This window comes from Thalassospira sp. MIT1004 (genome assembly GCF_001858545.1).
Classification (GTDB): Bacteria; Pseudomonadota; Alphaproteobacteria; order Rhodospirillales; family Thalassospiraceae; genus Thalassospira; species Thalassospira xiamenensis.
Genome location: NZ_MCAO01000033.1, coordinates 230,687 through 346,029 on the forward strand (window position 1 = coordinate 230,687; position 115,343 = coordinate 346,029).

Annotated in this window: 112 protein-coding genes, 1 tRNA gene and 1 pseudogene (2 of these 114 running past the window's edge); 53 read left to right on the forward strand and 61 right to left on the reverse strand. The window is 52.1% G+C overall.

Features of this window, described 5'->3' with window-relative positions; genetic code table 11:
* The 10 genes from BC440_RS12590 to rph form a co-directional block, all read right to left on the reverse strand.
* Positions 1–334, reverse strand: partial view of an LptA/OstA family protein gene (locus BC440_RS12590; RefSeq protein WP_223304920.1) — the start only. Its footprint begins 464 nt before the window's first position; only the first 334 of its 798 coding nucleotides appear in the window; its start codon is at positions 332–334; its stop codon lies beyond the left edge, outside the window.
* Between the two features lie 62 nt (positions 335–396).
* A complete protein-coding gene (lptC, locus tag BC440_RS12595) occupies positions 397–1,104 on the reverse strand; it encodes an LPS export ABC transporter periplasmic protein LptC (RefSeq protein ID WP_063092312.1) in 708 nt (235 codons plus the stop codon).
* 3 nt (positions 1,105–1,107) lie between these two features.
* Complete coding sequence (locus BC440_RS12600) at positions 1,108–2,106, reverse strand: KpsF/GutQ family sugar-phosphate isomerase (RefSeq protein ID WP_063092311.1); 999 nt, start codon at positions 2,104–2,106, stop codon at positions 1,108–1,110.
* Positions 2,107–2,298: 192 nt separating this feature from the next.
* Positions 2,299–2,910: a ribonuclease D gene (locus BC440_RS12605; protein WP_063092310.1), complete on the reverse strand. Its 612-nt coding sequence runs from the start codon at positions 2,908–2,910 to the stop codon at positions 2,299–2,301.
* 101 nt (positions 2,911–3,011) lie between these two features.
* Positions 3,012–4,247 (reverse strand): O-antigen ligase family protein, encoded by a 1,236-nt coding sequence (locus tag BC440_RS12610; RefSeq protein WP_063092309.1) that lies wholly within the window; start codon positions 4,245–4,247, stop codon positions 3,012–3,014.
* A gap of 12 nt (positions 4,248–4,259) precedes the next feature.
* On the reverse strand, positions 4,260–5,189 hold the full coding sequence (locus BC440_RS12615; protein WP_223304921.1) for a glycosyltransferase family 2 protein: 930 nt from the start codon (positions 5,187–5,189) through the stop codon (positions 4,260–4,262).
* A gap of 124 nt (positions 5,190–5,313) precedes the next feature.
* Positions 5,314–5,400 (reverse strand) — tRNA-Leu (locus tag BC440_RS12620).
* 169 nt (positions 5,401–5,569) lie between these two features.
* Positions 5,570–6,763, reverse strand: coding sequence for a radical SAM family heme chaperone HemW (gene hemW / locus BC440_RS12625; protein WP_063092308.1), 1,194 nt, complete (start codon positions 6,761–6,763; stop codon positions 5,570–5,572).
* Positions 6,764–6,876: 113 nt separating this feature from the next.
* Positions 6,877–7,473, reverse strand: coding sequence for an RdgB/HAM1 family non-canonical purine NTP pyrophosphatase (gene rdgB / locus BC440_RS12630; RefSeq protein WP_063092307.1), 597 nt, complete (start codon positions 7,471–7,473; stop codon positions 6,877–6,879).
* A gap of 99 nt (positions 7,474–7,572) precedes the next feature.
* A complete protein-coding gene (gene rph, locus BC440_RS12635) occupies positions 7,573–8,289 on the reverse strand; it encodes a ribonuclease PH (protein ID WP_063092306.1) in 717 nt (238 codons plus the stop codon).
* A 336-nt stretch (positions 8,290–8,625) separates the two neighbouring features.
* Between rph and hrcA the strand changes: the two genes are divergently transcribed.
* From hrcA to BC440_RS12650, 3 genes are all read left to right on the forward strand, one after another.
* Positions 8,626–9,684, forward strand: a complete 1,059-nt coding sequence (gene hrcA, locus BC440_RS12640; protein ID WP_062950135.1) for a heat-inducible transcriptional repressor HrcA — start codon at positions 8,626–8,628, stop codon at positions 9,682–9,684.
* Positions 9,685–9,733: 49 nt separating this feature from the next.
* The gene (gene grpE / locus BC440_RS12645) at positions 9,734–10,375 is read left to right on the forward strand and encodes a nucleotide exchange factor GrpE (RefSeq protein WP_007088560.1); all 642 of its coding nucleotides are present in this window, start codon (positions 9,734–9,736) and stop codon (positions 10,373–10,375) included.
* A 151-nt stretch (positions 10,376–10,526) separates the two neighbouring features.
* Complete coding sequence (locus tag BC440_RS12650; protein ID WP_063092305.1) at positions 10,527–11,279, forward strand: NAD-dependent deacylase; 753 nt, start codon at positions 10,527–10,529, stop codon at positions 11,277–11,279.
* A gap of 6 nt (positions 11,280–11,285) precedes the next feature.
* Here the strand turns inward: BC440_RS12650 and BC440_RS12655 are convergent, their stop codons facing one another.
* On the reverse strand, positions 11,286–11,966 hold the full coding sequence (locus BC440_RS12655; RefSeq protein WP_063092304.1) for a winged helix-turn-helix domain-containing protein: 681 nt from the start codon (positions 11,964–11,966) through the stop codon (positions 11,286–11,288).
* Between the two features lie 76 nt (positions 11,967–12,042).
* Here BC440_RS12655 and BC440_RS12660 point away from each other — a divergent pair, with 76 nt between their 5' ends.
* The 3 genes from BC440_RS12660 to BC440_RS12670 are packed head-to-tail and all read left to right on the forward strand — an operon-like array spanning position 12,043 to position 13,669.
* Complete coding sequence (locus BC440_RS12660; RefSeq protein WP_063092303.1) at positions 12,043–12,960, forward strand: EamA family transporter; 918 nt, start codon at positions 12,043–12,045, stop codon at positions 12,958–12,960.
* Between the two features lie 29 nt (positions 12,961–12,989).
* On the forward strand, positions 12,990–13,319 hold the full coding sequence (locus BC440_RS12665; protein ID WP_007088556.1) for an NIPSNAP family protein: 330 nt from the start codon (positions 12,990–12,992) through the stop codon (positions 13,317–13,319).
* Positions 13,316–13,669: an antibiotic biosynthesis monooxygenase gene (locus BC440_RS12670; RefSeq protein ID WP_063092302.1), complete on the forward strand. Its 354-nt coding sequence runs from the start codon at positions 13,316–13,318 to the stop codon at positions 13,667–13,669. The genes BC440_RS12665 and BC440_RS12670 overlap by 4 nt, the downstream gene beginning before the upstream one ends.
* A 27-nt stretch (positions 13,670–13,696) precedes the next feature.
* Here BC440_RS12670 and BC440_RS12675 read toward each other — a convergent pair whose 3' ends face one another.
* Positions 13,697–14,641 carry a DMT family transporter gene (locus tag BC440_RS12675; RefSeq protein WP_063092301.1) on the reverse strand — a complete coding sequence of 315 codons (945 nt, stop codon included), beginning with the start codon at positions 14,639–14,641 and terminating at the stop codon, positions 13,697–13,699.
* Between the two features lie 242 nt (positions 14,642–14,883).
* Between BC440_RS12675 and BC440_RS12680 the strand changes: the two genes are divergently transcribed.
* The 8 genes from BC440_RS12680 (at position 14,884) to BC440_RS12715 (ending at position 22,440) form a co-directional block, all read left to right on the forward strand.
* Positions 14,884–15,825, forward strand: coding sequence for a LysR family transcriptional regulator (locus BC440_RS12680; RefSeq protein ID WP_063092300.1), 942 nt, complete (start codon positions 14,884–14,886; stop codon positions 15,823–15,825).
* A gap of 78 nt (positions 15,826–15,903) precedes the next feature.
* On the forward strand, positions 15,904–16,899 hold the full coding sequence (galE, locus tag BC440_RS12685; protein ID WP_063092299.1) for a UDP-glucose 4-epimerase GalE: 996 nt from the start codon (positions 15,904–15,906) through the stop codon (positions 16,897–16,899).
* A gap of 148 nt (positions 16,900–17,047) precedes the next feature.
* Entirely contained in the window at positions 17,048–17,887 is an 840-nt protein-coding gene (locus BC440_RS12690; RefSeq protein ID WP_063092298.1) for a glycosyltransferase family 2 protein, read from the forward strand.
* A gap of 158 nt (positions 17,888–18,045) precedes the next feature.
* Positions 18,046–18,570, forward strand: a complete 525-nt coding sequence (ppa, locus tag BC440_RS12695) for an inorganic diphosphatase (RefSeq protein WP_063092297.1) — start codon at positions 18,046–18,048, stop codon at positions 18,568–18,570.
* A gap of 370 nt (positions 18,571–18,940) precedes the next feature.
* On the forward strand, positions 18,941–19,483 hold the full coding sequence (locus tag BC440_RS12700) for a L,D-transpeptidase family protein (protein ID WP_082822654.1): 543 nt from the start codon (positions 18,941–18,943) through the stop codon (positions 19,481–19,483).
* Between the two features lie 69 nt (positions 19,484–19,552).
* Entirely contained in the window at positions 19,553–20,527 is a 975-nt protein-coding gene (locus BC440_RS12705; protein WP_037988967.1) for a DUF2333 family protein, read from the forward strand.
* A 162-nt stretch (positions 20,528–20,689) separates the two neighbouring features.
* Positions 20,690–21,259 (forward strand): NifU N-terminal domain-containing protein, encoded by a 570-nt coding sequence (locus BC440_RS12710; protein ID WP_007088547.1) that lies wholly within the window; start codon positions 20,690–20,692, stop codon positions 21,257–21,259.
* 194 nt (positions 21,260–21,453) lie between these two features.
* The gene (locus BC440_RS12715; protein ID WP_063092296.1) at positions 21,454–22,440 is read left to right on the forward strand and encodes a glucosaminidase domain-containing protein; all 987 of its coding nucleotides are present in this window, start codon (positions 21,454–21,456) and stop codon (positions 22,438–22,440) included.
* A gap of 79 nt (positions 22,441–22,519) precedes the next feature.
* Here the strand turns inward: BC440_RS12715 and BC440_RS12720 are convergent, their stop codons facing one another.
* The 4 genes from BC440_RS12720 to BC440_RS12735 form a co-directional block, all read right to left on the reverse strand.
* A complete protein-coding gene (locus tag BC440_RS12720; RefSeq protein ID WP_063092295.1) occupies positions 22,520–22,981 on the reverse strand; it encodes a hypothetical protein in 462 nt (153 codons plus the stop codon).
* Positions 22,982–23,086: 105 nt separating this feature from the next.
* Positions 23,087–23,533, reverse strand: coding sequence for a hypothetical protein (locus BC440_RS12725; RefSeq protein WP_139189988.1), 447 nt, complete (start codon positions 23,531–23,533; stop codon positions 23,087–23,089).
* A 113-nt stretch (positions 23,534–23,646) separates the two neighbouring features.
* Positions 23,647–25,914, reverse strand: a complete 2,268-nt coding sequence (locus BC440_RS12730) for an NADP-dependent malic enzyme (protein WP_007088543.1) — start codon at positions 25,912–25,914, stop codon at positions 23,647–23,649.
* 295 nt (positions 25,915–26,209) lie between these two features.
* Positions 26,210–26,707, reverse strand: coding sequence for a hypothetical protein (locus BC440_RS12735; RefSeq protein WP_063092293.1), 498 nt, complete (start codon positions 26,705–26,707; stop codon positions 26,210–26,212).
* 183 nt (positions 26,708–26,890) lie between these two features.
* Here BC440_RS12735 and mutS point away from each other — a divergent pair, with 183 nt between their 5' ends.
* The 4 genes from mutS (at position 26,891) to trpS (ending at position 35,849) form a co-directional block, all read left to right on the forward strand.
* Positions 26,891–29,614 (forward strand): DNA mismatch repair protein MutS, encoded by a 2,724-nt coding sequence (gene mutS / locus BC440_RS12740; protein WP_063092292.1) that lies wholly within the window; start codon positions 26,891–26,893, stop codon positions 29,612–29,614.
* Between the two features lie 212 nt (positions 29,615–29,826).
* The gene (locus BC440_RS12745) at positions 29,827–32,580 is read left to right on the forward strand and encodes a [protein-PII] uridylyltransferase (RefSeq protein WP_063092291.1); all 2,754 of its coding nucleotides are present in this window, start codon (positions 29,827–29,829) and stop codon (positions 32,578–32,580) included.
* 547 nt (positions 32,581–33,127) lie between these two features.
* A complete protein-coding gene (gene murJ / locus BC440_RS12750; protein ID WP_063092290.1) occupies positions 33,128–34,678 on the forward strand; it encodes a murein biosynthesis integral membrane protein MurJ in 1,551 nt (516 codons plus the stop codon).
* Between the two features lie 172 nt (positions 34,679–34,850).
* The gene (gene trpS, locus BC440_RS12755; protein ID WP_007088538.1) at positions 34,851–35,849 is read left to right on the forward strand and encodes a tryptophan--tRNA ligase; all 999 of its coding nucleotides are present in this window, start codon (positions 34,851–34,853) and stop codon (positions 35,847–35,849) included.
* Positions 35,850–35,934: 85 nt separating this feature from the next.
* On the opposite strand, the gene BC440_RS12760 is transcribed toward trpS, so the two are convergent.
* Both BC440_RS12760 and ribA read right to left on the reverse strand, forming a co-directional pair.
* The gene (locus BC440_RS12760) at positions 35,935–37,494 is read right to left on the reverse strand and encodes a hypothetical protein (RefSeq protein WP_063092289.1); all 1,560 of its coding nucleotides are present in this window, start codon (positions 37,492–37,494) and stop codon (positions 35,935–35,937) included.
* A gap of 174 nt (positions 37,495–37,668) precedes the next feature.
* Positions 37,669–38,817 carry a GTP cyclohydrolase II gene (gene ribA, locus BC440_RS12765; protein ID WP_037988982.1) on the reverse strand — a complete coding sequence of 383 codons (1,149 nt, stop codon included), beginning with the start codon at positions 38,815–38,817 and terminating at the stop codon, positions 37,669–37,671.
* Positions 38,818–39,053: 236 nt separating this feature from the next.
* On the opposite strand from ribA, the gene BC440_RS12770 reads away from it, so the two are divergent.
* Positions 39,054–39,743 carry a response regulator transcription factor gene (locus BC440_RS12770; RefSeq protein ID WP_007088535.1) on the forward strand — a complete coding sequence of 230 codons (690 nt, stop codon included), beginning with the start codon at positions 39,054–39,056 and terminating at the stop codon, positions 39,741–39,743.
* 271 nt (positions 39,744–40,014) lie between these two features.
* Here BC440_RS12770 and BC440_RS12775 read toward each other — a convergent pair whose 3' ends face one another.
* Positions 40,015–40,710, reverse strand: a complete 696-nt coding sequence (locus BC440_RS12775; RefSeq protein WP_063092360.1) for a YggS family pyridoxal phosphate-dependent enzyme — start codon at positions 40,708–40,710, stop codon at positions 40,015–40,017.
* Positions 40,711–40,765: 55 nt separating this feature from the next.
* On the opposite strand from BC440_RS12775, the gene BC440_RS12780 reads away from it, so the two are divergent.
* Positions 40,766–41,404 (forward strand): thiamine phosphate synthase, encoded by a 639-nt coding sequence (locus BC440_RS12780; protein WP_063114486.1) that lies wholly within the window; start codon positions 40,766–40,768, stop codon positions 41,402–41,404.
* Positions 41,405–41,438: 34 nt separating this feature from the next.
* Positions 41,439–42,659, forward strand: a complete 1,221-nt coding sequence (locus tag BC440_RS12785) for a glycosyltransferase family 9 protein (protein ID WP_063092287.1) — start codon at positions 41,439–41,441, stop codon at positions 42,657–42,659.
* Positions 42,660–42,735: 76 nt separating this feature from the next.
* On the opposite strand, the gene BC440_RS12790 is transcribed toward BC440_RS12785, so the two are convergent.
* The 3 genes from BC440_RS12790 to BC440_RS12800 all read right to left on the reverse strand — a co-directional run bounded on the left by BC440_RS12790 (position 42,736) and on the right by BC440_RS12800 (position 46,897).
* On the reverse strand, positions 42,736–43,791 hold the full coding sequence (locus BC440_RS12790) for a porin (RefSeq protein WP_063092286.1): 1,056 nt from the start codon (positions 43,789–43,791) through the stop codon (positions 42,736–42,738).
* Positions 43,792–44,338: 547 nt separating this feature from the next.
* A complete protein-coding gene (locus BC440_RS12795) occupies positions 44,339–45,394 on the reverse strand; it encodes a porin (RefSeq protein ID WP_063092285.1) in 1,056 nt (351 codons plus the stop codon).
* A gap of 438 nt (positions 45,395–45,832) precedes the next feature.
* A complete protein-coding gene (locus tag BC440_RS12800; RefSeq protein ID WP_063092284.1) occupies positions 45,833–46,897 on the reverse strand; it encodes a porin in 1,065 nt (354 codons plus the stop codon).
* A 249-nt stretch (positions 46,898–47,146) separates the two neighbouring features.
* Here BC440_RS12800 and BC440_RS12805 point away from each other — a divergent pair, with 249 nt between their 5' ends.
* From BC440_RS12805 to holA, 4 genes are all read left to right on the forward strand, one after another.
* Positions 47,147–47,713, forward strand: coding sequence for a DUF3576 domain-containing protein (locus BC440_RS12805; protein ID WP_063092359.1), 567 nt, complete (start codon positions 47,147–47,149; stop codon positions 47,711–47,713).
* A gap of 87 nt (positions 47,714–47,800) precedes the next feature.
* Entirely contained in the window at positions 47,801–48,418 is a 618-nt protein-coding gene (locus BC440_RS12810) for a hypothetical protein (RefSeq protein WP_063092283.1), read from the forward strand.
* Positions 48,415–48,924, forward strand: coding sequence for an LPS assembly lipoprotein LptE (gene lptE / locus BC440_RS12815; protein ID WP_063092282.1), 510 nt, complete (start codon positions 48,415–48,417; stop codon positions 48,922–48,924). Before BC440_RS12810 ends, lptE begins: the two co-directional genes overlap by 4 nt.
* 13 nt (positions 48,925–48,937) lie before the next feature.
* On the forward strand, positions 48,938–49,969 hold the full coding sequence (gene holA / locus BC440_RS12820; RefSeq protein WP_063092281.1) for a DNA polymerase III subunit delta: 1,032 nt from the start codon (positions 48,938–48,940) through the stop codon (positions 49,967–49,969).
* Positions 49,970–50,054: 85 nt separating this feature from the next.
* On the opposite strand, the gene BC440_RS12825 is transcribed toward holA, so the two are convergent.
* The 7 genes from BC440_RS12825 to BC440_RS12855 form a co-directional block, all read right to left on the reverse strand.
* The gene (locus BC440_RS12825) at positions 50,055–51,263 is read right to left on the reverse strand and encodes a ParB/RepB/Spo0J family partition protein (RefSeq protein ID WP_063092280.1); all 1,209 of its coding nucleotides are present in this window, start codon (positions 51,261–51,263) and stop codon (positions 50,055–50,057) included.
* Complete coding sequence (locus BC440_RS12830; protein ID WP_007088522.1) at positions 51,260–52,084, reverse strand: ParA family protein; 825 nt, start codon at positions 52,082–52,084, stop codon at positions 51,260–51,262. Before BC440_RS12830 ends, BC440_RS12825 begins: the two co-directional genes overlap by 4 nt.
* Positions 52,081–52,716, reverse strand: a complete 636-nt coding sequence (gene rsmG, locus BC440_RS12835; protein ID WP_063092279.1) for a 16S rRNA (guanine(527)-N(7))-methyltransferase RsmG — start codon at positions 52,714–52,716, stop codon at positions 52,081–52,083. The genes BC440_RS12830 and rsmG overlap by 4 nt, the downstream gene beginning before the upstream one ends.
* A gap of 275 nt (positions 52,717–52,991) precedes the next feature.
* Positions 52,992–54,890 carry a tRNA uridine-5-carboxymethylaminomethyl(34) synthesis enzyme MnmG gene (mnmG, locus tag BC440_RS12840; RefSeq protein ID WP_063092278.1) on the reverse strand — a complete coding sequence of 633 codons (1,899 nt, stop codon included), beginning with the start codon at positions 54,888–54,890 and terminating at the stop codon, positions 52,992–52,994.
* A gap of 145 nt (positions 54,891–55,035) precedes the next feature.
* A complete protein-coding gene (gene mnmE / locus BC440_RS12845) occupies positions 55,036–56,445 on the reverse strand; it encodes a tRNA uridine-5-carboxymethylaminomethyl(34) synthesis GTPase MnmE (RefSeq protein ID WP_051682177.1) in 1,410 nt (469 codons plus the stop codon).
* A gap of 320 nt (positions 56,446–56,765) precedes the next feature.
* A complete protein-coding gene (locus tag BC440_RS12850) occupies positions 56,766–57,095 on the reverse strand; it encodes a hypothetical protein (RefSeq protein ID WP_063092277.1) in 330 nt (109 codons plus the stop codon).
* A gap of 5 nt (positions 57,096–57,100) precedes the next feature.
* Positions 57,101–57,361: a DUF6489 family protein gene (locus tag BC440_RS12855; protein ID WP_007088517.1), complete on the reverse strand. Its 261-nt coding sequence runs from the start codon at positions 57,359–57,361 to the stop codon at positions 57,101–57,103.
* 293 nt (positions 57,362–57,654) lie between these two features.
* Between BC440_RS12855 and BC440_RS12860 the strand changes: the two genes are divergently transcribed.
* The 3 genes from BC440_RS12860 (at position 57,655) to BC440_RS12870 (ending at position 61,474) form a co-directional block, all read left to right on the forward strand.
* Positions 57,655–59,706, forward strand: a complete 2,052-nt coding sequence (locus BC440_RS12860; RefSeq protein WP_063092276.1) for a thioredoxin domain-containing protein — start codon at positions 57,655–57,657, stop codon at positions 59,704–59,706.
* A gap of 132 nt (positions 59,707–59,838) precedes the next feature.
* A complete protein-coding gene (locus BC440_RS12865) occupies positions 59,839–60,324 on the forward strand; it encodes a methylated-DNA--[protein]-cysteine S-methyltransferase (protein WP_063092275.1) in 486 nt (161 codons plus the stop codon).
* A 175-nt stretch (positions 60,325–60,499) separates the two neighbouring features.
* Positions 60,500–61,474, forward strand: a complete 975-nt coding sequence (locus BC440_RS12870; protein WP_063092274.1) for a quinone oxidoreductase — start codon at positions 60,500–60,502, stop codon at positions 61,472–61,474.
* 68 nt (positions 61,475–61,542) lie between these two features.
* Here the strand turns inward: BC440_RS12870 and BC440_RS12875 are convergent, their stop codons facing one another.
* A complete protein-coding gene (locus tag BC440_RS12875) occupies positions 61,543–62,094 on the reverse strand; it encodes an HD domain-containing protein (RefSeq protein ID WP_007088513.1) in 552 nt (183 codons plus the stop codon).
* Positions 62,095–62,232: 138 nt separating this feature from the next.
* On the opposite strand from BC440_RS12875, the gene BC440_RS12880 reads away from it, so the two are divergent.
* A complete protein-coding gene (locus BC440_RS12880; RefSeq protein ID WP_063092273.1) occupies positions 62,233–62,535 on the forward strand; it encodes a hypothetical protein in 303 nt (100 codons plus the stop codon).
* A gap of 257 nt (positions 62,536–62,792) precedes the next feature.
* Here the strand turns inward: BC440_RS12880 and rho are convergent, their stop codons facing one another.
* The 10 genes from rho to BC440_RS12930 all read right to left on the reverse strand — a co-directional run bounded on the left by rho (position 62,793) and on the right by BC440_RS12930 (position 70,440).
* Positions 62,793–64,055: a transcription termination factor Rho gene (gene rho, locus BC440_RS12885; RefSeq protein ID WP_007088512.1), complete on the reverse strand. Its 1,263-nt coding sequence runs from the start codon at positions 64,053–64,055 to the stop codon at positions 62,793–62,795.
* Between the two features lie 333 nt (positions 64,056–64,388).
* Entirely contained in the window at positions 64,389–64,748 is a 360-nt protein-coding gene (locus BC440_RS12890) for a helix-turn-helix domain-containing protein (RefSeq protein ID WP_037989003.1), read from the reverse strand.
* A complete protein-coding gene (locus BC440_RS12895) occupies positions 64,745–65,392 on the reverse strand; it encodes a Smr/MutS family protein (protein WP_063092272.1) in 648 nt (215 codons plus the stop codon). Before BC440_RS12895 ends, BC440_RS12890 begins: the two co-directional genes overlap by 4 nt.
* Positions 65,370–65,645: an LUD domain-containing protein gene (locus BC440_RS12900; protein ID WP_223304925.1), complete on the reverse strand. Its 276-nt coding sequence runs from the start codon at positions 65,643–65,645 to the stop codon at positions 65,370–65,372. Before BC440_RS12900 ends, BC440_RS12895 begins: the two co-directional genes overlap by 23 nt.
* Positions 65,646–65,733: 88 nt before the next feature.
* Positions 65,734–66,546: a transporter substrate-binding domain-containing protein gene (locus tag BC440_RS12905; RefSeq protein ID WP_223304927.1), complete on the reverse strand. Its 813-nt coding sequence runs from the start codon at positions 66,544–66,546 to the stop codon at positions 65,734–65,736.
* A 190-nt stretch (positions 66,547–66,736) separates the two neighbouring features.
* Positions 66,737–67,450 carry a DNA polymerase III subunit epsilon gene (gene dnaQ / locus BC440_RS12910; RefSeq protein ID WP_063092269.1) on the reverse strand — a complete coding sequence of 238 codons (714 nt, stop codon included), beginning with the start codon at positions 67,448–67,450 and terminating at the stop codon, positions 66,737–66,739.
* Entirely contained in the window at positions 67,443–68,045 is a 603-nt protein-coding gene (coaE, locus tag BC440_RS12915) for a dephospho-CoA kinase (protein WP_063092268.1), read from the reverse strand. The genes dnaQ and coaE overlap by 8 nt, the downstream gene beginning before the upstream one ends.
* A gap of 31 nt (positions 68,046–68,076) precedes the next feature.
* Complete coding sequence (locus BC440_RS12920; RefSeq protein WP_063092267.1) at positions 68,077–68,943, reverse strand: shikimate dehydrogenase; 867 nt, start codon at positions 68,941–68,943, stop codon at positions 68,077–68,079.
* Between the two features lie 31 nt (positions 68,944–68,974).
* Positions 68,975–69,571 carry a Maf family protein gene (locus tag BC440_RS12925; RefSeq protein WP_063092266.1) on the reverse strand — a complete coding sequence of 199 codons (597 nt, stop codon included), beginning with the start codon at positions 69,569–69,571 and terminating at the stop codon, positions 68,975–68,977.
* Between the two features lie 44 nt (positions 69,572–69,615).
* Positions 69,616–70,440 carry a pyruvate, water dikinase regulatory protein gene (locus BC440_RS12930; protein WP_037989244.1) on the reverse strand — a complete coding sequence of 275 codons (825 nt, stop codon included), beginning with the start codon at positions 70,438–70,440 and terminating at the stop codon, positions 69,616–69,618.
* 666 nt (positions 70,441–71,106) lie between these two features.
* On the opposite strand from BC440_RS12930, the gene hemE reads away from it, so the two are divergent.
* From hemE to hemJ, 3 genes are all read left to right on the forward strand, one after another.
* Positions 71,107–72,144: a uroporphyrinogen decarboxylase gene (gene hemE, locus BC440_RS12935; RefSeq protein WP_063092265.1), complete on the forward strand. Its 1,038-nt coding sequence runs from the start codon at positions 71,107–71,109 to the stop codon at positions 72,142–72,144.
* 178 nt (positions 72,145–72,322) lie between these two features.
* Positions 72,323–73,435, forward strand: a complete 1,113-nt coding sequence (hemH, locus tag BC440_RS12940; RefSeq protein ID WP_040061342.1) for a ferrochelatase — start codon at positions 72,323–72,325, stop codon at positions 73,433–73,435.
* Between the two features lie 92 nt (positions 73,436–73,527).
* Positions 73,528–73,956 carry a protoporphyrinogen oxidase HemJ gene (gene hemJ, locus BC440_RS12945; protein ID WP_037989028.1) on the forward strand — a complete coding sequence of 143 codons (429 nt, stop codon included), beginning with the start codon at positions 73,528–73,530 and terminating at the stop codon, positions 73,954–73,956.
* 121 nt (positions 73,957–74,077) lie between these two features.
* On the opposite strand, the gene secB is transcribed toward hemJ, so the two are convergent.
* Positions 74,078–74,572, reverse strand: a complete 495-nt coding sequence (secB, locus tag BC440_RS12950) for a protein-export chaperone SecB (protein WP_063092264.1) — start codon at positions 74,570–74,572, stop codon at positions 74,078–74,080.
* 267 nt (positions 74,573–74,839) lie between these two features.
* On the opposite strand from secB, the gene BC440_RS23635 reads away from it, so the two are divergent.
* On the forward strand, positions 74,840–74,962 hold the full coding sequence (locus BC440_RS23635; RefSeq protein WP_255356825.1) for a hypothetical protein: 123 nt from the start codon (positions 74,840–74,842) through the stop codon (positions 74,960–74,962).
* Here the strand turns inward: BC440_RS23635 and BC440_RS12955 are convergent.
* Complete coding sequence (locus tag BC440_RS12955; RefSeq protein WP_063092263.1) at positions 74,957–75,535, reverse strand: FxsA family protein; 579 nt, start codon at positions 75,533–75,535, stop codon at positions 74,957–74,959. The genes BC440_RS23635 and BC440_RS12955 overlap by 6 nt on opposite strands.
* A 382-nt stretch (positions 75,536–75,917) precedes the next feature.
* Here BC440_RS12955 and BC440_RS12960 point away from each other — a divergent pair, with 382 nt between their 5' ends.
* The 3 genes from BC440_RS12960 (at position 75,918) to BC440_RS12970 (ending at position 78,488) form a co-directional block, all read left to right on the forward strand.
* On the forward strand, positions 75,918–76,634 hold the full coding sequence (locus tag BC440_RS12960; RefSeq protein WP_139189989.1) for a Tim44/TimA family putative adaptor protein: 717 nt from the start codon (positions 75,918–75,920) through the stop codon (positions 76,632–76,634).
* A gap of 217 nt (positions 76,635–76,851) precedes the next feature.
* Positions 76,852–78,123, forward strand: a complete 1,272-nt coding sequence (locus BC440_RS12965) for a murein transglycosylase A (protein WP_063092358.1) — start codon at positions 76,852–76,854, stop codon at positions 78,121–78,123.
* The gene (locus tag BC440_RS12970; protein WP_063092261.1) at positions 78,123–78,488 is read left to right on the forward strand and encodes a Dabb family protein; all 366 of its coding nucleotides are present in this window, start codon (positions 78,123–78,125) and stop codon (positions 78,486–78,488) included. Before BC440_RS12965 ends, BC440_RS12970 begins: the two co-directional genes overlap by 1 nt.
* A gap of 159 nt (positions 78,489–78,647) precedes the next feature.
* On the opposite strand, the gene rlmN is transcribed toward BC440_RS12970, so the two are convergent.
* The 4 genes from rlmN to BC440_RS12990 form a co-directional block, all read right to left on the reverse strand.
* Positions 78,648–79,892 (reverse strand): 23S rRNA (adenine(2503)-C(2))-methyltransferase RlmN, encoded by a 1,245-nt coding sequence (gene rlmN, locus BC440_RS12975; protein WP_063092260.1) that lies wholly within the window; start codon positions 79,890–79,892, stop codon positions 78,648–78,650.
* Positions 79,893–80,187: 295 nt separating this feature from the next.
* Positions 80,188–80,736 (reverse strand): invasion associated locus B family protein, encoded by a 549-nt coding sequence (locus tag BC440_RS12980; RefSeq protein ID WP_007088493.1) that lies wholly within the window; start codon positions 80,734–80,736, stop codon positions 80,188–80,190.
* 195 nt (positions 80,737–80,931) lie between these two features.
* Positions 80,932–81,549, reverse strand: coding sequence for a hypothetical protein (locus BC440_RS12985; protein WP_139189990.1), 618 nt, complete (start codon positions 81,547–81,549; stop codon positions 80,932–80,934).
* Between the two features lie 3 nt (positions 81,550–81,552).
* Positions 81,553–82,050: a polymer-forming cytoskeletal protein gene (locus tag BC440_RS12990; RefSeq protein ID WP_223304929.1), complete on the reverse strand. Its 498-nt coding sequence runs from the start codon at positions 82,048–82,050 to the stop codon at positions 81,553–81,555.
* On the opposite strand from BC440_RS12990, the gene BC440_RS23530 reads away from it, so the two are divergent.
* Entirely contained in the window at positions 82,040–82,399 is a 360-nt protein-coding gene (locus BC440_RS23530) for a hypothetical protein (protein WP_223304931.1), read from the forward strand. The genes BC440_RS12990 and BC440_RS23530 overlap by 11 nt on opposite strands.
* On the opposite strand, the gene BC440_RS12995 is transcribed toward BC440_RS23530, so the two are convergent.
* Positions 82,354–83,034: an EI24 domain-containing protein gene (locus BC440_RS12995; protein WP_063092258.1), complete on the reverse strand. Its 681-nt coding sequence runs from the start codon at positions 83,032–83,034 to the stop codon at positions 82,354–82,356. The genes BC440_RS23530 and BC440_RS12995 overlap by 46 nt on opposite strands.
* A 483-nt stretch (positions 83,035–83,517) precedes the next feature.
* Positions 83,518–84,213 (reverse strand): outer membrane lipoprotein carrier protein LolA, encoded by a 696-nt coding sequence (locus BC440_RS13000; protein ID WP_063092257.1) that lies wholly within the window; start codon positions 84,211–84,213, stop codon positions 83,518–83,520.
* Between the two features lie 233 nt (positions 84,214–84,446).
* Here BC440_RS13000 and gshB point away from each other — a divergent pair, with 233 nt between their 5' ends.
* The 4 genes from gshB (at position 84,447) to BC440_RS13020 (ending at position 87,931) form a co-directional block, all read left to right on the forward strand.
* Entirely contained in the window at positions 84,447–85,391 is a 945-nt protein-coding gene (gene gshB, locus BC440_RS13005; RefSeq protein ID WP_063092256.1) for a glutathione synthase, read from the forward strand.
* A gap of 239 nt (positions 85,392–85,630) precedes the next feature.
* On the forward strand, positions 85,631–87,088 hold the full coding sequence (locus BC440_RS13010; protein ID WP_063092357.1) for an alkaline phosphatase D family protein: 1,458 nt from the start codon (positions 85,631–85,633) through the stop codon (positions 87,086–87,088).
* Positions 87,089–87,196: 108 nt separating this feature from the next.
* On the forward strand, positions 87,197–87,544 hold the full coding sequence (locus BC440_RS13015) for a hypothetical protein (protein ID WP_139189991.1): 348 nt from the start codon (positions 87,197–87,199) through the stop codon (positions 87,542–87,544).
* 117 nt (positions 87,545–87,661) lie between these two features.
* Positions 87,662–87,931: a hypothetical protein gene (locus BC440_RS13020; RefSeq protein WP_174441865.1), complete on the forward strand. Its 270-nt coding sequence runs from the start codon at positions 87,662–87,664 to the stop codon at positions 87,929–87,931.
* A 15-nt stretch (positions 87,932–87,946) separates the two neighbouring features.
* Here the strand turns inward: BC440_RS13020 and BC440_RS13025 are convergent, their stop codons facing one another.
* Entirely contained in the window at positions 87,947–88,414 is a 468-nt protein-coding gene (locus BC440_RS13025) for a MarR family transcriptional regulator (protein ID WP_007088485.1), read from the reverse strand.
* 135 nt (positions 88,415–88,549) lie between these two features.
* On the opposite strand from BC440_RS13025, the gene BC440_RS13030 reads away from it, so the two are divergent.
* The 4 genes and pseudogenes from BC440_RS13030 to BC440_RS13045 all read left to right on the forward strand — a co-directional run.
* Positions 88,550–89,023 carry a VOC family protein gene (locus BC440_RS13030; RefSeq protein ID WP_007088484.1) on the forward strand — a complete coding sequence of 158 codons (474 nt, stop codon included), beginning with the start codon at positions 88,550–88,552 and terminating at the stop codon, positions 89,021–89,023.
* A 57-nt stretch (positions 89,024–89,080) separates the two neighbouring features.
* Positions 89,081–89,518 (forward strand): SgcJ/EcaC family oxidoreductase, encoded by a 438-nt coding sequence (locus BC440_RS13035; RefSeq protein WP_007088483.1) that lies wholly within the window; start codon positions 89,081–89,083, stop codon positions 89,516–89,518.
* Positions 89,519–89,560: 42 nt separating this feature from the next.
* A complete protein-coding gene (locus BC440_RS13040; protein ID WP_007088482.1) occupies positions 89,561–89,986 on the forward strand; it encodes a VOC family protein in 426 nt (141 codons plus the stop codon).
* A gap of 87 nt (positions 89,987–90,073) precedes the next feature.
* A pseudogene (locus BC440_RS13045) lies at positions 90,074–90,925 on the forward strand (ATP-binding protein); the annotation flags it as partial.
* Positions 90,926–91,093: 168 nt separating this feature from the next.
* Here BC440_RS13045 and BC440_RS13050 read toward each other — a convergent pair.
* The 6 genes from BC440_RS13050 to BC440_RS13075 all read right to left on the reverse strand — a co-directional run bounded on the left by BC440_RS13050 (position 91,094) and on the right by BC440_RS13075 (position 96,601).
* On the reverse strand, positions 91,094–91,669 hold the full coding sequence (locus tag BC440_RS13050; RefSeq protein ID WP_071240248.1) for a hypothetical protein: 576 nt from the start codon (positions 91,667–91,669) through the stop codon (positions 91,094–91,096).
* A gap of 564 nt (positions 91,670–92,233) precedes the next feature.
* Positions 92,234–92,629, reverse strand: coding sequence for a helix-turn-helix transcriptional regulator (locus tag BC440_RS13055; protein ID WP_071240249.1), 396 nt, complete (start codon positions 92,627–92,629; stop codon positions 92,234–92,236).
* Between the two features lie 16 nt (positions 92,630–92,645).
* Positions 92,646–93,254, reverse strand: a complete 609-nt coding sequence (gene hxsA, locus BC440_RS13060) for a His-Xaa-Ser repeat protein HxsA (protein ID WP_071240250.1) — start codon at positions 93,252–93,254, stop codon at positions 92,646–92,648.
* On the reverse strand, positions 93,254–94,444 hold the full coding sequence (gene hxsC / locus BC440_RS13065; RefSeq protein ID WP_071240251.1) for a His-Xaa-Ser system radical SAM maturase HxsC: 1,191 nt from the start codon (positions 94,442–94,444) through the stop codon (positions 93,254–93,256). Before hxsC ends, hxsA begins: the two co-directional genes overlap by 1 nt.
* Positions 94,444–95,964, reverse strand: a complete 1,521-nt coding sequence (gene hxsB / locus BC440_RS13070) for a His-Xaa-Ser system radical SAM maturase HxsB (RefSeq protein ID WP_083379361.1) — start codon at positions 95,962–95,964, stop codon at positions 94,444–94,446. Before hxsB ends, hxsC begins: the two co-directional genes overlap by 1 nt.
* 1 nt (position 95,965) lies before the next feature.
* Entirely contained in the window at positions 95,966–96,601 is a 636-nt protein-coding gene (locus BC440_RS13075; RefSeq protein WP_071240252.1) for a thermonuclease family protein, read from the reverse strand.
* On the opposite strand from BC440_RS13075, the gene BC440_RS13080 reads away from it, so the two are divergent.
* From BC440_RS13080 to BC440_RS13090, 3 genes are all read left to right on the forward strand, one after another.
* On the forward strand, positions 96,600–97,142 hold the full coding sequence (locus BC440_RS13080) for a helix-turn-helix transcriptional regulator (RefSeq protein WP_083379362.1): 543 nt from the start codon (positions 96,600–96,602) through the stop codon (positions 97,140–97,142). The genes BC440_RS13075 and BC440_RS13080 overlap by 2 nt on opposite strands.
* 231 nt (positions 97,143–97,373) lie before the next feature.
* The gene (locus BC440_RS13085) at positions 97,374–97,838 is read left to right on the forward strand and encodes a hypothetical protein (protein WP_175484485.1); all 465 of its coding nucleotides are present in this window, start codon (positions 97,374–97,376) and stop codon (positions 97,836–97,838) included.
* Positions 97,839–99,083: 1,245 nt separating this feature from the next.
* Positions 99,084–101,249 (forward strand): dynamin family protein, encoded by a 2,166-nt coding sequence (locus BC440_RS13090; protein WP_083379363.1) that lies wholly within the window; start codon positions 99,084–99,086, stop codon positions 101,247–101,249.
* Between the two features lie 1,133 nt (positions 101,250–102,382).
* On the opposite strand, the gene BC440_RS13095 is transcribed toward BC440_RS13090, so the two are convergent.
* The 5 genes from BC440_RS13095 to BC440_RS13115 form a co-directional block, all read right to left on the reverse strand.
* Positions 102,383–104,053, reverse strand: a complete 1,671-nt coding sequence (locus BC440_RS13095; RefSeq protein WP_175484486.1) for a HAMP domain-containing methyl-accepting chemotaxis protein — start codon at positions 104,051–104,053, stop codon at positions 102,383–102,385.
* 428 nt (positions 104,054–104,481) lie between these two features.
* On the reverse strand, positions 104,482–106,404 hold the full coding sequence (locus BC440_RS13100; RefSeq protein ID WP_071240256.1) for a TRAP transporter fused permease subunit: 1,923 nt from the start codon (positions 106,402–106,404) through the stop codon (positions 104,482–104,484).
* Positions 106,401–107,384 carry a TAXI family TRAP transporter solute-binding subunit gene (locus BC440_RS13105; protein ID WP_063086240.1) on the reverse strand — a complete coding sequence of 328 codons (984 nt, stop codon included), beginning with the start codon at positions 107,382–107,384 and terminating at the stop codon, positions 106,401–106,403. Before BC440_RS13105 ends, BC440_RS13100 begins: the two co-directional genes overlap by 4 nt.
* Positions 107,385–107,472: 88 nt before the next feature.
* Complete coding sequence (locus BC440_RS13110; RefSeq protein ID WP_071240287.1) at positions 107,473–108,951, reverse strand: aldehyde dehydrogenase family protein; 1,479 nt, start codon at positions 108,949–108,951, stop codon at positions 107,473–107,475.
* Between the two features lie 183 nt (positions 108,952–109,134).
* Positions 109,135–110,412, reverse strand: coding sequence for a Rieske 2Fe-2S domain-containing protein (locus BC440_RS13115; RefSeq protein ID WP_071240257.1), 1,278 nt, complete (start codon positions 110,410–110,412; stop codon positions 109,135–109,137).
* A gap of 134 nt (positions 110,413–110,546) precedes the next feature.
* Here BC440_RS13115 and BC440_RS13120 point away from each other — a divergent pair, with 134 nt between their 5' ends.
* From BC440_RS13120 to BC440_RS13140, 5 genes are read left to right on the forward strand one after another with little or no spacing between them, the layout of a single operon-like run.
* A complete protein-coding gene (locus BC440_RS13120; RefSeq protein WP_071240258.1) occupies positions 110,547–111,497 on the forward strand; it encodes a PDR/VanB family oxidoreductase in 951 nt (316 codons plus the stop codon).
* Positions 111,481–112,704: a Gfo/Idh/MocA family oxidoreductase gene (locus BC440_RS13125; protein WP_244271161.1), complete on the forward strand. Its 1,224-nt coding sequence runs from the start codon at positions 111,481–111,483 to the stop codon at positions 112,702–112,704. Before BC440_RS13120 ends, BC440_RS13125 begins: the two co-directional genes overlap by 17 nt.
* Positions 112,701–113,693: an ABC transporter substrate-binding protein gene (locus BC440_RS13130; protein WP_175484487.1), complete on the forward strand. Its 993-nt coding sequence runs from the start codon at positions 112,701–112,703 to the stop codon at positions 113,691–113,693. The genes BC440_RS13125 and BC440_RS13130 overlap by 4 nt, the downstream gene beginning before the upstream one ends.
* Positions 113,694–113,722: 29 nt before the next feature.
* A complete protein-coding gene (gene nadC / locus BC440_RS13135; protein WP_198413514.1) occupies positions 113,723–114,571 on the forward strand; it encodes a carboxylating nicotinate-nucleotide diphosphorylase in 849 nt (282 codons plus the stop codon).
* Positions 114,572–114,575: 4 nt separating this feature from the next.
* The gene (locus tag BC440_RS13140) at positions 114,576–115,016 is read left to right on the forward strand and encodes a hypothetical protein (protein WP_071240260.1); all 441 of its coding nucleotides are present in this window, start codon (positions 114,576–114,578) and stop codon (positions 115,014–115,016) included.
* 9 nt (positions 115,017–115,025) lie between these two features.
* Here BC440_RS13140 and BC440_RS13145 read toward each other — a convergent pair whose 3' ends face one another.
* A protein-coding gene (locus BC440_RS13145; protein WP_071240261.1) for a MarR family transcriptional regulator crosses the window boundary here: on the reverse strand, positions 115,026–115,343 show its 3' portion. Its footprint extends 186 nt past the window's final position; 318 of the gene's 504 nt are visible here — the last part of the coding sequence; its start codon lies beyond the right edge, outside the window — the gene reads right to left on this strand; it ends in the stop codon at positions 115,026–115,028.

Below are 115,343 nucleotides of genomic sequence, written 5' to 3' on the forward strand. Positions count from 1 at the left end.
GCAGATCTTTACCCGTCAAAACGACAACGGCATCGTCAATGTCATAGATCGCCTGATCACCGGTTGCGACATCGGTTTCTGAAGACAGTTTTACGTTGCCCGTGGCAATGATACGGTAAATCTCGCTTTGACCGTCACGATCCCGATAAAGGGCACGCAGTTCATCTGCGTCCACACGGGAATTGCCGCGTTTAGCCACAGCATTCCCTCGCGCAATCAGGACCTGCTCGTTACGACGCCATTCAATGCCGTTATCGGATTCGACCTCAAGCCCCCCGCTTCCACTTTGGGCAAGACCAAGTGGATCGGCATATGCCGCCACTGAGGGAACCATCAGCGCGCCCCCAAAAACTGTCGCCATCAAAAAACGGCGCACCGCAAAACGCGCAACTGCGATCATGATTTACCTTTCAAAGCACTATCGAAAATCACCAGACGAGCATTCCCCAAAAAGCGGATCACGGCACCCTTGTCCTCAAGCTCAAACCCGGTGTCAGATTTGATCGTCCCGAACGGTCCCTGTCCATCGACAGGTTCATTGCCTTTGGCACTGCCGCTATTCAATGCGATCTCGGCCTGCTCGGTATGAATTTCAAACCCCTGATCGTGATACATATTCACGGTCCCGACCAGATCAAGCAATTCATCGGACTCGGTATAAAAACCTTCATCCGCCGTAAGTGCAATCCACGAACCATCTTCAAGCGTTATATCAGCCTGTGGTGCATCAAGATGCACATGTGCCAGCCGCTCGCCGTTTTCCGGCTGCTCAACCGCGTCGTTGGCTGTGACAGTGAAGGGTTGCTTATTCCCATCCACGCCAAAAAAGCGCGGATTGCTCATGGTAACATTTTCCATCAAATCATCGGGTGTGGTCGAAAAGCCAAGTCGAAAACCGCTTTCCTGAACCTTCTCGATTTGTGGCCACAGCACAACAAGAGCAACAAGCGATGCCGCAATCAACGGCAGCACAATTTTCAGCATGTTAACGATCGAACGGCGAAACGGATTGATCCGCACGTCCCGCCGCCCGGACGGAAGACGATCGTTCATGCGCGCATTACGCGCGGCCCTCTCGATCTCGGCCTTCCGTTCTTCGCTCATGGATTACGCAACCCCCAAACGCAGAAGGTCATGAATATGCACAAGGCCAACCGGCTTGCCTTCATCATCAACGACAAACAAGGCCGTGATGCTGCGATCATTCATAATCGCAAGTGCCTCGACAGCCAGAACATCGGATTTGGTCGCCTTGGGATTGCGTGTCATCACATCACCGACCCGCATTGCCACCAGATTGTCTGCCATATGCCTGCGTAGATCACCATCCGTTACGATGCCGCTCATCAAGCCTGTATCGTCGAGCACACCGACACAGCCAAATGACTTGCCGGTCATGATGACCAATGCCTCGGACATCAGCGCATTTTCCCCAATCAGTGGAATATCCGCAACGTCATGCATAACGTCACTAACACGCAGCAATCGCTGCCCCAGTTTACCACCAGGGTGGAATGTGCGGAAATCATCGGCGCTGAAGCCACGACGCTCCATCAATGTCACAGCAAGCGCATCGGCAAAAGCCAGCATCGCTGTGGTCGACGTCGTCGGTGCCTGCTTGTTCGGGCAGGCTTCCGGGCTATTGGGCAGAATCAGCGGGTAATCACATTGAGCTGCCAGCGAACTTTCCGGACGCCGGGTCATACCGATCAACGGCACGTTAAAGCGGCGCGTATACGCGATGATATCTGACAGTTCTGGTGTTTCGCCTGAATTCGACAGGGCCAAGACGGCATCATTTTTGCCAATCATCCCCAAATCGCCATGGCTGGCTTCAGCCGGATGCACAAAGAAGGATGGCGTTCCTGTCGACGCAAAAGTTGCTGCGATCTTTTTGGCAATATGACCACTTTTACCCATGCCGGTTACGACAAGGCGGCCCGCAAGGCTCTCGATCAGATCGATTGCCTTGCAAAAATCGCCGTTTAAGGATTTTGCAAGATCACTGAGTGCATCGGCTTCAATTGCCAGAACTCGGCGGGCGACTTCAAGGTCTTTCTCCGATGCCGGTTCAGGCGTGTTTTGCGGTTTCGGGGTCACTGTCATCAGTTTCTTTATGCGTTTCCCGGCGGAACTAACTACGGGGAAAGATGGGCGGGATCATCTGCACTGGCAAGCGACAAAAGCAACGATCAGGTAATGATGTCGCAGGGATCATTCCTTTACGCCAAAGGCCGTTGACGCAGAATTAACAATGCAGGCTCACCAGAAAAAATTTCAACACACCAAAAAGGCAAATCAGTGGGCAAAAATGTCTGTCTCTTCCCAACCAGCAAGATCAAGTGTCGCCCGTGTCGGCAGGAAGTCAAAACAGGCCTGCGCCAGTTCCGTTCTTCCTTCGCGCGCCAAACGACGATCAAGCTCTTCCTTGGCCTTGTGCAGATACAGCACATCGGATGCGGCATATGCGATCTGTTCATCTGACAGATCAGAAGAACCCCAGTCAGAGCTCTGCTGTTGCTTGTCGAGGTTGATTCCAACCAGTTCCCTTACAAGGTCTTTTAAACCATGGCGGTCGGTGTAGGTGCGCACGAGTTTGGATGCAATCTTGGTGCAATAGACTGGTGCACACCGCACACCAAGATACTTGTCCATCACAGCAATATCGAACCGCCCAAAGTGAAACAGCTTCAAAACCGACGGATCGGACAAAAGCTTTTTAAGGTTGGGCGCTTCGTAGCTTTCTAAGTCAAACTTCACCAGATGAGCATCGCCATCACCCGCCGAAAGCTGGACCACACAAAGACGATCACGATGCGGATTAAGGCCCATGGTTTCACTGTCAATGGCAACGGTTTTGCCAAGATCAAGCCCGTCGGGCAAGTCTCCATGATGAAGGAAATTGGTCATCGCAATTCTCCAGAATGCTGGTTTGACGCTGTCTTAACACAGCATTACCAACGTCGCGATGCAAAAAGCCCTATATCCGAACGGAAAATAGGGCTTTTCAATCAAACAACTTTGGATGCCGGAAACCGGAGCGCAGCAACCGCACTTGCAATGGAGGTCCAAGCCAGTATAGCAGGCCAGTTAGAGAAAAGGCTTTGTGTAACTGAAAAAGGAAACAGGGACATAACCAGAACGCCAAGATACAAGCCACCCAACAAGCGGCTTTCGCGCGGGCCAAATAGGGTTTTAAGCCCCATAAAATACAGAAGGCCGATAAAAACAGTAAACGGAATTGTCCCGATCATCCCCGTATCAGACAACCATTCAACATAGAAATTATGAGGATGGGGATGGCAAGGAACGTTAGTCAACCCCGCTGCAGTGTAATCTTTACAAACGAGCGGATAATTTCCCATACCGCTACCCGTCAACGGATTCTCGGCAAAGAACCGAATCCCCAGAAAAACAAGCTGACCATATATTGAGTCGCTGTAATCCGAGACGACGCTCGCCAATGCTTCAACTCGCCCCCAAATCCGATCACTTGTGATAAGTAAAAGGATCAAGGCAATTGCTCCAACAAACGCCAACCCCAAAGAAACTTTGCGTGCTGCGCCACCAATAAGAAACAAGCTAAAAAGCGTTGTCATAATTGCCAACAAAGTCAGTACGCTTGCGGCACGCTCGCCGCTAAGAAACACAACGACCAGAAGCAATGGTGACAAGACGCATCCAATAATGAAGAGTTTCCTGGAAACCCCGTGAGCATAGAGCATCACAGCCATAGTCAACGCAGCAAATCCAAGCTTAGAAAGATACATGCCAATATTCGGCCGATCTAACGGGCCGGTAAGACGGCCACTCATAGCCTGACCGGTCAGAAGCGAGAAACCCGTGAAAAACTGATAAAGCGCATCACAAGCGGCAGTTCCAAGCGCAAATAAAAGGCCCGTGACAAACCATTTGATCGTACGCGCATCGGTTAGAATCCAACGGGTCACCGCAGCATAAAAGACAACAAATCTCAGCCAACTTAGCGAGCGCTCAAAACTCTTACCTATATGTTCGGCAAAAGGTGAGATAACCAAATTCATCAGGACAAATATGATCAAAAGGATAAGAATATCCTTCTCACGGGTCCAAGACCATTTTTTTTCCAACAATGATCGCGCTAAGAAAATCAGAGCGATCAAGACAACCGAGATATCTGCAGCTGCCCTTGTAAATAATAGAAAGATAGGAATACAAAACAGCAAAAAACTAGCGACAACATGCATTTTTTTATCAAGCGAATTCATTTGTTTAATAACTCACTTCTCTTCAACACGACGAATATTCGGCAATTCGTAGAAAATATTCCTATAATACATCAGAGATTCTGGAGCTGGATCAACGAAGCCGATTTTCCCCATCACATAGCGTGTCAAAACCGGAATAGCAGCGAAAGGAGCATCATCCTTGCGCGCTTTTTTGACTGCAGAAATGCATTTCTGATAAATCCTTATACGTAAATCCGAAGACAACTCAGAATGTGCCTGCAAAAAGTTCAGATAAACTAGAAAACGATCATGATTCAGTTGCAAAGTATTTTGTGAAATATGGCTTCCCATATCGGGAACCATTGTCACAGTCATATCGGCATCAACAATACGTCGAGCTTTCGACGCCAGTCGCAGTGCCAGTGACTCATCCTGAACAAAAACAGTTTCATCACATCCTTCAGCCCTTTGAAACAATTCCTGCGTCACCAGCCAAGTCATACGCACCATGCCGCGCCCTAATATCCGATCAAGTGGATCATTGTGGATTGTAAAGCTGAAATTCTCACCAATCGGCTCGGCAATAACATCTTCAATCGGTGCGTTAGTCTTCCGCCCCCGTCCGTGCACCATATCGGCACCCTGCTGTTTCGCGAGTGACAGCATAGTTTTAAGCGCGTCCGGTGCAAGAATCTCGTCGCAATCAAATAGCGCGAGATATTTGCCCTTTGCTTCCGCCGCCCCCTGATTAAGTCGAATGGATGGTCCTGCATTGACTTCGTTGTTAATCACACGAACAAAGTCATGCGATCCGGCATATTCGTTCAGTATTTCCAACGAATTGTCAGTCGATACGTCGTCAATAAAAATAACTTCAAAGGAAACATCACCGGTTTGAGCCAACAGGGACTCGAAAAAATAAGGAAGCACAGAAGCCTTGTTATAAACCGGTAGAACGAAACTAACGTCAGGTCGCATCATATCCAAGGCTCTTTTTTGAAGTGGTTTTCGCTTGTAACCAGTAATCCCCGTTACAGAAAGACAAAAGCTGCGAAATTCATCCTACAACGACAATACCCCAGCACATCGTCCATGTGCTGGGGTATGGTGCCCAGGAGAAGACTCGAACTTCCACGACCTTGCGGCCACTGGCACCTGAAGCCAGCGCGTCTACCAATTCCGCCACCTGGGCATAGGGGCTTGTGGTATTTGCCCGACGGAACCCGCCGGAACGGGGCGCAATATACGCTGCCAAACTTCAGTGTCAACAACCTTTTTGAGGGTTTTGCAAAACGCGTCTTTGAAAATCGCCCACCGTCGCAAGACATAAGGAAAATCTTGATTTTCCCGCTCATCCGCGATCACGCCGAATGGTCGAACAAGTATCTGAGAACCCCGTTCAAACGGTTCCGCCCCTGATCGGTCGTGCGCAATCCGGCCTGATCGCAAATCAGATCGCCCGACGCAATCAGGGTTTCAAGACGTTCTGAATCCAATGCCTCGCGCGGGGTTTTGCCAATAATCCGCTCGAAGCGTCCCACCGGAATGGGTTCATTCAGGCGCAGCCCCATCATCACCATTTCAATAAGGCGTTCATCCGCAACCAAAGCGGTTTCTTCCTGCGTGCCGTGTCCCTGCTTTTCCACACGATCAAGCCAGATTTCCGGCGCACGATGACGGCGCACCGCCATTGGTTTAGTGCTACCATCTGGCTGAATGACGGCTTCGCGGCCATGTGCACCCGGACCAATGCCGAGATAATCGCCATAGCGCCAGTATACGAGGTTATGGCGGCTTTCCTGCCCGGGTCGGGCATGGTTGGAAACCTCGTAACAACCATAACCGGCGGCTTTGGTTTCTTCCTGGGTGATTTCATAAAGATCGGTCGCAAGGTCTTCATCGGGTACAACGAGATCACCGCGCTGATGCAAGGTATGGAACTGCGTTCCCGGTTCGATCGTCAACTGATAAAGCGAAATATGACCGCGCGCGATCTCAAGTGCTTCGCGCAGCTCATGACGCCAGGCTCTCGGATCATGTTCGGGCCGGGCATAAATCAGATCGAACGAAAACCGGTCAAACACATTCGCCGCAACATCAAGAGCACGCATGGCTTCAGCCGCATTGTGCACACGCCCCAGAAATTTAAGATCGCGGTCATTGAGCGCCTGAATGCCAATTGAGACCCGGTTGATGCCATTGGAAGCAAAAGACGAGAACCGATTGATTTCAACCGTACCCGGATTGGCTTCAAGCGTGATTTCGATGTCATCGGTTACCGGCCAGAAGGTTTTGATATCGGCGATCAGGGCCCCTGCGGTTTCCGGATCCATCAGCGACGGTGTCCCACCACCAAAGAATACCGATCCGACCGTGCGGCCGGGATGACGCGCAGCACCTGCGGCAAGTTCCGCACGCAATGCCGCCCTCCAGCGCGCATGATCAACCTTGTCAGCAACATGACTATTGAAATCGCAATAGGGACATTTCGACAGGCAAAACGGCCAATGGATATAGATGCCAAACGGGACAGCTTCTGCGGTTGCTAGGGACACGCGGTTCTCGATCTTCGACTGCGGGAAAGACGGATAAAGTAACACGCACCACCGATAGTTACATCAGCGATGCGTGCATAGGTTCGATGCAGGCAGTTGGCCGCCTAAAATCCTTAATCGAAGCAAGCCTTGACCAGCTGGCGAAACGCATCCGCGCGATGGCTCATTGCATGTTTCTGTGCCGGGTCCATTTCCCCAAAGGTCTGCTCATAACCTTTTGGCTGGAAAATCGGATCATAGCCAAAACCGTGACGGCCACGTTTGGGCCAAACGATTTCACCTTCAACACGACCTTCAAAATTCTCCACATGACCGTCTGGCCAAGCCAGAGACAAGGCGCAGATAAAGGCCGCCCGGCGGTCAGGATGGTTCCCGATCCCGTTCTGGACCTTTTCCATCGCCATATCAAAATCCTTGTCCGGCCCGGCCCAGCGCGCTGAATAAATGCCCGGCGCCCCATCAAGGGCGGAAACCGCCATGCCGCTATCATCAGACAGGGCTGGCAGATTGGCGGCCTTTGTTGCCGCCAACGACTTCAACTGTGCATTGCCAATAAAACTGTTTTCGGTTTCTTCGGGTTCGGGAAGATTCAAATCGCCTGCTGAAACCACTTCGATCCCGAACGGATCAAGCAGTTCGGCAATCTCCTTGATCTTGCCTTTGTTGTGGCTGGCAATAACGAGTTTTTTTTCCGTAAAGCGACGGGCCATGATGCTGCCTAGAGATATTCGGGTCGTTAAGACGAAGACGGTTGAAAACCACAAAAACAATATCGGGCGAACCATATCCAGGCTCGCCCGAATAAATTCTTAGATGCCAATCGCTGCTCGCTGTTTGGCAAACAGTTCCTTGCAGCCTTTTTCCGCCAGTTCAAACATCTTGTCATAAGCAGAACGATCAAACGGCACATCTTCCGCGGTCGCCTGAACCTCAACAATGCCGCCACTGCCCGCCAGAACAAAGTTCGCATCCGCACCCGCATTGCTGTCTTCGGCATAATCAAGATCAAGAACCGCTTCACCCTGATAAATACCGCACGAAATTGCGGCAACCGGCTGAGTCAACGGGATTTCCTTGATCAGGCCAAGACGGCGTACGCCCTGAAACGCCAGATGGGCGGCAACATAGGCACCCGTGATTGATGCGGTGCGTGTTCCGCCATCAGCCTGGATAACGTCGCAATCAAGGCGCATCTGCATTTCACCCATGCCCTTAAGGTCAGCGACCGCACGGATCGAACGCCCGATCAGGCGCTGGATTTCCTGGGTCCGACCCGACTGGCCACCGCGTGCGGCCTCGCGCTGCATGCGGCTGTCGGTTGCACGCGGCAGCATGCCATATTCTGCAGTGATCCAACCCTTGCCGGAATTACGCATCCAGCCTGGCACCTTGTCCTCGACCGTCGCGGTACAAATCACATGGGTATCGCCAAATTTAATCAGGCAGGAGCCCTCTGCATATTTGGAAACACCTGTCTCAATGGAAACGTCGCGAAGCTGATCGAAATTACGGCCGGATGGACGCATGGGGTCTGAACCTCTTTGTTCTGGGTCGGATCAACCTGCATGGCTGATCAACGATGGCTGAAATTGCGGCCAAAGCTACTGAGCATCGTATCAAAGGTCCAGCAGTTTCCCCGAAAATAACGGCAAAATCCCAGCAACACTATGCCTCAGATCCACGCGCAAAAACCATAAATGGCACTCGATTCGCGACGAATTCAAAGATTTGGCAGGACTAACTTCCTGATTGATACCATCGTTTGCCCGTCCTCCGGCTATCACCAATCTGCCAGCTTCATTGACGCCTGCCCGCCACCTCACTAAATTCCACGCAACACATTTGGTTTTGACAGGTTTAACATGGCGCTGTTTGACGACACATTGCTGGGCGACATGAACGCGCGATCCCGCGAAGTCTTTCGCCAGATCGTAGATGCCTATGTCGAAACCGGCGAACCGATCGGATCACGATCCATCGCGCGCCGCATGTCAGAAAACCTCTCGGCGGCGACCATCCGCAATGTCATGTCCGATCTTGAGGAAATGGGGCTTCTGGTTGCCCCCCATATTTCGGCCGGTCGATTGCCAAGCGAGAAAGGCCTGCGTCTTTTCGTCAATGCGCTGATGGAAGTCGGTGATCTACCAAATGCCGAGCGCGATCAATTGACTAAAAATTGCGAGCAGGCCGGATATTCCCTTGATCAGATGCTGGGCGAGGCCACAAGTATGCTTTCGGGGCTGTCACGCTGTGCAGGGCTTGTGGTTGCACCGAAAACCGATGGCATCCGTTTAAAACAGATTGAATTTGTTGCGCTTTCGCCGGGCAAGGTCCTTGCGGTTCTGGTTTCGCAGACCGGTAATGTTGAAAATCGTATCCTTGATGTTCCGCCCGATTTGCCGACCTCGGCATTGACAGAAGCATCGAACTATCTAAATACCCGGTTGGCCGGAAAGACACTTGATGACGCCCGGCAATTGATGAGTTTGGAACGCGACCGCATCAAACAGGAACTCGACGAATTGTCGGCTGGACTGATTGATGCCGGACTTGCGACATGGGCCGGCGGGGTCAAGGGTTCGTCCCTGATCGTAAAGGGCCAGTCGCAATTGCTTGAAAATATCGACACGATCGAACAGCTCGAAACCGTAAGAAGGCTGTTCAACGTGCTCGAAGCACGCGATCAGATGATTGAATTGCTTGATGTCACCACGATTGCCCAAGGTGTGCAGATTTTCATCGGGTCCGAGAACAAATTGTTCGGCGGATCGGGGCTTTCGATGGTGATTTCGCCCTATCAGAATGCCGAAGGCAGCATTGTGGGCGCAATCGGGGTTGTCGGGCCGACCCGGATCAATTATGCCCGGATCATTCCGCTGGTCGATTACACCGCCAAGCTGGTCGGGCGACTGATTGGATAAACGTTGGCGCTGCGTGTCAGGCCACACAAATTGAAGGTACAGGTTAGCCATGTCGGAAACCGCAAAGAACAACCAGGACGATCTGCATGATGCCGCGTCGGCAGAAGAAACTGCCGCAGAGGATGTCGTCTCAGAAGCAACCGAAGCCGAAGGTGGCGAAGCCACCACAGATCCGGTTGCAGCACTTGAAGCAGAAGTTGCTGAGTTGAAAGACCGCCTATTGCGCGCCGCCGCCGAGGTGGAAAACACGCGCCGTCGCGCGAAGAAAGACGTCGAGGACGCCGGGAACTATGCGATTACCAAATTTGCCCGCGAACTGCTTGATGTAGGTGACAACCTCCGCCGCGCCCTTGAGGCTGCTGGCGACACGTCCAATGCCGACCCGACGATGAAAAAGCTGGTTGAAGGCGTTGAAATGACCGAACAGACGCTTCTTAAGGCACTGGAAAAGAACGGCGTTGAAAAGCTTGAACCGCTTGGGGAAAAACTTGACCCCAATCATCATCAAGCCGTGTTTGAAATGCCAAATCCTGCTTATCCAGACGGCCATGTCGCCCAGGTAATGCAGGCCGGTTACGTGCTCAAAGGTCGCCTTTTGCGCCCGGCAATGGTCGGGGTCACCAAAAACCCCGCCGGTCAGGAAGCCGCAAAAAACGACGAACCTGGCAGCAATGTTGACACCTCTGCCTGATAGCGCTGGCTGATTGCCGGTCGGGAATCCGCAAACCGGTTTTGAAAGATCAAATATTTAAACGGCCCTGCCATTTTCACGGCGGGCCGTTTTATTTTGTCCATTTCGGGTCTAATCTGGCCTGCTTGCAACAATGACATCGGAACACGCCATGCCGCTTCGTCCTGACATTATCAATATTCTGCGCGATGAAGCCGCAACGATTGTTATCTTGACCGGGGCCGGTATTTCGAAGGAAAGCGGCCTGCATACCTTCCGCGACCCCGATGGGATCTGGGCAAAATATGACATTTCCGAAGTCGCAACGCCTGAGGCATTCATCAACAATCCCGATCTTGTACATCACTTTTACAATGACAGACGCGCAGGGCTGCTTGACCCTGCAATACAGCCAAACAAGGCGCATATTGCCCTTGCCCGGCTCGAAACCAAGTGGCCAAGCGACGTTCTGCTGGTAACCCAGAATATCGACGATCTCCATGACCGCGCCGGATCAAAAAACCTTATCCATATGCATGGCGAATTGCTGAAAATCCGCTGCAATCATTGCGGGCTTCTGACGGTCTGGTCTGCCCCACTGGGACGAGACACTCCCTGTACCTCCTGCACCAAAACCGGCGGCCTACGCCCACACGTTGTCTGGTTCGGGGAAATGCCGCTTGAAATGGAACGCATTTATGCTGCTCTTGCCAAATGTGGCCTATTCATTTCAATCGGCACATCAGGGAACGTTTATCCGGCTGCCGGGTTCGTCCAAATCGCCAGTAAAGAATCTGGTGCAGAAACGGTCGAGATCAACCTGGAACCAGGTTCCGGGGCGTCCTTGTTTGATCACAGTTCATATGGCCGGGCGACTGAATTGGTTCCGGCACTGGTCGACAGCCTATTGATGGATCAAGTCTGACAACTATTAACTATCGCACAGCGCCTTGAAGTTGCGTTCGCCTTCGGGGCTGAAAATCACCACACGCGACTCCTTACTTCGCTGTGCCCAGCCCAGATCATAAAACCGGTCCAGTAACGCAGCACCAAACGACCCTGCCAAATGAGATTGTCGGGCGCTCCAATCCAGGCATTCCCGGCAAAGCGGCCTGCGGCTGGTACGCAGTTCATTCAGATTAATCCCGAACGCCTCGGCGAAATCTGCACCGGCATCTGTCAAAGCCACGCCATTATGATCTGTCGAAATCAGTTTGCGGGCCTCAAGCCCCGAAAACAGGGCAACCCCCATTTCTCCGGCCAAATGATCATAGCAAACACGTGCCTTGCGCAATGCCGGGTCCTTCGGCCCGGTTCGGACCCGATTATGTCCGACCCGACTGGCAATCCCCATCAGGACTTCCAATGCCTCGACAATATCGGGGCCCGAAAGCGTAAAATAACGATGCCGCCCCTGCTTTCGCGGGATGACGATCTGACCAGCCTCCAGCTTTGCCAGATGTGAACTCGCCGTTTGCGGCGTCACACCAGCCTCCTGTGCCAGCTCTGCAGCGGTCAGCGCGCGGCCACTCATCAGAGCGGTCAGCATGTTTGCGCGAGCCGGATCGCCAAGCAATGTAGCCACGCGGGCAATATCGGGTCCTTCTTTCATAGTTCGATGTTAATCGAAGCATTGGTCGCCAGCAATCGGTTATTTGTTCAGAATTGCCCCTGCCCCGGAGATCCGAATGACATCGTCCAAAATATCGCTACCCCTTGAAATCGGTTTGCTGGCTGTGCTCGCCCTGCTTTGGGGGTCGTCGTATCTGTTCATCAAAATCGCGCTGACCGATATCCCACCAATTACCCTGATCGCAATCAGGGTTGGCATCGCATCGCTGTTTCTTCTCGTCGTCATGTGCTGCCGTAGCGAACGTTTTCCGCGCGATGGCAAGGTTATCGGCACATTGCTGATCCAGTCGGTTTTCAACAGCCTCGGCGCATGGACAATACTTGCTTGGGGACAGCAACATGTCGAAAGCGGCCTTGCCAGTGTGCTTAATTCAACATCACCGGTTTTTGTTTTCCTGATCACGACCCTTCTGACACGGCATGAACGGGTTGACCGGTTTCGTCTTGCCGGAGCGTGCCTTGGCGTTGCTGGTGTGGTTCTGATTGTCGGCCCTGGTGTGATTATCGGACTAGGGCAGCATGTTGGCGGGCAGCTTGCCGTTCTGGCCGGAGCGATCCTCTATGCCGGAGCAGCAATCTATGGCAAGCGCTTCAACGCCCTGCCCGCAACCGTTAGCGCCGCCGCAACCATGATCTGGGCCAGCATCTTTCTGATCCCGGCCAGTCTGGTGCTGGATCGACCCTGGAACTTGACACCGTCAACGTCCGCCATTCTTGCAACGCTTGCCCTGTCGGTTTTTTGCACGGCAATCGCTTTGCTGATCTATTTCAGGCTGTTACGCACGCTTGGCTCAATGGGTGTTGCCAGTCAAAGCTACCTGCGTGCCGGGATCGGCGTCGTGCTTGGCAGCCTGTTACTTGGCGAAACCATAAGTTCCCCGGTTCTTGCTGGAATCCTCTGCACGCTTGTCGGCGTCGCAATCATCAATCTGCCGCGCGCATTCTGGCGACAGTCACCCTTTCCTAAATCATAAAATGGTCTCCCAATAAGGATATAAAGCCAATGATCACGTGTTTCATCCGCTATGAAATCGACCCTTATAAGAAGAATGCTTTTGTGGAATATGCGCGTAACTGGGGCGAGGCAATTCCACGATGCGGTGCTGATCTGGTCGGCTATTTCGCGCCTCATGAAGGAACAATATCGACCGCTTACGCAGTTTATCATTTGCCGGATCTGGCAGCATATGAAGCCTATCGCGCCCGCCTGTCACAAGACCCACTGGGGCGTGAAAACTATCAGTTCGCCCAACGTGAAAAATTCATCCTGCGCGAAGAACGCCAGTTTTTCAAAATCGCCTCTACCCCGCATGCGGAACTGGTCAAGCCATGATTGCCGTCATTTTCGAAGTCCTGCCTCACCCGCAACATCGTAACGAATATTTCTCGATCGCAAAGGACCTCCGGCCGGTACTTGAAACAATCGACGGCTTCATTTCCATCGAACGGTTCGAAAGCCTTAACGAGCCGGGCAAAGTTCTGTCTCTTTCTTTCTGGCGCGATGAAAAAGCCGTCATGGCATGGCGCAATGTCGGTGAACACCGCATTGCACAGAACAAAGGTCGTAACCGGATTTTCGACGATTATCGTCTGCGGGTCGCCCATGTCATGCGTGATTATGGAATGCATGAACGGGCCGAAACACCCGATGATTCCCGCAAGCAACACGACGACAGTTCATAACGGATAAACAGGTTTTCCGAAGAAAGGCTAAACTTTCGCCGTTGCAGCCTTGCGATTTCCATCGCTTTCATCATCTTCGGCGGGCACAACCGAAACCGGTTTTGCCCCGCCTCTGTAATCCAGCAAGGCAACCGCCAGCACGACAATCGCCGCCCCGACAAAAATCACCGGCACCGGAAGCATGTCAAAGAAGATCAGATCCATTGCTACAGAAAACGGCAAGGCCGTATAGGCTGCTGGCGAAATGACACTGGCATCCGCAACCCGAACAGCCCGCAGAACCATGTAGTTGGTCAGCATGGCAAAGAAACCTGCACCCGCAGAATAAAGCCAGTCAGAGAAGGCCGCCGGTTGCCACATGATGACGGCAACCGGCACCCAGATCACAATGGCGACAATCTGGGGCCAGAACAGCATGGAGAAATTCGTCTCGGTCCGGGTCAGAACCTTGGCATAAAGCGTTTGTGCGGAAAAACAGAACGCCCCGATCAGGGCTGCGGCAACCCCCAATGGAACGCCAAATCCGTCCATTTTGGGAACGCACATTACCCAAACGCCAACAAGTCCAAGAAGGGTTGCGATCACTTTACGTGCCGTCAACTGCTCGCCAAGAATCACAACGGCAAGCATCACGGTCAGCAAGGCCTCGATGAACAGATAGGCATTTACCTCGGCAATACTCATCTGGCGAAGGGCAAAGAACACAAAAAACAGCGATCCGTACCAAAGAACGCCGCGCGCCAGATGCGCATAAGGTCGCTTGGTCCGGATCGACCTGGTGCCAATAAACATCAGGATGATCACGAACACAGCCACCGTCGTCACTGCACGCATCGCGAGAATTTGTGCCGTCGACACATCATGGGATACCAGCTTGGCACAGACATCGACAAAAACGCCCGATGCCATCGCCGCCGTCATCCACAAAACGCCGCGAAAATTGCCGCTGAGGCGCAAAAGCGTCCCGGTCATCACCTGATCATGATCTCTGGAATTAAAGTGGGTTTCCGACAGCGGGGAGACTGCTGCGGGGTGGCGCAAGGAGACTATCTATCGATCAGCCGGAAACCCTTTTCATTCAGCAGTGTGCCCGCAAAAATTGAAAAATGCGAATGAGGAGTTTTCAGCCATTGATGAGAATTTTTTGCCCCAAACCACATTCAGGCCTGTTACACAGGAATAAACTCTAAAACCCTGTCCCACGGAAATGTTCGATGCGCCGCAAACTGCCCCCCTTACGCGCGCTTGTCGCTTTTGAAGCCACCGCCCGCCATCAAAGTGTGAAGGCGGCGGCTGAAGAATTGCATGTCACCCAAAGTGCGATCAGCCATCAATTGCGTCAGCTTGAAGAATGTCTTGGCGTTGTCCTGTTTGTTCGCAAGGGACGCGGGCTCAGCCTGACCAAATCGGCAACCCGTCTGCTCCCGCGCCTGACAGAAGCCCTTGATGGCATTGCCGATATCACCGGCGAAGTCGGGCCCGACAAGGGCAAGGCGATCCGTATAGGCGCATTGGCAACCCCTGCCTTGACCGTTCTGTTAAACGAGCTTGGTGACCTGCAGGCCCGTATGCCTGCCGATATTCCCGTTCAGTTTCGCAAGATCGAATTTGATGATGATCTTGATCCACTTGAAATCGACATCGCCCTTCAGATCGCACCAAAAGATTTGCCGGGGCTTGATGGCTGGATCACCGAACTTCTGACTCCCGAAATTTACAATGCTTTTGCTGCGCCTGAATGGCTCGAAAAGCGCGGACTTGATCCCTGCAATATCGATGTCGGTTCACTTGGATCGCGCGATATCCTGCTGATCGACAGCGACAGCGAACAATTTTCGCAGATTGCCAACTGGTTTGATCGCGCCACCTTTTCACTCGATGATTGCTGGACCTTCAGCCATCATATCTGGGCACTCGAAGCAGCCCGTGCTGGACAAGGCATTGTTGCCAGCACCGATGTGATCGCCCGCAACTTTGTGGAACGCGGGGAACTGGTCTTGCTTAATTTCCCCGATTTCGTATCGCACTGGTGGTATCGCCTGCTGATCCGCCCTGCCCGTGAAAAAGACCCGGCCGTCATCGCCGCCGCCAACTGGATCCGCGAACTGATCAATCCACATACGGCGTCGCTGAAAGGCAAAATGCTTAAAAAATGATCTGCCAGACAGAATTCACCTAATCTGTATTTCTAATACGACCAAATCATTGGCTGGATATTGAACAGAACGGAAGCTATGGAAAAAATACTGGTAACAGGCGGCGCCGGATATATCGGATCTCATATATGCCTGAAATTGCAAGAAAGTGGCTATCTGCCGGTGGTTCTTGACAATTTGTCGAACGGTCACCGTGATGCTATTTCTGGTGATATCCCATTTGTTCATGCAGATATTCGTAATCGCACCGCTCTTGACGATACCTTTAAAAAATTCCAACCAACTGCCGTCATTCATATGGCTGCCCTGATTGAGGCAGGTCTTTCGATGCAGGAACCAGCCAGCTTTTACGAGGTGAATACGACCGGCTCATTTAATCTGCTTGAAGCGATGCGTCATCATGAGTGTCGGCAGATCGTTTTCTCATCAACTGCCGCCATATACGGTAACACCAATCTCGACATGCTTGACGAGACTTTACCGGCTCAGCCTGAAAATCCCTACGGCCGCTCAAAGGCGATGGTTGAAACAATGATCGCTGACTATTGCGCGTTATATGGTTTTCGTTCCATTGCTCTGCGTTATTTTAATGCCGCGGGTGCGGACCCTTCAAGGCGAACCGGTGAAAGACATGATCCGGAAACTCACCTCATTCCGCTTGCGCTATTGGCGGCGGCCGGGCGAAGAGACGGTTTAAAAATATTCGGCAATGACTATGACACGCCGGATGGAACCTGCATTCGCGACTACGTTCACGTTGATGACTTGGCAACGGCCCACGTCAAGGCACTTGAGCATATAACAGGCAAAACAAAACCATTTTTTGATTGCGTCAATATTGGGACGGGCAAAGGCTGTTCTGTACGTGAAATATTGATGCTTTGCAGAGAAGTTACGGGTATCGAGTTCCCGATATCTGACGCGGCACGCCGCCCGGGCGACCCCGTAAAACTGATTGCCAATCCGGCGAAAGCGAATTCACTATTAAACTGGAAGCCGAAATATACAGACCCACGTGAAACGATTGCTCATGCTTGGGCCTATTATTGTTCTAACCCTCGAAAGTCTGAATGAACACAAATTGGTAACCTGTTCATGTGATATACGATTTTAATATCTAGAACTTTTTTGTAATTGACGAGACGGAGCGGAAATCGGCTCCATGCATTATGGACCAGAGGGGATACTGGTTGAATGCGTTCTGTAATTGGGGGGAAATTACGTGCATAAGGTTTCTGTGATCGTTTCGACCTATAATTGGCCCGAAGCGCTTGAGATGGTCTTGCAGTCGTTAATCGACCAGAAAGACAGGAACTTCGAGGTGATCGTCGCAGATGACGGGTCCGGCCCGGAGACGGCAAATACCATTATCCGCATGCAGAAAAAATCACCCGTGCCGATCAAACATTTCTGGCAAGAAGATATGGGCTATCGCCTGTCACGTGTCCGCAATGGTGCAATCAAAATCGCAGAGGGCGATATTGTTGTTTTCACCGATGGTGACTGTTGTCTTCTTCCTGATTTTGTCTCAAACCACCGAAAAGTTGCCGAACCAGGCTGCTTCGTGACCGGCAAGCGCGTTTTTCTTAAACGTCGCTTCACTGAATTCGTTATGAAAAAGCGCTTTTCATTTCACAAATGGCCTCGCATCCTTTTGTTCATGCTGGGTCTGATGGGACAATGCAATCGCCCCTTCCAGTTTGCCCCTCTCCCGCAAAACAAGAAAAGCCTTTGGGCGCATCAGAAATGCTGGAAAAAGGCACAAGGGTGCAATATTGCCGCCTTTCGAAATGACATTCTGGCAATCGGCGGTTTTGACGAAGCCTATGAGGGACATGGTCTCGAAGATTCCGATTTCGTGCTGCGCATGATCCGATCTGGCGTGAAACGCAAAAGCGTCGAATACTGCTCACCCGTTCTGCATCTGTATCACGGACGCTCCATAGGGCAACGTCACGCCAACAAATCAAACAACGGTATGTATTTTAAAGAGCTAGAAGCAGACCCGAGCCGCTTCCAACCGAGACAGAGTGAACTTATTCCAATCGCCGCTTCAGCATAAAATAGTCCAGTTATCTGCGGGGCTTGGAACAACGCCAATTTCAAGATAAAAGGACCACCTGATTTTTGCATCCTCGATAGATTTCGAGTGTTTGTGCGTTGTGATAGCCCCGGCAACGGGGCACAGCCTTATCAAAAAGCGAAAGGGATTTTCCCCAAATGGATCTCAGCAAGATTGCCGTTGGCAAAGATGTTCCCTGGGACGTTAACGTCGTCATCGAAATCCCGCAGGGCGGACCGATCAAGTACGAAGTCGACAAAGACTCTGGTGCTGTCTTCGTTGACCGCTTCCTCCATACCTCGATGTATTATCCGGTAAATTACGGTTTCATCCCCAACACCCTTGGCCTGGATGGTGATCCGGTCGATGCCATGGTCATGTTCCGTGAACCGGTTGTTGCTGGCTCGGTCATTCGCGCCCGTCCGGTCGGTGTTCTGATGATGGAAGACGAGGCCGGGCAGGATGAGAAACTGATCTGCGTGCCGCACGACAAGATCGATCCGTACTATACCGATATCAAATCCCACGAAGATCTTCCGCAGATTCTGCGCGATCAGATCCAGCATTTCTTCGAGCGTTACAAAGACCTCGAAAAAGGCAAATGGGTAAAAGTCACCGGTTGGGGAGGCGCTGAGAAAGCCGCTAAACTGATCGAAGAAGGTGTAGCCCGTCTCGGCAAATAAGCCGATTTATGTGCGATGGCTTTCTAACGCCCCGCCCGGATTCCGGCGCGGGGCGTTGTCATTTTAACATGACGCCAAAAAACATACATAATCTCAATTCGCTCGGGACTATTGGACAAAGGATTTGTTCCGTGCAGGCGAAGCACGCCTGACGTAGGCATTAAGCCTTCCGCACCTTTCCAAAGATATTTTTGGTTACCTGCGAAACCTGACAGTCTGCATTCCCGTATCAACTTTGCGTGCAATCATTGTAGCTGATACGGCATTGCCACAAATTCACCTTTGTTGTTTCTCAACATCTTCAAGAAATTTTCTGCAAAACGCTTTGGCGACAGCACTTTAGACAACCGGAATTCAGAGTTTCAGACCAATGCATAGCAACCTGCAAACCAGTACGCCGTCCGATCCGGTCGAAATGATTGTCTCGACAGATGGATTGCTGCGCTTTGAGGACCGGGAATTTCGCTGTGCAATTGGCAAAAACGGCGTGGTCTCTGCCGATGCAAAGACCGAAGGTGACGGTAAAACGCCGGCTGGAACCTGGCGACTGCGTTATGTTATGTATCGGTCTGATCGCCGCGCAAGCCCCCATACAGACCTTCCAGTCACCACTATTTCCTTTTCTGATGGCTGGTGCGACGATCCTACCCATCCGGACTATAATCGCCCCGTGCGGCTTCCGTTTGATGCCAGCCATGAGAAACTGTTTCGCGACGATGGGCTTTACAACCTCATTGTCGTACTTGGTCACAACGATGATCCTACCGTCCCGGGAAAAGGGTCGGCGATTTTCATGCATATTGCCCGCCCGGATTATACCGGTACCGAAGGCTGCGTTGCACTTGGCGAAAAAGATCTCGAAACCGTTTTGTCCATGTGCACGACTGAAAACTATATTCGGATCGATATGTAAAATCATGGACTTGCCGTTGTGGCAATGACACCCTAGTTTCATGCTGCACGCCATTGACCGGGACGGATCATGATTGAAGACGATTATCTATACAAAAAGAACGGTATTTCCGGTTTCGGAGCACGCATCAGGCGTGTTTTCAGCTCCCGCAAGTTTTGGGTGGGCAGCCTTACCGTTATTGTGTTGGTCGCTGTCATCTATTATCCGGTCGGCATGGCACTGGTGCACAAGATCGACGACAATCCCGATTTCACTGGTAATTATCAGGGCGGCAGCCATTCGGTAAGCACCGCATCCGCACTGATAGATCGCGAAATCAATCAGAACCGCTGGACGGCGAACGATCCCTTCTTCCTGCCGAGTGCCGCACTGGACAATATGCCGAACTTCCAGACGGGTATTGTCTATGCCCTGTCACGCTTTGCAATCGAGTTGTCCGATCAGATTGGTCGTACGCGTGGCTCAAGCCAGGTTGACCCGGATCTGGATGATGCAGCAGGCCTTCTGAAATTCAGGGGTGACAAATGGGTCTTTGATCCCAGCGTGTCGCTTTTGCCCGGTGTAACCTCCGAACAGCAATACCGGCAGGCTATTGCAGCGCTTAACCGTTACAATCAGCGCCTGGCAGACGGTCAGGCCGTTTTTGAACGCCGTGCTGACAATCTGCAGGAAACGCTGAACCGTTTCGCCAATGATCTTGGATCAGCATCCGCACTGATTGATGACAAGGTCGAAGACCCATCCTTGTTTGATCGCACTGCTGATGATGTCTTTTATGCCACCAAGGGCCGTCTTTATGCCTATAGCCTGATCCTGCGTGACCTCGGCACCGATTTCGAACAGGTCATCAATGAACGTCAGGTAGCACCAGCCTGGGCGGAAATGATCGGCTCGTTGCAGGCAGCAGCGGCTCTTGATCCTCTGGTTGTGGTCAACGGTTCGGCCGATGGCATTATTTTCCCAAACCACTTGGCCGGGCTTGGTTTTTATCTGCTGCGCGCCCGTACCCAGATGCGCGAAATCAGCTCTATTCTGCAGCGATAAGACAGGTTCCCGGTACCGGGTGTCAGATCACGAATACCTGAGTTGCGCGCTCAGACTTGATCTTTTCCTGTTTTTGCCCCATTTAGGGCCTAACCAGATGAAATCGGGAACGCCGCGCGGGCAAGATTTGCCCCGGCCCCCAGAGTGAGAGGACAAGCCGACATGTTCATTCAAACCGAACCGACTCCGAACCCGGCAACACTGAAATTCCTGCCCGGCGAAGATGTTATGGGCCGTCAGGGCACCGCCAACTTCACGGCAACCGATACAGATGTAAAATCACCGCTTGCCCGCAAGCTGTTTGAAGTTGAAGGCATCACCGGGGTGTTTCTGGGCGGTGACTTCATCACCATCACCAAGGACGATGCCAAAGACTGGCAGACACTCAAACCGCAAATCCTTGGCGGTATCATGGAGCATTACACCTCCGGACAGCCGGTTCTTGATCAGAATTCCGGTGCTGCCACCGGTGCCAGCACCGCATCAGATGGAGATGATGAACTGGTCAGCCAGATCAAGGAACTGCTTGATACCCGTGTCCGGCCGGCCGTCGCACAGGATGGCGGCGATATCGTCTTCCACAAATTCGAAGACGGCGTTGTATTCCTTGAAATGCACGGCGCATGCTCCGGCTGCCCGAGCAGCACGGCGACCCTTAAAATGGGCATCGAAAACATGCTGCGTTATTACGTGCCGGAAGTTCAGGCCGTAGAACCGGTCATGGCTGACTGATTTCCCGATTCGCGAAATTTTTTCCGCCCGGCACGCACAAATTTCTGTGCCGGGCGTTGTCATTACGCGCGGAACGCAAACGTCGCAAAGGAAAAATTAACCTTTTCGATATTGCAGGTTGCGATCCGCACAACAGGCAGGCATAGATAACGGCTCGCATGAACCGGCAGTTTTACTGATCCTGGAGAAACAACATGAATAGCGCAAAAGAAGGCAGTTACCGTAAAATTGCGCTTGCTTCAGTGTTTGGAGCGGTAGGTTTACTGTATTTTGGCATTTTCGGTGGATGGGATGTTACCCCCCCCCCTAAAGGTATGAGCTTTGACGAGGTCGCAGCAGTTACCGTTGCGCCGGAAAAAAAGAACGTCAAACCGCTCTACCGTCGCGATCCAGAAGTGATCGCGCTTAACCAGTATTATCAAAGCATCGGCTACAGCCTGTCGGGTGTGCAGGAAATTCCACGCGTCTATATCAAACGCGTTCCCAAAGGCATGCGCGATCTGGCATCCGCAGACGAGCGCAAACAGATTTTCATTCGAATCATGCTGCCGCTGGCATTGCGTGTGAACGAGGAAATCACAGCGCGACGTGATCGCCTGATGGCTATTCAGAGCAAGAAATATTCCGGCGACCCGATCAGTGCGGCTGAAAAAGAATGGGTCGATCAGATGATGAAGCGCTATCGCGTGAAGGATGGCGGTGTCACCGCACTGCTTGAACGCATCGATATCATTCCGCCATCTCTGATGCTTGCTCAGTCCGCTGAGGAAAGCGGCTGGGGCACGTCGCGCTTCGTGCGCAAGGGTAATGCCCTGTTTGGCCAGTGGGCCTGGGATGAAGACGGCATCGTCCCAGAAGACCGTGCCGAAGGCAAAACCCACGTCATCAAATCGTTTAACAGCCTGATCGACAGTGTTCGTGCCTATGCACGCAACATCAACTCGCACCCGGCATATGCCGAACTGCGCGCTGAACGTGCCAAGTTGCGTGAAGGTGGCGAAGTCGTGCTTGGTTGGGATCTGGCCGATACACTAACCAAATATTCCGAACGTGGTGAAGAATATGTCGACTCGCTTCACGCCATCATGCGCGTGAACGGTCTTGAAACATTCGACGGGATCGGCTTCGCGTCTGGCGATATACCGCCGCCGCCAAGTGTTCTGGCACTTCTTGAAGATTGATCGCACCAATCGCTTATAAAAAAGGGACCGGTTTCATGCGGTTCCTTTTCTTATTTCCGTAAATGGATACCACCAGATTCTATGGGCGGTAAATCCAGCCTTTCTCGGATTTGACCAGCCGGATCTCGCTTTCGACAATGCGCCTGTCACCCGCCTTGAACTCGCCCTCCTTCAAGGCCAGCATCTTGGTCTTCACCAGATCAATTGCTTCACTGACAGTGTCACCGACCGTATCAAGGTCCCCGGCGGCCTTGCCCTTTTCCGTCACGTCATCGGCAAAATCCGCGACCGAGCGATCAAACACCAATTCGTAACGCACCATAACTGTCGTTTCATCTTCGGCTTCTTTGATGCTGTTGGTCTTGGCAATATTTTCAACATGACCAACTTTGGCATAAGGATCATCACGGAAACGTTCGATCACGGCCGTGGTGATCTCATTAGCTGTTGGGCCTTCGGTCTTTGTATCGTCGCACGCAGCCAAGGCCACAAGCGCCGGAACGAACAGAATAAATGCAAAAAAATGACTGATGCGATGCATCGACAAGTTCCTTATGCCTGAAATACGGTTATGGCGCGAACCTGTTACAGTCCGATGTGGCAGAAATCGGGTCGATCCACGCTATTGCCCAAGCGATAAACGCCATCAGGGCTGCGCGATCCATTTGCCTTTAATCTTAACGAAATCGACGACCCGGGCGACGTCAAAGCGCTGATCTTTTTCAAATTCACCATAAAGGCTGGTCAGGCCCGTCAATTCAACAGTTCCAAGAATACCAAGATAATCACGAAACCGCATACGTTCGGCTTCCGAAGCTGACCCCGGATCGGCAACAATGCCAATGGCATTGGCAAAATCAATATCAAACACCAGTTCGTATTGCACAGATACACGACTGCGATTGTCGCCTGTTCGCTCCGTATCGGATATCTCGATATTTTCCAGATGCGATAGCATGCCTATCAGGGCTTCATCGTGCAGTTCGTTCAAGCTGGACGTAATCAGTTCTGACGAAGGCTCGGAAGCATTGCACCCGAACAGAATCAAAAAAACTGTGCATAGCCCAAAACGCCATTTGCATGAAAAATTCAACGTCACGTTCCCACGATTACCGGTTGTTTTTTGTTATATTCCGGCCTCTTAAAGTAAAATGGCGGAAATTGCATCAGCAATTCCGCCATTTTAACAATATTGTTTAGCGCAACTTAGCCGTGTTCTGCCTCGTGAGCGGCCAGTGCTGCCAGGTTGACAAGGTCGTTAACCGTACTGCCCATCTGGGTGATCTGTGCCGGCTTTTCGAGCCCGATCATCACCGGACCAACAACCGTACCACCGCCCAGCTTGTCGAGAAGCTTTGACGCCGTTGTCGCCGCATGAAGGGCCGGCATTACAAGCACATTGGCCGGGCCGGAAAGACGGCAGAACGGATAAAGCTTCAACAGTTCAGTATCAAGCGCCACATCAACCGCAATATCACCATCGAATTCAAAATCGACATTACTGCGCTCAAGGATACCGACCGCCTCGCGGATACGGTCGGTATCTGCACTCCACGGGTTGCCAAACGTCGAATGCGATACCATTGCCACACGCGGCTCGTGACCAAGCTGACGGGCTTTTTCGGCCGCCTGGATCGCAATCTCGGCAAGCTGCTCGGCATCGGGCATGTTATGCACGCGCGTATCGGCAATAAACACCGTCCGGCCTTTGGCAATTGCAATCGAAAGACCCATAGGGATTTCGCCCGGCTTGGCATCGATCACTGAACTGATATCGGTAAAGCTGCGATGGAAGTTTCGCGTCAGGCCGGTAATCAGGCCGTCCGCATCGCCTTTTGCCACCATAACAGCTGCAAAGACGTTACGCTTCTGGTTGACCATGCGCTGGCAATCGCGCCACAGGAAGCCTTTACGCTGCAGGCGGCCATACAGGAACTCGGCATATTCCTTGTTCTTGTGAGAAAGGGCCGCGTTGCTGATTTCAACACCCTCAAGGCTTTCGATACCGAGCGATTTGGCCGATTCCGCGATCCGGTCCTCGCGCCCGATCAGGATCGGAGTACCATAACCGGAATTGCGATAGGCCACAGCCGCACGAATAACGGTTTCCTCTTCGCCCTCGGCAAAGGCAATCCGTTTCGGATGGGCCCGCACATAATCGGAAATCAGTTGTAGATGGGCCGCCGTCGGATCAAGGCGACCGCGCAGCTGATTTTCATATTCCGCCATGTCAATGATCGGTCGGCGTGCAACACCACTGTCCATCGCGGCCTGTGCCACGGCCTTGGGCACCGCAATGATAAGGCGCGGGTCAAACGGTGCCGGAATGATATATTCCGGACCATATTGCAGGCGACGGCCGGAATAAGCCGCAGCAACCTCGTCAGGCACATCTTCACGCGCCAGTGACGCCACCGCATGCGCCGCGGCAATCTTCATTTCCTCGTTGATCGTGGATGCCTGAACGTCAAGCGCCCCGCGGAAGATATAAGGGAAACCAAGCACGTTATTGATCTGGTTGGCATAGTCCGAACGCCCGGTGGCACAGATCGCGTCATTTCGGATCGCGGCGACGTCTTCCGGGCTGATTTCCGGATCCGGGTTTGCCATGGCAAAGATGATAGGCTGTTTGGCCATGCTTTTGACCATGGCCGCCGTCACCGCGCCCTTGACCGACAGGCCGAAGAACGCATCCGCCCCGTCCATCGCTTCTTCCAGCGTGCGGGCATCTGTTTCGGCCGCGTGCGCCGATTTCCACTGGTTCATGCCGTCTTCACGGCCCTTGTAAATCACCCCGCGCGAATCGCACATGATGACATTATCGGGTGTGACTCCCATGCTTTTGACCAGTTCGCAACATGCAATCGCCGCCGCACCCGCACCGTTGATCACAAGCTTGATGTCTTTAAGCTCGCGCCCCGTCAGGTCGCAGGCATTGATCAGGCCGGATGCGGCAATAATCGCCGTACCGTGCTGGTCGTCATGGAATACCGGAATATCCATCAGTTCGCGCAAGCGTTGCTCGATGATGAAGCATTCCGGGGCCTTGATGTCTTCAAGGTTGATCCCGCCGAACGACGCGCCAAGGAAGCGCACGCAATTGACGAACTCGTCAACATCCTCGGTCGACACTTCAAGGTCCAGCCCGTCAACATCGGCAAAACGCTTGAACAGGACCGCTTTGCCTTCCATTACCGGCTTGGATGCCAGCGCACCCAGATTGCCAAGCCCCAGAACGGCCGTACCATTCGAGATCACGGCGACGATATTGCCCTTGGACGTATAGTCATAGGCCGTTGCCGGATTCTTGGCGATTTCGAGGCATGGCACCGCCACACCTGGTGAATATGCAAGTGAAAGATCGCGCTGTGTGGTCAGCGGCTTCGACGGAGTGATTTCGATTTTTCCGGGGCGGCCACTTGAATGAAACAGCAGCGCTTCACGGTCACGAACCTTGATTTCTGAATCTGACATATATTTTCACTGACGCTTGCGTGGTGGATTGGAAAGCGGCGAGAACCTGTAAACTTTAACCCGGCAATCAGGTGTGGAGCCGTCATGCCGGACCGCTCAATAAATCAGGCTTCTGGCCCCGGGTCAAAGGCGACGTTAACGGCAACCGCAAAATTACGTAGCGTTTTCCGTATGTTGCAGCGCATCATATGCCAACCGGAAATAAGAAAGGCGATCATTTCTGATCGCCTTTTACGTTTTAGCAAACCATGTCCGTCATGCCGAAAAATGCAAATACGCACTCAAAATCAAGGGATTATCCCTGATGCAGATGAATGTTTTCCGCGCCGTGCTTTTTCAGAATCGCGGTCGCCTTGGCTTCTGCATCCTCCTTGTCGGGATCAATCCGCACCCACAGGATCACCGACCCGGCATTGATCGCGCGGGCGAAATCTTCGGTATGCGGGGTTGATGTAACTTCCTCGATAAATTCGCGAAGCGCCACGGCGCCAACGCCCGCACCAACCGCAAGCGCCACCGGCGCGGTTGCCGCCCCGCCAAACAGTGCAATCGCCCCCGATGCCACCAAGGGCACCTCGTATTTTGCTTCACCGACCAGCGCGGTCAGCACATCGGACCAGGACCGGCCATCCGACCCGGCAACATCAATTGATTCATGGGAACTTAAAACTGACAGGTCCGTGCGCGAAAATCCGCTATCGCGCAATTCCCGAACCGCGGCATCAAAGCCGTCTTTTGTATCGAATAATCCAACCAGTTCCGGCGCCTGACGGGTCGCTTGGTCTGCTGCCATCTTCTTATCTCCTTGGTCACTGGTCAAAGGGCGGCAAATCGGCGATGATCGCGCTACTTTGCTGCCTGCGTATCTTAACATATTTTACAGAAAATCAGGCATTGCAATGGCATAGGTCAAAAACTGCTCCCGGGCCGTTTCATTCCCTCGTCAATGCCTTCAGGGTTTGCTATCACACTCGCCATGAACAATATTGCCGATCCTTCCGATACTCAGACCGTCCCCCTTTCGTTCGACACCGAAGGTGCGACCCCGATGATGATGCAGTTCCTTGAAATCAAGGAACAGTATCAGGACTGCCTGCTGTTTTACCGCATGGGCGACTTTTACGAGCTATTCTTCGACGATGCCGTCAAGGCGGCCGAGGCACTCGATATCGCGCTGACAAAACGTGGCAAACATCAGGGTAACGAAATTCCCATGGCCGGTGTTCCCGTCCATAGCCACGAAACATATCTTCAGCGTCTGATCCGCAAGGGTTTCCGTGTCGCTGTATGCGAACAGATGGAAGACCCGGCCGAGGCCAAGAAACGCGGCGCCAAATCCGTCGTCAAACGCGGCGTTGTCCGACTGATCACGCCCGGCACCCTGACCGAAGACAGCCTTCTGGATGCCCGGCGCCATAACTATCTGGCCGCCGTATCCGAAGTTCGCGGCAAGGTCGGCCTAGCCTGGCTTGATATGTCGACCGGCGATTTTTATGTTCAGCCCTGTGATATGGGCGGGCTTCCTGCCGCCCTTGCCCGTCTTGACGCTGGTGAGCTTCTGATATCTGACAAACTTCTGAATCGTTCGGAAATGTTCGATATCTACGCCGAATACAAAAACGTCATCACCCCGCAACCCGCATCACGCTTTGATGCCGAAAATGCCCAGCTGCGCCTTAAAAAACTATATGAAGTTGCGGCCCTGGACGCTTTTGGCGGATTCGAAATTGCCGAACTTTCGGCGGCCGGGGCGCTGATCGATTATGTCGATCTGACCCAGAAGAGTCAGATGCCGCGCCTTGCCCCGCCGCAACGCATGGCTGCGGGTGCTGCAATGGAAATTGATGCCGCCACCCGCCGGTCACTGGAATTGACCCAGACCCAATCAGGTGAACGCAAGGGATCGCTTTTATCGGTCATCGACCGTACCCGCACTGGTGCCGGTGCCCGCTTGCTGGCCGCCCGCCTGTCCGCACCGCTGACCGATGCGGGCACGATCAATAAACGCCTTGATCTGGTCTCCTATTTCCATGATCGCGATGCCCTACGGTCCGATCTGCGAGCTGCCCTTGGCGAATGTCCGGATATCGAACGTGCATTGTCACGTCTGTCCGTCGGTCGTGGCGGCCCACGCGATCTGGCTGCCATGCGCGATGGTCTGGCCTGTGCCTTTGAGATTGGCAACCTTTTGCACAAACCCGATGGCGGCAATGATGGCCTGACCACGCAACCCGCCGCCCTTGTCGATCATTTGACCGATATGGGTCATCACGGCGATCTGGTTGATCTTCTGCGCCGGTCGCTTAGCGAAAATCTACCGTTGCTGGCGCGTGATGGCGGTTTTATCGCAAGTGGTTATCACCCGCCGCTTGATGAATTGCGGATGCTTTCAAGCGAAAGCAAAAAGCTAATCGCCAATCTGCAAGCCCGATATACCGAACAAACGGCCATCACCAGCCTTAAGGTCAAACACAACAATGTTCTTGGCTACTTCATCGAAGTACCGGCCAAACAGGCTGACCGGATGATCGAAATCGATGAATTTATCCATCGCCAGACCATGGCCAATGCGGTTCGTTTCACCACGGTCGAGCTGTCCGAGCTCGAAAGCAAGGTTTCAAAGGCCGGTGATCAGGCATTGGCTCTGGAACTCGAACTGTTTGACACACTGGTCACGGGCGTCCTTGAACATGCCGACGCCATCGCGCGCTGTGCACAGGCACTTGCCGGGCTTGATGTGTCAGCCGCGTTGGCCGAACTGGCGCGTGATCAGGGATGTATCCGCCCGACCATTGATGACAGCCTTGCCTTTGATATTCGTGGCGGTCGCCATCCGGTGGTCGAAGCCGCCCTGCGCGAAAATGGCGATAGCCCCTTTGTTGCCAATGACTGCCGCCTTGAAGGCGAACAAAGTCTTTGGCTGATTACTGGTCCGAACATGGCCGGTAAATCGACCTTCCTGCGCCAGAATGCCCTGATTGCGGTTCTGGCCCAGATCGGTGCCTTTGTCCCGGCTGAAACGGCGCATATCGGTGTGATTGACCGGCTGTTTTCGCGTGTCGGGGCAGCGGATGATCTGGCGCGTGGCCGGTCGACCTTCATGGTCGAAATGGTCGAAACCGCCGCCATCCTTAATCAGGCATCCGATCGTTCGCTGGTTATCCTTGATGAAATCGGGCGCGGCACGGCAACATTTGATGGTCTTTCAATTGCTTGGGCGGTTGTTGAAAACCTGCACGAAGTCAATAAATGCCGTGGCCTCTTCGCAACCCACTATCATGAACTTACAGCCCTTGCCGCCAAGCTTGCCCATCTGTCCTGCCACACCATGCTGATCAAGGAATGGCAGGGCGAAGTCGTCTTCCTGCACGAAGTCGGTGCAGGAAGTGCGGATCGGTCTTATGGCATTCATGTTGCCCAGCTCGCAGGCCTGCCCAAACCAGTGATCAAACGCGCCGAACAGGTATTGAAAACCCTGGAGAAGGGCGAGCAGGGCGGTGCGGTTTCCAAACTGGCCGATGACCTGCCGCTTTTTGCTGCCGCAATCGAGCAAGTCAAACAGGAAGAAAAAGCCAAAACCACTGCATTGTCGCCTGAACAAAAGGCCCTTCTGGATGCTGTGGCTGAAATCGATCCCGATAACATGACCCCGCGCGAAGCACTTGATGCGCTATATCGCTTGCGCGCCATGCGCGGTTGATTTCGCATCTGTCGCGAAAAATATCGGCCAACGCATTAAAAACAGGCACTTTGCCCTTATATCAGGCAGGTGCCTGTTTGCTTTTTGATGTTAAACTCCGGCGATCAGCCTAACACTGGCATCGAAAACACGGCATGCCATATGCATTGGGTGTGGACCCAAAAGGGCAACCAGCCCGTTCATGCCAGACCCGACCGAGGAAACCACTTCAAGTGACGTATAGAATCAAGAAACAGCGCGAAATCATCGACCGCCGCAAAATCTTTGCCGAGCTTGAAACCATCGCTGCCAATGCGGATCTGACATCCTTCAAACAGCGTGCGGAAATCCTTAAACACCTCAAAGCCGTTCTGGAGAATGGCCGCAAGGTCATCCGTGCCCGTTTCGAAGAAACCAATTCCGGGCAGGACGCGGTCTTTTCCAACAGTTTCCTGATCGATCAGATTGTCCGTCTGATCCATGATTTCGCCCTGAAATTCGTCTATCCACTGCATAATCCCACCAATGAGCAACGCATGGCGGTTGTCGCGGTTGGCGGTTACGGTCGCGGCGATATGGCGCCGCAATCTGATGTCGATATCCTGTTTCTGTTTCCCTACAAACAAACCGCGCATGGCGAACAGGTTGTCGAATACATCCTTTATATGCTCTGGGATCTAGGGCTGAAGGTCGGTCATGCCACCCGTTCGATTGATGACTGCCTGCGCATGGGCAAACAGGACATCACAATTCGTACCAACCTGCTTGAAAGCCGGTTCGTATGGGCGGATGAAGAAGTCTATAAAGCCTTCCGCACCCGTTTCATGGAAGAGCTGGTCAAGGGCACGGGGCTTGAATTCATCGAAGGCAAGCTGAACGAACGCGATGAACGCCACATTCGCATGGGTGATTCCCGCTATGTGGTTGAACCCAACGTCAAGGACGGCAAAGGCGGCCTTCGCGATCTTCATACCCTGTTCTGGATCGGCAAATATCTTTACCGTGTCAGCAACCCGCTTGAACTGGTCGACCTCAAAGTCCTGACCCGCAAGGAAGCACAAGGCTTTCTGAAGGCACAAAACTTCCTGTGGTCGGTGCGCTGCTGGCTGCATTACCTGACCGGACGCGAAGAAGACCGCCTGACATTTGATATGCAGCGCGATATTGCCGATAAGCTTGGCTATACCGACCATGCAGGCGCATCAGGTGTCGAACGCTTCATGAAACACTATTATCTGATGGTGAAACATGTCGGCAACCTGACCCGCATCTTCTGTGCCGCCCTTGAAGAACGCCATCAACGCAAACCGCTAATCCGCTTCCCGGCACGTTTTTTCGGTAGCAAGGAAATCGACGGTTTCCAGTTGCGCAATGATCGCCTGACCGTCGACAGCCTCGAAACCCTGCAAAGTGACCCGATACAGATATTACGCCTATTCCTTGTCGCCCATCAGAACGGGGTCGGCATTCATCCCGAAACGCTGCGCTGGGTAACACAAAGTCTGAAACTGGTCGATCACAAGTTGCAAAAGGATCCGGCCGCGAACGAGGTCTTTCTTGAGATCCTGACACACCGCGATACCCCCGATATCCCGCTTCGCAAAATGAACGAAGCCGGGCTGCTTGGCCGTTTCATCCCGGATTTCGGTCGTGTCGTTGCCCAGATGCAATATGACATGTACCACACCTATACCGTGGACGAGCACACCATCCGCGCGATCGGCATATTGAACCAGATCGAACGCGGCGAACTGGCAGAAGAAGCCCCGGTTGCCACCCGTATCATGGAAAAGGTGATTTCGCGCCGCGTGCTTTATGTCGCGGTATTGCTTCATGATATCGCCAAGGGCCGAGGCGGTGATCATTCGGAACTCGGCGCCGAAGTCGCCGAAAAGCTTTGTCCGCGTCTCGGCCTGTCGCCTGCCGATACCGAAACCGTCGCTTGGCTGGTCAAAGCCCATCTGTGGATGAGCCTGACCGCATTCAAACGTGACCTGAATGACCCGACGACGATTCGCGCCTTTGCCGATCTGGTCCAGTCACAGGAACGGTTGCGTTTGTTGCTGTGCCTCACGGTTGCCGATATCCGGGCCGTAGGTCCGAATGTCTGGAACGGCTGGAAAGCGACCCTTCTGCGCGAACTGTTCTATGCCACCGATGACTTGCTTTCGGGCGGCCTGAATGCCGACAGTCGCGATTCGCGTGTCGCCCGTGCCCAGCAGAAATTGCGCGACGCCCTTGCCGCATCCGGTTCCAACTGGCCAGAACAGGATGTCGAGGACTTCATTGATCGCGGTTATCCGTCCTATTGGCTCAGTTTTGACACCGAAACCCATGTCCGTCATGCCCATCTGACCCGTGATGCCAAGGCAAGCGGTGCGGACATCACGATCGATATGCGAATCGAAACCGATATCGATGCCACCGAAATCATTGTCCACACCACCGATCATCCCGGGCTGTTTTCCCAGATTGCCGGATCGATGGCGCTGTGTGGCGCCAATGTCGTCGATGCCAAAATCCTGACCCTTGCCGACGGCATGGCACTTGATACCTTCTTTATCCAGGATACCAATGGCGAGGCCTTCAACGACAAATCCAAGCTCGATAAATTACGCAAAACGCTTGAACAGGTGATTTCAGGCCGTCTGCGACCGAGTCAGGAAATCGAACGTCGCCAGATCAAGGATAACAAGCATCGCACTGCAGTCTTCAAAGTCGAGCCAAACGTCATCATCGACAACAAGGCCAGCCGCACCCACACGGTCATTGAAATTACCGCGCGCGACCGGCAGGGTCTGCTTTACGACGTCACACGCACATTACGCGACCTTTCGCTGCAAATCGCATCGGCGCGTATTTCGACCTTTGGTGAACGCGCAGTCGACGTTTTCTACGTCAAGGACGTGTTTGGTCTGAAAATTGATAGCCGCACCAAATTCCTGCAGGTCAAGGAAACCCTGACCCAAACCTTGGAAAACGGCTGAACAACCGACCCGAAAACACAAAATCCCCGCCCCTGCGATTGGCCAAAAGCCAAATCACCCCGGCAGGGATCCGTGTTCAATGGTGTAAGCACCATGATCGAATTTTGATTTGTATCGGAAGTTTGAACGGACGAGGGCTGGTCGGTCCTGAAACCTGATGTTATGGCCTGTTGTCCCGTAACATCATATTCCTCGGAGTGCAGCAGGTTGAGGTGGAGCGCCTTTATCCCTCGTCCGGTCAGAATAGCGAGGCTCGCGTCCCAACGAATCCTCAGCGAGTTGCAATGTATGAGTATTGCAGCATATTTTCTGTGACGGTTGTCACAACCCCAAGCATTTTTTACAAAACCACAGCCCATTTCACAAAAGTTCAATGTTTGTGCGCCCATTTAGGCAAAAATTATCGCCTCTCACTCACCGCTAATCCGCCGTCATTACGAGTTATTCACCTTCGACTGGCAGATTTCATGACTATCGAACCCGGTGGGACTCTTTGCCACGGTTAAAAACATATTCTGGTTCATAACTTTTTTGGATTTGATCGCGAATGTCGCTCGTACGTTCCATTGCCACGGTCAGTGGCTTTACCCTGATCTCGCGTCTTCTGGGTTTTGCCCGCGACATCATGATTGCCGGGATGCTAGGTGCCGGTGGCATGGCCGATGCCTTTTTCGTGGCCTTCAAATTCCCCAACCTGTTCCGCCGCCTGTTTGGCGAAGGCGCGTTTAACGCCGCCTTTGTACCTTTGCTAGCCGGTGATATTGAAAAACGCGGCCTTGATGTCGCGCGTGAATTTGCCGCACGCGCCATGTCGATGCTAATCCTGATTACCGGTTTTCTGGTCGCGATCATCGAAATCACCATGCCTTGGGCAATGCATGTCTTTGCACCGGGCTTTGCCGAAGACCCGGAAAAATTCGCCCTTGCCGTCGAATTGTCGCGTATTACCTTCCCCTATCTCGCCTTCATTTCGGCTGTTGCCCTGATGTCGGGTGTACTTAACACCCTGCACCGCTATGCCGCGGCAGCGGGTGCGCCCATCATCCTCAATATCTGTCTGATCGCTGCCCTTCTGGGACTTACACCGATGACCGAAACCCCGGCCCATGCCCTGGCATGGGGGGTTGCGATTGCCGGTATCGCGCAGTTCGTTTGTCTGGTGATTGCCTGCAAACGCGCCGGTTTTGTCATAAAATGGCAATTGCCCAAAATTGATGACCGGATAAAGTTGCTGGGCAAACGCATGATCCCGGGCATGATCGGTGCGGGCGTCTATCAGTTGAACCTCCTGATCGATACCATGCTGGCATCCCTTGTTTCGGACGGGGCGGTATCTTGGCTTTACTATGCCGACCGCGTACATCAACTACCGCTTGGCGTTATCGGAATCGCGATTGGCACGGCCCTTCTGCCGACCCTGTCGCGTCAACTTCAGGGTGCAGACCCGAAAGTCGCGATGTATAGCCAGAATCGCGGCATCGAGATCGCCCTGCTGCTGACCCTGCCTTCCGCGGTAGCGCTTGGCGTAATGGGTATTCCGATCATCAATGTTCTGTTTGAACGCGGTGCCTTTGGCGCCAGCGAAACGCTGATGACTGGCATGGCACTGACCATTTTTGCCTTTGGCCTGCCCGCGTCGGTTCTGGTCAAAGTTCTCGCGCCGGGATTCTTTGCGCGCGAAGATACCAAAACGCCCATCCGCATCGGCATTTCCGCCATGGTGATCAATATCGTTCTGATCATCGCCCTGATGCCGACCTTCGGCCATCTTGGCATTGCAGCAGCAACCTCGACCTCGGTCTGGATCAATGCAGGCGCGCTTGGCTGGATTCTGCACAAACGCGGTGATCTGGTCTTTGACGACCGGCTTAAACGCCGGGTACCACGCATCTTGCTGTCATCGGTTCTGATGGGGCTTGCCCTATGGTTTGCCATCGAATGGCTGTGGCAAAATGACGCCCTTTCAATCACGCGCGTCATCACCATGGCCGGGCTGGTCAGTGGCGGGTTGCTGATTTACGCCGTCACCGCACAGCTTTCGGGCGCGACCAGTTTCTCGGAACTGAAAGCAACACTTAAACGCGGCAACACCGCCTGAAGACGACTATTGCACCTTATTTCCGTCATTTCGGGACAAGCCGCTTGACCAAATCCGGTCCGGCGGCTTAACTCCCGCCCGAAGATTTGCAGGCTCGTCCGCCGGCGGGTGTCCAAAACCTGGCGGAGCATGCAGGTCACTCAACACATTTTTGGAAATGGACGACATCGTTATGGAACGTGTTTTTTCGGGTGCTCAGCCCACCGGTAACCTTCATCTTGGCAACTATCTTGGTGCGATCCGCAACTGGGTCGCGCTGCAGAAAGACTTCGAATGCATCTTCTGCGTCGTTGATCTGCATGCCATAACCGTCTGGCAAGAGCCCAATGAACTGCGTTCCAACATCCGCGAACTTGCTGCCAGCATGATTGCATCTGGCATCGATCCGGAAAAACATGTCCTGTTCAACCAAAGTCAGGTTTCGGCACATGCCGAACTGGCCTGGATTTTCAACTGTGTCGCGCGCATCGGCTGGCTGAACCGGATGACCCAGTTCAAGGAAAAAGCTGGCAAGAATCGTGAAAACGCATCACTTGGTCTATATGCCTATCCCAGCCTGATGGCCGCCGACATTCTGGCCTACAAGGCGACCCATGTGCCGGTCGGCGAAGACCAGAAGCAGCATCTTGAACTGACCCGCGACATTGCGATCAAATTCAACAACGATTTTGGCGTCGAGTTTTTCCCACAGCCAGATCCGCTGATTCTTGGTCCGGCAACGCGCGTGATGTCACTACGTGACGGTTCGAAAAAGATGTCGAAATCCGATGCATCGGATATGTCGCGCATCAACATGACCGACGATGCCGACACGCTGGCAAAGAAAATCCGCAAGGCCAAAACCGATCCGGAACCGCTGCCAAGCGAGGCTGCGGGTCTCGAAGGCCGCCCCGAGGCCAAAAACCTGATCACCATCTATGCCGCACTGACCGATGCAAATGTTGCTGACGTTCTGGCAGAACATGGTGGAACCCAGTTCTCGGGCTTCAAACAGGCGCTGACCGATGTTGTTGTCGAAAAACTGGCACCAATCACCGAAGAAATGGCACGTCTTAAAGCCGACAATACCTATATCGACGCAGTTCTGGCAAAGGGTGCAGAACGTGCGGATGCCATTGCCCAGCCGATCCTCAAAGAGGTCAAGGAAATCGTCGGTTTCCTTAATCGCTAAAATCGCCAAGGATTCGTTACCAAATCAAAACAAAACCCGACATCAAACGATTGTCGGGTTTTTTTGATACTTTATGATCGGGTAATCAGATTGAATTATCCGCGGGCTGCTGGCGACCTTCCTGCATTGCCTGGTATTTCTTAAGCCCGTCCATCATGGTCTGACTGAACCAGACTCCGACCGGGGCGTCACTATTGCTGTGGCTTTGTGCTTTTTCCATCAATGGATGGACCATTTCGGCACTGTCTGCGCTTTCATTGCGCGCTATGTCGCGCTCCAAATTTGCCCTATCATCGCGCTGAATCTGCTGACCTGATGCCGGCTTGTCCTGTGCCACCGCATTGGTCGATGCAACGGCATTATTTGCCATGGTTTGCGCCCGATCACGGCCAAGGGCTGCGTTAAACCGTGCGGCCATTTCCGCAGCACTCAAGGGGCCCTGCTGCCCCGAACCTGCTTCTTGTGAATTTGCCGGTTTGGTTACGTCACCCTGCTTGATCTTGGCATATTTTGCCTCCCGGGCAGCAATTTCGGGCGCAACGCCAAATTGCGATGTTCCACGGCTTAACCGCCCGGAACTTTGCGCTCGTGCCCAGACCGTATCACCATTTTCGCTACTAAAGGATGCGCGCTGTATCATGCCCTGATGCCCATTGCGGCTGTCCTCTGCGGTGCGCATGGTCATGTTTGATGCAATATCACTCTGCCCGGCACGTGCAATTGCTACGGCCAGTTCGGCCGGATCGGCATCCTGCGCGTCGATATTGGTTCCGGCCACATCATCCCCTGCCTTGGCCAAAAGACGCTGGGCGGTCTGTATTGCGGGATCATCGCCTGCTGACATTGAAGCTGCCGACGGTGCGACCTGCTGTCGGGCAATTGATTGCGTCAGGGTTTGAGCATTAGAGACAGCCGGACTTGCGACTGGTTTAACAGCTCCATAGGCAGCTGCGGCATTGGCATTGCTAACCGCCCCGCCCCAAGGCGTCACCAGATCAGCCGCATTGTATGCCGTGGTACCTGTTTGGGTCTCAGTACCCTGTTGTTCGTTCATCGCCAGTGTCTCAACACCGGCCACCGGGGCAGCATCGGTAATCGTTGCTTGTTCGGCGGGATCGACCGGTAAACCGTCCTCGCCGGCCATTGACCTGTCACCAACCATCCACGGCAGGACAAGATCGCTTGCCCCGCCAGTTGGGCCACCTTCGAGCGATGCATCGGCCATCATCGGCTGATCTGCCGGGGCCTCGTCACCTTCAAACATCGCCATGATATGCGCACCGGTATCTTCACCGGTCGCCAGATCGACAACCGCATCAACCGCCGCACCGGCCAGACCAAAGATACCGCCAAACAGACCGCCACCAACAACGCGCGCACCATTGCCAAGCTCGTCGCCTGTGATGCTGCGGTAAACCATGCCCACGCCGGGGATATGCTGCAAAGGATTGATCACATCGAGGAAATCGGTGAATTCAAAGCCGTCCTTTCCGAACATATATTCGGAAAAGCTGCGGCCTTCTTCGACACCATCAACAAGCTGCTCGGCCGCACTCGATCCAGCAGACCCGCTGCCTGCCGCTCCGTTTGCGATGCTTGCCCCGTTACCGGGCGATATTTGCCGCCAATCTGCACCAATCGACATATCAGTCCTCCTCTTGCCAACTATTTTGCAAAAGGAGTGCCAGTTTTGTTTCTGGTTAAGGTATTGATTTTAAGGGAATTTATTGAAAGAGAATTTGACGCAGAACTGCCTGTCGGAATCTTCTGCCGGGTAGCATCAGGCAGTCATAATCAGGCGGATTCCGTTATGCGCGACTCAAAACAGGTGGCCGGCGCGGTCCTTTTTGGTCTGAAGATAAAATTCGTTATGACCATTGGACGGAAACTTGTGCGGCACACGTTCGGCAACCGTCACGCCCCAGCTTTCAAGCCCGGTAAGCTTTTCGGGATTATTGGTCAGGAGCCGGACAGTTTCAAACCCCATCTGACGCAGCATTTCGGCAGCTGGCCGATAAACCCGTTCATCAGCATCAAAACCAAGTTCCTCGTTGGCATCCAGCGTATCAAAACCGCGGTCCTGCAATGCATAGGCGCGCAATTTGTTCACAAGCCCGATACCGCGCCCTTCCTGTCGCAGGTAAAGAATAATTCCGCCCTGCCCGCTTTTCGCAATTTCGGCAATCGCTCCACGCAATTGCGGTCCGCAATCACATCTCAGCGACCCGATCAAATCGCCGGTAAAGCATTCTGAATGCAGCCGGATCAAAACCGGCTGATCTTTTGCCGGCTCATCAATCACAATCGCCAGATGTTCCTGACCACCATCTTCCGGACGAAACGCGATAACCGTTGCGTTCTCGGCATTTTCCAACGGAACGCGCGCTTCGCTGACCTGCCGCAGGGTTGCGGCCGATGCGTCTTCGTATCCATTGATGCTCTCGGACTGAAGCACCAGAAGGTTCTGCGCCTTTGACAGCATTTCAAGCTGTTCGGGGTCAACCGGTGCTGTCACCACCGCCGGTAGCAACCGAGCCAGCTTCGCAAGGCGAATGGCCGCACTTTCGGCCATATTGACCGGACGCCACGCGCCAGCTGGCATGCTTTCAAGATCCAGCAACGGATTGGCTATCTCGGCCAACGCTTTCGCATCAACAGCGGATTTTTTGGCGCTGACAAAAGCAATGAAATGATCGTTTTTACAGGTCTTGCCGAGCGATCTGGCCCGCACGCGCGGCAAAACAATCGCGGTATTTCCGCTTTTGCCAGCAATGTCATGAAGGCGCGCCAATCCGTGGTCGGAAAGCGGTTCGGCAGCAATCACCGCCACACAATGGGCAATGCCATTTGCCTGTCCCTGGACCAGAACGATTTCACCGCGCCGCAAATCGGCAACAGCACGCGATACGGTCACCAGATCGGTCGCGGAAACATTGGCTTTTGATGGCACGGCAGCAGATTGGGTCATTGCAGTCTTTGTTTCTTCTGGGTCATACACGGATGATCACAACATCGCGATCCGGTCGGTATGGGGCTGGATAAGGTGCACGTCAATGGGCTAAAGCGAAAACAGTTTGTTCTTCAAAACGCAGTATGAGACTCTAATCCTAAGTATATGGTGGGCCTACGAGAACAATGCCACAAAAAGAACCGTCGGCAGGCCCAGAATATAGGCGGGATTTAGCAAGCAGCAAGGGATGGCGAATGTCGACAGGTAAACAGGTTCTGGTGGTCGAAGATGACGCGGCACTTAGCCAGTCTCTCACCGAGCAGCTCCGGCTTCATGAGGAATTCGAATGTGTCGTCGCCAATAGTGGCCAAAACGCCCTCGAAGTCGCCAAAGAAAATTACTACGACATTATCCTTCTTGATGTCGGCCTGCCCGATATGGATGGTCGTGATGTCTGCAAACTGATGCGGCGCGCCGGGGTCAAATCCCCGATCATCATGCTGACCGGTGCCGACAGCGATTCTGATACGATCCTTGGCTTGGAATCGGGTGCCAACGACTATGTCACCAAGCCGTTCCGCCTGAACGTGCTGCTGGCGCGTATTCGTGCCCATATTCGCCAGCATGAACAAAGCGAGGATGCGGTTTTCGTCATCGGCCCCTACAGCTTCCAACCCAGTGCCAAGCTTCTGATCGAAACCACGACCGAGAAAAAAGTCCGTCTGACGGAGAAGGAAACCTCGATCCTTAAATTCCTGTTCCGGGCGGGCGACAAACCAGTCACACGCGAAACCCTGCTTGACGAGGTCTGGGGCTATAACGCCGGGGTCACCACCCACACGCTGGAAACACACGTTTATCGCCTGCGCCAGAAAATCGAAAAGGACCCGTCAAACGCGACGATCCTGGTCACCGAGCCTGGCGGCTACAAGCTCGTTCCATAACCAGACCCAGACAAACCGCAGAAATACAAATAATTTGCAGAAATCCCGCCGGGCTAAATTCACTTGGCGGGATTTTTGATTTTTTCGTCACAAAACGGCTTTGAGCGCGTCTTATACGTCTGGGCCAGTTATCCACATTTTCTGCCAAATTCGGGCAGTTGACCGAAATCACACCTTAGAGATAGAAAAATCGGCGTTTACAGCATCAGATTTGCGTCGAAAACAATAAAAACAGGGTTGCAGCCGTCTTTAAAAGGCTTCATCTGGCGATTTAATAGCCCCGTGAGCCGAAAATTGCTGTCCCGACACGGATATGGGTCGCGCCAAGCCGGATTGCTGCCTCGTAATCGCCACTCATGCCCATGCTTCGAATGGCCAAACCATGACGGTCGGCAATTTTGCCTAACAGGGCAAAATGCGATGCCGGTTCCTCATCCACCGGCGGGATGCACATCAATCCCTTGATCGGCAATTTCAGGCGTTCGATGCAATCGATAATAAAATCATCGGCATCGGCCGGGGCTATTCCGGCTTTCTGCGGTTCTTCTCCGATATTGATCTGGATATAAAGATCGGGGCATTCGCCGGTCGTATCGCGATGCTTTGCCAGCGCATTGGCAAGTTTTGGACGATCAACGGTTTCGATCACATCAAATAACGCAACCGCATCTTTTAGCTTATTGGTCTGAAGCGGCCCGATCAGATGCAGTTCGATATCAGGGAATTCATCCCTCAGGCCCGGCCATTTCCCTGCTGCTTCCTGTACCCGGTTTTCACCAAACACCCGCCGCCCGTCGACAAGAGCGGGTCGCACATGATCGGCATCGTGGTTCTTGCTGACACAGATCAGGGTGACATCGCTGGGTGCGCGACCAACCGCTGTACAGGCTTTATCGATATTTTGCTGGATCTCGGCAAGATTGGCCGCGATGTCGGGATTGCCGGATGACAGATGCTGATCGCTCATGGATGATGGCCCAAATCGGTACAGGAATCGGTGAAACAGAATCGGGATACTATCAATGGATGCCACACTGGCAAAGCAGGCACGCCAACTCAATTTGCGCAATGGCGGTTCTGATTGCCCAATCCCGCCGATCATATTGATGACCGACGACAAACGCATGCCCGATCCGATCCCGGCAATCATCGGTCTGCCGCGCAGAAGCATGGTAATTTTCCGACACTACGGGCTCAAACCCAAGGACCGCGCACACCTTGCCTACATCGTTCGGCGAACCTGTCGCCAATATGGTCACCTTTGCCTGATTGCCGATGATCTTGCACTGGCCTTGCGCCTAGATGCCGATGGTATTCATTTGCCGGAATACCGCATCGAGAAAAGACCACATATCTATCGGCAAATACCACACGACATGTTTGTGACATCCGCCTGCCACAGCTTGCAAACGCTGCGCAAGCTGGCACTTCTCGCACCCGATCAACGTCCCGATGGTGTTCTGATCTCGCCGGTTTTTGCCACCCAAAGCCATCCCGGTGAACCGGGCATGACGTTTTCGATATTCCTTCAAAGAACTGCTTTTTGCCTCAGTCTTGGCCTTATCCCCGTTGCCCTTGGCGGCATAAAACCCGACAATGTCGCCCTGTTAAGGGGATCGGGCGTTGCATCTTTGGCCGGGATCGGGTTCTCTGCCACATAACACCGAGCAAAAGGTGACCGGAGATCGCCCGAAAATGCCTGCACATCACCATCCCGCCCGTAAGAAATTTACCCGGTTTGCATCAAAACAGCCGTTTCAGTTCGGCCTGCCCAATGTCAGCCCGGACCTCGTGCAGGCATCGGATAATAGCCCGGCCTATCTGACACGCACCTCATCGCTTTTGCGCCAGCAAATTCTTGCCAATGCGCCATCAGTAAAAATCATATCAGATAGCGTTCAACCTGATGTGCTTGCCCGCGATGCATGGGCCGATACCGATTTTGACCGGAAACGGGTCCTGTTTTTGATCCCGGACGATGCGATTGGCGATTGTGTCGGCATGGTTCTGTTTCTGCGTGCCTTTGCAACAAAATATCCCGGCGCGAAAATCGCTGTGCTCAATAGCGGTACGGCGTCTGACATATTCGCCACCATCCCCGATATCACGATCTTTCAGCTTTTCATCTCCGCCAAACGCCTCAAAACATTCGACTATCTGATCGATTTCAGCGAGATGGAAGGCTGGAAAGATATCGCGACCATGCCGGTTAACCCGGAAGAGGCACTTTGCGAGGCATTCGGAGTTCCGCCGATCCCGCTTGCATCCGAACGCGCACCGAAACTGGCATCGGGTATGAAAATTGGCATCCTGCCAATGGCCTCATCCCCCCTTCGCACCCTTCCCCCGGAACTAGTGCACGAAACCACAGAACTCCTTGCACAAGCCGGATTTGAAACCACTCTGATCCTCAACGCCTATCAGGGGGTAATGAAGAAATATAAGGACACGATCGGGTCGTTCAACACACCGAATATCCGCGTCGTTGACGGTTTCAAAACCATTGGAAATCTCGTGTCCTTCATCCGGGAACAGAATTATGTCGTGCTGGCCGATAGCGGACCTGCCCATATCACCAAGCTGTTTCAAACGCCCGGCATTGGTATCTATAGCTCGGCCTCTGCCACCGTTTTACAGGGCCGCCATCACAACCTTTACCCTTGGCAAAGCAGTTATAAAGGCGAGTTCTGCGAAGCGCCCTGCGGGCTTGCAAAATTGCGCGCAACCACATCGGGTGAAATCGGCTGCATGGGTAGCCTCCGACTTCCAATGTCGGAACTCGGAAACCTGCCGGTCAATTCTGACAGGGCACTGGCCGAACGGCTTGTGACCGAAAATCCGGTTCCCTGCGTCGCCGACCTTGTCGCACAGAAAGACCGCTTTTTAGCTTTTCTGCGTCAGGATATCGGGATCTGAGCCAGAACAACGGATGTTGGACAAAAAAGAAAAGGGCGGAAAACCGCCCTTTTCAAATCACGCTAATTCCCAGGAATTAGAAGGTCAGTGCCAGACCGGTGACAACGCCGTAACCGTCATTGTCCTCTGCGCCATCGACTTCGTCATCGAACCAGAAGATCGAGGATTTCCAGGCAACGCCGGCACCAAGGGTGTAGGCAAGGCCCAGATCGGCGGTGCTGATTTCACCGGTACCGTTACCACGGCTGCCATTACCATATTCAGCATAGCCATAGGTCAATGATACAGCTGCGGCATCCATTTCATAGGAAACACCAACGTCGAACTGATCGGTATCGTCCGGATTGCGGCTACCTTCGCTGAAGCCATAGTCATCGTCGGTATGGGAATAGGAGCCGCCAACGGTGAAGTTGCCGAAACCAACATTCAGACCGCCACCAACAAGATTGCCTTCCCCCCAGTTTTCGCCAATCGCGGAAACACCAAGCGAAATACCGTTGAAATCACCCATGTATTCAAGCGCACCGGAAACGATGTTGTCGCCAGAACCCGAGGTATCGGAATGCAATCCACCGATTGCGCCGTTCGAGACGTTTTTATCGAAGGAACCATTTTTACCACTATCATCCGCAAAGGATACACCAGCGCGGAAGCCGCTGAAACTCGGCGTGAAGTACGTGACGCGATTCTGATCACCATTCGGGACAGTGGTGTCGATCAGATAGGAGTTAACCCAGATGTCGAGGTCGCCATCGTTAACGCCAACCGGACCTACTGCTGGTGCAACGATCTGCATCGAATCGGCTGCACTATCGTTTTTGCCCATCTCAATACGACCGAAATTGCCGCTGACATACAGGTACTGTTCATCGATCTGGTCACTGGACGTTTCGCCTTCTAGCTCGACCACCGCACCAACTTCAATACCGTTATCGAGGGTGGTCGAGCCCTTGAAATGAATTTCGGTATCGGATTGGAAGGCGTTGTTGCGATCACCGACTTCCTGATCGGCAAAACCGGCCCACTGGTTCATGTAACCACCAACCGACAATTTAATCGGCTCGGAGGCCTGAGCTTGGCCGACAAACGCAACAGCAACAAGTGCGCTTGAAGCGATCAATATCTTTTTCATTTTACCCTCTTGGTTTTACGTGTGGACCGAGCATTTGTCTCAATAGACATGCTCGAACTCTCCCGACTGATAAAACGATTTAAATGACCAATAGTCAATTATAATGGAATAGATAATGTTTTTTGTCGCAAGTTTGTGGCAGAATAAGCACACTCAGATATTAAGGCCTATTACTCTGGGAACAATGATATTATCCCAGCAGACTTTGCAATTTCACATCCGCCCGATTATATGACCTATAGTCATTTAAATTACATGCTCAAAGCAACAAGCATTGGAAACATGGCTATCCACACACATGGCCAAAGATGACATTATCGCGCAGGCATTCCCTCTGCCTGCGCGAATTTTTATTGTCGCAGCACAAAACAAGTTAAGATCGTTTAATATTGGCAAAAATATCTTTCGCAGATAACCAACCGCAGCCAACAGAACATCGGTAATTTCTAAATAAAAAATCCCGCTCAGCGTTTTACAACAGAGCGGGATTGGCAATAAGAAGGGGGCTGAAAACCGCCCCCTTCAAATCGTACTAATTCTGGATGAATTAGAAGTCGAGACGCAGACCGGTTACAACACCGTAGCCATCGTTATCAGCAGTGGTATCGTTCTCCTGATCGAACCAGAAGACCGACGAACGCCACGAAACGCCAGCACCAAGAGCATAGCGCAGACCAAGATCAACCGCGCTGACGTCACCGGTACCGAAATCTTCATAACCATAGGTCAGGGAAACGGCAGCAGCATCCATGGCGTAAGACACACCAATATCAAATGCGTCCAGATCCTGGCCGGCAGTGTCACGCGAGCTCAGACCATAATCGTCGTCGGTATGGCCATAAGAACCACCAACGGTGAAGTTGCCAAAGCCAACATTAGTACCCAAGCCGTACCAATTGCCTTCACCCTGGTTTTCACCAACAGCCGACAGACCAAGCGATACACCACCGAAGTCACGGTTGAATTCCAGACCAGCGGAGATGATGTTGTCGCCAGCGCCCGAAGTATCGGAGCTCAGACCGCCAACAGTGGTTGAAGTACCTGAGGTGGTTACGGTTTTGTTGAAGGTACCGTTTTTGCCGCTATCATCAGCAAACGACACACCTGCACGGAAACCACCGAAGACCGGGGTGTAATAGGTCGCACGATTCTGGTCGCCGCTGGAGCGAACGGTGTCGATCAGATAAACGTTCGACCACTGGTCCATGTCACCGTCGTTGACGCCAACCGGGCCAACTGCCGGTGCGGTGATGCCCATGTCATCGGCGGCACTATCGTCTTTACCCAGTTTGAACTGACCGAAACCACCATTAATGTAAAGGTACTGTTCGTCGATCTGGTCAGAGGAGGTTTCACCTTCAAGTTCGATTACAGCTCCGATTTCAATGCCGTTATCAAGCGTGGTCGAACCTTTGAAGTGAACTTCGGTGTCAGACTGGAACGCGTTTTTACGACCACCGGAAGCAGTGGTATCTTCGTCAGAGAAGCCAGCCCACTGTTCCATGTAACCGCCAACCGACAATTTGATCGGTTCGGAAGCGGAAGCCTGGCCTGCAAAAGCAATAGCAACGAGCGCGCTGGAAGCAACAAGAATCTTTTTCATCTTACCCTCTTTATAATCTGTAGCCGATCAGCAACACCGTATTCCACACAACATGTCAGCTGACCACTGAGCGAGAGTAAAGCGGATATAATGACTTATGGTCAATTGATTTAAATGACCGATGACCAATTATGTCATTACGTGTGATATTTTAATCACAAATATTGCGGTTTTTTTCGTCATTTTTTCTGACCGTAAGCTACAAGAATAAAACCCGATGGCCTCCGGTAAAATATGCTTCCAGATAAATGACCGCCTATCCATTTATGTATGCTCGCTACAAAAAGGCTGAATTTCAGTTCTAAGTCGTAAAACGAAGATCAGCCATGATGTCATAAAGATGATCTGACGTACCTAATCGCTCACAGCTTCCTAAAACAAAAAAAGAAGGGAGCGATTTCTCGCTCCCTTCTCGCGTTTCTAGTTCTCTAAAGAGAATTAGAAGGAAAGTTTCAGGCCGGTAACTGCACCGTAGCCGTCGTTGTCGCTGGTGGTACCAGCTTTGTCTTCGTCAAACCAGAAGACAGAAGACTGCCAAGCAACGCCTGCGCCAAGCGTGTAGCTCATGCCCAGAGCAGCGCCCTGAGTTTCGGTGCTGCCAGTTTCCTGATATGCATAGGTTGCCGAAACAGAAGCAGCGTCCATGGCGTAGGAAACACCAAGGTCAAATGCATCGGTATCGTCAAGGCCAGCGGTGCTGTTACGCGAAGTCAGACCGTAGTCTTCTTCTTTGGTGCCGTAAGAGCCGCCAACAGTGAAGTTGCCGAAGCCAACGTTTACGCCAGCGCCATACCAGTTACCTTCACCCTGGTTTTCACCTTCAAGCGACAGACCAAGCGAGAAACCATCGAAGTCATTCGAGTAAGCAACAGCAGCAGAGACGATGTTGTCACCAGCACCCGAAGTATCGGAGGTCAGGCCACCAACGGTGGTAGAAGTGCCCGAAGTGGTAACGGTTTTGTCAAAAGTACCGTTGGTACGGCTGTCATCAGCGAACGACACACCAGCCTGGAAACCGCCAAAGTTCGGGGTGTAGTAGGTAACGCGGTTCTGGTCACCAGAAGACGGAACGGTATCGATTACGGTCATGTTGACCCAATCTTCCATACCGCCATCGTTCGGGCCAACCGGGCCAACAGACGGAGCGGTTACACCCATAGCGTCAGCCGCACTGTCGTTTTTACCCATTTCGATACGACCGAAGCCGCCGTTGACGAACAGGAACTGCTCATCCACCTGGTCGGTCGAGGTTTCGCCTTCGAGCTCGATACGTGCACCGATTTCGATGCCGTTATCAAGCGTGGTCGAGCCGGTGAAGTAAACTTCGGTGTCAGACTGGAACGCGTTTACACGACCACCAGCTGCATCGAGGTCCTGGTCAGCGAAACCAGCCCACTGTTCCATGTAACCGCCAACCGACAGTTTAATCGGCTCAGAAGCCGAAGCCTGGCCTGCGAAAGCAACAGCGACGATCGCGCTGGAAGCAAACAGAATCTTTTTCATCTTTTCCCTCAACGTCTTTGCAAGTGCGGAAAACCGCCTACAAAAATTAGATGAACGACTTTTCGCCGTTCGGTTCGGGGTAATGGAGCCAGTAAAACTATGGCGCGTCAACAACACTGTGATCGAAAAGATACATTCCCGCATCTTAGTTGCATATTTGACACACATGTTTTTGTTTGCTCCAAGCCGTGTCGGCCCTATAGTGCGGGCAGAAATTCTGATGCCTTGGACAAGGAATGGACCGTGCGATTGTCTCTTGTTAAAGTTTTTGCCCAGGTTGCAATATGTTTGCTGCTTGCAGCATGTGGTGCGGGCACCCAATCCGAATATGATAGTTATCCGGGCTCCGCGCCGGGTGACAAACGTGTTGGAACAACCGGCCGCTCGCAAACAATCGCGGACCAGAAAAAAGAAGGGACCCTGTTTGGTCCCGACGGCTTTAATTTTCTGGGTGGTGATGAAAGCAAGAATCAGGGCAACGGCACAGGTATAGGTGTGAACAGTTTTCTGTGGCGCGCATCCCTTGATACCCTCTCCTTCATGCCGCTGAATTCAGCCGACCCGTTTGGCGGTGTGATCATTACCGATTGGTACAGCCCGCCGGAAACACCAAACGAGCGTTTCAAGATTACGGGCTATATCCTCGGTACCGCCCTTCGCTCCGACGCGATCAAGGTCTCTGTCTTCCGACAGGTCCGAGTTGGAACGGACCAATGGGCAGATGCTGTGGTTGAACCAAGTACGATAACCGCAATGGAAGACTCGATTCTGACCCGTGCGCGTCAACTGCGCATTGACAGCGCAACCGCACAATAAGCATTCTGTTTGGATATGCCAGACACACCTATATATGTGTCAGGTCAATACAACCCCCATTCGCTGACACGTGAATGGGGGTTTATCTTGGCCCTTCATCGACCTGCATTATCACAATACGGGGATGATCTGCGCGCTGGGCGACTTGCAATCGCGTGCGAAATTCTTGGCCTGCTTCCTGCTTGGGAAGAACAAAAGGATTTTCCCCGCCAGCCAAAAAATGCAGGACCGGTTTCAACAGACATCATCGAAAACAATCTGGCAAAGCTTCATTCCCAGATAGGCAGTGATATCTTGTGCCTCACGCTTCTGGCAGATGTGCCACTTGATCGTCCTTTGCATATTACCCAAAGCAGCCTGATCGGCCATTGGCGCTGGCTGCGTCAGGTTTGGACCAAACTGGCGATAGACGAGCAGGCCTTTACCTTTATGCCTGAAGCCCAGGCTCACAGTTTACGAGATACGCCGAAAAGCAAAATTGTAGACGAGCTTGCAAAGGGTCGTTTCAATACGGCCGTTGCGAACCTGCGTAGCGACTTCAAGTCTCTTTCAAATAACAGCGACTCAGCTAAAGATCTTGAACTCAGACTTTCTTTCATCACGAACCTAACTCTGTTTTGCCCTTTGATCGGATCGGAACTATTGTATCGTCTTGGTCATGCGCCTTTCGGCAAAAACCATCACGCAAAAAATAGCGAGGAATGACGTTGCGCACCCTGTTATCGATTATCGCCGTGCTTGCCCTGACCGGCCTCACCGCTTGCGGCTTCCGCCCTCTTTATGCCGAGGATAAAGGCGGTGACAGTACCGCGGTCGATATGGCGAGGGTCAAAATATCGATGATGGAAGACCGAATCGGACAAATAACACGTAACGTTCTGGTCGAAACGCTGACCCCGCGCGGCCAAACTGTTCGGCCGGAATATACTCTCGATATTACTCTTGATGAATCAACTTCCGAACTCGGTTATACCAAGGACAATGAAGCAACTATTGCCGACTACATTTTGAGCGCCCAGTACCAACTTTCTCGAATTTCCGACTCAAGAATACTCCGTTCAGGCACGCTTCGCGCCCGAACAACTTACAACCTTGTCGACTCCGACTTTGCCTCACTAGAAGCAGAGTCCGCCGCCCGCTCAGACGCTGCCCGGAATCTTGCCCGACAGCTTGCCAATCAGGTCGCCGTTGGCCTGCGCAGCGGACGTTAGGTAATATCACGCAATGAAGCTCAAGGCGGCACAGGTTGAAAATTTCCTTCGCGCTCCCGATGCCAAGGCGCAACTCGTCCTGATCTATGGCGAGGATGAGGGGCTTGTACGAGAACGTGCGGTCAGACTTGCCAAAACCGTGGTCGAGGATCTCAAGGATCCATTCCGTGTAATCGAACTTGGCACCGCCCAGCTTAAGGAAGACGCCAGCCGTCTGCGCGATGAAGCCGCCGCCATCAGTTTTGGTGGCGGGCGCCGTGTGATCCGAATCCGCGACATTAGCGAGGCACAGGCCCCCGTCATTGCCGATTTCCTTGCCGATCCCGCCGGTGATGCCCTGATCGTCATCGAAGCCGGCAGCCTTGCGTCCAAATCGAAACTGCGTCAGACGGTCGAGAAAGCCGGTAATGGCATGGCACTGCCCTGCTATGCCGACAGCGGACGAGATATCGAAGCCCTGATCAATTCCGTCATGGAAGATCACAAACTGCGCATTGATCGCGATGCCATACGCTATCTGGTCGGTAACCTGGGCTCTGACAGGATGATTTCACGAAGCGAACTTGAAAAACTGGCTCTTTACGCTCTGAAAGAAGGTCAGGTCACATTGGCCGACGCGATGTCCTGTGTCGGGGATAGTTCCGCCCGCCATTATGACGATGTCGTGCAGGCCGTATCCCAGGGCAATGTCGCAAGCCTCGATAGCGCCCTGACCCGCCTGGTCGAAGAAGGCCTCAATCCGGTTGGCGCACTTCGCATGATGATCGGCTATTTTCAAAAACTACATCTGGTCAAAGGCCAGATTGCACAAGGCACGAATGCCGAACAGGCGATGAAATCGTTGCGTCCCCCCCTGTTTTTCAAGGCCGCAGATCAGTTTCGCGCCAATCTGCAGAATTGGGCATTGGGAAATCTGCAACGCGCCCTGCAAATCCTGCTAGAAGCCGAAAAGGATTGTAAAAGTGGGCTCGCCATCCCCGAAACCATCGCACACCGCGCGATGATCAAGGTCGCCGTTGCCCGCCAGAAGCAGGGCAGACGCTAACGACTATCCAATCCGCAACCGATAAGCAGCCCCACTGAACGAGTCGCACGGGGCTGCTTATCGGTTGCGGATTGGATATAAAAATCTATTCGTCGCTATTACTTAGGGCTCCATGAGCTTTACTCTTCAGGACTTTCGCGTCCGACAATGTCTCAAGCGCCTCTTCACCGACTTCATCCTGCTCAATCGGCATATCGCCTTCTGGCTCGTCTAGAAACGAGTCATCGACATCCAGCGCGATCTCGGTCGCGTCGGCAATCGATTCGAGCTCGTCAGTCAGAAGATCATCATCGATAAACATCGAATCGAATTCGTTGTTCCCCTCACCTTCGGGAACAAGCGGATCATCATCGTCATTAACCGGTGCCGACTCGCCCAACCGTCCCTGACTCAAACGTTTGAGAATATCGTCAAGTTGCTCAAGGGTTTCATACCGAACAGAGATTTTACCACCCGCCCCGTCAAAATCGATATTTACTGCCAGCCCCAACATATTGCTAAGATCATGCTCTAGCGCCACTGTATCTGGATCTTTATCGCTTGTGCGTCCCGACGAAGGCTTCTTCTGGCGCGCGGTTTTACCGCCGTCACTTTTCACCAGTTTCTCGGTCTGGCGAACGTTTAGCCCCTTCTTGACGATCTGGTTTGCCAGCTCGACCGCGTTATTCGCCCCCAACAGGGCCCGCGCATGACCGGGGCTCAGCACACGATCCGACAACATCTGCTTGATCGGTGCAGGAAGCGTCAACAAACGCAGGCTGTTCGCAATATGACTGCGGCTTTTGCCAAGCGCCTGAGCCAATGCCTCCTGAGTATGCGAAAAATCGCTCATCAGGCGGCTATAACCTTCGGATTCCTCGAGTGGCGACAAATCCTGCCTTTGCAGGTTTTCGATCAGGGCAATCTCGGCGGTTTCCCTGTCGTCAAAATCACGTACCAGAACCGGCACTTCGTGCAATTGCGCCCGCTGTGCAGCCCGCCAGCGACGTTCACCGGCAATGATTTCATAGGTGGTTTCACCTGTAGAGGACGCCCGCACAAGAATCGGCTGAATAATACCCTTCTGACGAATCGATGCCGCCAGATCGTCAATCGCCTCGTCATCAAAATTGCTGCGCGGCTGGAATGGTGATGGCTTCAGATCGGTGATGGCAATCAGCTGTGTGGTCCCGCCAGGGCCTGGATGAGCAACAGCCTCATTGCTACCAGCAACCGCTGCACCGACATCATCGTCTTCCTCGCCCAGCAGGGCCGATAGCCCCCGTCCCAAACCGCGTTTTTTTGCCTCACTCATGCCTTCACCCCTTCGCGTTTCAGAACTTCGCTTGCAAGATTAAGATATGCCCGCGACCCCGGACATTTCATATCATAGACAAGCACCGGCGTACCGTGGCTTGGCGCCTCTGATACACGGACATTGCGCGGGATCACCGTGCGATAAACGACATCACCAAAATAGTCGCGTACGTCATTGGCTACCTGTGCTGACAGGTTGTTACGCTTGTCATACATCGTCAAAACAATGCCCTGAATTTCAAGAGCAGGGTTAAAAGCCTTTTTCACCCGCTTAATGGTGCGTACCAGATGGCTTATCCCCTCCAGCGCGAAAAACTCGCACTGGAGCGGCACCAGAACCGCATCACTGGCAACCAACGCATTAAGCGTCAGCAAGCCAAGTGACGGCGGGCAATCGATCAGCACATAATCGACATCATGCGGCAACCGACCGAGCGATTCTTTAAGCTGCATCTCGCGGCGTTCAAAATCGACAAGCTCGATCTCCGCCCCAGAAAGATCCATACCTGATGGCACAATCGTCAGGCGTGGAATAGCAGTTGCCTTGCGTGCTTCTTCCAGCGTATTGCCGTTGATCAGCACGTCATAAGAACTTATCTGGCGCTCAGACGGACGCAGGCCCAAACCGGTGCTTGCGTTGCCCTGCGGATCAAGATCAACGATCAAAACCCGCTGGTTCACAGCCGCCAACGCAGTTGCCAGATTAATCGTGGTCGTGGTTTTACCAACCCCGCCCTTCTGGTTGGCCACGGCAATGATCCGCGGCCTGTGACCGGCCTCGGAAGAGATTGAAAGCGGCAAATCAATAACGTCGGTCACCGGTCAACTCCTTGCAAAATCAACACCACGCCTTCTGGATCAACCAGGCTGGCATGGGTGGTTACAGTGAATACCCAACCGGCTGCACGTGCATCGGCCAGCTCTTCCTCAAAGGCACGTCCTTTTAGCAACACATAATGCCCGCCCGGTTTAAGATGCCGCTGCCCAAGCTCCAGAAGCTTTGGCAATGGCGCAAATGCACGGGCTGTAATCACGTCGGCTTCACGCGCGTTGGCGACTTCAATACGCTCGCGGGCAATTTCGATCTGGCCCAACACCCCACAAACCCGCGCTGCTTCCAGCAGAAACACGGTTTTCTTGGTGTTTGATTCCATCAAAATTACGTCATTAGCTCCCAAAATCGCCAAAACGATCCCTGGGAACCCTGCCCCGGAACCGAAATCGACAATTTTCCCGCCACGGACAACGTCTTCCACATACGGCCAAAGTTGCGCAGAATCCTGTAAATGGCGTGTCCAGACGTCATCAGCCGTGCTGGCACCAACGATATTGATCCTCGGCTGCCATTTGACAACAAGGTCAGCATAAAGGCCAAGACGGTCCAATGTTTCACGTGAAACATTCAAATCGGTCTCAAACCATGTTTTTACGGGTTCTGAAATGGATTGCATGTTCGAGTTATAATCCGCGTTAATGATTCGCACCAGACTTGATTTTTTAAGCAAACACGTTTTATCGCGTCGAAATCAATAATTTTTGGGAAAAACACGAAAATGTTTCACGTGAAACATTCTACCGATAAGTAAAAGCATCACGCGTGCAAAAAGCCCGCGGTGAATGAAGCCCCATCGTCAATGACAAACAGCGGCACATCAAAAAAGGGCAGCACACTTATACAAAATGTACTGCCTTTCCGAAATTATGAACAACCCAACGTAAGTTCCAATCAGGCGCTGCGTATCGCCTTATGCTTGTGGCTTTTGATATGCCCAAGCAAGGCGGTCACTGCCGCGGGGGTGACACCCGGAATGCGTGATGCCGCACCAATAGTTTCGGGCTGGATTTCTTTCAGTTTCAGACGGATTTCTGCCGAGAGGCTGCCGACGCTATCGAAGTCAAGATCGCGCGGCAGACGCAATTCTTCATCCCGACGGAAGGCCGCAACATCGGCGGACTGGCGATCCAGATAGCCTTTATATTGCGCATCGATTGAAACCTGTTCTCGGATCGCCGGGGTAATTTCAGAAAGCTGCGGCCAGACGCGGGTCAAGGTATCGAAATCAATATCCGGATATGCCAGCAAGTCATACGCCGAGCGCCGCACACCATCCTGATTGATTTTGATGTCATGCTTCGCCAGACCATTCGGGGTTTCGGTCAAATCGGAAACGGTGCGTTTGGCTGTTTCAAGCGAAAGTTTTTTATCACCCCAAACCTGCTGGCGATGCGATGCCACGCAGCCGATGTCAAGACCACGATCCGTCAGACGCTGGTCAGCATTGTCCGCACGAAGCATCAAACGATACTCAGCGCGTGAGGTAAACATGCGATAAGGTTCGCGCGTGCCCAGCGTCACCAGATCATCAATCATCACACCGATATAGGCGTCAGCACGATCAAGAACAAATTCGCGCTCAACCGCCCCTGCTGTGCTTCCGGCGACAAGGGCAGCATTAACACCCGCGACAAGTCCCTGCCCGGCAGCCTCTTCGTAACCGGTCGTGCCATTGATCTGCCCGGCAAAGAACAGTGCACTGACTTTCTTGGTTTCCAGCGTATGGCGCAGCTCGCGCGGATCAACAAAATCATATTCCACTGCGTAGCCAGGACGGAAAATCGCGACCTTCTCGAGACCCGGAATGGTGGCCAGCATCGCAAGCTGAACTTCTTCGGGAAGTGAGGTTGAAATGCCGTTCGGATAAACCGTCGGATCGTCGAGCCCTTCTGGCTCCAGAAAAATCTGGTGCTGGTTCTTTTCGGCGAAACGCACAACTTTGTCTTCGATGGACGGACAATAACGCGGGCCACTGCTTTTGATCTGGCCACTATACATCGGAGCCCGATGCAGGTTTGCACGGATGATTTCGTGCGTCGCCTCAGTTGTCCAAGTCATGTGACACGGGATTTGCAGTACGGTGATTTCTTGGGTCAGGAAGGAAAACGGATCGGGCGGATTGTCACCCGGCTGTTCTTGAAGACTGGCCCAATCGATCGTTCGGCCATCAAGCCGTGCCGGGGTGCCGGTTTTCAAACGCCCCAAACGGAAGCCGAATTTTTCCAAAGTTTCCGAAAGACCAAGTGCTGGCGCATCACCGATACGCCCGGCCGGAGTGGTTTTTTCGCCAATGTGAATAAGACCACGCAGGAATGTTCCCGTTGTCAGAACCACCGCACCGGCATCATATTCGCGCCCGTCTTCGGTGATCACACCGGTCACGCGGCTGTCATCGCCCTCGGTAATTTTAAGGTCGTGAACCGCGCCTTCGATGATCGTCAGGTTTTCCTGATTGGCCAGAATATCCTGCACCGCTTCGCGATACAGCTTCCGATCAGCCTGCGCGCGTGGGCCGCGCACAGCCGGTCCCTTGGAACGGTTCAGCATTCGGAATTGGATCCCAGCGCGGTCAATCGCACGACCCATCACACCGTCAAGCGCGTCGACCTCGCGAACCATATGCCCCTTGCCAAGCCCGCCAATAGCCGGGTTGCAAGACATTTCTCCGATACGATCAGCACGGTGTGTGACCAGTGCGGTTTTCGCTCCCATGCGCGCAGCCGCAGCCGCAGCCTCGCACCCGGCATGGCCCCCGCCAACAACAATCACATCAAATCGGTTATCCGACATCGAATTCCTCGTTGAATTCCTTGACTACGCCAAGCCATGACATCTGCTCAATGCAACACAGCTTGCGAGTCTTATTCAGGTCTTAATTCAAAACCACGTGTCATCGAAATGGCCGATGTTTCACGTGAAACAATTTCTGATAATCTTATTTGCCGATACAGAAGTCGCCGAAGATAATATCAAGCAGGTCTTCCACATCGACGCGTCCGGTGATTTTACCGATTTCACGCACGGCAAGGCGAACATCCTCGGCCGCCAATTCGGCAATATCGGTCTGCAATCCGCGATCCAGATGATCACTGGCACGCTCAAGTGCCTGGCGGTGCCGCAGCCGTGTCAGGGGAACTGGTCCCGCAAAATCGAGCCCTTCTTTTACGCGAGTCTCCAGCAGTTGCAAGAGGCTTTCCATCCCCTGCCCGGTCATGGCCGATATGGGCAAAACGGGCAGCTCAAGCCGATCCCCTATTGCCGATTTTCCAGACCAGACTGTCGGGATATCGCCAACATCCACACCATCCACCTTATTGACCAGAAGGATCGTATTGGCATCAATCAGGCGCGCAGCCTCTGCGTCGATGTGGGGCCAGTCGGAACGATCCACCACAACAAGCCGCAAATCCGCATCCTCCGCGCGGGCGGTTGCACGGCGAACACCCTCGGTTTCGATCACATCGCCACTTTCGCGAAGGCCCGCAGTATCCACCATGGTGACGGGAAAACCACCAAGATCAAGATGGACTTCGATCATATCGCGCGTGGTTCCAGCGATCTCGGACACAATCGCCGCCTCACGCCTTGCCAGCCGGTTCAGAAGGCTTGATTTACCGGCATTAGGCGCACCGAGAATCACGATCTGGAAACCTTCGCGCAACCGTTCGCCGCGCCGGTTGTCGGCGAGATGTTTATCCATCTCGCCGTGAACGGATGACAAATCACCACGCACCACCGGCACAATACCACCAGGCAAATCTTCGTCCGGAAAATCGATATCCGCCTCGATGTAGGCCAATGCCTTCATTAAACGCGCGCGCCAGTTTTCGTAAAGGGCGCCCAATTCGCCTGCCATCTGGCGCACGGCCTGCCTGCGTTGGGCCGCAGTTTCGGCATCAATCAGATCGGCAATGCCCTCGGCCGCGGTCAGGTCCATTTTGCCATTTTCGAAGGCACGTCTGGTATATTCCCCCGGTTCGGCGATACGCAGGCCCGGTCGAGCGGCCAAGCAATCAAGAACACCGTCGATTACCGCACGCCCGCCATGAGTATGAAGCTCGACGACATCCTCGCCTGTAAAGCTGGCCGGACCTGCAAAATAGATCGCTACCGCATCATCAAGTCGCTCGTTCGTTTTCGGATCATGGATCGGCGCATAGATCGCATGACGTGGTTTTGGCAGGCTGTCGCGGCCCAGAAGCGCGCACAATGTCGCCCCAGCCATTGACCCGGATAGCCGGATAACCGCCACCCCGGCCCGCCCAGCGCCGCTGGAAAGGGCAAATATGGTGTCTGTCTGGCCCACTCGGATCGGGGTTCCACTGTCGGTCACGTTAATCGTCATCCGTTCTGCTATCCGTCACGCCATCTGAAGAAAAATGTTGCTGGCTGTCCATATCGGTCAGCATTCCGCGAAGGTCAACATATAGCTGCAATTACAAACAGGGCTTTAAGGCTGCACAAGATAGCTGAAAGCGGCATATCATCAGCTTTCTGACCACCACATGATCCTCGCGGAAATCGGTTTCCAGTTTGATTTACAGATCTTTGGAAACGGCACCAACTTGTCACCGTTCTCGTTGCCGGAAAACACAAAACGGCCCCTGTCGGAGCCGTTTGAAGTGATTGTCCTAATGATGATGCCGCGCATCGCTCCTTACCGGTTTATTGATCCGGGCTTAGGCGCAGCCGTTCAACCACCTTTCCCCCGACCAGATGGTCATTAAGGATGGTATCAATATCTTCGATCGTCTCGTAACGATACCAAGTGCCTTCGGGATAGATCACCATCACCGGCCCCAGTTCGCAGCGATCAAGACATCCGGCGGTATTGATACGAGTCATTGGCAGACCCAGTTCCTTGGCGCGAACCTTCATGTAATTGCGAAGCTTCGTAGCACCCTTGGAATTGCAGCATCCGCGTTCGTGCGTCGCGGGGCGCTCGTTCTGGCACACGAAAACATGCGCCTGATAAAAATGTGCCTCGGTCGTCAAGCTAGTCAGTCCTTGGTGTTCTTGCCAGTGGTGTTTCCGGCAGCGTTAAACTGGCTCCAGAAGGCTTTCTGAAGCTGTTCCCAGTTCTGCATGCCCTGCGGCAGCCAGGTATTGAGCATGGTTTCGGGATCCATCGCCGCAAGATTGGCTTTCATCCGGTCCTCTATATCTTTCATCAAGGCCTGCTGCATGGGCTGCACATCGGGCAGACCAAAAAAGGTGCGCAGTTCTTCCGGCGTGCAATCGATATCCACGGAAACTTTCATCGCCCTGATCTCCTCTGTTTGATCTTCTGCTTTTTATTGGGTCCATTATGGACGTCCGTGCGAAGTTCTCAATCACTATCGACCTCAGAGCACTTCCAATCAGTTAAAAGCCGATAAAATCGCAATATATTGCTAATCCAATCCCTTTACCCCCCTTGTCTTTCGCTTCAGGGGCTTTACCCTTACATCCATAGAATGAATGTCAGCAATGGGATGGAACACTGCCCTTCCCGCAAACCATAAAAAGCCCGCCACCTTTACAGGAAATCCGGACGGGCACAGGACACGATGCCATGAAACTTGCGCAGAACAACCTTGGTTCGGAAACCAGCCCCTATCTTTTGCAGCACCGTGATAATCCGGTGCATTGGCAACCCTGGAGTACCGAGGTTCTTGCCGCGGCCAAGGGGGCAAACAAGCCTGTTCTGCTATCGGTTGGCTATGCGGCGTGTCACTGGTGCCATGTTATGGCACATGAAAGTTTCGAGGATGATGGTATCGCGGCACTGATGAACGAGCTGTTTGTGAATATTAAGCTCGACCGCGAGGAACGCCCCGATCTTGATAGTGTCTATCAGAATGCGCTGGCATTGCTGGGTCAGCAGGGCGGATGGCCGTTGACCATGTTCCTGACGCCGGATGGCGAACCGTTCTGGGGTGGGACCTATTTCCCCAAGGAGGCACGGTATGGCCGCCCGGGATTTGGCGATGTTTTGAAGTCGGTTTCAGAAATCTATACCCAACAGCCCGATAACATCCGCCATAACGTTGCACAGATCGGTCAGGCGCTGATTAAAATGAATAGCGGTGCAACTGGTTCGATGCCGTCGCTCGCAATGATTGATCAGTGCGGGCATGGCTGCTTACAGATCATGGACGGCGAAAATGGCGGCACAAATGGTGCGCCAAAATTCCCGCAACCAAGCCTTCTGGCCCTTATATGGCGTGTCGGAGTTCGCACCAACGATACCGATCTTAAACACATCGTCCGCCACAGCCTTGATCGCATGTGCCAGGGCGGGATTTATGACCATGTCGGTGGCGGTTTTGCCCGTTATGCCGTCGATGACCAATGGCTGGTGCCGCATTTTGAAAAGATGCTGTATGATAATGCGCAGCTGATTGATCTTCTGTGTGATGTCTGGCGTGAAACCGGCAACCCGCTTTATGAAACCCGCATTTCCGAAACCATCGACTGGATCCTGCGCGATATGCGAGTCCCCGGCGGAGCCTTTGCCGCCAGCCTTGATGCCGACAGCGAGGGTGTAGAAGGCAAGTTCTATGTCTGGGACGAAGCCGAAATTAACGCCATTCTTGGCAATGATGCCGCCCTGTTCAAGGATATCTATGACGTCGGTCCCTCGGGCAACTGGGAACATAAAAATATCCTGAACCGCACGCAATCGGGCCTTGGCCTTGCGGACCGGACGACGGAAAAGAAACTTTCGGAAATACGGACAAAGCTTTTGGCAGTGCGTAACAAGCGCATATGGCCGGGATGGGATGACAAGGCTCTGACCGACTGGAACGCAATGACCATTGCAGCTTTGGCTGAAGCCGCAATGGTGTTCAAGCGCGCAGACTGGCTTGATTATGCGAAGCTTGCCTATAATTTTGTGATCAACAGCCTGATGACTGGCGAAAGCAATGACCGGCGCTTCCTGCATAGTTATCGCAATGGCAAGGCACAGCATGCCGGGATGCTCGAAGATTACGCGCACATGATCCGCACGGCTTTGCGGCTTTATGAATGCTTTGGCGAGGATGCATACCTTCGCGAAGCCACCGAATGGTGCGAAGCAGTCGAAAACCTGTTTGCCGACACCAAAGGTGGTTATTTCCAATCGGCATCTGATGCCGATGATCTGGTTGTGCGCCAGAAACCGCATATGGATAATGCGGTTCCGGCCGGAAATTCGGTCATGGCACAAAATCTGGCGCGGCTTTATGCACTGACCGGCGATACCAAATATCGCGACCGGGCGGAAATCACCATTGCCGCCTTTGCCGGGCGATTAAACGAACAATTTCCCAACATGCCTGGCCTTCTTCTGGCAGCCGAAATGCTGCAAAATCCGCTTCAGATCGTGCTGATCGCCAAGGAACCCAGCCAGATGTACATGGAAATGCGGCGCGCCATCTTTGCCGCCTATCTGCCAAACCGTGCGATCACCATTCTGGCCGACACCGATGCCCTGCCCGACCTGCACCCAGCCAAGGGAAAAACCGCGATTGACGGACATGAGACAGCCTATGTCTGTCAGGGGTCGGTCTGTTCCGCCCCGGTTACTAATGTCGCCGACCTTGCCAAGCTGCTTGCCAATTTACCAAATAAGTCGACATAAGAAGAGCCGCTGATACGATGCCTGCTCAACTCGGATGTTTCACGTGAAACATCCGATGGTTGGCCTCCTCCTCCGGCATCCAAAAATTAATTATGCCTTTTACCCCTTCCCACAAGCCGCAGGATTTCGACCATGCCGCAGATTTCGATGAACAGCCCGGTCGGGGCGATTACAATTTTCGAATTCGACGATCAGATCGTCGCCGTCGATTGGGGCTTTGTCGAGGATATGGAACCGAGTCCGGTCCTGAGCGATGCCAAAGCGCAGCTCAATGCCTATTTCGATGGCAAGCTTGATGCCTTCAACCTGCCGCTGGCGCCCGATGGCACCGATTTCCACAAGGCTGTATGGGAGGCGATGTGCAAAATCCCGCTGGGCAAAACCGCGACCTATAAGGATCTGGCGATTGCAGCCGGGGCACCAATGGCCTATCAGGCTGTTGGTACGGCCTGCGGGCTTAATCCAATCCCCATAATCATTCCATGCCACCGTGTTCTGGCGAGCGGCGGCAAACCGGGCGGTTATTCCGGCGATGGCGGACTTGAAACCAAACGCGCGCTTTTGAAAATCGAAGGCGTCGATCTGGTTATCCCAAGCGATCAGGGCAACCTGTTCTGAACAAAGCAGCTATCAGCCAATTTTGTCTGGCATTCCATCAGATGAAATACCGTCTTTTAACCTCCGTCCGAACGGACAAAACCAAACCTGCCGGATAGCAAAATGCCGTTTTCTGACATAGACTTGGTCCATTGATCAGACAAGCGCCAAAATGGCGCATTAACGGGAGGTCTCCATGACCAAAGCTTTCCGATTTTATGAAACCGGCGGCAGCGATGTCCTGCGTTTTGAAGATGTCGAGGTTGGTGCACCAGGTACCGGTGAAGTTCGCCTGCGACAGGAAGCCATCGGACTGAACTATATCGATATCTATTTCCGTTCCGGGGTTTATCCGGCCCCGTCCCTGCCATCGGGCCTTGGGCTTGAAGGTTCGGGCGTGATCGAGGCGGTTGGTGACGGCGTAACCGACCTTGCAGTTGGTGATCGGGTTGCCTATGCCGCACAACCGCTGGGTGCCTATGCCGAGGCACGTGTAATGCCGGCCAAGGGTTTGGTTAAAATCCCGGACGGAATCAGCTTTGATCTTGCAGCAGCCGCAATGTTGCAGGGCATGACCGCTCAGTATCTTTTGCGCCGAACCTATCACGTCAAAAAAGGCGATACGATCCTTATCCATGCGGCTGCAGGCGGGGTTGGCCAGATTGTTTGCCAGTGGGCCAAACATCTGGGTGCCACCGTAATCGGTACCGTCGGATCGAAGGAAAAAGCCGAGATCGCCAAATCCAAGGGCTGCGATTATCCGATCCTTTATCGCGAGGAAAAGGTATCCGAGCGTGTCAAAGAGATCACCAACGGCCAAGGCGTTGAAGTTGTTTATGATTCCGTCGGTAAGGATACCTTTGACGACTCGCTGGATTGCCTGAAACGTCTTGGCATGATGGTCAGTTTCGGCCAGTCATCAGGCGCTGTCCCACCCGTCCCGCTTAAAGCTCTCGCACCCGGAGCCTATTTCCTGACCCGTCCGAGCGTCTTTCAATATACCGCCACTCGCGAAGAGCTTCTGGCAACCGCGAACGAGCTATTTGACGTGCTGAAATCTGGTGTGGTGAAGATTGATATCGGCGCGACATATGACCTTGCGGATGCCAAACACGCACATGACGACCTTGAAGGCCGCAAAACAACGGGCTCGGTCATACTGAAACCCTAAGACTTTATCGCATTGAAAAACATCGATTCACGCCTTTGCGGAAATGAAAGGAATGGGAAGAGGCAGGGTTAAACCCCCGCCTCTTCCTTTTCCGTGTGCCAGGCACGAACATCGCGCGCGATAGCATCGAAACGATCCGACAGGCCGGAACTAACCGCACGGCACGGAGCAATGACAGCTTCGGCCCAATCGACATAGCGCAGAATCTGTTCTCGGTCCCAGCCAACCGGGGTATCGGTCAACATCGCGCCAACATTGGCGACCTTATCGGCCAGACGGACCAGTTTAGCCCCGTTACTAAGATGCGGGGCGGTTTCGATCTGGCGGGCTTTGCGCTCATCGCGCGGCAGCGCCTTGTCATCGCTGACTTCAAGGACGATATCGGCGATCATTTCATTGAAACAAGCGGCAATTTCATCGCGAGTCGCCCCGCAATCCTCGATCACATCATGCAGGACCGCAGCACAGAGCACGTATTCATCCGTATGCGGTTCGCACTCGATGATCAGGCGCGATACCTCGATCGGGTGATTGATGTAGGGTTCATGGGCCGGGCCTTTGCGGCGCTGGTCACGATGCGCGCGGGCGGCAAAATCGACGGATTTCAGTAAAAGCTGCATCAGCCTTGAAAAAAGTAGTGGAAGAACGAGACCAGAGTCACATTTGATTGCGGCTACTGCAAGCATTGATGGCTATCGACATCAAAAATCTATGCCCCACATACAGGAAAGAGCCAAAATCAAGGAGATAAGCGAGACATGCCCGAGGAAATGAATCTTAAACTAACCTTGCAAAATACCAGCACCGAACCTCTGCATTTAACCAGTCTGGCACCGCAAACCGGCTGGAAATCGGCCCCGCCCCATCATCTGGCCGCCAATAACCAAATGGATTGCGCAATCGTCGCTGCTGATGAGCTGACAATCACCCTTCGATACGGGGTACATCATATCGGGCTTCATTTTGGTAATGGAAAGCTGCATGTCGAACCGGGTGATAGCAAACTGATCCGGCAGAAACTTGACGGTCACAATGCCGAACTAACATTGGCAATGACCTGAATAGCGAAGTGTTTCACATGAAACATCCCGCAAGGTTGCAGATCAGGCCCGGTTCCGGCGAGTGCCTGCCATTCGGCGGCCCGCACAGCACAGATATATTCATCGCGCAAAGGCAACCTGTCACTGTTCAAGCGAAGTAGATCACAGTGATCTACCGCACTCATAAACCTGTCGGATACCTCCTGCCGGCAAACAAAAACCCCCGACAGATTGCCGGGGGTTTTCCATGACGGGTCGATTACAGGATCGAACGGCGATCAGCCATTCATTGAATCGAAGAAATCGTCGTTGTTTTTGGTCGATTTGAGCTTACCGAGCAGGAATTCCATCGCATCCTGCGGCCCCATCGGGTTGAGGATACGGCGCAGAACCCACATTTTGGAGAGCGCGCTTTTTTCGACCAGCAGTTCTTCCTTACGGGTACCCGATTTAAGAATATCGATCGCCGGGAAGATACGTTTGTCGGACAGTTTGCGATCCAGAATAAGCTCGGAGTTACCAGTACCTTTGAATTCTTCAAAGATGACCTCGTCCATGCGCGAACCGGTATCAATCAGGGCAGTTGCGATGATGGTCAGCGAACCGCCTTCTTCTATGTTACGTGCCGCACCGAAAAAGCGTTTCGGACGCTGCAGGGCGTTGGCATCGACACCACCGGTCAGAACCTTGCCGGAGCTTGGAACGACAGTGTTGTAAGCACGTGCAAGACGAGTGATGGAGTCCAGCAGGATGACGACATCGTGCTTGTGCTCAACCAAGCGTTTTGCCTTTTCCAGAACCATTTCAGTGACCTGGACGTGACGCTGTGCGGGTTCGTCGAAGGTCGAACTGATGACCTCGCCCTTCACGGAACGGTCCATGTCGGTCACTTCTTCCGGGCGTTCATCAATCAGAAGAACGATCAGATAGGCTTCCGGGTGGTTTTCCTCAATCGCGTGCGCAATGTTTTGCAGCATCACGGTTTTACCTGTGCGCGGCGGTGCGACGATCAGGGCACGCTGACCTTTACCAAGAGGGGAAACAAGTTCAATCACACGGTTCGTGATGTCCTTGTTGCCTTCCTGATCAAGGTGGCGCTCCATCTTGAGCGGTTCGTCCGGGTAAAGCGGGGTCAGGTTATCGAAATTGATGCGATGGCGGACTTTTTCGGGCGCATCAAAGTTGACCTTGTCGACCTTGAGCAGCGCGAAATAACGCTCGCCCTCCTTGGGCGAACGAATCTGGCCTTCAACCGTATCGCCCGTGCGCAGACCAAAGCGCCTAACCTGGCTCGGCGAGACATAGATATCGTCCGGACCGGCAAGATAGTTTGCCTCGGGACTGCGCAGGAAGCCAAAGCCGTCTGGCAGAACCTCCAACACGCCTTCGCCGAAAATGGCATGATCGTTTTCGGCCAGCTGTTTGAGAATGGCAAACATCAGCTCCTGTTTACGGAGCGTGCTGGCGTTTTCGATTTCGAGTTCCTCGGACAGGGCAAGAAGCTCCGTCGGGGATTTCTTTTTGAGTTCCTGAAGATGCATATGTGCGTTTAATGATCTTGTGATTGCCGGGAAAGGCGATGATTGAAAGGAGAGGAGATATAGAGAGGAATACGGTTGACGATCAGGCAGATCATAGTTTCTGCGGACCGGTCAGAACCTTGTAGTTGTGAAGCAGACAGGACTGTTTCATGTTTCGGGTGTAAAACACCACAGATTGATAACGCCGATTGAACCAATAGTCAAACCGTGTTTCAAGCCATTAAGGCAATATCACGTGCACCTGTTGCAGAACTGCCATGCCATCGCCTGCCCAAGCTAAACCGGCGAAAGATATTCTTCAACCAACTGGCGAACCTTCGTGCATCTGTCTGGTCAACCAACCCGTTCGCGGACTATCGCCAGCATACGGGCAAGCTGATCATCGCTTAAACCGGCAATCCGTTCCGACAGAAGATTGGCAAGTTCGGTTGCCTCTGGCTCAAGCCCGGCGGTATCTACCGTTACCTTGGGATGAGAAAGCTGTGCCAGGCGTTTGATTTCGTCAACTTCATCCCAGACCAGATTGAAATAGCCGCAGATTTGCTGCACCAGACCCGGGCTTGGCCGGCCACGATGGCCATGTTCAAGCGCGGAAAGGTATGCTGGCGAGAGCTGCAAGGCGTTTGCCATATCGGTCAGGGTGACATTATGCCGCGCCCGTAATTCGCGAATACGATTGCCAAAGGGTGTCACGGGCGTCTCCGTTTCAGCAGAACATAAAAAGCGCCCGATCCGCCGTGCTGGATACGGGCTTCGCTGATGGCAAGAATACGGGTGCGGAGCCTTGGCGCGCTTAGCCATTGCGGGGTGCGTTGGCGCAAAAGACCGGTGCGGCCATATTCATCAGCACGCGATCCTTTGCCCGTAATCACCAGAACACAACGTTTTCCGGCCCGCCAGCTGTCTTCGATAAAAGCATTCAGTGCATGGTGGGCGACATCCTGGGTCATGCCGTGCAGATCGATACGTCCGTCGATTGACATCTGGCCTTTCTGGAATTTTTTGGCCGTCGACTTATCAATGTTATCGGTGACACCGGGTTCAAGTTCGGCCAAGGCGCGATTCTTTATCTGCGGGCCTCGATCAGCATTGCGTGCAGATGGCAGATTGCGCGCAGCCCGGACTTCTTCGGCCTTCTTGATTTCGCCTTGCAGGTCATCAGGAAGCGGCATCGCCGTATCGCTTTTGGGATGATCTTCGTCCAGTTCGAACACGGCGTCGCTGCCCTTGCGCTGTTTGGAATGCAGGGGTTTGACATCACGCGTGAAAATTTCCCAAAGGGCCTTTTCTTCGTCGCTGACGGAGCGCCGTCTTTTATGGGTTTTCTTTTGTGTCATCCACCAGAACGATATGCAAACGGCGCGGTCCGTGCGCGCCTAGCTGTATCGTCTGTTCGATATCGCCTGTTCGCGACGGGCCTGTCACCCAAAGGAATGTTCGCGGCATATTGCCGTTTCCTTCCCATTCGCGCAACCGTGCCCATACTTCTTCGTAAGTTCCGACGATGTCGCTGACTTTTAAAACGACAATACGGGTGTCGGGAAGCATATTGAGCGTAAAGGCATATCGGCCCAGAGTAAACCAAGCCATAGGCATGACCGCCAACCGCGCCATAAACCGAACAATGGTGGGTCCAAAGCCTGATGATCACTACATGTGCGAATGTTCATAAACCGTATCAATCATCCCGCCCGAAAAGATCAAGACAGGCAACACCGTTATTGTCGAGGTTCAACATTGCTCGCAGAAACGCACTGTCGGTATTCGAAGACAAGCCATGTCTCTCACGTAAATTAATGAATTGGCCACTTTGCTTAATCTTATCGAGAGAGTTCTGAAGTTTTTTGATCTCGTCAATCGGGGCCGCATTGCTGATGGCAATATAAAGAAAACAACTGCGATATGGTAAAATCCCGTCAATATCGCGTTGCTGAGCACTGGGATCGACAATGTCGCGATATTGGCGCAGAACCGAACCACCAATTGCAATCAGATCCACACGATCAGCATGTAACATAGGCAGTAAAAGCTCTTCGCGTGGAACCAGAACAAGCTGTTGTGCGCCGCGTTTACGTAAATAGGGTTCACGCGCCGATCCCAACAAAACGCCGATCCGTGCCGAGGACAGGATGTTATCAAAGCTCATATCCTGCCATTTGGCACCGGCGTAACCATAAAGGTTCCAGATGGTGCGACTGATCGGCCCAACCCATTTGAAGCTGTCTTCGCGATCCGCGGTTCGAGTTGTCGGATAGATTACATGCCGGGTGCCCTGCACCGCCTGTTCCATAACCCGCTTCCAGGGTGCTTGCGCCGCAATGACATAGGGCAGACCAGCATCGTTAAACAGAGTCGTGACAAGATCATCAAAATAGCCCGGTTCGGGACGGACTTTATCACGACCGCCCTCAGACGCATGAATGGTATAGGCAAGTTCGCCATCGATGAGGGTGTCTGTTTGCTGCAACTGGATCGGGGATTGGTCACCCAATTGATATTGGGCGCTCGCATCGCGGGTTGGGATCCCCGACAGAAGCATTGCAGTGATCAAACATCCGATTACACCCGGCTTGTTGAAAAGCGGCCAGTTCAAGAACGGGAGTTCAAAAAGCAAAAAGACGATCTGACAAAAAAAAGAAGTTCTAAAAAAAACGGCATATCGGGAAAACATGCCGGTCACATCATACCTCTTCGTGCTTTAGCCAAAAGGCACCGGAAAGCTTTGTTTCAATATAGGCGCGATGTGCAGCCAATTCTTCGTCGCTGACGATATGGAGCCGTGGTTCAAGACGATTTTCCTTTGGCCCCACCACCATGCGCGGGGTATTCGCGGTCTCCTTTGCTTTGTCCTTGGCATTGGAATCAAGCAAAAGCCCATGTTGCCGCCCCCCCAGCAGTTCAAGATAAACCAGCGCCAACAGATCGGAATCGAGCAATGCGCCGTGCAGGGTACGGTTCGAGTTATCGATCTTGAAACGACGGCACAGCGCATCGAGGCTGACCGGAGAACCAGGGAATTTTTTGCGCGCCATCTGCACGGTATCAATCGCGCGATTCATGGCAATTTTCGGCTTGCTCAGCCATTCAAGTTCTGCGTTCAGGAATTTCATATCGAACGCAGCGTTATGGATCACAAGAAGCGAATCATCGCCGATAAATTTGAGAAAATCATCGACAATTTCGGCAAAAACAGGCTGGTCTTTAAGGAAATCGTCACCCAAACCGTGAACGTCGAATGCCTCTCTTGGCATCGGACGCTGCGGATTGATATATTGGTGATATTGCTGTCCCGTCGGCATGTGATTGATCAACTCGATGCAACCGATTTCCACCAGGCGATGGTCTGCATATGGATCAAGGCCGGTGGTTTCCGTATCAAGGACAATTTCACGCATGTCGGGTCCGATTTTCCAGTTGGTCAACGATGGTCCGTATCTTAGCGAAAGTTACCGCCCGCCCCAAGCCTGTCGGGATGATGAAATCGGCTTTGCGACGTTTTTCGCGATCGGGCATCTGTTTGGCAAGAATGGCGGAAAATTTGGCCTCCGTCATCCCCGATCGCGCCATAACACGTTGGCGTTGAATGAACTCCGGCGCTGATACTACTGCAACTTGATCGCAGCGTTTTTCGCCCGCCGTTTCAAACAGAAGTGGGATATCAAGTACAACCAATGGTCTTTGCGCCAGACGGTTCTGCTTTAGAAATCGGTTTTCTTCACCGCGAACCAGCTGGTGCAGGATTGCTTCAAGACATTTCAGCGCATCGGAATCGGCAAAAACGATTGGTCCGAGTATCTGGCGATCAATACGGCCGTCTTGCAGGACATCAGGGAATGCCGAAATGATCGGTTCAAATGCCGCCCCATCCGGTGCCATCAAATGATGTACGCTGGCATCGGCATCGTGAACCGGCACACCGAGATAGCGGAACATCCCCGCCGCTGTCGATTTACCCATGCCGATGGACCCGGTCAGTCCCAAAATCACCATAATAAATAGTGTCCTGTGATCTTAATTCGGATTAATCTGGCAAAAGCACGAATTCGCGAAGCTCTGGCGTAACCTCTGGATCAATCCCGAACCAGCGATGGAAACCCGGTCGTGCCTGATGCAGCAACATGCCTAACCCGTCAACCACTTGATTGCCGCGTTTTTTGGCCTGTGCCAGCAGATCGGTTATCAGCGGTGCATAAACGATATCGGTAACAAGGGCTGTTTGCGGCAAACCTTCAAGATCGATTTCAAGTTTCGGCTGTCCAACCATGCCAAGGCTTGTGGTATTGACCACAAGTGCCGCATCGGCAAGGCTTGCGGGATCAAGCGGCCAGTTCACAACATTTATCCGGGGATCATTAATCTCGGTCGCCAGATCTTCAGCGCGTTTGCGTGTACGATTGGCAATACGGATTTCGGGACTGCCTTCGTCAAGCAGGGCAATCAAAACCGCGCGCGATGCCCCACCCGCACCCAGCACCACCGCCGGACCAGACGCAAAATCGATATTCGGGGCTTCTTGGCAAAGGTTTTCGATAAAACCGAACCCATCGGTATTATCGCCCAGCATGCGGCCATCCTTGGCAAAGGTCACAGTATTGACCGCTCCGATGCGACGCGCACGATTAGAGAGTTCATCACATTCGGGCATCGCCATTTCTTTTTGCGGAATGGTGACATTGACCCCAGAAAAACCCAGATTTCGCAAGGATTTCAGGGCATCCTGAAAATTATCCGGCTCTACCGGGAGCGGCATATAGCAACCGTCGATCCCGTATTTTGCCAGCCAGTAACCGTGCAGACGCGGCGATTTCGAGTGCGATACCGGCCAGCCCATCACACCGGCAAGGCGCGAGGTACCCGACAGGGTTCGATAAGGGGTTCGCGAAATCATAATGAAGAATTTCCTGCCTGAATGTCTTTTATTATGCCTTGAGAATACCGTGATCACGCAAGAAGCCAATCAGCGGCAAAAGAGGCAGGCCCAGAACGGTAAAATAGTCACCGCGTACTTCGGTGAAAAGCTGCGCGCCAATACCTTCAAGCTGATAACCTCCAACACAGTCGTAAATGTCATCGCCGGCGGCATCAAGATAGTCTTCGAGCCATTCATCCGTAAAGTTGCGCATGGTCAGATGGGCGGTATCGATGGTGCCCCAGATACGTGATCCTTCCTTATAGATCACGGCCGCCGAAACCAGTTGATGGGTTTTACCGCGAAGCGCCAGAAGCTGGGCACGGGTATTGTCGCGGTCACGCGGCTTGTCAAACCAGATCCCGTTGCATTCCAGCATCTGATCGGCCGCTATAACGATACCATCGGGTTGCTGTCGATACATGCGCAATGCCTTCATTTCGGCGAGCGTTTCGGCGGCTTCGGCAGCACTGGCACCTTCGGCCTTCATTGATTGCTTGTAACCGTCTTCGTCGATCATGGAGGCAATTGCCTCGCAATCCACACCTGAATTTGTCAGCATGGAGTGGCGAGCTTTGCTGCTGGACGCCAGAATCAGTCTGGTCATGTATCGGTATCCTGTGATTTGCTTATGTCTTTGAATTAATCGAATTAATGACCGCGCCGGTCATACATGGTCGATAGAATGATCGCCGCGGTTTCTTCGATGGATCGTCTGGTGACGTTGATAATCTTCCAGCTGCGATCAGTAAAATAACGGCGTGCCTGATGGACTTCGTTTCGCACGGCAACCGGGTCAACGTAATCTCCACCCTCGCCGCGCTCGATCTGGCGCAGTCGATTTTTGCGGATCGATACCAGTTGATCAACATCCTTGATCAGGCCAACAACCAGCGGATTTTTAAGCTTGTCGAGTTCCGGGGGCAACGGGCACCCCGGCACAAACGGCACATTGGCGGTTTTGATGCCACGATTTGCCAGATAGACGGAGGTCGGTGTCTTTGACGTGCGCGAAACTCCGACAATCACGACATCGGCTTCTTCAAGATCCCAGGTCGATTGCCCGTCATCATGAGACAGCGTGTAATCAATGGCTTCGATCCGGTTGAAATAATCTTCGTCCATTTTATGAAGGGCGCCGGTGCGGCCGCGTGATTGCTGTCCCAGATACCCGGCCATCATGGTAATGGTATTATCAAGCACATGGCTGTGCGGTACCTGCAAACGGCGACAGCCTTCTTCGAGCTTACGGCGGATATCCATATCGAAAACCGTATAAAGCACGATACCGGGATTGCGTTCGATATCGGCAAGCACACGGGCAAGCTGCGCATCGGTTCGGATCAGCGACCAGACATGTTCATGGGCCCGGACATCGGGAAATTGTGCAATGCAGGCACGTGCCACCCCGTCAACGGTTTCACCGGTCGAGTCCGATACCAGATGGAGGTGAAAGATATTGTCGTCATCAATCATTGCAGACCCGCAATTTTCCAGCATTTCATATTACTTAACCGAAACCCGGTGTTCGATATTTCGATCATCTGCCATATGTCAGGGCACTGCAATCCCAACCATAAATTAAACTGACGGAGTCGAGCCTGTGGATAATTGTGGATAACGGGGGCGACTCCGGCCAAATGTTTTCCACAGATTTTATCCTGCACGTCATACAAAATTTCTCAATGCATTCGTCCCACGGGGGATAAGCGGAAAATTTTTTCCCTAATAGCAGGGATAACAGAGCGAAAACCAGATTAATCCCCGCTATCCCCATTATTCAAAAACGGCTTTTCCCAAGCTCATCCTTGGGAGTCGTTTCGAGTCGTCCCCAGTTTTCCCCAAGACCGTTTGAGATGAATCATTTTTCCCGAGTCGCAATGTGGATAAACTGTGCACCAAATTTGATCCCCGTTATCCACAGGGAACCACTAACAAACAACATCCTTTTTTATTAAAGAAGGTTTTGTTAGAGACACGGTGGAAAAACGGCTTGGAAAGGCTTCAGGACACAATTAACGGGTCAGGAACCGGGAACCAGACATAAGCGCCAGATCATCGTCTCTGACAAAAGGATCGGGACTATCATACCCGGAAACAGCCCGTTGAAAGGCAGTTACCGGCAGTCAAACAGGAAACGTCATGCCAAAACCAAACAAGACCTTTTTGCGCGCCCTTGCCGGTGAAACATTGCCGGTACCTCCCATCTGGCTCATGCGCCAGGCGGGTCGCTATCTTCCGGAATATCGCGCAACACGGTCCGAAGCAGGTTCGTTCCTCGATCTTTGCTATAATCCTGATCTTGCGTGTGAAGTTACCTTGCAGCCGTTGCGGCGCTATGACTTCGATGCGGCTATTCTGTTCTCCGATATCCTCGTCATACCACAGGCACTTGGACAGCATTTGGCTTTCAAGCAAGGGGAAGGCCCGCAGCTTGAAGCCATTAGAGATGCTTCGGGACTTGGCATCCTAAATGTTGATCATATCCATGACACACTGGGGCCGGTTTACGAGACGGTTGCAAAGCTCTCTGCATCCATTCCGTCTCATACCTCTCTCATTGGTTTTGCAGGGGCACCTTGGACGGTTGCGACCTATATGGTTGAAGGAAAGGGCAGCAAGGATTTTGCCAATATTCGCCGCTTTGCTTATGGCGATCCAGACGGGTTTTCACGTCTGATAGACATCCTGGTCGAAGCCACCACGCAATATCTGCTAAAACAGGTTGAAGCAGGTGCGGAATGCATTCAGCTTTTTGAAACCTGGGGCGGAGTACTGTCGGAAAACGGGTTTGAACGCTGGGTGATCGAACCGACCAAAAAGATTGTCGCAAATCTTAAGGCGGTACATCCGGATTTGCCTGTGATTGGCTTCCCAAGGGGTGCTGGCTTGCATCTGATCGACTTCAAACAGCAGACTGGTGTCGATGCCGTTGGTCTTGATAGTGGTGTTCCTTTGAAATGGGTTGCGGAAAAACTTCAGCCATTGGGCCCGGTGCAGGGTAATCTTGATCCGATGTATCTGATTACCGGTGGGGACGAAATGATTGATGAAACCCGCCGTATCCTAGATGTGCTGCGTGATGGTCCGTTCATTTTCAATCTTGGACACGGGATTACCCCGGAAACATCGCCGGAAAATGTCGGCAAGCTGGTCGATTTTATTCGAAATTATCGCTGATAATTGAAATCGATCAAATCGATTGAAAAATTCAATGCGTAAAATGGTTTAAACCCGTTGCACTTCGATACTGATTGGCCATTATAATCGGCAGGATCAAAAGAAGTGGGACGGGTTTATCCAGACAAAACTTCCGGGATGAACCGGACAGTTTCAAAACGCCATGAAGGATATGCCGATGTCCGAACTAAAGCGTAAAAAACGCGCGATCATTCTTTTCAATCTGGGCGGCCCGGATGGGCCGGATGCGGTTAAGCCGTTTCTTTTCAATCTCTTTAATGATCCGGCGATTATTAGCCTGCCCAATCCGTTCCGGTATTTTCTGGCAAAGCTTATTTCATCGCGCCGCGCACCGATTGCGCGCGAGATCTATAACCATATCGGCGGAAAATCGCCGCTGCTGGAATTGACTAAGGATCAGGCGGATGCGCTTGAAACAGCGCTTAACGGGCTTGATGACGGCTATGAAAATCGCTGTTTCATTGCCATGCGTTACTGGAAACCGTTTGCCGATGAAAGTGCGGCCGCGGTTAAGGCATGGGGTGCGGATGAACAGATTTTGTTGCCGCTTTATCCGCAATTTTCAACAACCACCAGCGGATCCTCGGTCAAGGACTGGAAACGGGCCTGTCACAAGGTTGGCCTTGCGGCGCCGATCAAAACCGCGTGTTGTTATCCAACCAATCCTGGCTTTATTGATGCATCGGCTGAAATGGTTAAGGCCGGGTATGAAAATGCCCTGAAAAAGGCTGCCGATCTTGGTGTTGGCAAGCCACGCCTGCTGTTTTCTGCCCATGGTGTGCCCAAGGCAGTGATTACCAAACGTGCTGATCCATATCAGTCGCAGATTGAAAAATCAGCACAAGCCGTGGTCGACAAGATGGCAATTGCCGATCTGGACTGGCTTGTGTGCTATCAAAGCCGTGTAGGGCCGATGGAATGGATTGGCCCGTCGACCGAGCATGAAATTGAACGTGCCGGCAAGGATGGCGTACCATTGGTGATTGTTCCGATTGCCTTTGTTACCGAGCATTCCGAAACGCTGGTCGAGCTGGACATTGAATATCGCGAAATTGCCGATGAGCTGAAAATCCCGGTTTACGAACGTGTTCGAACGGTTTGTTCGCATCCGCTGTTTATCAGTGGCTTGGTTGATGTGGTCAACGAAACCCAGCAGGAACTTGATCAGAACGGACCAGATGATTACGCGGTGGAAACACGTGGCTGGTGGTGCCCGGATGAACATAGCTGTGCGGTGGCCAAACAGCCGATGGGTGCGGGCCCTGCCTGATTATATTGCTGATCGGGCAATTTGACGTTTATCCTGTTTGAAACAAACAATATCGATTGCCCTGTGCCCCGAATCGACCAGAAGAGAGAGACATGGATACCTACAGCGTTATCAAATCCCTGCATGTCATCAGCATTATTGCCTGGATGGCAGGGCTTTTGTATCTGCCGCGGCTTTTTGTCTATCACTGCGAAGTGGCACCGGGTTCCGAAGCCAGCGAGAAGTTCAAGATCATGGAACGCCGGTTGCTGCGCGCGATCATGAATCCGGCGATGATTGCATCATGGATTTTCGGCGGTTATCTGATCCATGCAGCCGGTGTGATGACCGAGGGATGGTTCCACGTCAAATTGCTGTGCGTGGTGCTGATGACCGGGATGCATATGATGATGGCGCGCTATCGCCGTATGTTTGACGCCGATGCAAACACCAAGTCCCAGAAGTTCTTCAGAATTTTGAACGAGGGACCAACCATCCTGATGGTGATTATCGTCTTTATGGTCATTGCCCGCCCGTTCTGATCCGGATGATTTCAGGGTGATTTATCGATCATTTGAAAATCATTTCGGTATTAAAATAAAAAGGCCGCCAAGCGGGCGGCCTTTGTTTTGGTATCGTATCAAATTGACTCAAAGCAGGAAATCAGGCGTTGCCCGCAGGCTGACCTTCCATCTGTTTGGCGAATTTCTTGCGGAAAAGATCAGCAAAATCAATCTGCTGCATCATCAACGGTGGGAAGCCACCATCGGCAGTCAGGTCAGAGATGATTTTGCGTACATAGGGGAACAACATACGCGGAACTTCGATCAGAAGAACCGGCAGACGGTGTTCGTCAGCCACATTAAGCGTCACGACGGCACCATACTGAAGTTCGGCGATGAAGGCGACTTTGTCGGCAACGTCGGCTTTGACGTTGATCTTTACGGTGACTTCGTGAAGTTTCTGGTCCTGAGTCGTGCGCGCCTCGACATCGACATCGATGTTGATTTTCGGCTGCTGTTGCAGGGCTACGCTTTCCGGTGCATTCGGATTTTCGAAGGAAAGATCCTTGATGTACTGGGTATGGATCGTGATTGGGTTGCCAGTCGGCTTCTGTTCTTCGGCACCCTGCGCTGCACCGGTGGTGTTCTCGGCCATTAAAGTATAACTCCCTTAAATCTCGGTCTTGATCAGAAACAAGCCGTTCAGAACGTATCTGCCAGGGCATTGGCAGCATGGTCAGATGTTCTGAAACTGGCTGATATGCTTGTTTCTGACGCCGCAACCTTGCGGCATGTCCTTTCATGGCCTAGCATGTCTTCTGGATACGGGCAAGAAAATCGCCGTAACATCCGGTCTAGGTCACAAATGGCGCAAAAAGGCCACTTTCGGTGTGATCGACAGTAAGTAGCCAAGCCTTGCAAAATGTCGCGCAAGACGTCGAACAGCCGTCAAAACGACAACAGGTCCCAGCGCGTGGTCAAAGTCCTGTCGGGAACAACCGATGTGATCGGCTATACCAAACGTGGCGAAGAATTGTCGTTATGAATTCTTGGGCGGCAGATTGCGGGGATCATCGTCATTTCTGCTGTGATCGGTTGTATCCCTGCTTTCGCTATTACCATTGGTGGGACTGACATTTTCGAAATCACCATCAATGATCGGTCCAGTACCCGGACGCCGCCCGCGGCCAGCAGAAGCACCGCCCGACGACGAGCTCTCATTGCCATAAGTCCGGCGCGAGAAATTGGTCCGGATATTGCCCGACTGAACCAGTTTCATGATGACGCCGGCACCAACCGCCTTTCGCAGCGGCGGGACCAGCAACAGAAAGCCCATGGTATCGGTGACAAAGCCGGGGGTCAGCAGCAGCACACCAGCAACCAGAATGCAGATGCCGTCAAACAGCTCGCCAATCGGCATTTCGCCTTGATCTATCTGGGCCTGCGCACGGGCTAAGGTTTGCAAACCCTGGGCACGCATCAGTGAGGTTCCGACCACGGCGGTCAGGATGACGATGCCAATCGTTGGCCAAAGGCCAATCAGTTCGCCTGCCTGAATGAAGACGGCAATTTCGATGATCGGCATGGCCACGAAGATGGCCAGAAAATAAAAGCCCATTTTTGCTCCGCTCGGCTTTGCATTTGGTCGATGTGATCAGGTTTGATCACAGTCTGTCAGGTAAACATACTTTGACAGGACCTGTCCGCAAAGCGCAGTATTACATAAACATGTTGGTTTTCAGGTATTTCGCTTTAATCTGACCTGAAAGACTTTCTGAATTTGTCGGCAAATTAACGGTATAACTGGACGAAAATGCGGCAGTTTACCAACGTGTTCGCGACGATATGATGATTGTGCGAATGAACATGGTGAAACCGATCACATTTTAAATGCGATAGGGAGTTGCCCTTGCATTCGCTTCGGTTCATACCATTTCTCGACCACAGCAGTTTTGCTGTTTTTGGCGTTTTTCGAAACCTTACAGATCAAGAGTCCGGGCTTGCAGTATTTCGACATCATTCTTTTCGCATTGATCGCTGTTTTTCTGGTTTTGCGCCTGCGCAATAGCCTTGGGCGCCGCAATGGCGAGGAAAAACAGGGTCCAACGGATGTTTTTGGCCGTCGTTCGCACGAGGATGACAGCAAAGGTGCCACCAATGGCGCGCCACAGCCGACGGACAATGTCTATCGCCTGCCTGATGCCGACAAGGTAGTCGGAAAGGATGATGCAACTGTTGCGGTTGACAGCAGTGCCTTTAGCGTGTTGCAGCAAATCCAGAAAGCTGATCCCGACTTTACCCAGCAGGATTTCCTGAATGGGGCGCGGATGGCATTCGAAATGATCGTCGAATATTTTGCCAAGGGCGACAAAGACGGACTGAACCCGCTTCTTTCGGCCGAAGTCTATAAAAACTTTGCCGCCGCCATTGATGCTCGTGCCGAAAAGGGAGAGCGCGAGGAAACCACGCTGGTCGGAATCAAAAGTGCCACCATTCACGATGCCAGCCTTGAGGGCCGCACCGCCTATATCACGATCAAATTTGTGTCCGAGGAAGTATCAGTTATTCTCAATAATGAAGGTGATGTGATTTCCGGCGATCCGAATCAGGTGGTCGAGGCCGAAGACCTCTGGACGTTCGCACGCAATATTGAAAGCCGCGATCCAAACTGGCAGCTGGTTGCGACCGAAACGCCGGAAGAAGAGACCGCGCAGTAATTTGGCGGTCTCCACTGGCACTGAATTGATAAAGGCGATCCAGACAGATCGCCTTTTTTATTGCCTGATTTTATGGCTTTGATCGCAGTTGTGGGTTTCGATTATCGGCTTGTTAAGCATGTTTTTGGACAATCGCGGCAGATAGTTGAAATGGGCAAGCATGGGTCAAATCATCTTGCCGGTTCTGATCCGGATTTTGCAGATAGCGGGTTTTGCCTTGAAAAGACGTCTGGTTTTGTCGCGACTTCTTTCATTCATTGCGGTTTTTATCGGGGCGACAGGTGCTCTTGTCTGGCTGTTTTGGACCGATATTGCCGGTTTTTTCGGATGGGGAGATGTACCAGAAAAACCGGCAGATGCACTGACACTGAGTGCCACGGACTTCAATCATCTTGATGGTTGGCAGTCTGACGACATGCGCGGCAGCCTGAAAGCGTTTCAGCGGTCCTGTGCAGCAATGATCAAACGTTCTGATGACCGCAATATCGGCCCGGACCGGCGGATGGGAACGGTTGGTGACTGGCGCGGATTGTGCGAAACCGCGCTGGCACTTGAGCCCGATACGATACGCAAGGAAGACGCACGCACCTTTTTTCAAAGCGGATTCAAACCGTGGCTGGTGGGCAATAACGACGATCCCGAAGGATTGTTTACCGGTTATTTCGAACCGGAACTGCATGGTAACCTGACTCGTGAAGGACCTTTCCAGACGGCGATTTACCTGAAACCTGACGACATGGTGTCAATTGATCTTGGCGCGTTTCGCGAGGACCTTAAGGGCACAACACTGGTCGGTCGGATTGAGGGTAAAAATGTAAAGCCCTATTACGACCGTGCGGCGATTGAAAATGGTGCACTTGCCGGGCGGGATCTTGAACTTGTCTGGGTTGATGACGCGATTGATGCATTTTTCCTGCAAATTCAGGGGTCGGGCCGGGTTGTTTTGCCAGATGGCAGTGTTTTGCGCATCGGATATGCTGCGACCAACGGCCATCCCTATTTCGCAATTGGTCGGGAACTGATCGAACGGGGCGAGTTGACGCGTGAAACCGTATCTTTGCAAACCATCCGGCAATGGTTATCCGATCATCCCGATCAGGCAGCTGATGTTATGAATACCAACGCATCCTTTGTGTTTTTCAATCCGCTGAAAACCGACCCTGATGACCCTGATGCCGGGCCGCTTGGATCGCAGGGCGTACCGCTGGAATCAGGGCGGTCATTGGCTGTTGATCGGCGTTTCCATGCCATGGGGGTTCCGATCTGGCTTGAAACCGATGATGCGATGAATGCCGATGCCAGATTTCATCGTCTGATGGTTGCGCAAGATACGGGCGGCGCCATTCGTGGCCCGGTACGCGGGGATATTTTCTTTGGCCCTGGCGAGGATGCCGCCCTGCATGCCGGTCATATGAACCGCAAGGGACGCAAGTTTGTTCTGCTGCCGGCATCAATTGATCCGGTCAAACTGACAGAGGTTAAACCCTGATGCTGGGCCATATAGTCCTGCTTCAGATCAGTGATGCAGTTCCGGCATCGGAAATTGACGGATTACTCCGCGAATTATCCGAAGTGGCGCTTGAAACGCCAGGAATACGTGCCTTTGTTGGTGGTCCCAAAACACCGGGAAGCGGCATGAGCCAGGGTTTTACCCATGCCTTGACCATTGATTTCACCGATGCGCTGGCGCGCGACTCCTATTTATCGGGTCTGGATAAAGACGGGGTGGGTCGGCGTATTTCGGAAATGACAGTTGGGGGGCTTGGCGGAGTGTTGGCAATAAATATCGATATTTCAGATATGAAAGCACCTGACGACATGGCACCTAAAAAGCTTCAGGCGAAATGGGCCTGATGATAAATCAGAATCAATGGAATGATCCTGATGCGATTAAACCAGCTAAGAAGTGCTGATAGTTTTCTACTGAAAACGTTAATCAGAAAATCAAAATAAAACGGGCAGGATAACCTGCCCGTTTGTAATTCCAGATGTTTGCCAGGTTGTACGGGTTAATTATTGCGCAGCAACGACATTGGCATTTTCAGCATCGGATGCGTTGCCACAATCACCGACGCGTGATTTGCGTTGGCGCTGGCTTTCGGATTTCAACTGGCCGCAAGCTGCCAGGATATCGCGGCCGCGCGGCCAGCGGATCGGCGCTTCGTAGCCGAGTTCAAGCAGCGTATGTGCGAATTTCTTGATGTCGTTGGTCGGCGTGCATTCATAGTCCGAACCCGGCCATTTATTGAACGGGATCAGGTTGAATTTGCAATGAACGCCCTTGACCAGTTTTGCCAGTGCGCGTGCATGTTCAGGTTTGTCATTCACGCCTTTAAGCATCACATATTCCATGGTGATCGGGCGCGAATTGGACATGCCGGGATAATGGCGGCAGGCATCCATCAGTTCCTTGAGCGGGTATTTCTTGTTGATCGGCATGATCTCATTACGCAGATCATCATCAGGCGCATGCAGTGAAATCGCCAGACCAACACCGAGTTCCTCGCCACAACGCACGATTTCCGGCACAACGCCAGAAGTCGAGAGGGTAACGCGACGGCGCGAAATTGAAATTCCTTCACCATCCATGGCGATTTTCAGCGCTTCGCGGACATTTTCATAGTTAAACAGCGGCTCGCCCATGCCCATCATGACAATATTTGAAAGACGGCGGATACCGTTTGCAGGTGTTGGCCATTCACCATAACTGTCACGGGCAACCATAAACTGGCTGATGATTTCGCCAGGGGTAAGGTTGCGCACCAGAAGCTGGGTACCGGTATGGCAGAATTTGCAGGTCAGTGTGCAGCCGACCTGCGATGAAATGCAGACAGCACCACGATCTTCGTTACGATCAGGGATATAGACGGTTTCGGCTTCGTTACCGTCATGGAACTTCATCAGCCATTTATGGGTATCGTCCGAGCTTTTCTGATCGGCTGTTAGAACCGGGCGGCCAATATAGAAGTCCTGCGACAGTCGATCGCGAAGCTTTTTGGAAATGTTGGTCATATCCTCGATGTCTTTGACACCGCGGTTATAAATCCAGTTCCACATTTGCTTGACGCGAAACTTGCTTTCACCCATTTCGCCAAGCAGTTCGGTCAACTGATCGCGCGACAGACCCACAAGATCACGACGTCCGTCAGCAGCCTGCCCGTTAGCGGCGCGCGTTACGAAGTCGGTCAACGTCGGGCCGGACGGTGTGGCACCGTTTTCGGCGTTCTGGGTCACGTTTTCGGACAGGACGTCGGTCATCCCGGGCACTCTCTTTGGTGTTTGGCGTTTATCGGCGTTTGTTCTTCGTTACTGGCAGCATCGTAGTGTTTCCGGCCGTTTCCGGTTTTGTGCATCCTATGCGCGCCGATTTGCAACGGGGCAGGACTATAACAGATTTTCCCGCGAAATGCTTTTGGCGCATAAACCATGGCCCCGCATATAGCGGGGCCGGGGCAATTTACAAACGATAAAATTCACATTGCAGCTATTTGCCGAACGCGATGCAGCTTTACTAGCGCCTAAAACCACTGGGATTTATCGGTTTTCTGTTCGGTTAGTTAACCGGTTTGGCATCGCAAGCCTTTGAAATTGCATTATAGGCAGCGGTAAAACCGGAAAGAGAATAAGTATCGGTAGTTTTCGTGCCGCGTGATGAGTTCCCGACAACAACCATCGTGCTGCCCGACTTCATGGCACTGACCAGTTTTCGGTCTTCTTCACCGTTCACGGCCCAAGCTGAATCTTCGTAGGTGAACAGCTTGAAGCTTTTGGAATCGATTCGAAGGTCAACATCGCTATCCTTTTCATAGGTATAGCCGGTGATGAAACTGACTTCGTTGAACAGTTTGAGCGCCGGGCGGTGCGTGACCATGACATAGATCTTGCCGCGCTGGGTGTAGTCGCCTTTGGCCGAGGTCGGCTGACTTCCGATATAGCAAACTTTCTTGCCTTTCTCGGAATAGCTATAGGCCTCCCATTTTCCATATACATCAATTAGTTGCGGCGCATTTTGCGCAATCGCAGCCTGAGAGATCAAAGCGATAAGGGCGGCAGCTGCACCTGACAGCGAATTTCTGACAAGACGATGGGCGTGTTTTTTCATGGGCTCGCGTATCGTGTCTGAAGTTTCGGGACGAAGACCTTAAATCCACCCGATGTGGCGGATTTATGAGAAATTTTCCCAAGGGTGACGGGAAAAGGTAAATATTCGACCAAGGAAATAACGGCATATCGCGAAATTTGAAAAAATCGACTGCGATATGGCAAAATGGTGCAAATACCTGTTCCTTTTGGGCTTTTAACCCTTGTTTTTTAGGGTAGCCCGGGCTTTTACGACCTGATCGAGGCAATCTTGGACCGAGATTTTATCGGCACTTTTGCGTTTGCGGGCGAGCATATGGGTCATTTTGCGTTTTTGTCCTTCGGCAGCCGGGAAAAAGAACGCGTCAAAGGAGCAGTCATCGGACCGGTATTGCCAAACCCGTGCGGGGCCTTCGCCGCGGGTCATTTCTGGTTCGCCGATTTTTTGTTCTACCGCGTCCTCCGAAAGACCCATCAGGGTTTCAGCCTTGATTGATTTAAAGGGAACAGGCGGAATGGCAACCGTGATACGCGGCGACTTCGATTTGGCCGTGCCAGTCGAGCTTGCCGCGGGTTCTGTTGCCATTGACGTCGCGCTACCAGTGGCAGATACTTCGGGTTTTTTCGGGATGTCCTGGGTCACGCGCGGTGAACTGGCCGATGTAGCCTTGCCATAGTTCTGATTGGTGCTGCCCGGCGGGAGGGCATTGCCGCCACATGCCACAAGTGATGTCGCGATCAGGATCATCGCACAAAGAAGCCCGGCGGGGTGTGCTTCACCACGCCGGAGCTGTATCGGGGTCGTATGGACTGGTGAGCGGTTTATGCCGATCACGGATCAGATATCGTCGCTTTTGCGCGGAATGGTGATCGCAGCCGAATGACCTGTACGGCTGGTGCCGTCGTCGCTGCCTTCAACATATTCCAGCGAGCCCTTGATACGTGCACCGTTTTCGATTTGAAGTGCACCATAGGTGATCTTGCCGTTGATGTCGGCTGTGCCGATCACGATGACGCGGCGTGCTGTCAGATCGCCTTCGAAGGTGCCGCTGATTTCGGCTTCGTCGACCTGTGCGGTACCGACAAATGTCCCACCCTGGGAAACTTCAAGGCGGGTGCATTCCTTGATCTGGGCTTCAACATGGCCCTCGACGACAAGTATGTCGCAGGAACCGATTTCGCCAGCCAGACGGATATCGCGGCCAACCGTCAGCTTCTTGCCTTCGGTGTTGCTTGGTGTTGCGCTCGGACGGCCAGCACTGCCGCGGGTCGGAATTTCAAGCGGGCGCTTCGGGATTTCCGGGCGGAAGCTGGTGGAATGCGGTTTGCTGGACATTTGCGGTTCTTCCTTTGTGCGCGGCTGGGTAAATAGCTGCGGCTCACTACGTTTTTCTGTTTTTGTGGCGGTATCGTTGCTGGCACTCGCACTTTCGTCCGAAGTCGACGTGTTCGGCGAGGAAGCTGTGCTGTCGGAAAGACCGCCTGAATTCAATCTGGAAGAAGATGTATCTGACGAAGCCGGGCTGCTGTCGACTGTTTTGTTGGCTTTTTTCTTTCCGAACATGGGGATGACCAAATCCTTGTCTTGCAGTTTTGTTTCAGGTTTCCGCCGTTTTATCCGATGCCCACCGGAATGGCGTCAGGCTGTGGTCCGGTTTTCGAACGCGCCCAGACGGACGGAGTAATGTACCATAAAGGCAGTCGCAATGATCGGAGCCACAAGGTTGACCAGCGGCACGGTCATCAGGAATGTCAGGCCGATCCCGGCAAACCACAGTTTCATCTGGCGGCTCTTGCGAATGGCATTCACCGTGTGCACATCATAACGACGTGCGGCGACCAGTTCAAAATATTCGCGCGAAAGCAGATACCCATTCATCGCATAGAACGCGATGATGTAGACCGGTCCGGCCAAAAGAAGCGGCAGTATCAGGATGTTAAGCGCCAAAGCGGTCAATGCGAATTTAAGGCCGCTGATCAGGGCTTCGGTGATCGGTTGCGGGCGGGTGTCGGGCAGGGTTGGATAATATTTATCTTCAACCGCATCGGCGATCTGATCAAGCAGCAGGCTTGAAATCAGCACGGTCGCCGCCGGGAACATCAACAGCACCAAAAATGCCAGACCAACGCCAAGCAACCAGTCTGCCGCGGTTTCCATCCAGCCGCCATCGGCAAAAAAGGTTACCGAATTCAGGCCAAAGCCAATCAGTATCCAAAGCCCGACAATTGTTGCCAACGCGCCGGCAACGCCGATCCACACAACCTTGCGAAAACGCGGGTCGGAGAACTGGGAAACGGATTTCAGAAAGTCATTGATCATTGGCGGATTTTATCCTGCTGGCACTGTCGTAAATACATTCCAAGGGAATCATGCCAAACATTACTAGGCAATCAAAATTAACAGGCCGTGAAATCGGTAGCGGATTTGACAGATTTTTTGCCCAAAGCGTTGGATATCGTATGTGTTGGGCAGAAAAAAGGCGTCCGGTCAGGGGGGAGAACCGGACGCCAGCGCTCCGATGATCTGGAGCGTGAGGAAAGGTAGGGGAGACCTGTTCCTCACACTTGGCTCCCACATCAAAATTCGGGAACCTTGTGACAGATTTTCATATAGGGACTATAACCCCCGTCTGCCATAGATCAGGGCCGCTTATCGGCGATAAATTTCGTGGATGCAGGTGAAAAATGTCATACCAATTGATCGTTGCGAAACAATAATGTTTGCAAGAGTTTGAATCGGAATGCTTAACCGCTTTGTCAGGCAGATTTGACATTTTCGTGAAGTTGACCGGGAATTTTGAAATCAGCCGCGCTGATTGGGCCAGATGCGGTCAAATTTGAATAATGCCGGGTCCAGCTTCATGCCTTCTTCGGTATTGAACAGGGTCACGGTCGTCTCTACCCCGGCGGGGTCGGTGACAATCCATTGACGCAACTGCATCGGATTTTCCTGAAATACCAGTGTGACACTGCCAGCACCCGGATCGGATTTGCGCACCATTTCAACCCGCATGGTTTCGGCGGTACGTTTGAAATCAACAACCTTGACCTCTCGCGTCAGCGAAACGTCCTTTGCCAGAATGATACCAGCCGGGGTTTCGTCGATATTGAAATAGGTGGGCGCGTTGATTTCCTTGTCATAATAAATGAAATCAGACCCGGTGGAGACCAGCAGGATTTGTGCGGGCGGGTTATATTCAAACCGCATCTTGCCTGGGCGTTCCATATAAAGCTTGCCTTCTGCGGCACCGCCATCCGAGGAAATCTGAACAAAATCACCTTTAAGTGTGGTGATGTCCTCAAGATAGTTTTCGATTTTCTCAATGGTGGCCTGATCAATGGCGCCCGACTGCGCCAATGCGCCTGTCGGCGTTAAGCTGATCGAGACCGGTGCGGCAATCGCAAAGGCCGTGGCAAAGACGGATGCCGTCGTCATGGAGCGGAAGCGCGCGCCCACCTGTTTGATGCGGAATTTGCCGAATTTGCTGAAGAATGCCATGTGACAGCCTGTCTACCCGTTTTAAGAAATTCTGTGATCGCGATTGCGAAACCGGAATGGCGAATGATAAAAATTCAGCCAAATTGTAACCAACCACAATATGTACAACATATCGCATCATTTGGCCGGGAAGGCCAGCCGGGTCAAGTCACGCCCGCAAATGATCACAATTGGCCGGGTTTGGCCGCATTTGCAGCAGTGATCGGCTTTCCGGCAACAGGAGAAAGCGCTTTATGAGTCGTATCGTCGCCATTCAGATGGATCCAATCGCATCGATCGATATCAAGGGGGATTCAACCTTTGTGATGGGGCTCGAAGCCCAGTCACGCGGTTATGATCTTTTGCACTATCATCCCGATGACATGTTTTATGACCGCGGTCGGATCAAGGCCGAAGTCCGCCCGATGACGCTTCGTTACGACAAGGGCAATCACTATGATCTGGGTGAGGCAAAGATCATAGATCTCGCCAAAGAAACCGATGTGATCCTGATGCGTCAGGACCCGCCGTTTGACATGAATTACATCACGGCGACCCATCTGCTTGAAGCCGTTCATCCGGAAAGCTTCGTGGTCAACCACCCCGGCCATGTCCGCAATGCGCCGGAAAAGATTTTCGTTACAGAGTTTCCCGATCTGATGCCGCCGACCCTGATTACCCGGTCGGCTGCGCGTATTCGGGATTTCCGCGAGGAATTCAAGGACATCATTGTCAAGCCGCTGTTTGGCAATGGCGGGGCTGGTGTTTTCCATCTGAAACCGGGTGACGAAAACCTGAATTCGTTGTTGGAACTATTCGCCGCGCAGTCGCGCGAGCCTTTGATGGTGCAGGCTTACTTGCCCGATGTGCGAAAAGGCGACAAACGCATCATTCTGGTCGATGGCAAACCTGTCGGTGCGATCAACCGTGTCCCGGCCGAGGGTGAGGCACGGTCGAACATGCATGTTGGCGGCGTAGCGGAAAAATCCATGCTGACCCCGCGTGAACTTGAGATTTGCGAACGCATTGGGCCGGAACTGAAAAAGCGCGATCTGATCTTTGTCGGGATTGACGTGATTGGCGATTATATGACGGAAATCAACGTCACCTCGCCGACCGGGCTTCAGGAAGTGAACCGTTTTGACGGATCGAAACTGGAATCCCTGATCTGGGATGCGATTGAAACCCGCTTGTCCTGATCGGATTTGACGACGGGACGATTTTCGGGGCAAGCGGTTTAACCACTTGCCCCTTTTTCTGGCCCCCTGTCTGGTCGGAACGGATGGCCGCGAAATGGCCGGATTTCATCGGCAATTCTGCACCAATTTGCTACCTATATCCGTTGATGTGACCGAATTCATGCCCGCAGGCTGGAACCAAATGTCTGTTTCTGCGTATGATTTTGGGATCAATCATCATCAAGGCGGAATCCGATTGCATGGCGGATAAGCAAAACAGCGCAATTTCAACAAACGGTACCTTTGGCCCGTTCCTGTTCGCGCGTGGCAGCGACGATAAAACGGCCCGTCTGGCCGCCCTTGTTGTGACGCCGGAAGGAGCCGATCCGGCCGAGTTTCGAATCATGGGTCAGGATATTGTAACCCCGACAAAGCTTGCGAACCGGTTCGGGCGTCATTACTGGCGTTATGATTTCGAGCTGCCGGTTGCGTCGGATGCGCGTTACAGTTTCGATATCGAAACATATTATGTGAATACCGATTTGACTCATGACCTTCGGATCGGGTTTGTCTCGTGTAACGGACAAGAAGACGGCGATCTGGACCGACCTTTGGCGGATCGTAATGCGCTGTGGATTGATTTGGCCCGCGAACATCGAAAACGGCCTTTTTCCCTGCTTTTGCATGGCGGGGACCAGATTTATGCCGACGGGGTCTGGGGATGCCATCCTGATATTGTCACCTGGAAAAAGACGAGACGTCAGCAGAAACTGGCAGCGGATTTCACCCCCGAGATGCGCAATAGTGTTCTGAAATTCTATCTGGAACATTATCTTGAAATTTATGGGCAGCCGCAGATCAGCCATATACTGGCGCGGGTGCCATCTTTGATGATGTGGGATGACCACGACATTTTTGACGGTTGGGGCAGTCACAAGAAATGGTTTCATGACAGCATGGTAGCAAAGGGCATGTTTGCCTGTGCGCGAGAAGCATTTTGCCTGATGCAGCTTTGCACCGCGCCCGACGAATTGCCGCAGAAAATACTGGACCGTTCGGGGCAAAGCCTTGGCTGGCGTACGGATTTCCCCGGATTTTCGGTGATTGCGCCCGACTTGCGGTCGGAACGGACCCCGCATGCGATCATGGGCGAACATGGTTGGCGGGACATGATTGCGGCACTCGATACGATTCCGGAACATCATCGTATTTTGTTGATGTCGAGTGTGCCGGTGATTGGCCCGCGCCTATCACTGGTTGAGGCGATCCTGCATCTGATGCCCAGTGCGCAGAAATACGAAGATGACCTGCGCGATCAGTGGCAAAGCCGTTGGCATCGTAAGGAATGGTGCCGTTTTCTGGAAACCATTGAAGATGTCGTCGTCAAGCGCGGTTATGACATGACCCTGCTTTCGGGGGAAATTCATGTGGCGACCCGGGGCACGTTTGAAACCCATGGCAAGTCCATTCACCAACTGGTGGCATCGGGCATTTCGCACACTGCCCCGCCGGTGGCGTTTGCGCGTGCGCTTGGTCTTTTGGCATGGATTGGCGATAATCCCCTGCCCGGTCGCCCGACCAAGCTTAAGCCGCTTCCTGGGCGGATTGGCACCTATTGCGCTGCACGCAATTACCTAACACTGGACCGAAAGGGCGAAAACTGGCGTGCCAACTGGCATCTGGAAAATATTGGTTGGACACCGGATTTAACAATCTAGGGAGGATCCCATAGTTCCTACCATGCAGCTTTACTATTCGCCGACATCGCCCTGAAGGTGCGGATCAATGTCCGCGAATTGGGATTGGAAGGCGATATTTCTGAAATTATGATCAATCCTTGGACGGATGCGGCTTTGCGTGACGGTATGATGTCCTCGACCGGGCGGTTATACGCCGATAGCAAACGCCCGGAAACTGAACGTTCCGATTTCGTAATGGATCGTCAGCGTGCCGCGGTTCATGCAAGCATTGACGCTATAGAAGCCGGGATCAGCAGCCTCGCAACAGATAGGCCAGATATCGGCACTCTTTCGGTGGCCGCGGCCCTTGAATATGTTGATTTCCGCTGGCCCGATGGGTGTTTTGCTGTTTCAGACGATCTGCGCCATTGGATGGCGGGCATGGCCAATCGCCCAGCCATGCTTGCCACGCGGTATCATTTGCTTCCGGTTTGACAGATCTGATCTGCATGGATGCAATATTGTCCGGGCCGGTTAAACAAGCTATAGCGTGGCGGGGCAGCCAGATGTGTTATGATGTCGGGCAGCAACTTTTCAGATGAAACGGGTTTCATGACCGACATTACCAAATCCATGCGTGAACGGGCCTGGGCCCGGGCCGGAAAAATTCAGGGTGAAGATTCCGCCGAAGTGCGCAAGCACCGTTCCAGCGGCATCACGATGAAAAAAGAAAGTTTTGGCAAGTTCCGCAATTTTGGCTGGACCGTTGTAGATGGCGTTGCTGTTCCATGCCGCAAGGAATTCCTGCCGCCGCGTGACGGCGATGCGACTGATGGCGATGCATCTGAAGATCTGGCCAAATCCGAACCTTCCGAAGACTGATCATCTGATTCTGTCCTAGCCATTCGTCAGGTTGATCAAATCTGTCAAAAGGTGGCGCGAATCGGAATTCGCGACCAGTGCGTTGAGGTCTTTCTGGGTTTTTTGCCAGATCGGAAAGGCTTTAACAAGCAACGCCATTCCCTGATCGGTTAGAGTCAGCAAACGACTGCGTTTATCCTTGGGGTCGATATCGATTGCAACCAGCCCCCGTCGTTCCAGCGGTTTAAGATTGGCGGTCAGTGTTGTGCGATCCATCGCCAGCAAATCAGCAACATCTTGCATGTGCGGCGGGTGTGGCCGGTTAAGCGACATAAGCAAGGAATATTGCCCGCTGGTCAGGTCAAGCGGGCGAAAAGCATCGTCGAACCGGCGCGCAATCGTGCGTGCGGCCCGCCGCACATGCAGACAAAGACAACTGTCACGCACCATCAGCGTCGATGAAAACGGAACTTTATCGTTCTGGTTGAAATCTTTTTTTGACATGAATTAATTATGTTGATATCAACGTATTTGTCAAACGGGAAAATAAGAAAAAACTGATCAATCGTTTGGTTCATAAAGCGCCACCACGCTTCACCTGATTTCGAATTCACTTCTGAACGGCAAGGAGGAAGCCCGATGCAGAAGATCAGCCCCTTTCTATGGTTTGACGGCAACGCCGAAGAAGCCGTCAATTTTTATGCGTCCGTTTTTCCATATGCCACGATCAGCAAAATTCTCCGCAGCAGCAAGGCCGGACCTGGACCGGAAGGCCATGTTTTGACCGTAAGTTTTGAGCTTGAAGGTCAACAATTCACAGCCCTTAACGGCGGACCGCAGTTCAAGTTTACCGAGGCTGTTTCCTTCACCGTGTCCTGCAATGATCAGGCAGAAGTTGATTATTACTGGGACTGCCTTTCTGAAGGCGGGGAACCTAGGCAGTGCGGCTGGGTAAAGGACAGGTTCGGTCTTTTCTGGCAGATCACTCCGGTTCGCCTTATCGAACTGATGAACGATCCGGATCCGGATGTCGCAGCCAGAGTGGCAACAACCATGATGTCTATGGAAAAATTCGACATCGCTAGGATTGAACGTGCGGCCAAAGGCACCTGAAAACTCCACGCAAAATTTTTGCCCACCCCTCGCACCACCAACGCAAGGAAATGCCCCATGACTGATAAACAAAGTGAAGACAAAGCTGCCATCCGCGAGATTTTTACCCGCTGGTCAACGGCCGCACGTAACAAGGATCTCGACGGAATCATGGCGTTATATAGCGATGATATCTGTTCCTACGATGCGGTCGGTCCGCTGCAATTCAATGGCCGGGATGATTATCGTGCCCATTGGGAACGCTGTATGGCGTTTGATGATGAATTCATCATGGAGCCGCAGGAACCCTTTATCCGGGTGTCAGGTCATCTGGCTGTGGCACGGTTCCTGATCCGGTGCGGCATGCGCAAGGAAGACGGGACCGAACAGGCAAGCTGGATGCGGTCAAGCTATCACCTTGAAAAGCAGGGTGGTGAATGGCGCATCGCGCATGAACATTTTTCCGTGCCTTTTGACTTCGAAAACAGTGCCGCCCAGTTCGGGTTGCAGCCGTAAATCCCCAAACCCACCAGATTTTACACATAAAGGAACGCCCCGATGAAACTGATCACCTATCTGAATTTCGACGGCAATTGCCGACAGGCATTTGAATTCTATCAGTCCATCCTGGGCGGCGAGCTGATCATGATGCCGTTCAGCGATACGCCGATGGCCGGTGACGAGCCTGAGCATAATGACAAAATTGCTCATGCCTGCCTGATGGGCGATGGCTGGCATCTGATGGCATCCGACTGCCCGCCGGAATATTTCACCAAAATGCAGGGCATCACAGCATCTCTCCATTTTGAAAAAGCGACTGATGCCAAAAAAATGTTCGATGCTCTTTCCAAAGGCGGTGAGGTGACCATGCCGTTAGAGGAAACCTTCTGGTCGCCGGGTTATGGCATGTTTACCGACAAGTTCGGCACGCCCTGGATGATCAATACCGAGATGTCGCCAGAAGACGGAGCAGGTTGTGCCTGATCACCGGGGATAAACGACTTGTTGCCTTGATCCCCGTTTCCCGCCAAAGTGGTATATATAACTTGGGGTTACGGGGATCAGTACCACATGACAGCACGGGTTATGACCGTCGCCTTTGCCGGGATTGATACAATTCCGGTCGATGTGCAGGTTCAGATGGCAAGCGGATTGCCCGCTTTTAGCGTGGTTGGCTTGCCCGACAAGGCGGTTTCCGAGGCGCGCGAACGTGTGCGATCCGCGCTTTCAGCGATGGGGTTGGCATTGCCACCCAAGCGCATCACAATCAATCTGGCCCCCGCCGATTTACTAAAGGAAGGATCGCATTTTGATCTGCCGATTGCGTTGGGTCTTCTGGCCGAGATGGATGTGATCGGGCACGAAGACATTGCGAATTTTGTCGTGCTGGGTGAATTGGGGCTTGATGGCAGTATCACCGGCGTCGGCGGGATTTTACCGGCGGCCATGCAGGCAAGTGGCTTGGATCGGGGGATTATCTGCCCGGCAGATAACGGTGCGGAAGCGCTTTGGGCAGGGGAACTTGAAATTCTGGCACCATCGCGTTTGACCGGATTGATCAACCATTTCAAAGGAACTCAGATCCTGTCGCGGCCATGTGCTCCGAAGGTTAGCTCATCTCCCTTATCATTGCCAGATCTACGCGATATCAAGGGGCAGGAAAGTGCCAAACGCGCGCTCGAAATTGCTGCGGCTGGCGGTCATAATTTACTGATGAGCGGCCCGCCCGGTTCGGGAAAATCGATGCTTGCCGCCCGTCTGCCGGGGCTTTTGCCAGAATTGAATGCCAGACAGGCCCTTGAAACTACCGTGATCCATTCGGTTTCCGGGATGCTGCCCGAAGGCGGTCTTATCCGCACAAGACCCTTCCGACAGCCCCACCATTCGGCATCCATGCCTGCACTTGTTGGCGGTGGTGGGAAAATTCTTTAGAAATGAGACTCAGATTATTAGCGAGTGCTCTCTTACTTATCACAGATAAATCAAGTGCCTGAGTGTTTTAAAAAACACATTTAGGGTTTGATGTAGAGTATAATATTTTTTGATTATGAGACTCCCTGTACTTTTTTTATGAAATCCCTTCTCGCTGCTTCAATCGTCGTTAGCATCGAAAATTGCTTTCAAGAGGTTACTATCTTTTAAGTCAAGATAGTCTCTTACAGATTGGTCTTCGTCAGTTTTGGGAGGATCAATCAGCTTGTACTGCGCAACTCTGCCACGAGAGGTGGTGTCATGTAAGACCCCTCCTTTGTCGCGGTACTGTATCTCCACTAAACCACATTCTCTGAAGTAAGAAATGACGTGTGATACGTTAGCAAGTGTCGGAGATCTTGCTGCCTTGAAAAACTGACGATTGAGTAGTTCAATTAATACTTCAAGTTGCGATCCGCTGATTGTTCCTGAGAGATAAGCCTTGTTGGCTTTGGCGATCAACATTTCGAGTTTTCTGTAGTCGCTCGAAATTTTCGTAAGGCGCCGCTTACCGTTGAGTTTTAAATTGTAATCACTGCGGTCAACTAGTGCCGCTATTTCGTGACGTGTAGCCCTGACCACACCGTCATTATCAGCTAAGGAGATCAAGGCAATAGCGATCTGCGTTGCAAACCGCGGTCGCGCGTGTGCATGCGATGCTGCTAGTAACTTGATGGATAAGTTTTTAATTTGCATCAGAGTAACACCCACGTTTGGCACATGCCTTCAGGCACGAGTAAGGACTTCGTGTGTGTCGTCTTAGCAAAATGCCCTCTGAAAAATTGTCAAAGAGCAACCGACATAGTATAGAATTTTATTATGGAGGGTAAGGTGTTCGGAATAAGAACTAGCAGGTAATTGGTTAGGAATTTTTTCCTGATTTCAAATTCTTTAGGAATCAAGACACCACAGGAACGCTTGTTTTTTCACGTATTTTGAACATTCAGTTTTATAGATTTTACGTATCCAGCTTTGACTTAGGCTCCAAGGGCTAGTTTTACTGCCGGGTTCCCGAGTATTTCCAAACTATCCTAGTCTCTCGGTAAAAGTTGCATACAGAGTATTTCTCCGGGATCGGCCTGTCCTTGCACGAGCTTCCACCTCGACCTGCCGAAGGCTTAAGTGGGAGCCATGCTCACGCGCCAGCATTCGACAAACATTATTTATTATTTCTGAAGGTGTAATCCATGGCCAAGGGTACCGCATCGTTTTGATTTAAATTTATGACGATGTTATGAGCTTTGAATGAAATTAGTCATATTAGGAAATTGATTGCCGGAGCAATTTTTTGATCGCGTCAGCGTCGAGTTTCGCTATGGCATGCGCAAACATGAACATAGCATTGGAGCTGGCACCATCATGCGATTTCAGCTCAGTTGGTATTGATTGTGCTCGCTCCAATCTAGACATGTCGCTGACTATTTGAGGAATATCCTCGAAAAAGAAGTCAATTTCCACGCCGAGAATATTTGAAAGTGACAGCAAATGGCCAGACTTGAGCCGGTCGCTTCCGGTTTCATATTTCTGCATTTGTTGGGGGGACACGTTTAAAGCAGCCGCTAATTCGGCTTGTTTGATCCCCAAGACAATGCGTAACATTTTGACACGTTGCGCCACATGTAAATCAATAATATGTGGTCCGTCAAAACTTCCCATCCGGCGAATCATGGGGTTATTGTACCGAGATTCCGAGTGCGGTAAGGGTATCAATATCCATGCGACCAGTTTTTCCAAGTGAACGATCCGATTGAAAGTTTGTGATCGCTTCACGTGTCATTGGGCCAAGAAGTCCATCAATATCTCCATTGTAGTATCCAAGGCGCATCAGTGCTGCCTGAACACGGACAACCATCATCGAGAGCTCTTGAGAAGATGGCTTTGAAATGATTGATGAACCTGTATTTGGTGGGACGAGGGTCGAACTCCGAGCACTTGGAGCAGTTGGCGTTGGTGCAACATAGGACGGGGCCGGTGCTGAATAACTGGGTGCCGTAGTGGCTGGCGGTGTGTAGCGATATCCTGAACTGGATCGGTGACTGGAATGAGAACTATGACTGCGGTGACTTGAGTGAGAACGATGGCTTCGGTGTCCGGCAAACAGATCTTGCGAGGTACTGTTCAAGGTATTGGGCAGTAAAACAGGCTTTCTGTTCACATCTTGATTGGACCAATAGTCATTATCGATGACTGCTGCACCGGCAGTTGATCCGGAGAATGCACTACCAGCGACAACGGATGGCCAGGAGAGAATTGCAGTCAGTTTCTTTTGCCATTTGGACATTATTCGGCTTCCTCAAACTCGGGGTGAGGTGACTTTTCGATTGGGTGGATGGATCTACTGGTCCAACCTGGATCAATCGTCCGGAAAAATCCGCAACAATTACTCTTCTCCGCGCACTCTTCGCACTCAGGAAGATACACGTTCTTCCAGTCTGAAATGCTTTGCCGTGAAAAGTCCCATAATGCAGGTGAGACTGTGCATAATGGAAAGTTGTAAAGACTGGGATTCATCCCGCGGTCTGCGAGATAAGAAACGGCTTCGAATAGCTGCTCCTGACAATCAATCGGATCAATCCACACATCATTGTGGTTGGTGCGCGCAAACCCCATAGGCTCCAGCGCCATGAATGCTATATGATCGACAAAACTCAGATTGTGAAAAATAAAACGCGCAAGCTCGGATAGTCGATCTACGTTACTTTTCTGCACGACGACCCGTATTTCGATGCTCGCATTGGCACGTGCGAGATTATAGAGCCCTTCAACGGTCTCATGCCAGGCGCCGTGGGACTGAACAATGTAATCATGTTGACCAGGATCATCGGAATACAGCGGGATACCCCATTGAATATGGGGATGGTTTACAGCGGCAATCATCCGACAGAATACGGGATCAGAAAATCGACGCCCATTGCTCAGAATATGCAGCACTGTTTCTGGTAAGTGACTGCGTGCCTGGTGCAAAACGACGGCGAGATCATCGCCCAGCAATGTCGGTTCACCGCCACTCAGACCGAGCATTTTCTCGCTCTGATCAATCAGTGGGATGGTGTCGAGCATCTGCTGGACAAACCAGTGATCATCGACTTCACGTGGTGGCTGCGAGCACATCACACAAAAGCTGTTGCAGCGTTCTGTTGCCATCAGAGTATTGCTGTTCGAACCCCGTCGATAGAAGACGGAGATGCGAGAGCTACCCTCCTGGACCCTGATCACATCACCTGGGGCAATCACATCTTCGGTCTTGGGGTTTTCAATGGTGATTCCAGAAATATCCTGAACCGGGCGTGAAGTTGCGATAACCGCACCCGCAAACTGCTCGAGCGCAAGGTCTGTGACTGGTTGATCGAGCCAAATGAGTGACTTTTCCGCAGGAAACCTTGCCTGGCGTGCTTCCTCAATATCAACGATCTTTAAAACCCGCGCGCCGCGCAGGTGGTTAATGTTGGCTTGTGTGTAAAGAGGCAGCATTAACCTGCCTCTTGCCGAGTTGACACGAGGTCGGAGAGTGGCTTGCGAGTAATCCAGGACATAAATACGGACATGATGTCAGGGTCATTCTGTGAAATATAATCAAAGAACAGTTCAAAATAGGCCGTTTGTCGCTGACAGAATTCGCTGGTTGTTCGGTCTCCTTCCGGATCGCCCTGTGTCGCCACATGAAACACAGGGTCTGCACCACAATAGGGAACAAATGCGCAGTCGCAGCATCCTGAGAGTTCCTCGGCAACGCCATGGTTATTTATGATCTGCATCGCTGGTGATTTCTGCAGGCGTGCGAGTTCCTGATTTACGTCTCCCATGCGGAACCGATCATCACCCATTTCAGCGAGCATGCGAGCTTCATCCGACACATAGACCCCGCCATCATAGTTATAGACCAAGACGTTACGCCCAGCGGCTGCTGGTGACTGCAAGTCGACATAGCTGGTTGGAAACGGTGTCAAAATGCGTGTGAGAAGCAAGGAAGCATAGGTTTCTTCCAGTCGAACACCCTGAAGGTTGAGTTCAATCAGATACGCAATAGCTTCCCTGTAGAACTTCATGAATTCGGTTGTGCTGTAGCCGAGCTTGCTGGCCGATTTGACCGCAAAACCAAATGGACTGATTGGGCGTAGTGAAATGGTCTCAAGGCCCGCTTCGACATAGGTGTCAATAATCGCCCGGGCATGGGGCAAACTGAACCGACTGACCGTTGTCAGGGCAGAAATATGTTCTTGGCCACAGATTTCCCCGGCATTTTTAATGGCATCAATTGTGCGCCGCCAGGAGTCACGGGTTGCATTGGGGCGGTTGGCATTATGCACGAAGTCCGGGCCATCGAGCGATGTCGAGAGCTCAATGCTGTGAGCGCGACAAAAGTCCAACTGCTTTGTATCCAGCAGATGAAGCGTGGTCGTCATGACGAAACGGACTGCGCGCTGTTCGCGTTCGCTCCGTTCTTCTGCCGCATGGACGATCCGGCACAACAAGTCAAAGCTAAGTGCTGCCTCGCCACCTTGAAATTCGATGGTCAGTACATTTGCGGTGCTTTCAAAAACCCGATCCAATGCCAGACGCGCTGTTGACCAACTCATATCAAACCCGCAGGCCGATAGTTTCTGAGGCGTGATTTGACAATAAAGACACCGATGGTCGCATCTCAGAGTGAGAACAAAGATGTGGAGTTCGGGGGCCTGAGTTACGTGGTGTTTGCGTGTCCGTGTCTGAGCTTCAATGGCATCAAAGAGCGGACCATGATTGCTGTCGCACACGATGTGACGGCTACGCAGGTTTTTGAAAAGCTCTGAGTCTTTCGGGAGCTCATGATTGACGAGCGAGGCATATTCAACTGGCGATACGAGCTGGTAATCGCCAACGCTGGAGGTGATTAGGATATGCCCATTTTGCGAGAGCTTTCGTGTGCGAAACGGCAGCAACTCGTAACCAGGTGTTTGTGAGCTGAACGCACTTTCGGGGGAAAATTCAACGGCCCTTTTCTGAAGTGACATTTTAGCTCCCACCCGGAGAAAAGACCGCTGTCGGATGCATTGAGCGCCAGGTCGCGGGTGTCTCGGCGCCCATTCCCCACATTCCCCGCTTCTCTTGCCGGGCGGTTTCTTGCCAATCCGTCAAAATCTGGTTTTGATCGACAGATGTTGTCGCAAGCCCGACTTTAACCATGGCCAGAGACAGGCTGAAGTTACGAATAGCGCACTGACTGACCCATGTTGTTGCCGATGATACAAAATAGTCAGGAAGACAGGTTATCGGTTCGCCGGCCGTGAACCCAATCAGGGCGTTTCGGGCAATTTCACCGCAAGCGATCGTTTCATGCCCTTTGCTACAGCTCTGCATCGACTCAAGAGCGTCAATTCCAAACAAAGCAATCTTGATGCCTTCCAGTGTAAAGCTGTCGCCACTGTGAATGTCGTTGGCGATGAGCCTGCCTGTAAGTTTTCCCGGATTATTTGGCGCAGGTGAGAAACCAGAAACCTGAGGACTTTGATCAACCGGACCCTCAGCTTGCTTCTGGCCGGTAAGCAAAACCAGAAAACCTTCCATTTGGTGGCTGACATCATCAATTGTTTGGCAGCTGGCAACGGAAAGGGTTGAGCAAATCAAGGCGCTCCGCATCCAGTACGGCATGACTCTTCCCCCCGACGATTTCTTTGCCGAAATTTCAGTATATGAAAGAAATTTGATTTTAGAAAGATACTCGGAAGAGAAGGGTTATATACCTTTGAATAGCGTTCGAGGGATGGATACCACATTATGTCCTATGCTGGTGCGTGATCAAACTGACACAGGAAACCGGATCATGTCTGAACTGGACTATCAGATCGCCTCTATTCATCAGATTAATCAGGATATTACAGATCGTTTGAATCGATATCGCATTCATCTGGAACTCACCCAGCAGGAACTGGCCGACGAGGCAGGCATATCTGTCCCAACCCTCAGTCGATTGCTCAACGGCAAGGGAGCGACGCTCGACACATTCCTGCGCGTTCTCAATGCTATGAAATTGACCGATGCGATGGCAGCCTATATTCCAGAACCGCGCGACAGCCCCTTGTCGCCGCGGCGCGCGAAACCGATTGCAGATCGTCAGCGTGTTCGTGCCAAAACTGAAGTGCCTGTTTGGACAGGCTTTAGTGATACGGGCCCGGTATTTGATGATAAGTGATGGTGAACGGACGCTATAACCAGAATCCTGAATGGATCAGAAATTGATACTCTTGCGAGCCTGCTCGTTCCAATGCCTCTCAGCGAAAGCAATAGCCCCACCATCCGACAATGCGATTGCCAACAGGCGCAGTTTGTTTCCACAAACCTGAAGCTCGCTTTGTGGTTCAGTTATCGCCGGAGACGTGGTGTGATTCTGCCCGAAATGGTATAATATGCGCGCAAATGAGCAGTGATTGCTTCTGTTTGGTCATTGGGCGGCGGAACGATGAGCTTTTATAAGTCGACCCCAACTTCAATAAGTGAGGTGATGGCGCGTTTTGCTGCGGTAAAACGTGAGCCAATTGCCGTTCGGCGCCCAACACGATCGAATATTAATCGGGTAATCCAAGCAACCATGAACGGGCCGTTCCCTAATATTCTAACTTCAGATGGGCTTGTTTCCATCATCCGCCAACAGACCATTCCCGACAGGTATGTTGGTCACTTGCAGCGCTTTGCAGGAGAATTGTCTAAATCGCTGATACAGAGTTTCATCACTCATCACGGCATCTCTATAAATGAGTGGCAAGACTTCCTTAAGGCAAATACCAACGTGCTGCATCTGAGCGACCAGGTTTTGCGGAATCTGTTGGATGACAAAATATCTGACAATGAGTCTGTGGGCGGCCAGTCTGCAACTAAACGCGCAACGTAATATATCAAAGTTGACGCGTTAAACCCGAGAACACCATTTAATATATCAAGTTTGATGCGTTAGTGTTTGGGGATGATCATCCCTCATAGCAACTGCCCGGCAGTGTGCCGGGCAGTCCGTGTTTGCTCGATGTCACAACCTTGTATCAGGACGCCTTTTTCGCTTCTTTCTGCTCTTGCAGTGTTTCAAGCGCAGGTTTCAGATAACAGGAAACATAGAAGTATCGGCGGTCTTTGAGAGCCTGTTTAAGGGCTTGCTTGAGAAGTGTCTCTAGATCAGATTGGTTGTGCATCACATTTTCCCTCCATTGAAGCGAAACGGGCGATATGCCCAGATCAGCACAGCACACAACCTTGGGTGTGGATGTGATGGCGGGGATATATCGCAAAATGTTTTGTTGAGAAGCTCTCAAACATGACAGCGAGGTTACATGCAATTCAACATATAGTGTTTATGTGGTTTCAAAATACTATATATTGTATTTTGCGATGTATTGAGGAAGCCTTGCTCACCATTTGGGAGAGCTACAAGGCGATTATCATCTATGACGCATGATACCTGCATCTGAGCAGAAAAAGGGGGAAGTCGACTTTTTCTTTAATTCCTAATGATCTCGGGGCATTCGATGTTCCGATGGGGCGTATCATTGGCACAATGGTGAAACGACTGTCAGAGTTGTTGTCGATTTCGATAAAAGTACTGGTCAATTGACACGAAATATAACCACTGCGTATCCGGTAAAGTGAGAGTGAAAATTCTTGAATGTCCTAAATGTAATGGCCAGGGGCATGTGATTCTGGTTCGCGTGAAGAAGACTGGAAAAATTCTCAAGCTTTGCGATGAATGCGATACGATCTGGAGCCATTATGAAGAAGTGTCCCAAAAGAACTGGTAAACATTTTATACTTATATGAAAACAATCGGCTTGGATGTGCGCTTGGGTCATATTGATGTAAAGTATACTTTAATATGCGAATGGGTAATTAAATGTGCGAACACCACTCTAGTCATCTGCGAATAATACTTAAATATAGATCAACCTCATCCTCGCTGATGAGGTTTATGCGGAGCATCCAACATGCAGTTTTATGAACTAGCGGCCTGCATAAAACGGTAAAAAAACAAATTCTGAATTTTTTTAACATATTTACCCGAATAATGCATAAATCAAGTTGATATAATCAAGGTCCTGTGTCAGGTTAGCCCTCATGGTGCTATGAGCGTTCTTGAGTTTAAAGGGAGCAGATGATGGACGGTGAAGTAATCAATCTATTTAACATTCGAAATAGCGCAGGACTTAGCCAAGGAGAACTCGCCGAAAAACTCGGGATTTCGCAAAGCGCAGTATCTCGCTTTGAGCAAGATCAGGACAACGTTCCCCTATCCATTTATCTAGCTTGGATTAAGGTTTGTGGTCAGACCTCTTCGAAGATTCCTGTGGAATATGGTAATCCATACGATAGCCTGACCACGCAGATTCAGCTGATGAGCCGCTATGCTCAATCAGCACCTAACCGGTTGGACGAAGCAAAATTCTATGATGCTCCTAACCCTGATGTGTTGATCGCCCAAGCTCGTGCGATTGGCCGGAAGCCTCGTCTAGCGTTTTGCGGGCGTTTCGACCAAGGAAAGTCCAGGTTAGCTAATACCTTAATGGGAGGAGATTACCTACACACTGGCTATCAGCCCGTTACATCGATGTTGTACTTGATCCGTCACATCAACGATCGTCCTACTTGGTTCAAAGAAGACGTTTGGATAATGAAGAAGGGCTTTGATCTGAATCTTGCGGATGATCAGGAGCATTGCTTCAAACATCGGCTGGTTGCCGGTAGCTTCGATACTCTGAGAGATTATGGCACTCACCGCGAGAACCCAAAAAAAGACGTGGAAAAGTGCTCGGTTGCATTGGTCTATATCGATACTCCTTTCCTTTTGGGTTGTGACCTTATTGATTTACCAGGTTATGGAAACTCGCAGGATGACCACAACAACGCAGAGATCGCGCACAGTATTGCTGACATTTTGGTTTATGTCTCGACGGCCCAGGGGTTTTTGGATCAGAATGATCTGCACTATATAAGCGCTTTGCTCGAGCAGCTCCCCCCCGTACAGCAAGAGAATGACTCAGCTTCAACCTTACAGAACATGTATTTTCTCGCAACCTGGGCGCATCAAGCGCCGAAAGAAGTTGCGGAAATCATTAGGAAGTCATCAGGACGTGCTTTTAAGCACCTTTTTGAAGCACTGGAGAAACGAGCAGCTTCAATGGGTAGGCAAGCGCCAACCTTGGATGAGTTTCGAGAGAGGTTTTTCTCCTATTTGGTTGAGCAGCCTTCTCGTAGGGAAGGTTTCGAGGGAGATCTCTCCGAGTTGCTCGGTAGCACTTTTCCAAACTATGTCTACAGTCGCATGGATAACTGGGTTCTAGACTTGAAGACTTCCGCCAAATCATACTGCAGTGACTGGCTGAAAAAATTAACGGACGCTTTGGAGCACCGGGAGGCGGCGCAAAGCGATCTTCTTAAACTGGAGTCGGCAGAACCTGAGCGACAGAAACGAATTCAAGGGCAGATCAAGCGTATACACAGCGTGATTGATCTGAGCAAGCGGGCTACCCGTGACTACGTTACGACAGAGTTGGCGTCACTGATAACGGCTAAGAACATCGAAGACGTTATTTGCAAACGCTACGAGGATCGCAAGGAAGCTCAAGAGTTGGCTGGGACCTATCTAATTGACCATGTCAAAGGTAAGTTTCACGAAGTTTTGAATATCCGGTCTCGAGAACTTGCGGCGGAAGTAAATGAAGTACTTGCAACTTATTCGTCGACAGAACTGGGGGTTGGAAAAATAGCGTTGCCGTTTAATGCGCAAGGTGTTTTCTTAGGAGCTTTAGCTAGTGTGGGAACATACGGTGCTCTATCCGCTTGGGTTGCAGCCGTGACTGCCGGTAGTAACCTTGGTGGATACCTTTTGGTTCCAAGCGTTGTGAGCTTTCTATCCAGTATTGGCATTAGTGTTGGCGGTACAGCAACCGCAGTCAGTTTTGTCGCATCTATTGGCGGGCCAATTACAATAATGGTTGGATTAGGGCTTTTGGCAGGACTAGCGGGCTATGCGTTGTTCGGAGCATCTTGGCAAAGACGACTGGCAAAAAAAATTGCTAAAGAGTTGAGCCAGAGAGATTTCATCGGGGCGTTGGTCCGACAGTCCGACGAATTCTGGGAAGAGACGAGAAGCGGATTCGACGAGGGAATCAAGGAGACGGAGAGTGCCTACAAGAGTAGGCTAAAAAGTCTTCGCAGCCTTGTAAACGAAACCGACCCTAAGGAACTAAGCCGAATGATCGGCTCCTTAGACGAAATGCGGGATTTTTTCGGCGGAATTCCGTGGAGAAAGACCATCTAGGTTTCCCGTGTCGGACCGACGATATATCGCATTTAGACACTAATCAGGCGTAGTGGAATGCCTTCAACCCTTTGCTGTCTTGTGGCCGAATCCATTGGATAGCAAAGGGTTTTTGCGGATGCCATCAATTAACTATGTTGGGGCCCACCTCTAGTATTTCAGCTTGATTTGATGGAGGCGAACGTTTGGCTGTTGCAATCAATCGACGTAAGTTTTGTCGGCACCGATCAGACTTACGGCATACATTGGACTAAGGGGTTGCTGAGGAACAGAAAGCCCTTGCCGAGCTGAACAACGCGACCAAACCCTACATTGGTTCGTGACAGTGAATTCCGTCCATTTTGGTGTGTCAGGTGCCACAAAATGTGACATTCGACTTCACGGGAAATCAATGCCTTAGCATTTTCGATTGCCAGATAAGTTGGCACAGATTGTCACATAAGCTGACAAAAAGCTGCATGATTGACAGAAAAGCTGACAATTTTCGACAAGTCAAAAAAAGAAGGTATGGCACACAGGCACATACTTTCTTCGCACACCATAGCCGTACCGTGCTCCAGGAACTTTTCGACTCTCTGTTATTTTGTCTGATGCACTTAAATAGGTGTTGTAATTGTGAACAAGTTGCACTCCACCAATGCAGATACTAGGGATTGTGATGTAGATAAATGGTGCGACACAGGCAGCCTCAATGCCCAACAACATGCACAGCGCGAGCTAATTCTGCTTACGATTCAGGTATCCTTCAATGGCAACCGCTGATCACGACCATACTCGATCTGGACTTCACGGACTCCGTTAGGTCATGCCCTTGAATTAACAAAGGGGGGAGGCGACCTAGTACCTCAGAAAGCCAGCTACATGCCCGTTCTATTCGCCCCCCCTGGCAAGCTTGAAAGGATCAAGCTGCAATGCAGGAAACCCAACTTCAATTGCAGTCTGGGTTTGCCCACGGGACTAGGCTAAAGCGGCCCAATGATTGTCTTTGTAAGTCACGCACATGAACCGGGTCACACATCGGCGTCAACGGGTGATATTGAAGCCAAGATTCAGAGAAAAATGAAACAGAAGCAACTGATATTAAAAAGACAAATATTATTTCAACTCTGACACTTCGAAAGGATGTTTGACAGCTAGACCGCTCGAACAGAACTCAGGAATTCTTGCACTTTCTCACGTAATTTGTCGGTTTCATGTAATAAACTGCCTGAAGCATCTAACACTTGTTCAGCGGCCTCACCAGTCGAAACCGCAGCTTCATTCACACTAACAACACTACTAGTAACTTCAGAGGTGCCCCCAGCGGCTTCTTGGACGTTGCGAGTGATCTCGAGTGTAGCAGCTCCCTGTTGCTCAACAGCGCTTGCAATTGCTGCCGAAACTTCACTAATCTCCGAGATAGTGGAAGAGATTGCAGCGATTGCCTCAACCGCACCATCAGTCTCACTTTGGATATTTAAAACCTGCGCAGTAATCTCATCAGTTGCTTTTGATGTCGCTGTCGCCAAGTTCTTGACTTCTGCAGCCACCACAGCGAAACCCTTACCCGCGTCACCAGCGCGAGCAGCCTCAATCGTCGCATTTAGAGCAAGAAGGTTAGTTTTCTCTGCAATATCGCTAATCAGTCCAACAACGTCACCAATCTTTTGCGCTGCATCCGCCAACCCACGTACCCGGACATTCGTTTCTTCCGCATTTACAACAGCTCGAGCTGCAACCGTGGATGACTGCCCCACCTGTTGATTTATTTCGCTTATCGAAGCGCTTAACTCTTCAGTTGCACTCGCTACTGTTTGAACGTTAGTCGAGGCCTGTTCAGCCGCTGTCGCAACTATCCCAGCTTGCCGGCTTGTCTCTTCTGCAGTATTGGTCATTCCAGTCGCAGTCGATTGCATTTCCTTGGCCGCAGTTACGAGGGCTTTGAGTACAAAAGCCATTTCACTGTCAAACCCGGCGGTAAGTTCGCTTATCTTCTCGGCTCGTTTTTCTCTTAATTTTAGCGCTTCAGCTTCTTTCGCGGCAAGCTGATCAGCACGAATCATGTTTTCTTTGAACACCAATACTGCTTGAGACATTTCTCCAATTTCATCTCCACGATGCTCACCTGGAACAGTTGCTTCTTTGTCCCCCGCAGCTAACTTTTTCATCACTTCAGTAATTTGCACGATAGGTTGAGAGATGCCCCTCCCAGTTAACCACGCGAAAATTACACCAATGATGATTGCAGCACCCGCTAGTATCTCGCTGATCAAAACAGATCTTTTAGATGCAGCAGCAGCGCGCGGGCCGATCTCATCTTGCTCTGCTTTCACATCAAGCTTGAGGTCTTCTAACTCACTGGCAACAATCGGCCCGATACGCTCTAACTCATTGGAAACCAAATCGCCACGTACTGGATCAAAAACCGAGAGCGAAACGATTTCTTCAAAAGCTTCAGAATATGCTGTCAAGTTATCTGAAACAACTCTCGAGGCCTCTTTTCGGTTTCCTTCGGACAGTAAAGACCCTAGTTCTTGATTCAACAGCTTAGTCGTATCGAGCATATCAAGTACTATTTGGGCATCTTCAGGACTATTGCTTAATAGATAATCTTTAACTGCCACCCGTGCCTCCAACAGCTTTTCCTGCACACGGACCGCTTGATTTGATTGGAGAACAACTTCTCTGTAACGCGTAAAGTCTGTTCCCACACTACTCATGGAAACGACACCCAACACGGCAACGGTTGCCAAAAGCAACAAGATGAGCGCAAAGCCTCCGAAAACTTTTGTCGAGATTTTTAAGTTACGCATTAGGTGAGTCATCGCTTTCCTCCGAACGGCCAGCATTCGCTGGTTGCTGCTTCCAATTGTTATTCTAAGCGCAGTTGTGTCACTGGCCCCTTTATTATTAGAGATCGAAGATGTTATGTCGTTTTATTTCAGTAAATGAAGTCGCGTCAGCCAGGATAAACATCTCCTGAGGCTGAAAATAGACATGCGCACGCGAGTAATCCGCTACGCACAAAACTAACCGCGACGCTTACCCTAATCGACAGTCGCGATGCAGCACTGGGATAACTATAGACGAAACGGGACCGGTAAAATGTAGTGACCATGAGCTCCGCAGCATAAAGCTGCCGGTAAAAAGTCCAATCTTGGGAAAATGCAATATCAAACAGCCCTATGACATCGCGAAAAAAAAGGGAGGCATGAAGCATATGCGCACACCTCCCTTGCACAACTGGAACGCATCAAGCTCCAGGAACTTTTTGATCCTTCGCCTCTTTCGCCGAGGAGGGTGACGTTGAGAAGTAGTTTCGTGCAAGTAGTGCACCGCCCACAACAATCGCACCCAAAGATACGAGCATGTACGGCGCAACACTGCCAACAGCGACGCAAATGAACAAGCTTCTCATTAGCCGCGACAGAGTGCCATTCATATAGCCCTCTATTGCAGCCGCCAGTGAAATCGTTCCGATAACACCGCCGATCACGGCAAGCCCAATCTCAATGGATGAACCGGAACCGATGATAGCAGGATTCCAAATAAAGACGAATGGCAGCAGAAAGCCGACTGCGGCAAGTTTAACTGCATCAAATGCAATCTTGAATGGGTCCTCTTCTGCAATGGCCGCTGCCGCCAGCGCCGCAACCGCAATCGGTGGCGTCAAGGCCGACAGGATCGCGTAGTAAAGCAAGAACATATGAGACTCAAGAAGCGGATATCCCAACTTTGAAAGCGCTGGCCCAACGAGAACTGCTGCAAGAATGTAAGCACTTGGTGTTGGCATCCCTAAACCGAGAATGATGGTCACCACAGCGGAAATCATCAAGGTGATCACCGGATCTGCACCACTGATTGTCATGATCACGTTCGCCGCTTTCATGCCAAGGCCCGTCATAGACAGACCTCCGATTACAAGTCCCGCAGCCGCGCACGCGCCAGCAACGGGGAGGATGCGCAGTGTGGTTTCACCAAGGCCTTCAACTACACGCCAAACGCTCATGCGGGTTCGCGCAGAGCAAGCCGCTGCAATGACGACAGAAGCAGCTCCCAAGCCTGCCGTCATGGTTGGCGAATAACCAAGCGACAGTGCGAGAATGATCACCGCGATCGGGACAATAAACATCCAGCCATTAATGAGGGTTGCCTTAAGCGTAGGGACATCATCTGGATAGGAGCGCAGATCGCGTTTGACCGCGCGCAAGTGAACCTGTGAGAAAACACCAAGATAGTAAAGGATCGCTGGAATAATCGCGGCGTAGACGACTTCGCGATACGCAAACCCTGTGTACTCAGCAAGAATGAACGCGGCTGAGCCCATGATAGGCGGCATGGCGCTGCCACCTGTGGATGCAGCAACTTCAACTGCGCCGGCGAAACGCGATGAATAGCCAAGGCGCTTCATGATTGGGATCGTTATCGAGCCCGTCGCGACGACATCAGATACGGGACTGCCTGAAATCGTTCCATACATGCCTGATGAGATAACAGCGACCTTTGCCGGACCACCGGGGCTCTTTCCGGTCAGCGAGGCAGCAAGGTTAAAGAAGAAGTCCCCTCCGCCAGCAAATGACAGTAACGTCCCGAACAGAACAAATAGGAAAACATAGCTAGCGACAACCTGGATCGGAACACCAAAGACACCGTCCGTTGTAAAGATTAGCGCATCCAGCAGGTAGGTGTATTCGATCACTCCGTGCCCAAAGGGCGGGGGCAGCAAGTGACCGAACAGGTTGTAGGCCATAAAACCGAGAACAACGATCGTAAGACCTGCACCCGTCGTGCGACGCGTCGCTTCAAGTGACAAGAATAGAAGTGACGACCCGAAGAAAAGTTGAGCAGGTGTAAGCTCTTCAAGCAAAGTAATCCGGCTTGAAATCACACTTGCATTCACAAGGAAAAACGCTCCGGTAGCGAGGCTCAGTACACTTAACACCCAATCAATAATGGTCGGTTTGTCCCGTGCATTAGTTGTTGCACCAACCACCAAGAAGAGCATCGAGAACAAGGCGCTAAGAAACAGAATGCCAATTATAAGCGGGTCCGAAATAACGAAGAGGTTGCCGTAAATAACCCCGATCGCAAATAGCGCCGCCAAGCTGATCAGAACTTTGTGGGGTAAGGCCGCAAACTTACGTTTGCGGCCTGTGTTAACAAGTGACTTCATCATTTGAGAAGTCCTGCCTCGCGATATGCCCGTTCTGCACCTGGATGGAACGGCAAAACATCCTGATCAGCCATAAGCTCCGGGGTCAGCGCCTTCATAGAACCGTGAACCGCCTTGATCTCGTCAACATTTGCAATCAAAGCCTTGGTAAGGTCATATGCAGTTTCTTCCTCCATCTGATCCGTTGCCACCAGAAGAGCACCAAGGGCCGACGTTTCGACATCATTTGGCTGATTGGAATAACTTCCCCCGGGGATTGTATAAGTTTGAGTCCCGAAACGGGCATTCGTGGCATCAATTACATTCTGGGGAATGTCGAGGACAATGACTTCATTGTTTTCGTCAATTGCGCGGAATGAGGAATGAAGAACAAAGACACCGTTGGTAACAATGTCGATTCGACCATCCTTCAGCAGTTCTGCCTGGTCGTTTGCCCCGGCCTGAACAATGCGTCCACCATTTGCCTCAACAGCTTCCGTGGTTAACCCAGCTTGTTCGAGCATGAACAACGCTACGTTGGACGTAATGTTACCCGAACGGTTTACACCAATACGTACCGGTGCTTTTGCTGTTGCAAGATCGTCGAGGCTATCGATGTTGTATTCGTCGGCAATCGACTTCGCCAAGAAGAAATGCATCGGCGCCCAATTATACATGTAACCAATTGCACGCATGTTGTTTACAGGAGCCTTGAAGGGCTCTTCACCTGCCAGAGCAATCTTCACTTCAGCGTTGTGAACTAATCCCGTATCCGTCCGGTTTGCTCCCAGCAAACCAATATTTGCAAATCCACCACCAGTTGCCTGATATGTTACAACGGAATTTGGGTCTGATTGCTTTACGGCACGGTCGATACCTGCGCCGAGAAGGGACCACAAGCCACCCGGATTGCCACCTGAGAGCGTCAGGTTTACCGGTTCAGCCTGTGCAGTGTTAACGCCGAAGGCCAGTCCAATAGCCGCGGCAAGAGTCAAAAGCCTCATTCTTTCCTCCCTAATGGGTAAGATCTCAATTTATAATTTCTGTTATTTTTATTGGATGCCGACCGTCAAAGGTCCCACTGGAACGGCATCAGGTCTCAAAAGTGATATTGACGTTCTTTTGCTCGGTGTAAGACAACATCTCGCCCAAGCATTCTTCGCGTCCGATGCCGGATTGCTTCATCCCGCCATACGGTGTGCCAAGGAAATGATCGCTGGAATTGTTGACCCAGACATACCCGGCGCAAATGTCATCAACTGCACGCATAGCTTGTGAGATATCGCGCGTCCAAACCGAGGCAGTGAGTCCGTAATCAACCCCATTTACCGCTTCGATCAAGGAGTCATAGTCACTCCATTTGAGGACGCTCAGCACCGGCCCGAACACTTCTTCTTGCGCAATGCGCATATCAGGGGTGACGTCAGCAAATACAGTCGGTCGAACAAAGAAGCCATGAGACAGCTCTTCGGGTACATCGCCGCCCGCCACCATCCTGGCACCTTCATTCTGCGCTATTTCTATGTAACCGCGGACCTTGTCATACTGACCGCGCGTCGAGAGACAGCCCATTTCGGTACCAGGTGAGAGTGGATCGCCCGGCTTTACTGCATCAAATGCGGCTGCCAACTGATCAACGACGGAATCATATAGGCTTTCATGAACGAACACCCGACTGGTCGAGCCACAAGACTGTCCTGCTGTCCATGGCAGGTTCATGCCCTTGACCGCGCTTTGAACAGCCTTTTCAACATCCGCATCCGGGAACATGACGAGTGCGTTCTTTCCGCCCAGTTCCAATGACACATGTTTAAGTGTATCGGCAGCCTGACGCATGACGGCACGACCGGTTGCGGCACTGCCGACAACGCTGACGCTGGCGATACCGGGATGGGTTGAAAGTCCCGCCCCCAGATCAGGCCCGCCATTCAGCACATTCAAAACGCCCGGTGGGAACAGCCCGCCAATCAATTCGGCAACTTTAAGGCTTGAGAGCGGTGTTTCTTCTGATGGTTTGATGATCACGCTGTTACCAGCCATGATTGGTGGCGCAAGTTTTGCGCAGGCGAACATCAGCGGGTGGTTAAACGGCACGATGCGCGCGACAACGCCAACAGGTTCACGCACAACATAGTTCACTTTACCTGCACCTACCGGAACGGTTTCACCCTTTAATTCGGTGGCAAGTCCGGCAAAGAAATCCATCAAGGATGCTGCGAGTTCGACATCGAACAGCATACCTTTGAGAGAGTTCCCGCTGTCAAGCGCATCAAGACGCGCAAGCTCTTCCTTGTTGGCACGGATAATGTTTGTAGCTTCACGCATGGCGAGTGTGCGTTCACGCGGCGTAGTCCGCCTCCAAAGCTTTTGTCCGGCGGTAGCTGCTTTGACAGCTTGGTCCAGATCAGCAGCAGAGGCACTGCCAACTTGGGCAAGTTCGGCCCCAGTTGATGGCGAGGAAACCGTAATGACACCGCTTTCAGCGCGGTGCCATTCACCGCCGTAATACAGTCCCTTAGGGACTCCCTCGGTCAACAGGTCCTCGACGCTAGAAGCTTTTGATGACTTCATGCTGTTTTCCTCCCAGGAAAATCCGCGCATTTATTTTTTTGTCTACGGATTAAGTCGATCTGTTCTTTTTTATAAGATATCTAAATTAAATGGCAGCCTACGCCCTCAGTCAACCATAAAATTAGATATCTTAGTTTTATTTTACGATAGGGGCGGACATCTCGCCCGCCCACCCGCTTTCAGTCACTCTGCAGCGACACTTTCTTCTTCGACAAGCGTCCGCCAATCAAGGGTTTGAGGGTAAACACCTTCACGTGACGCGATACTAGAATGGGGTACGCGCGGCTCAGTTGTGCCGATAGCTTCTCCGCCGGCAGCAACCTTTTTTGCAGCATCAACCATCAACCGCCGGAACTCGACGATGGCCAGATCCGAGGCGCCCAGAATGTCATCGGAACGATCAACAATAGCCCCCATGGAAACCCACATTACGATGTCCTGATTTGGAATACCGTAAACCCCGGTAAAGCTGCCGAGTTTCATCGCCTGTCGGTCTTGCAAAAAATTGTTATGCAGTTGACGTTGCGAGACCCAGCGCTCATCGAGATGGACACCCTTCTGGGAGTGGTTGAATTTTCGCCATTCCTCAGTAGTTGGACACGCCTTCCCCCCCCAAGCAATGAAGTGGAAGTGCGTTGTCTCGTCGTCGATCGGCACAATTACGCTGGCAACATTGTAGTTGTTGTTTGGCGGGATCAGAGATGTATAGGGTGCAATATACTCGGTAATACGAAGATAGTAATGGGTACCAGGATTTTTGATCGGCTTACGGATCGCAGCATAGTGGAAGCCGTAGCTGGTCGTTTGGGTCTGCATGCGTGGAGATTTATCCGTCGAAGGGCGGTACCATGCCTGATCATCCGCGGAAGCGCCTTCAACGCGGGCCGGTTTCATATCCGATGAATGCAAACTGGACGAATGTGCGGAATCGATCTGCCCTTCGGTAATCTGCGCCCAGTTGGCCGGAATCCTGATTTTCAGGATTGAAACCTGGGTATCTTCGGTCGGGGCAAATGCAGGTGGCGAAAACGGATACATGTCTTCTTCTTCGCCAAGCCATGCCCAGACAAAGCCCCCCCACTCGGCCGTGTTATAGGACTTGTGTTTGACCTTTTCATGAAGCGGGCTGCCTTCGGGTTCGGACGACATGGCAACACAGTTACCTTCAACATCAAACTTCCAGCCATGATACAGGCAACGCAGACCACAATCTTCGTTACGTCCAAAAACCAGTGATGCGCGTCTGTGCGGGCAGAGCTCATCAAGAAGACCAAGCTTCCCTTCTGAATCACGAAAGGCCACATAGCGGCCACCAATCGCTTCGACCAGCAACGGCTTACCGTCTGCTTCTGCGACTTCCTCAATCAGGCAAACCGGCGTCCAGTGCTGACGCATCAGCTTGCCCATCGGTGCATCACCCTCCACACGGGCTAACAGGTCATTCTCTTCATGACTGAGCATAACGTGAACTCTCCTCCTTGGCGTTTGTTCTTAGATATCGAATAATCGATGTCACATCATTACAGGCGTCTAGTGACTTGACAAGAATTATTAGATATCTAATTTATTCACCAAAGTTACTTCGGGAGGAAAAAATGTCAACAGAATTAGAAAGCATAAAAATGCGTGTAGAGGCGCGGCGCGAGCTAACGCAATATATTTGCGAGTTTACGCTTTCCCCCGTGGATGAGATCGAACTCCCCGCCTTTGCGCCGGGATCGCATATCACCGTCGAAACGCCATCCGGTGCGATGCGCCGCTATTCACTTGTTAATGATGGGGAATTTCCGGAAAATTACGTGATTGCCGTAAAACGCGAACCGGAATCGCGTGGCGGATCATCCTCTATGCACGAGTCGGCGACAGTTGGAACCGAGATTGCCATACAGGCGCCGGAAAACTCGTTCGCACTTAAAAATGCATCGAAATATTTGCTGATTGCCGGGGGCATCGGGGTAACGCCAATTTATGCGATGGCCAATCACCTGTCCGCCCAGGGCAAGCCGTTCGAGATGATCTATTGCACCCGCTCTGCCGAGGAAACCGCATATCTTGATGACATCAAAAGTGCCTTCGGATCACGGGTTAAGTTTCATCACGACAATGGCGATCTGAATCAGGTTTATGATTTCTGGGATCACTTCGAGGAACCCGGCGCGGGGCATGTTTATTGCTGCGGCCCATCGCCCTTGATGGAAGAAATCAAAGCGATCTCAGGTCATTGGCCAGAAGGTCGCGTCCATTTCGAAGATTTCAAAGCCGTTGATGCCGTCCGCGAAGATGACCAACCCTTTGAGGTAACGGTGGCAAATCTTGAGACCACGATTACCGTCCCTGCTGACCGGTCCGTTCTTGAAGCGCTTCGTGATAATGGCATCAAAACGGTCAGTTCGTGTGAAAGCGGCACCTGTGGCACATGCCGCTGCAAGCTGATCGAGGGTGATGTTGATCATCGCGATATGGTCCTGATGGATGAGGAAAAAGACAGCCAGATCATGATTTGCGTCTCCCGCGCAAAGGAGGGAAACCTTGTCATCGAACTCTAAGCAGCCGAACCTTGAGGAGCCTTTGCGCCTTGGCGTGATCGGGCTTGGTCGCGGGTTCATGCTAACACTGCCGACATTTAATGCCGATGACCGCATACAACTGGTCGCGGCATGCGCACCACGAGAATGTTCACGTACTGCGTTCGAGCAGGAGTTCGGCGGGCGCACCTATCAACATGTCGAGGATATTTGTGCCGACCCGGACGTTGAAGCCGTCTATATCGCCACACCGCATCAAATGCATGTCGATCACGTTGAAATTGCCGCCAAGGCTGGAAAGCATGTTTTGGTGGAAAAACCGCTTGCGATCCATTTCGAAGACGGCGTCAAAATGGTCGAAGTTTGCGAAAAAGCAGGCGTGCAACTGATTGTTGGCCCAAGCCACAGCTTTGATGGGGCGGTTATGCTGGCTCATCAGATCATTCAGTCCGGTGATATCGGTGCAGTTCGCATGATCCATGCGATGAACTATACTGACTTTTTATATCGCCCGCGTCGGCCTGAAGAACTCGTCACCGCAGAAGGTGGCGGAGTGATTTTCAGTCAGGCTGTCCACCAGCTTGATATTGTGCGCCTTCTGGGTGGCGGGATGATGAATACCATTACTGCTGCAACCGGAAACTGGGATCCAGCCCGCCCAACCGAAGGTGCATATAGCGCATTGGCAACATTTGAAGGCGGTGCCTTTGCCTCGTTGACCTATTCGGGCTACGCGCATTTTGATTCCGATGTTTGGCAGGGCTGGGTTGGTGAACTTGGCTATCCAAAAGATCCGGAAAACTATGGCCAATCCCGCAAAGCTTTGGCCAAGGTTTCAAACCCTGAAGAAGAGGCCGCACTGAAATCCGGTCGAACATATGGCGAAACCCCGGCGCGACCACCAGCACCAAACCACGAACATTTTGGCCCGATCATTGTGTCATGTGACGGCGGTGATCTTCGGATCACGCCAAACGGGGTCTGGTTGTACGGCCATTTCGAACAGAAATTCATCCCCGCACCGCTTGAGATGGGGCCAAGAGCCGGTGTCAATTCAGCCTTGATCAACGCCGTCCGGCATAACGTATCGCCGTCACAAACCGGACGTTGGGGGCTTGCTACGCTTGAAGCCTGCCACGCCATTATGCAATCCGCAGAAACCGTCTCACCGGTCAAGCTGGTCCATCAAATTCAGACAAAAGAAACAAACATTGGAGGAAACTCGTGAGTAACCTGACACTTTCCCTCGCCTACGGAGACTATGATCGCACCAGACCGATTTTTGATGGACGTGTCAAAATCGATGGCGTGGATCCGGTATCAATGCTGCTATCCCCTGAAGAAATGTTCTTCCGGGCGTTTCGTAACGAAGATTTCGACGTCAGCGAACTTTCATTTTCGTCCTATTGCGTAAAGCTCGCGCGTGATGAATCCCACTATGTGGCAATTCCGGTCTTCCTGTCGCGCGCTTTCCGCCACACATCAGTTTACATCCGAACGGACAAAGGCATCAAAAGCCCCGAAGACCTCAAGGGACGCCGTATCGGTATTGCGGAATATCAGCTGACGGCCAATGTCTGGGTGCGTGGGATTCTTGAAGACGACTATGGGGTAAAGCCATCAGACATCCACTGGGTACGCGGCGGCATGGATACGCCGGGCCGTCCGGAAAAGATCAAGGTTGATCTGCCTGATGATGTCAAAATGACCCAAGCGCCAGAGGGGGCGACGCTAAACCAGATGCTGGCAGATGGCGAAATTGACGGCTTCATTGGCCCGCGTTGGCCAAAATGCTTCAATGAAGGCCATCCGCATGTCGGGCGTTTGTTCTCTGACAGCATCTCTGCGGCAGAAGACCACTACAAACGTACGTCGATCTTCCCGATCATGCATGTGTTGGGTGTCCGCAAAAGCTTGACCGAGCAACATCCGTGGCTTCCCGGTGCGTTGCTCAAGGCGTTCTCGCAGTCAAAGAAAATGGCACTTGACGCGCTGAGCGATACATCTGCGACAAAGGTCACCATGCCGTTCGTCGAAGATACACTTGATCGTGCGAAAAACCTTCTGGGTGATGATCTGTGGCCATATGGCGTTGCGCCAAACCGCAAAGTCATAGAGACGTTCCTTGACTATCACTACCGCCAGGGACTTTCACCGCGCAAACTTTCGATCGACGAGCTTTTCCACCCCTCCACGCGTGAGGTCTTCAGCCTATGACCAATACCATCGCAAAAACATCTGCAGTCATGCCATCATTACCCCACCTCCTGATCGAGGAAGGCGTTCGCGCCGCCCTTAAGGAGGATCTTGGGCGTGCGGGTGACCTGACCACAGATGCAACAATTGGTCCGGATCTCAGTGCAAAAGTATCTTTGGTCTCCCGTGAAGCCGGACGCTTGTGTGGCGTGGATTTCGCGCGTAGTTCATTTGCAATGGCTGGTGCGGGGCTGGAGTTTGAGGTCTTCAAGAAGGATGGTGACTTTCTGACCCCGGGTGATGAAATCGCCCGGGTTACCGGCAATGCGCGGGCCATCCTGTCATCGGAACGTGTCGCGCTAAACTACCTGTGCCATCTGTCAGGCATCGCAACGACAACCGCAAAGTTCGCCGATCTAATTGCTCATACAAAAGCACGAATCTGCTGCACGCGGAAAACCACACCGGGCCTGCGCGCATTTGAAAAATATGCGGTGCGCTGTGGGGGCGGCGCCAACCATCGCTTTGGTCTCGATGATGCCGTCCTGATCAAGGACAATCACATTGCCGTTTGCGGATCTATCACCAAGGCAATTGAAGCTGCCCGCAATTATGTCGGCCATCTTGTCGTGATCGAGGTCGAAGTCGACACGTTGACACAACTTGAAGAAGCCCTTGCAGCGGGCGCATCAACGGTGCTGGTTGATAATTTCGGCATCAACGGTCTGAAAGATGCCGTTGCCCTTAATGCCGGCCGTGCGCGGATCGAAGCATCCGGTGGCATCAATATCGACACCATCAAGGACGTTGCTGAAACCGGGGTTGATTATATCTCAAGCTCGAAAATCACCATATCGGCACCGACCCTTGATATCGGCCTCGACGTAACACTGGGATAAGAAAATGAACCAATTTCAACCAGGCGATATTATCGAAGTCAAACTTCCAAACGGGTTTGGGTATCTTCAAGTCACCCATAACCATCCCGCCTATCCAGAAGTCGTTCGTGCTCTGCCCGGGCGGCACAACAAACGCCCGGATGATATCGCGCAGCTTGCGGCGGGAATAACGGCCTTCACCTGCATGTTGCCGCTGTTCTCTGTCATTGAAAAAGGCACGCTAGCGGGGGAAAAAATCGGCAGCACGAAAATCCCCAGTACCGACAGCACCTTTCCGACATTTAGAACTCCTATCCGGGACAAACAAGGCAATGTTGTTTACTGGTGGTTCTGGGATGGGGAAGGTTTGCGGTATGATGCGGAACCGGATGCCTCGAGCGATGGAATGCCGATGCGCGAAATCACAACGGCAGACACATTGATCGAAAAGCTCTCAGCAGCCTGATTGAAGATCTTAGGTTGGAATGCGGGTCGGGGGGACTTTACGTCCTTCCTCACCCGCTTTTCTCTCATCTTCCTCAAGGTTTTCGAGGATGGTCAGCATCCCTTTGCGGAGGATCTCCAACTCATTAGGGCTGAGCCCGGCCAATGCAACTTCGTTGACCTCGATTGCAAGCGGCTCAAGCTCAATACGCAATTCCTTGCCACGTTTGGTCAAAAAGACATGCTGTTTGCGGCGGTTACCTGCAAGGGTACGCTTTTCGAGGAAACCAAGGCTTTCCAAGCGCTGAAGAGCGGTGTGGGTGGTTGGCTCGGTCAAGCCGGCTTCTTC

Coding starts and splice junctions, on each gene's coding strand:
- lptC (WP_063092312.1), bottom strand. CDS start 1,104: ATGAGCGAAGAACGGAAGGCCGAGATCGAGAGGGCCGCGCGTAATGCG.
- BC440_RS12600 (WP_063092311.1), bottom strand. CDS start 2,106: ATGACAGTGACCCCGAAACCGCAAAACACGCCTGAACCGGCATCGGAG.
- BC440_RS12605 (WP_063092310.1), bottom strand. CDS start 2,910: ATGACCAATTTCCTTCATCATGGAGACTTGCCCGACGGGCTTGATCTT.
- BC440_RS12610 (WP_063092309.1), bottom strand. CDS start 4,247: ATGAATTCGCTTGATAAAAAAATGCATGTTGTCGCTAGTTTTTTGCTG.
- BC440_RS12615 (WP_223304921.1), bottom strand. CDS start 5,189: ATGATGCGACCTGACGTTAGTTTCGTTCTACCGGTTTATAACAAGGCT.
- rdgB (WP_063092307.1), bottom strand. CDS start 7,473: ATGGCCCGTCGCTTTACGGAAAAAAAACTCGTTATTGCCAGCCACAAC.
- rph (WP_063092306.1), bottom strand. CDS start 8,289: ATGCGTCCATCCGGCCGTAATTTCGATCAGCTTCGCGACGTTTCCATT.
- hrcA (WP_062950135.1), top strand. CDS start 8,626: ATGGCGCTGTTTGACGACACATTGCTGGGCGACATGAACGCGCGATCC.
- grpE (WP_007088560.1), top strand. CDS start 9,734: ATGTCGGAAACCGCAAAGAACAACCAGGACGATCTGCATGATGCCGCG.
- BC440_RS12650 (WP_063092305.1), top strand. CDS start 10,527: ATGCCGCTTCGTCCTGACATTATCAATATTCTGCGCGATGAAGCCGCA.
- BC440_RS12655 (WP_063092304.1), bottom strand. CDS start 11,966: ATGAAAGAAGGACCCGATATTGCCCGCGTGGCTACATTGCTTGGCGAT.
- BC440_RS12660 (WP_063092303.1), top strand. CDS start 12,043: ATGACATCGTCCAAAATATCGCTACCCCTTGAAATCGGTTTGCTGGCT.
- BC440_RS12665 (WP_007088556.1), top strand. CDS start 12,990: ATGATCACGTGTTTCATCCGCTATGAAATCGACCCTTATAAGAAGAAT.
- BC440_RS12670 (WP_063092302.1), top strand. CDS start 13,316: ATGATTGCCGTCATTTTCGAAGTCCTGCCTCACCCGCAACATCGTAAC.
- BC440_RS12675 (WP_063092301.1), bottom strand. CDS start 14,641: ATGACCGGGACGCTTTTGCGCCTCAGCGGCAATTTTCGCGGCGTTTTG.
- BC440_RS12680 (WP_063092300.1), top strand. CDS start 14,884: ATGCGCCGCAAACTGCCCCCCTTACGCGCGCTTGTCGCTTTTGAAGCC.
- galE (WP_063092299.1), top strand. CDS start 15,904: ATGGAAAAAATACTGGTAACAGGCGGCGCCGGATATATCGGATCTCAT.
- ppa (WP_063092297.1), top strand. CDS start 18,046: ATGGATCTCAGCAAGATTGCCGTTGGCAAAGATGTTCCCTGGGACGTT.
- BC440_RS12700 (WP_082822654.1), top strand. CDS start 18,941: ATGCATAGCAACCTGCAAACCAGTACGCCGTCCGATCCGGTCGAAATG.
- BC440_RS12705 (WP_037988967.1), top strand. CDS start 19,553: ATGATTGAAGACGATTATCTATACAAAAAGAACGGTATTTCCGGTTTC.
- BC440_RS12710 (WP_007088547.1), top strand. CDS start 20,690: ATGTTCATTCAAACCGAACCGACTCCGAACCCGGCAACACTGAAATTC.
- BC440_RS12715 (WP_063092296.1), top strand. CDS start 21,454: ATGAATAGCGCAAAAGAAGGCAGTTACCGTAAAATTGCGCTTGCTTCA.
- BC440_RS12720 (WP_063092295.1), bottom strand. CDS start 22,981: ATGCATCGCATCAGTCATTTTTTTGCATTTATTCTGTTCGTTCCGGCG.
- BC440_RS12730 (WP_007088543.1), bottom strand. CDS start 25,914: ATGTCAGATTCAGAAATCAAGGTTCGTGACCGTGAAGCGCTGCTGTTT.
- BC440_RS12735 (WP_063092293.1), bottom strand. CDS start 26,707: ATGGCAGCAGACCAAGCGACCCGTCAGGCGCCGGAACTGGTTGGATTA.
- mutS (WP_063092292.1), top strand. CDS start 26,891: ATGAACAATATTGCCGATCCTTCCGATACTCAGACCGTCCCCCTTTCG.
- murJ (WP_063092290.1), top strand. CDS start 33,128: ATGTCGCTCGTACGTTCCATTGCCACGGTCAGTGGCTTTACCCTGATC.
- trpS (WP_007088538.1), top strand. CDS start 34,851: ATGGAACGTGTTTTTTCGGGTGCTCAGCCCACCGGTAACCTTCATCTT.
- BC440_RS12760 (WP_063092289.1), bottom strand. CDS start 37,494: ATGTCGATTGGTGCAGATTGGCGGCAAATATCGCCCGGTAACGGGGCA.
- ribA (WP_037988982.1), bottom strand. CDS start 38,817: ATGACCCAATCTGCTGCCGTGCCATCAAAAGCCAATGTTTCCGCGACC.
- BC440_RS12770 (WP_007088535.1), top strand. CDS start 39,054: ATGTCGACAGGTAAACAGGTTCTGGTGGTCGAAGATGACGCGGCACTT.
- BC440_RS12775 (WP_063092360.1), bottom strand. CDS start 40,710: ATGAGCGATCAGCATCTGTCATCCGGCAATCCCGACATCGCGGCCAAT.
- BC440_RS12780 (WP_063114486.1), top strand. CDS start 40,766: ATGGATGCCACACTGGCAAAGCAGGCACGCCAACTCAATTTGCGCAAT.
- BC440_RS12785 (WP_063092287.1), top strand. CDS start 41,439: ATGCCTGCACATCACCATCCCGCCCGTAAGAAATTTACCCGGTTTGCA.
- BC440_RS12790 (WP_063092286.1), bottom strand. CDS start 43,791: ATGAAAAAGATATTGATCGCTTCAAGCGCACTTGTTGCTGTTGCGTTT.
- BC440_RS12795 (WP_063092285.1), bottom strand. CDS start 45,394: ATGAAAAAGATTCTTGTTGCTTCCAGCGCGCTCGTTGCTATTGCTTTT.
- BC440_RS12800 (WP_063092284.1), bottom strand. CDS start 46,897: ATGAAAAAGATTCTGTTTGCTTCCAGCGCGATCGTCGCTGTTGCTTTC.
- lptE (WP_063092282.1), top strand. CDS start 48,415: ATGACGTTGCGCACCCTGTTATCGATTATCGCCGTGCTTGCCCTGACC.
- holA (WP_063092281.1), top strand. CDS start 48,938: ATGAAGCTCAAGGCGGCACAGGTTGAAAATTTCCTTCGCGCTCCCGAT.
- BC440_RS12825 (WP_063092280.1), bottom strand. CDS start 51,263: ATGAGTGAGGCAAAAAAACGCGGTTTGGGACGGGGGCTATCGGCCCTG.
- rsmG (WP_063092279.1), bottom strand. CDS start 52,716: ATGCAATCCATTTCAGAACCCGTAAAAACATGGTTTGAGACCGATTTG.
- mnmG (WP_063092278.1), bottom strand. CDS start 54,890: ATGTCGGATAACCGATTTGATGTGATTGTTGTTGGCGGGGGCCATGCC.
- mnmE (WP_051682177.1), bottom strand. CDS start 56,445: ATGACGATTAACGTGACCGACAGTGGAACCCCGATCCGAGTGGGCCAG.
- BC440_RS12855 (WP_007088517.1), bottom strand. CDS start 57,361: ATGAAAGTTTCCGTGGATATCGATTGCACGCCGGAAGAACTGCGCACC.
- BC440_RS12860 (WP_063092276.1), top strand. CDS start 57,655: ATGAAACTTGCGCAGAACAACCTTGGTTCGGAAACCAGCCCCTATCTT.
- BC440_RS12865 (WP_063092275.1), top strand. CDS start 59,839: ATGCCGCAGATTTCGATGAACAGCCCGGTCGGGGCGATTACAATTTTC.
- BC440_RS12870 (WP_063092274.1), top strand. CDS start 60,500: ATGACCAAAGCTTTCCGATTTTATGAAACCGGCGGCAGCGATGTCCTG.
- BC440_RS12875 (WP_007088513.1), bottom strand. CDS start 62,094: ATGCAGCTTTTACTGAAATCCGTCGATTTTGCCGCCCGCGCGCATCGT.
- BC440_RS12880 (WP_063092273.1), top strand. CDS start 62,233: ATGCCCGAGGAAATGAATCTTAAACTAACCTTGCAAAATACCAGCACC.
- rho (WP_007088512.1), bottom strand. CDS start 64,055: ATGCATCTTCAGGAACTCAAAAAGAAATCCCCGACGGAGCTTCTTGCC.
- BC440_RS12895 (WP_063092272.1), bottom strand. CDS start 65,392: ATGACACAAAAGAAAACCCATAAAAGACGGCGCTCCGTCAGCGACGAA.
- BC440_RS12900 (WP_223304925.1), bottom strand. CDS start 65,645: ATGGCTTGGTTTACTCTGGGCCGATATGCCTTTACGCTCAATATGCTT.
- dnaQ (WP_063092269.1), bottom strand. CDS start 67,450: ATGCGTGAAATTGTCCTTGATACGGAAACCACCGGCCTTGATCCATAT.
- coaE (WP_063092268.1), bottom strand. CDS start 68,045: ATGGTGATTTTGGGACTGACCGGGTCCATCGGCATGGGTAAATCGACA.
- BC440_RS12920 (WP_063092267.1), bottom strand. CDS start 68,943: ATGATTTCGCGAACCCCTTATCGAACCCTGTCGGGTACCTCGCGCCTT.
- BC440_RS12925 (WP_063092266.1), bottom strand. CDS start 69,571: ATGACCAGACTGATTCTGGCGTCCAGCAGCAAAGCTCGCCACTCCATG.
- BC440_RS12930 (WP_037989244.1), bottom strand. CDS start 70,440: ATGATTGATGACGACAATATCTTTCACCTCCATCTGGTATCGGACTCG.
- hemE (WP_063092265.1), top strand. CDS start 71,107: ATGCCAAAACCAAACAAGACCTTTTTGCGCGCCCTTGCCGGTGAAACA.
- hemH (WP_040061342.1), top strand. CDS start 72,323: ATGTCCGAACTAAAGCGTAAAAAACGCGCGATCATTCTTTTCAATCTG.
- hemJ (WP_037989028.1), top strand. CDS start 73,528: ATGGATACCTACAGCGTTATCAAATCCCTGCATGTCATCAGCATTATT.
- secB (WP_063092264.1), bottom strand. CDS start 74,572: ATGGCCGAGAACACCACCGGTGCAGCGCAGGGTGCCGAAGAACAGAAG.
- BC440_RS23635 (WP_255356825.1), top strand. CDS start 74,840: ATGTCGCGCAAGACGTCGAACAGCCGTCAAAACGACAACAGGTCCCAG.
- BC440_RS12955 (WP_063092263.1), bottom strand. CDS start 75,535: ATGGGCTTTTATTTTCTGGCCATCTTCGTGGCCATGCCGATCATCGAA.
- BC440_RS12970 (WP_063092261.1), top strand. CDS start 78,123: ATGCTGGGCCATATAGTCCTGCTTCAGATCAGTGATGCAGTTCCGGCA.
- rlmN (WP_063092260.1), bottom strand. CDS start 79,892: ATGACCGACGTCCTGTCCGAAAACGTGACCCAGAACGCCGAAAACGGT.
- BC440_RS12980 (WP_007088493.1), bottom strand. CDS start 80,736: ATGAAAAAACACGCCCATCGTCTTGTCAGAAATTCGCTGTCAGGTGCA.
- BC440_RS12990 (WP_223304929.1), bottom strand. CDS start 82,050: ATGTCCAGCAAACCGCATTCCACCAGCTTCCGCCCGGAAATCCCGAAG.
- BC440_RS12995 (WP_063092258.1), bottom strand. CDS start 83,034: ATGATCAATGACTTTCTGAAATCCGTTTCCCAGTTCTCCGACCCGCGT.
- BC440_RS13000 (WP_063092257.1), bottom strand. CDS start 84,213: ATGGCATTCTTCAGCAAATTCGGCAAATTCCGCATCAAACAGGTGGGC.
- gshB (WP_063092256.1), top strand. CDS start 84,447: ATGAGTCGTATCGTCGCCATTCAGATGGATCCAATCGCATCGATCGAT.
- BC440_RS13010 (WP_063092357.1), top strand. CDS start 85,631: ATGGCGGATAAGCAAAACAGCGCAATTTCAACAAACGGTACCTTTGGC.
- BC440_RS13015 (WP_139189991.1), top strand. CDS start 87,197: ATGATCAATCCTTGGACGGATGCGGCTTTGCGTGACGGTATGATGTCC.
- BC440_RS13020 (WP_174441865.1), top strand. CDS start 87,662: ATGACCGACATTACCAAATCCATGCGTGAACGGGCCTGGGCCCGGGCC.
- BC440_RS13025 (WP_007088485.1), bottom strand. CDS start 88,414: ATGTCAAAAAAAGATTTCAACCAGAACGATAAAGTTCCGTTTTCATCG.
- BC440_RS13030 (WP_007088484.1), top strand. CDS start 88,550: ATGCAGAAGATCAGCCCCTTTCTATGGTTTGACGGCAACGCCGAAGAA.
- BC440_RS13035 (WP_007088483.1), top strand. CDS start 89,081: ATGACTGATAAACAAAGTGAAGACAAAGCTGCCATCCGCGAGATTTTT.
- BC440_RS13040 (WP_007088482.1), top strand. CDS start 89,561: ATGAAACTGATCACCTATCTGAATTTCGACGGCAATTGCCGACAGGCA.
- BC440_RS13050 (WP_071240248.1), bottom strand. CDS start 91,669: ATGCAAATTAAAAACTTATCCATCAAGTTACTAGCAGCATCGCATGCA.
- BC440_RS13055 (WP_071240249.1), bottom strand. CDS start 92,629: ATGGGAAGTTTTGACGGACCACATATTATTGATTTACATGTGGCGCAA.
- hxsA (WP_071240250.1), bottom strand. CDS start 93,254: ATGTCCAAATGGCAAAAGAAACTGACTGCAATTCTCTCCTGGCCATCC.
- hxsC (WP_071240251.1), bottom strand. CDS start 94,444: ATGCTGCCTCTTTACACACAAGCCAACATTAACCACCTGCGCGGCGCG.
- hxsB (WP_083379361.1), bottom strand. CDS start 95,964: ATGTCACTTCAGAAAAGGGCCGTTGAATTTTCCCCCGAAAGTGCGTTC.
- BC440_RS13080 (WP_083379362.1), top strand. CDS start 96,600: ATGACTCTTCCCCCCGACGATTTCTTTGCCGAAATTTCAGTATATGAA.
- BC440_RS13075 (WP_071240252.1), bottom strand. CDS start 96,601: ATGCCGTACTGGATGCGGAGCGCCTTGATTTGCTCAACCCTTTCCGTT.
- BC440_RS13090 (WP_083379363.1), top strand. CDS start 99,084: ATGATGGACGGTGAAGTAATCAATCTATTTAACATTCGAAATAGCGCA.
- BC440_RS13095 (WP_175484486.1), bottom strand. CDS start 104,053: ATGACTCACCTAATGCGTAACTTAAAAATCTCGACAAAAGTTTTCGGA.
- BC440_RS13100 (WP_071240256.1), bottom strand. CDS start 106,404: ATGATGAAGTCACTTGTTAACACAGGCCGCAAACGTAAGTTTGCGGCC.
- BC440_RS13105 (WP_063086240.1), bottom strand. CDS start 107,384: ATGAGGCTTTTGACTCTTGCCGCGGCTATTGGACTGGCCTTCGGCGTT.
- BC440_RS13110 (WP_071240287.1), bottom strand. CDS start 108,951: ATGAAGTCATCAAAAGCTTCTAGCGTCGAGGACCTGTTGACCGAGGGA.
- BC440_RS13115 (WP_071240257.1), bottom strand. CDS start 110,412: ATGCTCAGTCATGAAGAGAATGACCTGTTAGCCCGTGTGGAGGGTGAT.
- BC440_RS13120 (WP_071240258.1), top strand. CDS start 110,547: ATGTCAACAGAATTAGAAAGCATAAAAATGCGTGTAGAGGCGCGGCGC.
- nadC (WP_198413514.1), top strand. CDS start 113,723: ATGCCATCATTACCCCACCTCCTGATCGAGGAAGGCGTTCGCGCCGCC.
- BC440_RS13140 (WP_071240260.1), top strand. CDS start 114,576: ATGAACCAATTTCAACCAGGCGATATTATCGAAGTCAAACTTCCAAAC.